Here is an 85,406-nt window from a genome sequence, read left to right on the forward strand (position 1 = left end):
CCAAGAACCTACCGTAATCTAGCAAGAAAAGACTACTTAGCAGTAGCGAAACAAAGACGACCCACCCGCAATAAAAGAAGACAGGCAATTAAAAAACAACTTCAATACATCAAAAGAAACCTAGCTCATATTGAACAGTTAATCGATTCAGGTGCGAGCTTAGAAAGTCTGAATAAAAATCAATATAAAACCTTGCTAGTCCTCACAGAAGTATTTCGCCAACAACAATGGTTATTTGACAATAATAAACAGAGTATTGAGGATAGAATAGTAAGTTTGAGCCAACCCCACATTCGTCCCATAGTCAGAGGAAAAGCCGGAAAAAGCGTAGAGTTGGGAGCAAAACTATCAGCCAGTTGTGTTGATGGATATGTATTTTTATACCGGATGAGCAGGGATAACTTTAACGAATCAGGGGACTTAAAAGCACAAGTAGAAGCTTATTATAGATTTACAGGATATTATCCCGAGTCAGTTCATGCAGATCGCATTTATCGTACAAGAGCAAACCGAGCGTGGTGCAAAGAAAGAGGAATTAGGCTCAGTGGGCCCCCTCTAGGAAGACCCCCAGCAAATGTGAGTAAATCGAAAAAGAAGCAAGCATTGGAAGATGAGAGGATTAGAAATGCAATTGAGGGAAAGTTTGGGCAAGGCAAACGCAGATTTAGTCTCGATCGCATCATGGCAAAACTTGATAATACTTCACAGACAGCTATTGCTATCACTTTTTTAGTCATGAACCTTTCTACCTGGTGGCGCCGGGTTTTTGGCGTGTTTTTATGCCGCTGGCGGAAAACAATGCCCATTTTTGGCTCTAATATAATCTGCGCTTATAAGTTGCTCAAATTGAGGCAGGAAAAACTCATCTTTAACTCGGCTTGAATATTCTTTAACTCTGCTTGAATATATCCCTCGCTCCTGTTCTTAGTTTGCGCTCGATTATTCAGCAAGCCCTATCTAGTTATTACTGTGCTAGCAGAAGATTTGATGAGGCAGACTATCGATTTCAGGAAGCCATATCTCCTTACCTTGAATTCTTTGATAAAGAGGCAATAGTGTTTTTGATTGAGGGAATTGAACAAAATGATCAGGTGTATGGGCGCCGAAAAGCAAAAGAAGAACACAAAGAAATCAAGAAAAAGCTTTTTCAATTACACGGACAGGAATTCGACTTGAACCCTTACCCAGATTTCAAGAAAAATGTGATGGAAGATGAATGCTAAGTCAGCTAACTAATCAAAAAATCTCCTCATCCACCTTCGGGGGATACACCCACGACCCAATCAGCCCGCATAACGCCCCTACTCAATAGTTTGTGGAGAAGTCCTGCACTCCCTACGGAGAGTTTTGCCACTCGGCGGTAAGCTTGCGGAAATTGTATTGAGACGCGCCGGGGTGACAAGTAACGCAACTGCTGATATTTGCGGGTTGTGGCAGTTTTACTTTGGGGTGCAGTGCTTTGAAATAGCGAGAACTGGCGACTCGGTAGGCGAGTTCTTCGTCTTTGGCTTCGGAACGGGAAAAAGTTTGCAGGTAGTTCCAGACTAGCAGGCGGGGCGGGTCTACTAACAGTTTGATGGTTTGTCCGTAGTGTTGGGAATCTTGCAGCAATCGGCGCCAGGTTTCTGTAGGTAATACTTGCGGCGGTAAAGCGATGTGACAGGTGGCGCAGTTTTCTAGGTACAGTTGCTGTCCGAGTTGGTAGCGTTCGGGAATGCGATCGACCGTACCAGTATCCTCGATCGAAGACACCTGAGCAAGTCGCGCGGGAGTGCGAGAGTAGGCAGTCTGAGCTGCAACCCATCCGCCACAGGTACAGCAGATAATTATCAACACTAGCAACGTTGAGTAAAGCCCCCGCAAGCCTACTCTGCGACGTTTGCGGGGTTTTTCCTGTTTCATAATTCTGAATTTATTTTTGGTTAAATCACTGGTATGCTCATGCCTTCGCGGGCTAAGCAGGCATTGGCGAACGTTGCCTGCACCTCTGCTTCGACTCGATCGAGAAAATTGTCGTCGTGGCCCGGATCGTGGTGAAACATCACGATTTTTTTGACTCCAGCAGCTTTCGCTACTTCTACTCCTGCTTGCCAAGTCGAGTGTCCCCAGCCGACTTTCGGGGTTTTGAAGTTGTAATACTCTTCGTTGGTGTAGTTGGCGTCGTAAATCAGCACGTCGGCGTTGCGAGCTAGGTGTACCACGTTCTCGTCGAGGCGATCGGGAAAATGTTCTGTATCGGTGCAGTAGACGGCCGTGTGTCCCTCCCAGGTGACTCGATATCCGATCGCGGTGTTGGGATGGTTGAGCAGTGCTGTTTCTATTTTCACATCGTCGAGTTCGAGAATATCCCCAGGCGTCAAATCGTTGAATTTGAGGTCTGACTGCATCACTTGGATGGGGACGGGAAAATTGGGGTGCACCATTTGGTCGGCAAGACGGTGTTTGATGGTAGTGCCGTTGGGGGCGATCGCACCGTAAATGTGAAAGCAGTTCCCCGGGATAAAGGCGGGAGTAAAAAACGGAAACCCTTGAATGTGATCCCAGTGAGTATGACTAAAAAACATATGGGCTTCCACTGGCATTTGCCGCAGCAAGTTTAAACCCAGAACTCGCAGGCCCGTACCGCCGTCAAAGATCAGGCGTTTTTTACCCAAGCGCATTTCTACACAGGAGGTGTTACCTCCGTAGCGAAGTGTTTTGGTGCCGGGGGTGGCTATGCTGCCCCGCACGCCCCAAAACTGAACGACAAACTCGGTCAAAGGACTATTTTCCATTGTGGCTTTGCGATCGGAAGGCTGTGGATTGGGTAGAGAGGGTGCGGAATCTGGCATTTTTTTTAGTTTTGGCGGCAGGAACTTGGGAGTTGAAATCTTAGTTTTTACTTTTTAGTTTTTAGTTTTTAGCAATCTGTACTATAATCAAGCGCTTTATCGGGAAACCATCCGAGTGCCGAACACTTGGGCTGTTAGAATTCTCAACCTTACGGGTTGGTGTAGGAGATGTCACGCTTGAGAGATTATTTTTTGCATCATGCGGGCTGCCCGGCGTGTTCTGTGTTCTGAGATTAAGATAGCGCCGATCTATCTAAGTGTTAGGGTAAAATTTCCTCAAACGTAGAACGCATTCCCCAGGGGTATAATTTGCGCTTAATCTTACTCTAGGAGTAGTATTTTTTTCAAGATTGGGGCTGGGGCTGGGTTTTGAGGAATGCCGTTCCGGTGACTCGGCATTCACGACTGATTTGACCTTCTAGCTACCCGTTCCTCGACTGCATCCTTAGACCGGCAGCGGTTGCCTTAAGTTCGGCCTCCTGAGTTTTTAGTCGGGTTGTAGTCGAGGAGTGCGGGCTAGGGGCTTATTTGCGATCGGCTGCGATGCACTTTTCCACTAAGGCCATGACTTGATCGACATCTTGCCAACCCTGAATTTCCGTGACTTTTTTCTCCAAATTTTTGTAGGTTCTAAAAAATTCGGCAATTTCGTCCAAGCGGTGGGGGGCTACGTCTTTGAGGGACTTATAGTGAGCGTAGCGCGGGTCTTTGTCGGGAACGCACAGGAGTTTTTCGTCCCTGTCGCCTCCATCGATCATTTCCAGCATTCCGATCGGACGGGCTGCGATTATGCACCCTGGAAATGTGGGCTCATCCATCATTACCATGCCGTCGAGGGGGTCGCCATCATCGGCTAAGGTATTGGGTATGAAGCCGTAGTCGCACGGATATTGGACTGAGGAAGAAAGCACCCGATCGAGAGCAAAGGCTTGCAAGTCTTTATCAAATTCGTACTTGTTTTTGCTACCGGCGGTAATTTCGATGAGGACGTTGAGCAGTCCAGGTTTCGGCTGTGCCGGAATTAGCGATAAGTCCACAACAATATCTCCAAGTTAACAGATGATTGGGATGAGTGCTACTTGCCAAATCCCTTTGATAGCATTTTACGGGCGATCGGGGCCGACGGTTGCATGAGATTGACCGAAAGCGGACGAGGGCGATCGGGGTTGCACAATTTGAGGATGATGCTTGTGGGGTGTCCCACCTGCGTGGCAAATACACTGGACGGGCGGGACGCCCATCCCACAGTTTGAGAGGGGAATGCTTTGTTTGGGCGAGGGAGATATTTTCACATCGATATCTTTTTTTTACCGTCTGTCAAAGTTCTTTGAATTTTCAATCCCAACCACTGGCTTAGTTCTGTTGCTAACCACTCGATTTCTAATTCACTTAGTCCCTGCTTCACTCCTAGTTGATATTTTTGGTTGTCGGTTTGAATAATCATCTGAGAAACTTTGTATCCAATTTGTTGAATTTCCAACTGGCAAATGTCCGGTCTGGGGGCTGCCTTGGAATTATTCCATCTCAATCCGAGCAGATGGCTGCTATAGGAGATTTGCTGGCGATCGATTCTGAGACGCATTTCCCGAAATAGTGCAAATAAAAACATTACTCCTACCGCACCTAAGAAAGTTCCTGATATTATTATAAATAATTGGTGATTTATCGCTAACTGAGCGGTAAAAAAAATCCTCTCTATAAATGAGGTATTACTCGCCCCTACCGCAGCCGAAAGCAGGGTAATTAAACCAAAACTGATTCCTTGTGGCGGAATTACAATTTCTATAAACTCATAATTTTTTGTTAGTTTAATATCGCTGTCTGGTGGCTGTACTGTCCTAAGACTTTTGTCTATCGGGCGGGGACTTTTGAGTGCTCGCAATGCTTCGCCAGCCGAAGATAACCTTTTTTCCAAACTAGGTTCTGTCATCCACTCCAGCCAATCAATTAAATTAGAATTTAGCTGCGTTACCCGATCGGCAAATTGAATTTTCAAATCCTGCTGTGACAGTTCGGTGGGATGCAAACCTGTGACCAAATAAATTAAAGTTGCACCTAAACCGTAGAGGTCAGAAGCCGGAACCGATCGCCCGCCAAATTGTTCCGGTGCCATATATCCGTAAGTTCCCACTACTGTAATTGTGCCGCCAAATTTTGCCGCTTGGTTCTGCACCGAACCGAAATCAACTAAATAAACTTGTCCCACCGAGTGACCGGATCTGCTGTGCAGTAAGATATTGCTGGGTTTAATATCGCGGTGAATAACAGGCGGATTTTGTTCTTGCAAATAAATCAAAATTTCTAACAGCGATTTAGCTAATTCTTTCACCTCGCTTTCGCTAAAAGTACGCCCCGATCGCAAATGGTCTTCCAAAGTTTTCCCCTCTACATAAGTCTGTACCAGGGCAAATCCTTTGCTGTCTGGTTCGTCAATTTCCAGGTAGTCGAGGTAGCGAGGAATTGCTGGGTGATCGAGTGCTTTTAAAGTTTCCGCTTCCCGTTCAAATAGCTTGAGGTCTTGCCATTCAAAATCGCTGCCGAGGAATAGCTGTTTGATGACAACTAATTCTTGAGTTTGTAAGTCACGAGCCAGCAGCGTTTGGCGACCAGTTTGTTTTCCTAGTTGTCGCTGCACTTCGTAGCGTTCTGCTAATATTTTGCTGGTCATGTTTTTTTACATTAATTTGAATTTGAGGTTATCATCGAAACCCAGAAACCGGGTTTTTACAAAAATACTTCGTTGCAACCCCAACATTCGCCAAAAAACCCGGTTTATTTGCTCGGAGTGAGTTCAGCGCTCTCTAAATTTTAGATTACAGTCCACTTTCTTTTTGATACCACCGGGCAATAGACTTGCTACTTGCCCCCATTGACAGTCCTGCAATTAGCGACGGTGCAAGCACGAAGAGAATCTGACCACTCAAATCCTTTAGCGTATTCAAACCCATTATCCGAAAGAAGACGATGCTTGTCGAGGTACATAGTACAATACTAATTCCAGTTAAAACCTGTCGGTGAAGTTTGGGATTAGTTAGGGGAAAAAACCACAAGCGCGTCACAATCCATACGATTATTCCGTTCCCCAACCCCAGCAGCAAGCCGAGAAAAAGACCGATCGATCCTCCGACAATTGTCCCCAGTACCGGAAAAATAAAGGTGCTGTAAATTGCTGCACAAGCTGCTACAGCTAGGGCTCCCATCCCAATGCTGCGGTCGATCGCATTGTCGAACAAGCTAAGGGTAGTCACGGTTTTTCCCTGTCTCAATGTCTGGGAATATTTACTTATTTGCTGCGGTTTTTCTAGAACTTCTTTTGCGCTCTCGGCTGAGGTGGGACGGCGTTCTAAACTGGGATGTGTCATCCACTTCAGCCACTTGGTAAAACCTGGACTCAGTTGGCTGAATTGCTCGAATTCGATCTGCAAATCTTTCTGCGGTAAATCGGCAGGATGCTGCTTGGTAATTAAGGCGATTAATGTTGCTCCCAAACTGTACAAGTCGGAAGCGGGAACCGCCCTCCCGCCAAATTGTTCGGGCGGCATATAGCCATAAGTTCCGACAACGGTGACGGTTTTCCCTTGTTGCGTTGCTAGAGTTTGAACTGCACCGAAATCGACTAGGTAGACTTCCCCGACGCTGTTGCCCGATCGATTCTTGAGTAAAATATTGCTGGGTTTAATGTCGCGGTGAATCACCGGGGGCTGTCGCTGGTGCAGGTATCCGAGGATGTCTAATAATGCTGTTGCTAATTGTTTGACTTCACTTTCGCTGAAGGTGCGGCCGTCAGAGAGATATTCTTGTAGGGATTTGGCTTCGATGTAACTCTGAACTAGGGCGAATCCTTTGCGGTTGGGGGTGTCGATTTCAAAGGAGTCTAGATATCGGGGAATTGCGACATGGGATAGGGATTTTAAGGTTTCGACTTCTCGCTCAAACAGTTTTAAGTCTTCCCAGTTAAAGTCGCTGCTGAATGAGAGGAGTTTGACTACTACTTGCTGTTGGGTTTTTAAGTCGCGGGCGAGTAAGGTTTGCCTTCCTGCTTGCTTGCCGAGCCGCCGATCGCACTGATAGCGATCGGCTAATATTTCTTTTGACAAATCGCCGATGTTTTGTCCGCTCATGTTCTCTTGCCCTAGAACCGATTACACCTAGTGTAGTTGACAAAAGTGCAATAATCGGAACTTTTCGGGCTACAGCAAAAAACTTTTTCTGTCAAAGAGCAACCGCCTTTAAGAGCCAGCGATCAAGCACCATAAAGACGCCCCTGAGTTAAGCTTGAATTTAATTTTGGATTTGCTTGTAAATTGACTGCACTACGTCGAGCAGGCTCAAGACTTGCTGCCATTCGGGGGCATCGGGCTTGTAGCTTTTGGCGCGCTGAGTTTTCAAACTGTGGTGCAAGAGGGAAAGCAGCGCGTCTGGAGACTGTAAAGAATTGTCATCTTCATCTGTTGGGGTTCCGGCTGCATTTTCTTCGATGTCTTCTTTAATTTTTTGTGCTCTATCGGCGAGGGCTAAAGATCTGCCTGCAAGGTTTTCCGGCATTTTGGGCTGTTCCGACAAAGACGCGCTGGTTAGTTCTACCAATAGTTGACAGACTCGATCGACCCATTCGCGATCGTTTACTGAAAAGGAACCAGATTTGAACACTTGCCCGTCAGGTCTTTGCTGAATGCTTTGTACCTTCTGGATCAGAGGGATAGCCTTAACAGTGATGTTTTCCGGGATTCTGGGGATATCTGACAGGGAGCTCCGAGCAATCTCCAGCAATAGTTGGTAAACCTGATCTACCCACTCAACATCTCCCGATTGCGAATTCCAATTATTCATAACTGACGCTAGTGGTTTTCTATATCTAAGACTAGAACATTGATTATCTGCGAAGGAAGCTCTTTTTAGGAGCCACTAACGCTATTAAGACTTACGCGGGCGGTGTGAGAAACCCGGTTTTTGAGCGGATGTTTCGTCGCCTTTCTCCAAGATTTTTCTCAGAAACCGGGTAACGCTGCCGCCAGTCATAACTATTTTTAAGCGCTTCAAATAATAGAAGTGCTAAGTTTGTTGCGGTAGGTAGTGCGAACGAAACACGTAGGGCGAAACCCCGGCATCTCGCTTGCAAATTCAAATCCGGTTATATAACCATAATACCTGTTGGAGCTTATTTACAATTACCTCAATAGGATATTCAGGTTAATAGGTGGTGGGGTGGGAGGCGCACCCCCCGATCGCGATTGCCCCACCCGGAACCCTGGCGCCACCGCGAGGATTTGCTGTGGGCTACTGCTATTTTTCTGTGAGATTCCACACACCATCCCAGTTGAGTACATCTGAAAACGCATGCTGAAATAACATACAGCGATCGACGTGCAATTTAGCTGCCTTGTTTTTCGGGTCAACATCCAGAACGGCCTTAAATTCGCCTTCAGCGTCTGTAAAGGCTTGCTTGGCTTTTGGTTCTAAGGCTTTCTTAAACTCGCTCAGCAGTTTTTTCACCCGATCGAGTCCCAGGTTTTCAAATTCCTCATCTAACATTTCTGCAACTGTCTCGCAGGCCCGACTTTTAATTTTCGCCTGCAATAGCTGCCTGATCTCTGCGGGTTTCAGCCTCTTGATTTGGGGATTTGATGGTTGTAAGATGTCTGCTTCCAAGAGCTTTTTGACTTCGCCTTCTTGCAAGTATTTAATATCGTCTGCTGATAGCGGCTTGATTTTTGCTTGCAGCAGCATTTTGGCTTCGTCTTCCGAGAGGTTTTTGATTCCTTCCAATTTCAGCAGTTGGATTTCTGTCTGCAACAGTACGATGAGTTTGTCTGCTTCGGACAGGTTTTTGGGGTCGTACTCTGACCGCTTTTTCAGTTGATATAACAGCTTCCTTAGTTCGTGTTCCAACTGTTGCTCTAGATTGTAGGACAGTTTCTTAATCTCTGCCTCCGGCATTTCGGCGACATCCTTTAAGATGTTTTTCACCTCACTTTCTGAGAGTCTTTGGCTGACTGGAGTTTTGTAATGTTCGCGCCCCTTGGTGTAATGTTCTACAATTTTTTGCTGTGTTTCGGTTAGTGACTTGCCAACGGGCGAGTATCCCTCGCGGATGCCGATGAGTTCGTAAACGATTACGGGTTCGCTTTTGCCTTTGACAGTAATAAAGTCGAGTTCTCGCACGTACAGCCGATCGGCATAATCTCTGTAAGTATTGTCGCTGATGATCAAGTCGGTGCCGTATTGCTTGCTGGCGCCTTCTAAGCGAGAGGCGAGGTTTACGCCGTCTCCGATCGAAGTCAATTCCATGCGTTTGCTACTGCCGATGTTGCCGCTGACAACTTCATCGGAATGCACGCCCATACCGATGCCGATCGGCAGTTCGCCATTTGCCATACGCTCTTGATTGAACTCTGCCAGTTTTTCCCGCATTTTCACGGCCGTTTGCATCGCGCACCAAGCATGATCCTCTAGGGGCGCTGGAGAGCCAAAAACTGCCATCAGAGCGTCGCCGATGTATTTGTCGAGAGTCCCTCCGTACTCGAATACGACATCTACCATCACTTCAAAATATTTGTTTAGCATCACTACCACTTCTTCGGCTTGCAATTTTTCCGTAAGTGTGGTATAGCTGCGAATGTCTGAGAACAGCACTGAAACGTTTTTGCGCTTACCGCCCAATCCAATATCCCCTGAAGCTAACAAAGCTTCGGCTACTTCAGGCGTCATGTAACGATACATCAAGTTCTTGACTTGCTTGGCCTCGCTAATATCTTCCATGACGACTAACGCGCCGTTGACCTTGCTGGGGTCGATCGCATCCGTCATAGAATTTATCGAGAGATTGATACTCTGCGGTTTCCCTACACAGGATACCAAAACTTGATCGGGGTAATACTGCTGGCGATCCTTATCGTCTTCGGGAGACAAAGACGCATCAAACCACTTAGCAAAATCGCCTTTTTCTAACTTAATTAACTCGCGCAAAGATTGACCTTCGGCTAATTCGGCATCGCTGACACCCAGTAATTTTGTGGCACTGGGATTGGTCGCTACTATATGGCCTTTTTTATCTGTAGAAATCACGCCGTTAGTCAGGGCGTGCAGCATATCTTTTTGTCTTTGTTCTTGCTGTTTGACTTCTGCAAACAGTTTGGCGTTTTGCAAGGCGACTCCTGCTTGGATATTAAACGCCTTCATAAATTCCATGTCGCTGCGATTGAAACTCGCTTTCCATTGTTCGGGGGCTTGGGGCCAGTTTTCGGGGTTGTAGGGGGGAAATTCTCCTTGTTTTTTTTTGTTCATTAATTGAGTAACTGCGATCAATTTGTGATCTGCATTAAAGACTGGCATACAGAGCATACTGCAAGTACGGTAGCCAGTTTTTGGATCCACTTCTTTGGCCATTTCAGCGCGAGGATCGTCGTACACGTCAAAGGGAATCAACAGCGGTTCGCCGGATTCGGCCACGATGCCTGCAAAACCTGCTGTTCTGGGTATGCGAAGTTCTTTCAAGCTGCCGGCGAACGGGATTTTCGTCCACAGTTCGTCTTTCTCTTCATCGATCAGCCACAGGGTGCTGCGATCGGCGTTCATGAGTTCTTGGGCCTGATCCATCACCCTTTTTAGGGTATCTTCTAAGTCTAAACCGCTCTGAGAAAGAGCGTTGACGGCGTTCATCAGCGCTGTCGCGGCCCGTTGTCTTTGAGTTGCTGCGTAGAAAGATTTAGAAGACTCTAGAATTAGGCGAATCGACGGGGCAAATTCTCGAAAAACTTGTTCGTCTTCTTGAGTAAATCCTGCCTTGTCAATCTGTGATTCTAAAGTACCATAATGTTGGTGGTTGGGTTTGAGTTTATTAATCAGTTGAACTACTGCTACTAACTCTCCTGTTTCTTCGTTGAGCAGGGGCATCGCCAGCATTGTATAAGTGCGATATCCATTTTTTTCGTCAAATTTTTGGGCGTTAGCCGATCGGGGGTCGTTATAAAAATCATAAGGAATGTTCACCACTTTTTTTTCCGTGGCTACTTCTCCCGCAATGCCCACATGGGCGGGAACTCGGATCTCTAGACTTTTGCCATTTTCGTCTTTAGCGACGATCGCCCAGAGTTCATTTTTTTCGTCGTCTAATAAATATATCGTGCTGCGATCGGCATTTAGCAATTCCCCGGTTTTGAGGGTAATCGACTGCAACATTTCGTTAAGGATGGCGTCGAATCCCTGCGCGTCAAGAATATTGTCCAGCATTCCCAGGGTTTGATTGACAACCTTAAGTTTCTCTTCTACTTCCTTAACTACTTCTGTAAAGCTTTCCTTATTTAGGAGATCGAGAACACCGGATAATCCTGGACTTTTGGCAAGAGCGCTACTGCTAGAGGAAGGCTGAGAATATTTTTCCTGATGGTTTTCACTGACAACAGTAAAATCATGGTTTTCACTGACAACAGTGGCCTCTACTGTCACTGTCGTGTTGTTTTCCATAGCTGGCAGATTGGGAGATGCAGATTTCATAGACCTTTACAGAATCTTAAGCGTAAGGGTTAGTCTCTAAGCTAGGAGAGCGGGCAAGTTCATTAGTGAGTCACCTGTCGCACAAAACTCAATTATGTGTGAAAGTATTTCCCAGTTTACAGAACTCCGGCCACAGGCCAAGGGAAATTCAGTTGGCCTTGCTGCTGAACGGAGGGTGGGAGAGTAACGAGGCTATGGGAGTGCTGCAATCTTTTTAGAGATCGCGAATGTTGTTTAAATGGTTTATTAACTGATTTTGACATTGTGCGTACCTGGTTTAAGTAGGTTCTGCCGATCTTTGAGCCGATCGCCTGCAGGAACATGAATGCGTACTGCTGGGAGGACTGCTGAAAGAGGGATGGCATTGTAGGACTATCGGCAATTGTGACACCACCAGTTGCTAGTGATGTGTGCCCTTCTCTACACAATTGTGGTTTTTAACTAGAATTTCTCTCAATTTTGCTGCTCTTAGCTTTCATCCCGTAACTAAACTCACGGGGCTTTCAGCTTTTTTTTGTAAAACTTGCGGTTGCCATTTTTAGTGTAACCTCCGGATCGGAAAAACTCCGCCTTTTAACCCCACGATCGGCTTGAGGGTCAGCTTAGGGTTTGGCAGACTGAGTTTGGCGCAATCCGGCGGCTTCGACAAGCAGGGATTCGGCGAAGGCGATGGCTTCTGTTGCTGAGCGGCCGCTGGCGAGTTGGGCCAGTTCTTCGCGCCGCTGCTCACTGTTGAGGGCGGCAACTCTGACTACTGTACGTTCCATTGGTTCGGAGTGGGCTGCGGCTTCCTCGATACTTGGTTCTGCTTCGATCGTCTGTTTGTTGACGCGAAAATGAAAATCAGCCATCGCAGCGATCAGCGGCTGGTGGGTGACGCAGAGAACTTGGTGTTTGTCGGAAAGTTGGTAGAGTTTTTTGGCGATCGCCCCGGCGACTCTCCCGGAGACTCCGGCGTCGATTTCGTCAAAAATCAGCGTACCGGCGCTTTCTATTTGGGAAAAACAAGCTTTGATGGCCAGCAGAAAGCGGCTCATTTCTCCCCCGGAGGCGATCGCGCCCAGAGGTTGCAAAGGTTCGCCCGGATTGGGGCTGAAACAAAAGGCGATTTGGTCGGCACCGGTAGCGGTTGGGGTACAAGGCGAGATTTCGACTTGAAACTGCACTTTTTCCATTGCTAACGGCTTAAGTTCTCCTACGAGGTGCGTTTCTAGTTTGAGGGCTGCTTCGCGTCGCAGGGTGGTGAGGTGGTTGCAAGCCTCTTTTAATTGCTCTAAAGCGTTCTGATATGCGAGTTCTAATGCCTCCATTGACTCGCCTCCTTCTAAAAGTTCGTTTAGTTCGTTTTGAATGCTTTGGTAGTAGGCGATCGCTTCTTTAAGCGGCCCGTATTTGCGACAAATTTGTTTGAGTTCGCGAATCCGATCTTCTACTTCTTCGAGTCTTTCGGGATCTGCTTCTAATTGTTCGCCGTAGCTGCTAATTTGCCGGCTGGCTTCTGTGGCTTGAGCTAAAGCATCGCTGACCATTTCTAGGATTGGTTGCAATTGCACATCGTAAACCGCCATGTCGCTTAAAATTACTTCGGCTTTGCTCAACAAGTCGGCGGCTGATGCGGTGTCGCCGTCGTTTTGGTACAGGGCTTGGTGGACTTGGTAACTCTGCTGCTGCAATTCGACGACGTGGCCGAGCCGGATTGATTCTTGTTCTAGCTGTTCGAGTTCGTCGGCGTCCTCGATGTGGGCTTCGCCGAGTTCTCGGACTTGGTATTCTAACAAATCAAGTCTTTGCAGTCGCTGCTGTTCCGACTGACGCCTGCGTTTGAGGGCTGTTTTGGCGTTGTTGGCTCCCAGCCACGCGGAGGCGATGATCGATCGTGCTTCAGTAAGCTTTTTGCCGCCGTATAAATCGAGCCATTCTCGCTGGAGGGTTTCTTGTCCGAGGTGGACGGTTTGGCCTTGGGCGGTAATTTCGACCAGCCGATCGCGCAGTTGATCCATTAACTGGCGGTTGACGAGAATTCCGTTCAAGCGCGATCTGGTGCGTAGAGCACCGCTTGATGCGTTAATTTCCCGGCTGCAAACCGCTAAATTTCCGTCTATGGGTTCGATTTCTTGCTCGCCCAGCCACAAAGCTGCGGCTTTGTCCAATTCAAAGGTAGCTTCCAATATTGCCCGCGCTGCTCCGGTGCGAATCGATCGGCGATCGACTTTCCCGCCCAACACTGCATCGATCGCATCTAGGATAATCGATTTGCCGGCCCCGGTTTCCCCTGTAAATACGTTCAAACTCGGGCCAAAATCTAGATCCAGGCAGTCAATTAAGGCAAAGTTTTCTATTCTGAGGGATATTAACATGGGGAATTTGGAATTTGGAAATTGGAATTGGAAATTGGAATTAGTAATTAGTAATTAGTAATTAGTAATTGGGAATTGGTAACAACTGTCAACTGGCAACTGACTTCGGCTATAGTTTCAACCACCCAAACAAATCTCCTACCGTCAGCCGCAATTCTGCTGCCCAATCTGGAACGGGCAACGCTTCTTCGGGTTTTGCTAAAATTTCTGGTTGCTTTCCAGGGGAATAAATTAAGATCGAGCGCACCATCGGAGCGATCAGCCAACCCATTTGAGTGCCGTTTTTCAGACAGTGTAAAATATTCCCAGTTACTTTAGTTTGACTCTGCCCTGGAGACAGAATTTCAATTGTCCAATCTGGGTAAGTTTCAAATACATTAGCAACATCCCCATTTTCATCAACTGGTATTCTTTCCCAAGTAAATACTGTGACATCTGGCACGATTGACCTGCCGTCAAAAGTACACCGCAATTCAGGAAAAGCTAAGGCAATTTTCTGAATCTTAACAGCGACATTGATGGCTGGGACTAATTCACCTTGAATCCGGCTATGTTTTCCTTGTGGCCTAGGTTTTTGGATGATTTGACCGTTGATATATTCGCTAGCTGGTTCGGTTTCTGGCAGTTTGAGAAACTCGGACAAAGTTAGTGTTTTTGTTTGTATTTGTACCATTTTTTACTCCTTTTATTCCATAAAACCCAAATGTTTTCTAGCAGCCAGAGTTACCATTCTGCCCCGACTTGTCCGCTGCAAAAATCCGATTTGCATTAAGTACGGTTCGTATACATCCTCAATGGTTTGAGTATCTTCTCCTGTCGAAGCTGCGAGAGTTTCTAAACCCACCGGACCACCGTTAAAGTTCTCAATCATTGCTGTCAAAATCCGTCGATCTGTCCAATCTAAACCCAGCGGATCGACGTTGAATAATTCCAGGGCTAGTGAGGCCACTTCGGCATCAATTGGCTTTAAGTTTTTGACTTCGCTGTAGTCTCTAACTCGCCGCAGCAAACGGTTAGCGATCCGGGGCGTTCCGCGAGCTCTGCGGGCAATCTCTATGGCTCCTTCAGGAGTGATTTTAGTGTCGAGAACTTGGGCGGTTCTTTGGACAATTAGACTGAGTTCGTCTATTTCGTAGTAGCGCAATCTTTGGATCAAGCCGAAGCGATCGCGCAATGGAGATGTCAGGGACCCAACTTTTGTGGTTGCTCCTACTAAGGTAAAGGGTTTCAGGGGAATGCTGCGGATTTTGGCACTTTTGCCTTGACCGATCGTAATATCTAAGCGGCAGTCTTCCATCGCCGGATAGAGGATTTCTTCTGTAACTTTAGATAAGCGGTGAATTTCGTCGATAAACAGCACGTCGCCTGCTTTGAGGTTGATCAGCAATCCGACAATATCTCGCGGTTTTTCTAAAGCTGGGGCGGTGGTGATTTTGCATTCAACTTCCATTTCTGCTGCTAAAATTAGCGACATTGTGGTTTTGCCCAACCCTGGCGGCCCGTATAGTAACAGGTGATCCATCGGTTCGCCGCGAGATTTGGCGGCTGCAATTGCGATCGCCAAAACTTCTCTCAAGTCTTTTTGCCCGATGTATTCAGCTAACCGCTGGGGTCGGATTTTGTCGTCTTGTTTGCTGTTGATTTCGTCGGGTAGTTCTTGCGATTCTAGCAGCGATTCCGCCTCGGGTTTGGCGACTTTTTTGCGACGGGCAGGGGCTATGTCTTCAGGTAGATTTGGGTCGGGGGGCTGTTGTTTGGAGGAGATAATAGCCATATTTATTTGCGATCGGGCAGCGGGAAGTGTTTACAATTGTTGTTAGCAGAATCTTTAAAATTATTAAGTTCGTTATGAGTATTCCCTCTTCTTTATTAGCATCGGAAAGCATAACTTTTGAGGGGGCGATCGAGCTGACTCAATCTTTACTGTCGTTCATGGAGGCTAATCGACTTTTACAAGCCGACATCCAGCAAGCTGTTACATCTCTGGTGAAAACACAGAACGGTGCTAGGGGTTTTTTTGTCACCTATCTAACGGATGATCGACAGGAGCCAGATCACCCGTCACCCGGAGTAGTCGAGGCGCTGCGATCGGCTCCTGAGATCGTAGCAGAACTGCTGGTGAAAAATTTGGCGATGTCGGCGGCAATGGTTGTGCATCATTCGCGTCAGCAAAAGGAGGAAATGGCGGCCGATTCTGCTAGAGTGCAGGAGCGATCGCGCAATTTAATTCAAATCCTGCAAATGCCAGCCTGTCAAACTATAGCGTCGCAAATGCTAGAAAGTTTGCAGGGCGCCAACGGCAAGTATGAAAAATTTTTCCAGCGGTGGGGCTACGACGACGAGCAAAAACTAGCGATGGATTCGGCAGTTCGATCGGCGATCGGCTAAAATAACCTCCCAAGGAAGAGGAAAGAAGAAAGAAAGAAGAAGCCGAAGCTAGGGTGGCAGATCCTTGATCAAAGCGGCGGGGCTGTGGAATAATTGCGGTTTAACAAAAGCTGCACAATTGTAGCTTGAGTTGATTTAGGTGTGAAGGTAGTGAACGAGGGCGAAAAAATTGCTGAGAACGGTGAAAGGAGTTGCCCAAAAAGCCCGAAGGCTGGGCCGGCGGCGGCAGGCAAGTAGCCAGCGGTGGGCCAAGCTGAATCTGCTGGCAACATTGGTGCGCCGGGACTTGGAAGCTCAATACAAAGGCTCGATTCTGGGCAATTTGTGGCCGCTGCTGAATCAGCTATCGCAATTGGTGATTTACACATACGTATTTTCGATCGTCCTCAAGGTAAAGCTCAGCCTTGCAGGCTTCCCGGAAAACAGCGACATTACATTTGGAGTCTGGCTGTTTGCAGGTTTGTTGCCTTGGAGTGCCTTCACCAGCGGTTTGATCAAGTCGGGAGTATCGGTGGTGGGGCAGCCGAATTTAGTGAAAAAAGTGGTATTTCCTCTCGGTTTGCTGCCGCTAGTGCCGATTTTTACAGCTTTTATTGAAAGTTCTCTGGGTTTAGCAGCTTTGATTGTGATAGTAGTAGTGTCGTCGCAAAAGCTCAACGCTACTTTATGCTTGCTACCGCTGGTGTGGGTGCCTCAGTTGCTAATCACAGCGGGCTTGGGGTATTTGACAGCGGGCTTGACTGTATTTTTGCGAGACATTCCTCAGACATTAGGTGTTATTCTAAATTTTTGGTTTTATTTGACGCCGATCGTCTACCCAGCATCAATAATCCCCCAAGAGTGGCGGGCGTGGATATTTTGGCTAAATCCAATGGCCGCCATCGCGGAGGTTTATCGAGACCTCATACTGCTTGGAGAAGTTAAGCATTGGGGCGAATGGGGTGTCGCCACGCTAATTTCTGCTGCTATATTTTGTGGAGGTTTGGCGGTTTACCGGCGTTTGCGTCCCGCTTTTGCTGACGTGCTGTAAATTTGTTTGAGATCTATACTCAATCTAAAATCTAAAATCTAAAATCTAAAATCGATTGTGCTGTAAATATGTTTGAGATTTCAAGTCAATCTAAAATCTAAAATCTAAAATCTAAAATCGATTGACTGCCGCCAATGACAGAAAATGTAATTTCACTAAAAAATGTTTCCAAATGCTTTAAGCGGTACGATCATCCAGGAGACCGCTTAAAGGAAATTATTTACCCCAGCAAAAAACTGGCTGACGAATTTTGGGCCCTACACGACATCAATCTGGAAATTCCTCAAGGACAAACTCTGGGAATCGTCGGTCGCAACGGTTCGGGAAAAAGCACTCTCCTGCAAATAATTGTGGGGACGCTAACGCCTACCGCAGGAAGCGTGGAGGTTAAAGGGCGAGTCTCCGCTTTGTTGGAACTCGGAAGCGGGTTTAACCCGGAATTTACCGGGCGGCAAAATGTGTTTTTTAACGCTCAGTTACTGGGGTTCAATCAAAAACAAACTGAAGAAAAATTTGACGATATAGCTGCTTTTGCTGATATTGGGGATTTCATCGAACAGCCAGTCAAAACTTACTCTAGCGGTATGTTTGTCAGGCTAGCTTTTGCTGTTGCGACTAGCGTCGAGCCAGATATTTTGGTGGTTGACGAGGCGCTTTCGGTGGGCGACGAAGCTTTTCAACGCAAGTGTTTTGCCCGCTTGCAAAGCATTCAGGAAGGTGGCGGAACAATTTTATTTGTTTCTCACGCTGCTACTTCTGTGGTGCAACTTTGTACGTCGGCTATTTTAATGGATAGCGGTGAATTGCTGCTCGCTCACACGCCGAAGGTGGTAATTTCTAAGTATCAAAAGCTGATTTATGCCGATCCGGATCAGGTTTTGGGGTTGAAGTCAGATATTCGAGCTCTGAACCAACTGACAAAACAGGAAAGTCAAGACCACCTTCAGGAGGCTAATTTAGAAAGCACAAAGAGGGAAGTTAAACCGGAGCAACATCTCTCTAAACCCAAGGAATATTACGATGAATTTTACGATCCGGGGATGATACCGTCGAATACGGTAAGGTATCCGTCTCGCGGAGCGGAAATTATCAACCCCCACATCAAGACGCTGAAGGGAAATGTGGTAAATCACTTGCTAGGCCGTCAAGATTATATTTATACTTACTCGGTCACTTTCTCGCGGTCAACTTCCAAGGTTAGGTTTGGAATGTTGATTAAAACGATTAGCGGTTTTGAGTTGGCGGGTGCTTCTTTGAAGGCTTCTACTCAGTCAGTTAGGTATGTGGAAGCGGGAACGACAATTGTAGTTAAGTTTCAGTTTAAATGTTTGCTGAATCCCGGGGTTTATTTTCTGAATGCTGGGGTTGTGGGAACGGTTGATGGAGATTTAACTTATCTGGATCGCTGCGTTGATGTGGCGATGTTTAGAGTTCAGTCTTGTACTGAGTCCTGCGGTAACGGCATCGTTGACTTGCTGATAGAACCGTGTTTAACTGTTGTTAATGCTGATTCTATAGTGAAAGAGCAGTCAACAGAGGTTATCTAAAATTCTGTAAAAACAATGAGCGATATCAATTTAGATTTAGTCGAAAATCCCGTAATCAAAGCATTTATTCAAGATCAAGCTAAGTTTCCCGAAAATTTTAAACTGAATATCTGCGAAGACGATGAAATGTATTTGTTCAGCTTGAACAACGTCAAAGACGATCGCGATCGGGCTTTGGTGCGCTATTATTCGATCGGGCGTCGCATCTTGGATACGGTTAAACAAGTTGTGGAATGGCATTTTGGCAGTTTTGAAAATGTTCCCTCTTTTCTAGATTTTGCCTGCGGTTACGGTCGATTTACCCGGTTTTTGATTCAGGAAATGTCGCAGGAACAAATTTGGGTTTCTGATATTTATGCTAACGCGGTTAAGTTTCAAACGGAATACCTAGGCGTCAACGGTATTGTCTCAACGGGAGAACCAGAAAATTATTTAATTGACCGAAAGTTTGACTGCATTCTGGCTAATTCTTTTTTCAGCCATATGCCGGAAAGAACTTTTACAAGTTGGTTACAAAATTTGTATGATTTGTTGACTCCTAACGGCATTTTGATGTTCAGCGTTCACGATGAGTGTTTGCGTGCAGCTAATACAGAAATGCCGGCCAAGGGTATTTTGTTTAGTCCTAAAAGCGAAAGTCAGTCTTTAGATAAGGAGGAATACGGCACAACTTATGTAACTGAAAAGTTTGTGAGAGAATGTGTCGAGAAAGTTAGCGGAGGCAAAGCTTTTGTTCACCGCCTCAAAAAAGGCATATGCAGGTTTCAGGATTTGTATGTTGTAACAAATGAGTTAGTTAGAGATTTTTCGGAGTTGAAATTCCATCATCATCCGGAAGGATATATTGATGTTGCTGCTTTTACGAATAAGGAGAATTTGTATCTGGAAGGATGGGTGGCTGATGTGAATTTAGACGGTCGAGTTGAGGAGCTGCAAGTGCTGGTAAACGGCGAGGTTGTACAGAGGTGCGAGCCTTTTTACGATCGCCCGGATGTGGCTGGATATTTTGAAACTGATGGGGCTTTGCAGTCGGGTTGGAGGTGTTATTTACCAAAAAACACCGTGGCGCTGGAGGATGTGTTAATAGTCAAAGCAATCAATAACTACGGTTGGCAATGGATACTGGAAACTTGCACGGTTAAATCGCTGGTTAAGCAAAGGCAATCGCAGTCTTTGTTGGGGTCTACTCAGACAAAACTCAAATTACTCGAAACTCAGTTAGCTTCGGCTAAGATAGAAGGGGAGCAAAGCCAAAGTGAGTTAATGATTACTCAAACGAAGTTGGAAGAAACTCAAACTGAATTAGTTTTAGCTCAAACGCAGTTGGAGCAAACTCAAAATCACTTATTATCGGTGCAAATGCAGTTGGATAAAACAGAAAATGAGCTAATTAATTTTAAGCAAAAACTAGAGCAAGCGAACAGTCGGGTTTTGGCAATGGAAAGCAGCAAGTTCTGGAAGATCAGAAGCGCGTGGTTTCAAGTCAGGCGCTCCCTGGGCTTAGCGGGAGAGTAGCGAGTAAATTTGGTGTGGGAATTAGGGCGAGGGAGAGAAATTGTGAGTACAAATGACAGCAAACCGTCGGTTTTTATTGTTACCGGAATGCACCGTTCCGGTACGTCTTTAACAGCTTCTTTGTTTCAGAAAGTCGGGGTTGATATTGGCAAAAAGTTAGTGGGCCCGGCCGACGGAAATGTGAAAGGTCATTTCGAGAATGTTGATTTTGTGGAGTTTCACAAAAGTGTTTTGCGATCGCACGGTATTGATGAACTCGGCTGTACGTTTGAAAAAACGATTCCGGTAGCAGCGGAATACGTGGAAATCGCCAAACGCGCGATCGATCAAAATCAACAAACTCACAAACATTGGGGTTGGAAAGACCCGCGAACAGCCCTTTTTTGGGATTTTTGGCTGACTTTGCTCCCCGAAGCTAATTTTATCTGTGTTTATCGATCGCCCTGGGAAGTAGTTGATTCCCTTTACCGCCGGGGAACCGATGTCAGCTTGCTGCAAAATCCCGAAATGGCAGTAAAAATGTGGATTCACTACAATCAAAAAGTTTTAGAACTTTACGAACGTTTCCCCGAGCGCTGTCTCCTAGCCAACGTTTACCCCATCGGCAACACTCCTGAACTTTTCCTCGATCGAGTCAACGAAAAATTTAATGTTAACTTAGGTGCCATACCGGGCGACAATTTTGAAGAATCTTTATTAGTCAACGATATTGTCAAAAGTCACAGACCGAGTTTAATAGAAAAATATTTTCCCGAAGCATTAGAACTATATGAACTTTTGGAAACCCAAGCTGGCAATCTCAGCAGCGAATCGAAAGGTGCGATCGATCAAGTTATTCATTTCCCAGCCTCTCCAGGCTGGCCATTTGAAGATTGGCTAAAAATCCGCTTGCTAGAAAAACAGCAAAAAACTAGGTCTTCTGAACTCAAACAGTGGCAAGAAGAATTTCACCAGGCCCAGGCGAAAGTGTTGGGATTAGAGACAGAATTAGGAGCAACTCAAGTACAGCTTGCAGGCAAAGAATCAAATTTTCAAGAAGCTTTAGCAAAACTCCTCGGATTAGAAACAGAATTAGGACAAACTCAGGTACAGCTTGCAGGCAAAGAATCGCAATTTCAAGAAGCTTTAACAAAAGTCTTAAAATTAGAAGCAGAATTAGGGCAAACTCAGGTACAGCTTGCAGGCAAAGAATCGCAATTTCAAGAAGCTTTAGCGAAACTCCTCGGATTAGAAACAGAATTAGGACAAACTCAGGTACAGCTTGCAGGCAAAGAATCGCAATTTCAAACAGCTTTAGCGAAAGTATTAGAATTAGAAGCAGAATTAGGGCAAACTCAGGTACAATTTGAAGAGACTGAATTTATATTGCAGCAAAAGTTAGCTGAGTTACTTCAGTTAGAAACAGCACAAAGTCAAACTCAGGAAAAATTAAAGGATACTCAGGAAAATTTAGAACAAGCCCGCCAGGAAAATGAAAAATTTCGTGCAGAACTTGCTATAATTAAGTCTTCAATATGGTGGCAAGTGAGAGAAAAGTTGTGGGAAGTTCAGCGCAAAATCCGCGACTTGTTCCCTAAATTTATTTTTTCGTTAGATCAACCCACTACTTGGCAAGTTTGCGATTCCCACCTGCTAATTGTGGGCTGGGTTTTTCACAAAAAAAGAGAGACTACAGCAGTCCGGGCTAGAATTAAAGACCAGAGTTTCGCAGGCGTTTACGGCCTAGACAGAAGTGATATAGCGCTAGCACACTCTAATATTCCGGCTGCGAAGAAATCAGGTTTTACAATTCAATTGGAAGCCCCTGCCGGACGGCACGAAGTGCTACTGGAAGCGCAAGATGAGCGAGGTAAATGGCATTTGTTGGCAGCTTATCCGTTGTTAGTTTCAACGATTCAAGCATCGTTAGATGTACCGGTGGTGTGGGAACAGCGTCAGGGTCAAATTTTGTTTGCAGGTTGGTGCTGCCACCACGATCGCAAAATTGCTAAATTAAGCTTGTTGTGTGGCGATACTTCTGTAGAATGCGCCTACGGTTTGCGGCGAAAAGATGTCGGCGAAGTGTTTCCCGACTGGGTTAACAGTTCGGAAAGCGGTTTTGAGGCCCTTGTCGATTTGCCTCCGGGCGAATGGCACGTTTCTCTGCAAGCTGAGTTAGAAACCGGGGAAATTTTGTCTTTTCAAGCGCCGAAAATATTGACTGTGCGGCGCTACCATATTTGGCAGCGAAGTGCTGATAAATTTGAGGAGTTATCAAGGTTTACAGCCGCAATCCAGCAGCGGGCGAGGGAAAGAAAACAGCGTCTGGGCAGGATTGTGCCGATGCCTTGGGAAATTGTGAAAGTGCTCCGCCAGTTGGGGAAGATTTACCGACAGCAAAAACAGTTTACTGCGCCGGGAGATTTGCTGCCGCCTGCGGGTTTTGTGGTGCCTCAACCCATTGATAGATATGACGCATGGCTGGGTGTGAATCAGTGGAACGATCGCGCGCGCGATTACTTAATTTCTCGGTTAAAATCCTGCCGGGAACCCCTGCCAAAAATTTCGGTAGTAATGCCAGTTTACAACCCGCAGATAGATTTTCTCGAAAGTGCGATCGACAGCGTAATCAATCAAGTTTATCCCAACTGGGAACTCTGCATTGCCGATGATTGCAGCACCGAATTTACTGTTGCTGATACTTTGAAAAACTGGGTTCAAAAGGACGATCGTATCCGCATCACATTTCGTACAGAAAACGGCAACATCAGCGCAGCAACCAACAGCGCCGCCGCCCTCGCAACAGGCGACATCATCCTGTTTTTAGACAACGACGACGAACTCACTCCCGACGCATTAGGCGAAGTCGCCTTATATTTTGCCTCACATCCAGCCACAGATTTTCTCTATTCCGACGACGACAAAATCGACACTAAAGGTCGCCGCTTCGCCCCGCAATTTAAACCGGAATGGTCGCCGGAACTGCTGCTTTCCTATATGTATCTCGGTCATTTGTGCGCCGTGAGAAGACACATTTTTGAACAAATAGGCGGTTTGCGGATAGGTCTTGAAGGCTCGCAAGATTACGATTTTGCATTGAGAGCAACCGAAATTTCTCGCCACGTCGCGCACCTGCCGTTAGTGCTGTATCACTGGCGAACCGCACCCGGTTCTACAGCCATATCTGGGGCCGCGAAACCTGCCAGTTTTGCCGCAGGTCAAAAAGCCATTCAAGATGCACTAAACCGTCGCCAAATTAACGGCAATGTCGCTCAGCACGCATGGGCTATTAAAGAAAATTTGGGCATATTTTCCCAGGATTTCCCGGATAATGGCCCATCAGTAACGCTAATTATTCCTACTAAAAATCAGTTTAAATTGCTGAAAGCCTGTCTGGATTCTCTAGAAACTACAACCTATAAAAATTATCAAGTTTCTGTCATCGACAACGAAAGCGACGACCCTAAAACTCTGGAATATTTAAAGCAATTAAATTGCCGAGTTTTGCATATAAAAAATCCTGGTGGTAAGTTTAGTTTTGCAGCAATTAACAACCGCGCTGCCGAACAAGTTGATAGCGAATATGTGTTGTTTTTGAACAACGATACTGAAGTAATTAACCCGCGCTGGCTGAGTCAAATGGTGGGATACGCTCAAATCCCTGGCGTGGGTGCTGTCGGCGCGAGGCTGTTATATCCCGACGGCAGAATTCAGCACGCGGGCGTAATTCACGGGCTGCATCACGGCTTGGCTGGTCACGCTTTTAAGCTGATGAACAGCGAAAATCGAGGCTATCTGTCTCAAGCGATGGTAACGCGAAATTACTCTGCGGTAACAGCAGCTTGCACGATTACTCCGCGTCAATTGTTCTTAGAATTGGGCGGTTTTGATGAAGAGAATTTTGCTGTTGCTTACAATGATGCAGATTACGGATACCGACTGTTAGAACGGGGTTATCGGTGCGTATATTGTCCCGATGCGGAGTTGTTGCACAAAGAGGGAACTTCTAGGGGTTTTACCGACAATCCTCAAGAAGTGGCGGCTTTTAGACGCAAGTATGCGGGGAAAAAGGACAGTTTTTACAGTCCTCACTTGTCTTTAGAAGATGAGTATTTTCATATTCAACCCCGACGGGTTTTTATGAAGGAAGAAGGAAGTTCGGCCACGGATTCTGTAACGGATGTAACGGATGTAACGGATGTCAGGAATAAGGAAGAATTAGAATTTGCTGAGTGTGGTTTGTTACCAGTAGCAAACAGTTCTATCCACCCTATCAAAGTTTTGATGTGCAGCAATTCGCTGGATTTCACTGGTGCGCCGCTGCATCAGTACGAAATCGCGGTGAAATTGGCGGCTGAGGGTGTGATTAAGCCGATCGTACTTTGCACAACCGAGGGGCCTCTGCGTCAAGCTTACCAACAGCAGGGAATTGAAGTAATTGTGCGCGACAATCCTCTCGAACACATCTACCAGCGCGATGCTTATGATGAAGCCATCCGCAGTTTTAGCACAGAAATTGCAAGTTTAAAAGTAGATACAATTTATGCCAATACTTTAGAAAACTTTTTTGTAGTTGATGCGGCGCGCCAAATCGGAATTCCTGTGGTGTGGAACGTCCACGAAAGCGAACCTTGGCAAACTTATTTTAACAGGTTTGGTTCTGAGATTGCGGCCAGAGCTTTAGAGTGTTTTCGCTTTCCTTACAAGGTAATTTTTGTGGCGGATGCAACGCGGGACAGGTATTTGCCTCTCAACAGCCACCACAATTTTACCGTGATTCACAACGGTTTAGATTTGAGCAAACTCGAAAATTCGCAGAATTCTGAATTGGCTAGAAAAACTTTAGGTGTTGCAGCGGAAGATGTGGTTATTTTGCTGCTGGGAACGGTATGCGAACGCAAAGGCCAACAGGATTTAGTTAAGGCACTTTCACTTTTGCCAAACAAATGGCACAAAAAAATTAGGTGTTTTATTGTGGGCGATCGCCCGAGTATTTACAGCAATAAATTAGCCGATTTGGTGGGGGAATTGCCAGAAGAGTTGCGGCAAAGGGTGACAGTAGTCCCAGAAACTGGAGAGACGGCCAAATATTACAAAGCGGCTGATATTTTTGTTTGCACTTCTCGCGTTGAAAGTTTTCCGAGAGTGATTTTGGAGGCGATGGCTTGCGATTTGCCAATTATTACAACGCCTGTTTTTGGAATTAGAGAACAAGTGCGGCCGGGAATTAATGGTTTGTTTTATACGCCCGATCGTCCGGAGGAATTAGCAGCCTCATTGAATAGTTTATTGGAGGATAAATATTTGCGTCAGCGATTAGCAGAAAATGCTAAATATGTGTTAGAGTCGTTGAATACTTTTGCAGAAATGACTGAAGCTTATGGTCAATTTTTTAGAGAAGCTTATTTTACTCCTAAAAACTAATCGTTCAAGATTCAATGGTAAGAAAGTATGGCGTAAAATTTCGAGCATCAGGGAAGAGAACACCTCAAATGAATTAACAGCTAAAATTTACTGGGAGACTAACCCAACAGCCGCCATTGGGAAGCAGGGTTACTGGTTGTCTAATCCGATTATTGAAAAAGCTATAAACCATCGGCTGTCAGGTGGTAAGACTCAAGGTTACTGGCTAACCTGGTTAATCAATAATTTTTTCAAAAAGCGACGGTTTGATAACCTGTTGTCTATGGGTTGTGGTGTGGGAAATCACGAAATCTTGAGGGATAAATTAGGATTTGTCAATCAAATTGATGCCTTTGACTTTTCAGAAAAATCTTTAGAAATTGCTAGAAAAGATGCTGCCGCAGCAGCAGTAGAAATTAATTTTTATCAAGACATTTTTAATTCATTTAGTATTGATGATAATAAAAAATACGATAGAGTTTTTTGCTCAGGTTCGCTGCATCACGTCATAAAACTAGAACGATGTTTATCAATTCTTTGGAAATGTTTAAAACCAGATGGATATTTTATTGTCACTGAATACATAGGAGATTGCTACAATATATATAATCAAGCTCAAGTGGATTTGATTAATCGCATTTACAAATGTTTTCACTACACGCTAAGGTCTGGAACAACTGAAAAATTTTCGAGTCCAAGTATTGAGAAAGTATTTACGAGAGACCCTTCAGAAGCAGTCCGGTCAAAGCTGATACTTCCGTTTTTAGAATTCTACTTTGATGTGGAAGTCTTGAATCTAGCCGGCGGGGGGTTGCTTCACGAACTTTACCCTTTGTTAGATCACGATCAACTTTCAGACGGAGAACCCAAGAGTGAAACGATCGTCAAGTTATTGCTGGAGATTGAACAAATCTTAATGGCTGTACCCGGAGGACTATCAAGCGATTTTTGTTTGTGTATTCTGAGAAAAAACCAAAAACAGAGGAGAAATCTTTGCGTCAGCGGTTAGCATAAAATGCTAAAGATGTGTTAGATTCATTGAAGATTTTGGCAGAAATGACTCAAACTTACGGTAAAATTTTTCTAGAAGCTTATTTTATTAAAAAGTAACCGTTCCAGATTCAAGGGTGAAAAAGTATGGATTCAAATTATGATCGTATGGAAGATAACATCTCCGATCAATTTACCGCTAAAAATTATTGGGAGACTAACCCAACAGCCGCAATTGGGAAGCAAGGTTACTGGTTGTCTAATCCCATTATTGAAGCAGCGATAAACCATCGGCTGTCAGGTGGTAAGGGTAATGGTTATTGGCTAAACTGGTTAGTAAATAAATTCTTCAACAAGCGACGGTTCGAGCGTCTTTTGTCTATTGGTTGCGGCGTCGGAAATCACGAGATTGTGATGGCAAAATTAGGATTAGCTACTCAAATTGATGCCTTTGACTTTTCAGAAAAATCTTTAGAAATTGCTAGAAAAGATGCAGCAGCAGCGGGAGTAGAGGTTAATTTTTATCAAGATGACTTTAATTTCTTTACGATTGATGAAAATAAAAAATACGATCTAGTTTTTTGCTCGGGTTCGCTGCATCACGTCAGAGAACTAGAACGATGTTTATCAAGTGTTCGGAAATGTTTAAAACCAGATGGATATTTTATTATCAATGAATACATAGGAGATTGCTACAATATATACAATCAAAATCAAGTGGATTTGATTAATCGCATTTACAAATGTTTTCACTACACGCTAAGGTCTGGAACAACTGAAATATTTGCAAGTCCAAGTATTGAGAGAGTATTCGCGAAAGACCCTTCAGAAGCAGTCCGGTCAAAGCTGATACTTCCGTTTTTAGAATTCTACTTTGATGTGGAAGTCTTGAATCTAGCCGGTGGGGGGTTACTTCACGAACTTTACCCTTTGTTAGATCACTATCAACTTTCAGACGGAGAACCCAAGAGTGAAACGATCGTCAAGTTATTGCTTGAGATTGAACAAATCTTAATGGCTGTACCCGGAGGACTATCAAGCGATTTTTGTTTGTGTATTCTGAGACAAAAAAAACCAAAAACAATGGAAATAATACCGCCTAAAATAGACTACGAAGAAGCTTGGGATAGCTACGCCCAAGAATGGAAAGACAATAATCCTGAACTCGCTTATTTGGGCGATGAATGGATAGGGAAAGGTGCCGGTGCGGCTAACTCGCTATCAGAATATGAATCCTTGATAGAACAGCAATTTATTGCACCGTACATCAAAAAAGAACATACGGTTTTAGAAATTGGTATCGGCGGGGGAAAAACCGGTTCGCTGCTGCTGAAATATTGCGATCGACTAATTTGTGCCGACATTTCCAGTCAAATGCTGCAAGCCGCCCGATCGCGCTTGGGGAGCGATCGCGTTTCTTACGTCAAACTCGACGGTTTAACATTAGACAGCATCGCCCCGTCCTCAGCCGATGCCTGCTTTTGTTACGATACAATGGTACACATAGAGCCGGTAGACATATTCAACTACCTAACTCAAATTCCCAAACTACTGCGGGGCGATCGAATTTGCGTCTTTCACCACGGCAATATTCTCAGCGAATTAGGGTGGCAAAAATTCGCCAGCGAGTGGGACAAAAACCTGCTGGGACGCAGAGACGGCACTGCATTTTCAGTTATGACTGATACAATTATGGAAAAATTTCTCACTCATTTAAACTATGAAATCATCCTGAAAAATACATCTTCAGTACCGCGAGATTGCGTCTGGATATGCAAAGCACCAACCCCCAATGAATAAAACCAAAGCTTTTTAGCCGAATCTAAATATTTTATTCCAACTAAGAACAGAAAACAGTCAACAGTCAACAGTCAACAGACAACAGACAACAGACAATGAAAGCATTATTTCTCCATCCCAACTTCCCCGCCCAATACCGCCACATTATCACGGCGTTAGGCGCAGATCCCAAAAATCAAATTGTTTTCGGCACTAAAAACGAGCGCCCAGAGTGGAACATTCCCGGCGTTCGCAAAGCAGCATTTACCCCCAGCCGGGAACCCCACGCGCAGACTCACCAATACGTCCGCCCTTTAGAAAGTGCCGTCATCTACGGACAAGCCGTATTTAGAATGGCAGAACAACTCAAAGCAGACGGTTTCGTACCCGATATTATCTGCGGACATTCCGGTTGGGGGCCAACATTATTTGTCAAAGAAGCTTTTCCAAATACGCCGCTTTTGTGTTATTTCGAGTGGTTTTATCATGCTATTGGTTCCGACGCAGATTTCGACCCAGCGGAACCTTTAACAGTTGACGATATGGCCAGAATTAGAATCAAAAATGCGCCGATTCTGATCGATTTATATTCTTGCGATTGGGGTGTCTCGCCCACTTATTGGCAGCGATCGCAATTTCCGCCAGAATTACAACAAAAATTATCCACACTCCACGACGGCGTAGATACCGATTACTTCAAACCAGACCCCGGTGCTAAACTGGTTTTGCCTAACTTAGACTTGTCTGGGGTGGATGAAATTGTCACCTACGTATCGCGGGGAATGGAACCTTACCGGGGTTTTCCCGAATTCATTGAGTCGATCGCCTATGTACAAGAACGCCGCCCCAACTGTCACGTCGTAATCGTTGGTTCCGAAAGAGTTTGTTACGGGCGTTCTTTACCCAACGGCGAGTCTTACAAAGACTATATGCTCAAAAAAGTACCGCTAGATTTGTCGCGAGTTCACTTTGTCGGGCCGCTACCTTACGGACTGTATTTAAAAGTAATTCAAGCATCCGACGTACACGTTTATTTGACCAGACCTTTTGTGCTGTCTTGGTCGATGATTGAATCTCTATCGACAGGATGTTTAGTAATCGGTTCCGACACAGGGCCAGTCAGAGAAGTTATCCGCGATGGAGAAAACGGTTTGCTAGTCGATTACTTCTCACCGAAACAAGTAGCCGATCGCATTGATGAAGTTTTAGACCATCCTACCCGCATGGCAGAAATTCGCATCAAAGCCCGTCAAACTGCCCTAGAACGCTACAGTTTAGCTAAAATGCTACCGCAACATTTACAACTAATTGAGCAAGTAGCCAATCGTTCCATGCCGCCTACAGTTGGTATGGAACCAGAACGGGAATTAGCAGCATCTTTTGCAGTGAGAATTTAGCAATAAAGTTGGTCAGCACTAAACCCCTGGTCATAAGCTCTCCTGTGCGGTGTAGTCGCACAGGAGGCTCCACCCACTAGACGATAAACATCGGAACATCTCGACGTTTTAGTTGCCAAATTAAATAGTTTGATAGCAGTCCGTTAATCCCTTCTAGGCTAGTCGCAAACTAGCTTCGAGAGCAATAATTTAGGCGTTGCATAATAGCGGGATGATTTTGATTTTTTTTGTGGGATGGGCGTCCCGCCCGTCCCGTGTATTTTCGGGCGTTGCATAATGGAAGTATGAACTGTCCTAAATGTGAATCCGCCCCAATCAGCAATAGCAATGGAGCATCTCATATTTGTAAAAATACTTCTTCTCCTTCCTTCTGCCTCCTGCCTCAAAACTCCAATTTCTAGCTTGGCTGCAAAAGTGAGATGCTACCGAAGGGTTCTATCCGTCTCTTACTTCATTACCTAAAGTATTGGAATATCCCCCTGCCTGATGGATTTTGATATAGTTGTGCAACCCTTAAAATTTATTGAATTCCCCTTCAGTTAAAATCAACTAAGAAATACCCAAAGCTGTTTCAGACATCGTAATTAAATTATTAGCAAAATTTTTCTGGTGAATTGGAATATCAATAATAAAGACTGCCCCCTGATTAGGAGCTGAAATACAATTGAGCTGGCCCCCGTGTTTATCCACTACAATCTGATGGGAAATTGACAGCCCAATACCAGTACCCTTCCCGATAGGCTTAGTAGTAAAAAATGGCTCAAATAGGTGTTGGCTAATTTCTTCGGTCATCCCAGGCCCGTTATCCTTAATATGAATTAACACCCGATTAGATTCCGTGACCTCCGTGCGAATGAAAATCTTAGAAGGATTAGCTTTCATTTCACTTAACGGTCGCGTCGTATTATAATCATCTATGGCATCAATAGCATTAGCAACAAGATTCATAAACACCTGGTTAAGCTGACCCGCATAACACTCTACCAGAGGCAGATTGCCGAATTCTTTAACCACCTCAATTGCAGGTCGATCGCCCCTTCCTTTAACGCGGTTATGCAAAATTAACAGAGTGCTATCAATACCCAGGTGAATATCCACCGGTTTCATTTCAGATTCATCCAATCGCGAGAAGATTCGCAGCGACTGAACAATTTCCCGAATTCGGTCTACACCTACCTTCATTGAAGTCAGCAATTTAGGTAAGTCTTCAACCAAAAAATCTAGTTCTATTTCGTCTATTTTATCTTCAATTATTTGCCCAGTCGCAGGGAATTCTTGGTGATAAAGATTGACTAGATCGATCAGATTTTGGGTATAATCATGGGCATAAGAAATATTCCCAAAAATAAAATTAACGGGATTATTGATTTCATGGGCTACACCTGCAACAAGCTGACCGAGAGAAGACATTTTTTCGCTCTGGACAAGTTTAGTTTGGGTCAATTGCAATTCACGAAAAGCTTTTTCTAAACATTGAGCTTGGGTTCGCAATTGAGCTTCCGATTCTTGCAATCCCGCCTCTGCTTGCAGACGCTCTTGAATCTCCTGTTTGAGCAATTGATTGGATAGAAAAAGTTCAGCCGTCCTTTCGTCAACTCGCCTTTCCAACTCCGATGCCAGCTTCAACAGCGAGGATTCCGCTTTGACACGCTGTTCGATTTCTGCTTGCAAGCACACATTTTGCTCTAGGAGTTTCTTCGACAAATTGCGGAGCTTCATGTGGACATTAACGCGAGCTAAAACTTCTTCATGCTGAAGAGGCTTAGTGATATAATCCACCGCACCCAGACTCAAACCTTTAACCTTATCCACCGTATCAGCAAGAGCCGTCATAAAAATCACCGGAATGTCTCTCGTTAAATCATTCGCTTTCAAACGGCGACAAGTTTCAAACCCATCTATTCCCGGCATAAGCACATCCAACAGAATCAGATCTGGCGCAGCATATGCGACCTTCTGGAGAGCACTTTGGCCATCCCTAGCTACCAATACTTTGAAGCCATAATCAGCCAAAAAATCGAACAGGACACCTAAATTAGTCGGAGTGTCATCTACGATTAAAATGGTGCTTGGTTCGGCAAGTTCACTACTCATTGGTTGTCGTCCTATATTGTTTAATAAACTGTAGGATTTGTTGTTCTTCAAATCCTTTCGCTAGCTGGCGCAGATGGGTAGCAAAGGGAACCCATTGCTCATTGAGTTGTTCGAGTTTTGCAGCTCGCTCCGCAATCCCTCGGAGATCGCCCATCATTGCTAGATCGAATAGAACGGCGATTTCCTCATCGGGGGGAGCTACAATTTCAGAACTTAGAGATTTTTTTTCTCCTTCGGCTTTCCTAATCTCTTCCTGATTTTCTTCATAAATCCATTCTAACTCTAAGTGAGTACGTAATTTTTCTAAAAGCTCCTCGATTCGTATGGGTTTCGGAATAAAATCATTGCAACCTACCTCGGCACTTTGTTGTCGATCGAAATCAAAAACGCTGGCAGAAGTAGCAATCACCACTAACTTAGTCTGACCTAGTGATTTGCGAAGCCGGCGCGTTGCTTCTAAGCCACTCATTACTGGCATCATCAAGTCCATTAAAATACAGTCTGGTTTAAACTCTGCTACCTTGTTTAAACAGTCCTGACCCTCCGTTGCTTCCAGAATTTCAAATCCTAACGGCTGAAGCATTCCTGCCATGATCGAGCGATTCTGCCACTTGTCGTCAGCTATGAGAATTCTTCGCTTTCGGCCTTTGAAACCAACGATTGTGTGGGCATTGGCTTTGGCTGCATTAGTCGCCCATTCCGATACCTCTGGCAAATCTAAATCGAAGAAGAAAATGCTCCCTTGTCCTAATGTACTCTTCACCTTTATTTCACCGCCCATCATCTGGACTAATTGGCGGCTAATTGCCAGTCCCAACCCGGTTCCTTCAACTTTCCGGTTGGCATCCCCTACTTGGTGAAAAGGCAAAAATATATCTTGCAATTGCTCTGGTGCCATACCAACTCCGGTATCTTCCACTTGAAACCGGATTTTGCCATCCTGATATCCTACTTTGAATGCTACCCCACCTTTTTCGGTAAACTTAATCGCATTGCCCAGTAAGTTGATTAAAACTTGCCGCAACCTTTTTTCATCACCCTGGACGGCAATAGGTAGTGGGGTAATTGCCTCGTAAATCAGGGAGATTCCCTTTTGTTCTGCCCGAATATTGCAAATTTCAGCCAGGCCTTCCAAAAATTCTGATAAATGGAAATTACTCAGGTGGATTTCCATTTTTCTGGCTTCGATTTTAGAGAGGTCTAAAATATCGTTAATCAGGGTTAAGAGGTGATCGCCGCACTGACTAATCACGTTCAGACTATCTTTTTGCTGCTCAGCCAAGTTTTTTTGTCGTTTGAGGATTTGCGTGTAACCCAAAATGCCATTAAGTGGCGTTCGGAGTTCGTGGCTCATATTAGCAAGAAACTCACTCTTGGCAGAGTTGGCTGCTTTCGCTAATTCTTCTGCTTTTTGTAAATGGATATTTTTTTCTTGTAACTGTTGCGTTCTTTCTGCCACCTTCGCTTCTAAAGTAGCGTTTGCTGCTTCCAAATCGTTATAAAGACGGGCATTTTCAATCGAAATAGCTGCTTGAGAAGATAAAACTTGTAAAACTTCTAAACGGTCGGGAGTAAAAGCACCAGTTGTGAGATTATTTTCTAAGTAAAGAATGCCTGTAAGTTTTCCTTGATGGATGATGGGAGTACATAATACTGACTTTGGTTTTTGGTTGACGATATAAGTATCCGCCGTAAATGTTCCCTCACAAGTCGCATCGCTTAATACAACATTTTCCTGAGTTCGGGCAACATAGTTAATCAAAGATATGGGTAGTTGCTGACTATTTTCTACGGGTATTGTTTGCAGCACTTCTACATCGCTATCTACGGTTCCATAGGCCTCTATTAGTAAACGTCCCGCTTTTTCTAAAATGAAAATGCCACTTTGAGCGCCCGCATTCTCGATCGCAATTTTCATCAATTTTGCTAATAAATTAGTCAACACAATTTCGCCAGAGAGAGCTTGAGAGGCTTTGATGACAGTCGCTAAATCTAGAGATCCTGCACTCCCTCCACTTGTCGAGGTAGTGTTCATTGTGACCTGGCTACGTTGAGTTTCTGGCTTGGCTATCCGCAAAAATATTTGAGGATATCGGGCTTCTAAATCTTTGACTATAGCTTTCGCTCCCCAGCGACTATATCCGTAGTAAGCATCTGTTAAATAAATCCGAGCAATTTTATCTTTATCGCGGTAAAAATAAAACTCTGCGGCAAGTTCGTTAGCTAATGCTTCTTCTTGGATATATCCATGTTTTTTGGCTCCTGCTATGGCACGATCGTAATAATCGCTGGCTTCTAAAGGTTGTCCTAACATCCGCGCTTTTTCTGCTTCTACTAAGTCATACTTATGCTGGAAATTGCACGGTGCATAAAATGCCCAGGTCTGTAATTTTTCTTGATTTGCTGTTAATTCACTTAGGTATTGTTCTTTCTGGCTTAGTTCTGCTTCGGGATACAGTGCTATGAGGGCAAGAGAATAGTATAAGTTGTAGATACTCATGTGCATTAATCCTGCACCGGTGTCGGCATATTTTAATGCTAAATGGGCACTCGACACTGTTTTATCGGGTTCTTTAAATAGATAAGAGAGAATCATTTTGCCGACATAATAAGCATAGAGCAAAGTCCCAGTGTTAGACGCCTCGATTCCTGGCAGTAGTTCTTCTTCATTAAAACTTTCACCTAGCAAAAAGTATTTATCTGAGTTTTTGTCGAGGAGATTGTCAACTATTTGCTGGTAAATTTTAATAAATAAAGTATCGTATTCTTGTTTGAGTTTAATGGTTAGGGCAACATACTTTGCCTGTTCCTGCTCAACTTTCTGTAGTTCCCCACCGCTGAAAAATAACTGATTGCAATAATTGACTGTACTGTGACAAGCATATTCTAGATCTCCAGTTTCCACACCACTTTGAATGGCATCAATCAAAGGTTCTAGGGTAGTATTAAGCGGCTCTTTCCAAAATCTAATCAGACAATTAAATACACAAAATATTTTCGATTTCAGGGTGATTGAGTTAAATTTTTCTAGGAGCAAAATAGCTAGTTTACCAAATTGATATCCAGAATCTATGTCTCCTAATCCTCCACAGAGTAACACTCCATACCACACATAAGCAACAGCGACTTGAGGCGAATTTCCATACTTAATAGACAAGCTTATTTTTGTATAAAGAATCCGCGGAAAAATCGCTGGATTTACAACAAAAGCCGGCGTTGTCATGATATTTAATATCCGCATAGCTGCGAGCTTATCGGGAGCTGTCATTGGCGGCAAGTTAGCTAAATCATCAAAGATTAGTTCTTGAGGGGGTTCTTGCTCTAGGCGAACTCCAAACCTTTCTAGAACGGTGATCCCATTATCTATAGCTGATTGCATCCTATTTTGAGACATCTCTAATTGAATTTTCAGCTCGTAGACCTTGGCTTTTTCCAGAAGGGTTTTCGCTTGTGTCAGGCTCGTCTCACAAAGCTGTTGCGATCGCTCATAATTAGTGTTTATATATTCAGTTTCTGCTGCTTCCAGATGCAGGTTAAACGTCAGCTCATATTGACTCTCCCAGCTATTCTCCGCGAGTAATCCTAAACCCACATTCAAATATTTGACAGCCGACTCATAAGCTGTGGCAGCTTTGGCTTTCTGTCCGGCGATCAGATTCAGTTCTGCCAACTCATATCTTTCCAACTCTAAAGTGATTAAATCCGTTCCATAATTTAGTTGGTTAACCAGTGCAAAGATATTTTCTTTTCGTTCTTCAGGGGTTGTGGAATTCAGCAGTAGTTGACCAATTTTTCGGTGAGTTTCTTTTTTCTGAGCCTCGGGTATCAGAGAATAAGACGCCTGTTGCACTCGGTCATGCAAAAACTTGTAGGTGACATTAAACTGCTCCGTTGAGTTTTCTGTAGATATTTCCGATTCAAATAGCAGGGGGATTTTGTAGGAATTATTTAGTGGCAGAACGAAACCCGCTTGTAGCGCTTCCCATAAATCCCTTGCCGTCTCTGACTGAGATTTTTTATTAGCAATTGCCAAAACGTCTAAACTAAATTTCTCTCCTATACAGGCAGCTAATTTTAAGACATTCTGCGTCGGGGACGATAGCTTTTGAATTTGGCTGACCATCAATTCGACGACATTATCGCTGATATCAATGCCTTGAAGCAGTTGGATATCCCATTGCCAACAAACTCGATCGAAATCAAAGGATAGAAGTTTGTCTTGATAAAGGGATTTGAGCAGTTGAGTTAAGAAGAAGGGATTTCCCTGGGTTTTCTTAAAAACTAACTCAGCCAGGGGTAAAACTTCGGAAATGTGACTGCGAAGAGTTTCGCTCACTAATTGGTTAACATGAGAGAGTTCTAAAGATTGGAGGATAATATTATTTACTCTTGCCCTAGTATTTTGAATTTGCTCTAAGGTATAAATTAAGGGATGAGTGGCACTGACTTCATTATCTCGATAAGCCCCAATTAATAGCAGATATTTACTATCTGGATCGGTCATAATTAGCTGGATAAGCTTGAGGGAAGCCGAATCTGCCCACTGCAAGTCATCCAAAAATATCACTAGGGGGTGTTCGGGTTTACTAAACACCTGTATAAATTTTTGAAAAACTCGATTAAATCGGTTTTGAGATTCAGTGTGTCCCAAAGTCGGAACCGCAGGCTGTGGATCAATAATCTTTTCTACTTCGGGAATAACCTCAATAATAATTGACCCATTGGCACCAAGTGCTTCGAGAATTTTAGCTTTCCAAATTGCTATTTGAGCAGAATTTTCAGTGAGCAGTTGCCGCATCAATCCTTGAAATGCTTGAATTAAAGCAGCATAAGGAATATTCCGCTTAAACTGGTCAAATTTACCGGAAATAAAATACCCTCGTGCTCCGACTATAGGTTTATCAACTTCGTTAACTAAGGAAGATTTGCCGATACCTGAATAACCGGAAACTAGCATCATTTCCGTTGTCCCACCACTGACGCGAGCGAAGGCTTCTAGCAAACTAGCAACTTCTCTTTCCCGTCCATAGAGCTTTTGCGGAATCATAAATTGGCTGTAGGAATCTAGTTGACCTATCATAAAGGGGAAAATCTCTCCAGCCGAAAGCATCTGCTGGCAGGTTTCCAAGTCAATTTTTATTCCGAAAGCACTTTGATATCTATCTTCAGCAGTTTTAGATAATAATTTCATTACAATTTCAGAAACTGCATCCGGGATTTCTGGATTCAGCTTTTTAGGTGGTATGGGTGCTTTAGCTATATGGCAATGAACGAGTTCTAGGGGGTCTTTTGCGGAAAAAGGTAGCTTACCCGTCAGCATTTCATAAAATGTAATACCAAGGGAGTAAAAGTCGGTACGGTAGTCCACTGACCGGTTCATTCTGCCGGTTTGTTCCGGTGATATATAAGCAAGAGTTCCTTCTAATAAGTTTGGATTTGTAACCGTTTGATTTTCTCGCTCTAAAAGAGAAGCAATGCTAAAATCAATAATTTTTACTTCTTTTGTCTCTGAGTTAATTAGGATATTTGAGGGTTTAATGTCTTTATGGATTACATTACTGTGATGAATTTCTCCCAGAGTTTTTGCCAACTGAATTCCGATTTTGAGAAAGGCGTTTATAGCCAAGGGTTGATTGTTAAGAAAATCTTTCAAAGATTGACCGCTAAAATTTTCTAGTATCAGCGCTAAGCCGTTATGATAGTTTTCTAAGGCTATGGGTTTGACTATTCCTTGACTGTCTAAATGTCGGAGTATTTTATGTTCGTGTCTTAATCGGGAAATTTCTTCGATTGTCGGATGCTCAGCTTTGAAGGTTTTGATAATTGCTGAGGTTCTATCACTCTCTTTGATGCCGCGATAAATAATAGTATTGACACTTTCGTAAATAGCTGCGCTTAGGTTGTAACCCAAAATAGTAATGCTCATGTGCGTAATTTCACTAATAACAAGTTTAAAAGCAGGCGGTATTTCAGTAGGTCTACTGATATTTATGACAGAACCGAATTAAAAAACAATTTTCAATGCACTATAAATAAGTATAATCAAAGCTTTTTGAAGAATATTTAAATTTTAACAAATCTCAATATGGTTGTTTGGTAGTTAATATGCGAGAATATAAAAATTTTATTAAATGTTTAAGTAAAGTCCTGAAAAAATTCACGGCAAAATTGCTGCATATACCGATGTGATAGTAGAGGATAGCTGGGACACAGAAGAGACGATTATTTTATCGGTTAGAGTAATAAATAAAACAGCAGTTGGCCCACTATGTAGTCCAACCAATTATTGTCTTTATCAAAATAAGGTAGTCCTACATAGTCACGACTACCTTATTTTAACAGGAAAAAATGGCTGTACTTGCTTGAAAATACCGATTTTTGTTATTATTGTTAAAACTCAACTAAATTCCTATGAAATCAACTACTAGGGCGCTGAAAGAATGGAATGTAGCAGTTAATGCTTTGGAACAAGGTCAAACGATTGTGCTGTTGCGGAAGGGGGGAATTCGCGAGCAAGCAGGACAGTTCAATGTCAATGAGAAACAGGTTTTGCTGTATCCAACTTTTGAACACCAACAGCCTGATTTATTAAAACCGGATTTTGCGAGTCAGGTAAAAACTGTAGAATCTGGTTGGCATCCGGAAAATATTAGAATTGGCAGTTGGGCTGAGATTACCGATGTTTTTTTGGTAGCTTGGGAACCGGCAATTAATGCGCTATTTCCTTACCATATTTGGAATGAAAAATTTGTCAGCGATCGCCTGAAATGGAAACAAAATCAGCCAATTTATATTTTATTGCTGCGGGCTTATCGCCTTGCAGAAAGCCGCGAAATCCCCTACACTCCTGAATACGGCGGTTGCCGTTCTTGGATCGATTTGGCCGATGCTATTTCGCTGGAGGGAAGCCAAGCTGTTTTGAGCGATCGAGAGTACATTGAACGCTCAAGTGAAATCCGCAATCTGATAGCAAATCCTGCGACTGCTTCCGGTTAGCAGATAGTGACAACGCTGACAGATGGCACTCAGGATTTTACTCATCATTAATAGTTTTTAAGGTACTTTTCGAGAGGCGCGCTTCTACCAAACCCAGCCCAAAATCCGCAGCTAAGGCCATTAAAGCCGCCGGAATTGCCCCAGCCCAAAGTAACTGATTGTTGACGGTAGCCACGCCCCGAAAAATAAATACGCCCAAGCCGCCGGCACCAATTGCAGCCGCAATGGTTGCCAGTCCGATCGCAATTACTGCGGCAACTCGCACGCCCGCCAGAATCACGCCCAGTGCCAGGGGAATTTCCACTTGCCATAACAGTTGCATATCAGTCATCCCCATGCCTCTTCCTGCTTCCGTAATCGCTGGATCGACGCCGACAATACCAGTATAAGTATTGCGGATAATTGGCAGTAAAGAATACAGAGTGAGGGCGATAATTGCCGTGTTATCGCCTATTCCACCCACTACCGGCACCGGGATTAGCAAGCCAAACAAAGCTAAACTGGGAATTGTTTGCATAATATTAGCAAATCCCAAAATGGGCTTTTTCAATTTTGGTTTTCTCGTGACTAAAATCCCGAGGGGAATCCCCACACTAATAGCGATAAAAATTGCAACAGTTACTAAATATAAATGCTCGGTGGCGCGCTGAATTATCTCAGCGCCATAGCGGTTGATAAAAATTATCATCGGGTAATTGGTTATTCCTGATTGCTGTCAATCTTATAAATCATTTTCCATTTCAGGACTTTGTTCACCAGGATAGAAGCGAGAGTCCAGAATTTCTTCTAAGGTGTAAAGGCAGTTTTGAGGAAATGTTTTGAGAGGTAAATCTGTTTCTCCTACTGCCAAATCTCTACCGTTTTGATAAGCTTCTTGGAAAGCTTCTTGCAAGTAAGGTTTCAGACTGGGGTTATCTTGTATCAGTCTCTGAGTGTCCCGCCGCTGCACTCGAATTGTAGACCGCCACCTCGGACTGCGCTGCTGGGGCTGATATTGCCACTTCAGCAAATGTCCCAGCAAAATGCTCAAACGATTTCTAAGCTCTTGACGTTCCTGTTTGCCCAAAGATTCAATCTCCTCAATTAAATTTGGCAAGTCAAGTTGACTCCACTGACACTTGCGAAGTAACTTGGCTTGTTCTTGCGTCCAAGCATAGAAGTCTGTCTCGTAAAGACTGTGCATCGTTTGATTATCAGCTTAGTTACTAAAACTATATTATCAAACTTTTGCTAATATCATTCAAATCTAGCTACTTGCAAACATTCAAGAAATGCGCGAGCTTCTGGATGGTGAGATTTTAGAAAATTATCGGGCGATGCCACTTCAACCAACCGTCCATCTTGCATCAAACCTATTCTAGAAGCTAACAAAAAAGCTTCTTGAATGCCGTGAGTCACAAAAATCACAGTTTTGCCGAGTTGCTGCTGCAATTGACCGAATTCTCGCTGCAATTCCAGACGAGTAATGGGGTCTAAAGCACCAAACGGTTCGTCCATTAACAATATCGGAGGGTCAGCCGCCAGTGCTCTAGCGACGCCTACCCGCTGCCGCTGTCCGCCAGATAACTGATGGGGATAGCGTTTGGCGAAGTGCTGGGGGTCGAGGTTGACTAATTCTAACAGTTGGCGGACGCGAGATTGAATACGATCGCCCTCCCAACCTTCCAATTTCGGCACTAAACCGACGTTTTGCTCGACGGTAAAATGGGGAAACAAACCAATTTCTTGAATCACATAGCCAATTTTTCGGCGCAGTTGAATTGGGTTCCACTGAGTTGTCGGTTTTCCCATGACAAGAACTTCACCGCTGCTTGGCGTTAGTAAATTGTTAATCAATTTCATGGTAGTAGTTTTACCACTCCCGCTTCGTCCCAGCAATACTAAAACTTCTCCTTGCAGCACTTTGAAATTGAGTTTGTCTACTAAATGCCTGCGGTTGAGGCGATATGTAACGTCGAGGCATTCGACAGCAACTTCATTATTGAGAGGCATGATTAGTTTTGGTGATTTTGGTTTTGAGCAACTTAAAATCGGCGACCCTCGGAAAACAATTCCTAATCTAAAATCTAAACTCTAAAATCTAAAATCGACTTGATTTTGCCATTCTAGCAGTAAGGCTCGACATTGGAGGCAAGTTAATTTTTTGAGCAAGTCGCGAATTCCGTCTGGGGTGACAGGATATTCAGCACCGATCAGTTCGGGGTTTACTGTTGCTGTAGGGTGCAATTCTGCAACAAAACCGTAGAGTTTTTGATTGGAGAAGGAACTGTTTATTGCCCAGCCGACGGTGTTAATCGGTTCGATGCGGGCGATCGCGCTTTCTGTCACGCCTAGTTCTTTTTTGAGTATAGCTGGAACTTCCGCTGCTGGCGTGGCTTCCGCTTCTACGCGACCGCCGGGAAAATCCAGGGTTGCTTCTGCCACACCGGGGCGATACATCGGTGGCGGAAACAGCAATTTGTCAGCTTGAATGGTCAAGATTACAACTGAATCAGCTCTTTCTACTCGCCAATATTCTACTGTTTTTCCTTCTGTTGTTTCGAGATGTTCCGCGATGAGTTTTACCCAACGAGAGTTGATTTCTACAAAGCGGTCTAGAGTTTTCCACTGGGATTTTGCAGTTTGGTTCATGTCGGAATTTTTTAAATAAATCAGATGTTGCTTGCTATGGTAGGCGATCGTTGCCGAGCGCAACAATCGCCGATCGACCTTTTCAGCTTTGAACCAGTTTTTTCCTCTCGATTGTAAATTTTTGCTACAACCCTACACATTCGCCTAGATAATTCGGTAACATACACTACAGAATAAAAGTTTATCTGCGCCTTCGCTCTGGGTTGTTTCAACCAGGCACTGGTGCAGGCTCTTAGCTCAAAAGGAGTAGTTATGCAACTGCAAACAGATATTCGTACTTGGCAATCCCAAGCAACGCCAGGAAGCTTCGCCAGTGTCCGCGACTGGGAAAAATTTGGCTGCGCCGTACCTGCACCAAAATTGGCTCCTTCTATGTGGGTTAAATTGTTCAATCCGCCAACAGCATTCAGCTTTGACGAAGCGTGGCTGTTGTGTGAATGTTCTGATGACAAGTGGCTAGCTTGGATTCCTGATTATGGCGAAATTTTACTGAGTACACATGAATTTTGCGCTACTAAATCCTGAATTACGCAGACAAACTTTCATAAACCGGGTGTTAAAATCCATATCCCTCGGGTTCCACGGGATATTTTGGACAAAAGCTGGTTTCTGCGTAATTATGTCGTTTGCAGTGAGGAATGCAAGTCCTCAAAGTTTGATAAGGACTTGCATTCCTCTCTGCAAACCCCTTATATGATGTCGTTCCAGCGGACATCAGATAAGTCCTAATAGAGATTAATTGAAATTTCGCTAACAAAAAGAGCAATAGAAAACCTATTGCTCTTTTTGTTCAAAAACACTCTCTAGTTTTTATCTGTAGATAGCGGAACTTATATCAAGTGGTCTCGATTGACCCCCATATCGCTGCGGTGACGGGTTTACTGTATTGATGCTCGCATGGAAGATATTGGTGAACCCGCCCTTACAGCAATTACGGTCAATTTAGCCGTCATGATATTGCTGGTTTATTTGCAAACTGCACGGTTATTTACGTTTCTAACAATCGTGCCTGCTCTGCCATTAATCCGAACCGGGTTCTTAGTGCTGGCTCGAATCAAGAGAGGCTGTTTGGCGAGACATTCTCTGATTGATGTTGCCCAGGCGGTGAGAGCTCCGGTGTATTCTGTACGACCCGCTGGGGCGCGAAACTGATCGGTAATTAGGAAATCCGAGGTGATGCTAGTGTCAGTACCAACATTGGTAATAATTGGAAAGTCAAAGGCTCTGGGCAATGTTCTGTCCTGGATTCTGCCCGGTAGCAACTGGTATTTCATTGAGCCACCCTTGTAGTCAAAATCTACTTGAGGGCTTGTGGGAGGGCTTGTTTGAGCCAACCCAGGAACAGGCAGGCTGGCTACCAAAACGGTGCAAAAACTCCAAAATAATTTCGATTTCATCTGATTCATCTCCTCAACTTTATGACGATTAGCACTAATTAGGTAGGCTCTAAAAACAGTAGCCTTTTATGAAAAAAGCGCCTCATGATATTGAGCTTTTGAGTTTGAGTTTAACCTACCTAATTTATTACCAAACATTCTCAAAAATGTTATAACTGGTTGGCCTGACAAACTGTAGAATAGTTTCAGTTGAGTTAGAGATTTACACATCTGAAGTTGTTACAGCATTTGGGAGTCGGTTTTACCAGAATGATTCATTTTTGAGCGATGTCATTGGAACTTTATCAAATTTTGTCTCAGATATCAAGTTTTGCCGATCGCCTATCACGTTTTAACACTGGTTTGCGGCTCGATCGAGCTTTGACTGTTGCAAGGTATACCAAAGCGAGAAAGATGCTAGAGTGCACCAATGGGCGTTTGAGTATTTTCAGGCGACAATAGACAGAGAAGGGGCTTGAAAATAGGTGATTTTAGTGGAAGATAGTAAATTTATCGACGTATCGGACATTATGGGTGTTCCCGCAGCTCCGGCGGGTTACAAATCCGGCTTTGTGGGTATTGTCGGACGCCCGAATGTCGGAAAATCAACGCTGATGAATCAGTTGGTGGGGCAGAAAATTGCCATTACTTCGCCGGTGTCTCAGACGACTCGCAACAGGCTGCGGGGCATCCTAACGACACCGGAAGCACAAATTATTTTTGTAGATACTCCCGGAATTCACAAGCCGCATCACCAATTGGGCAAGGTTTTGGTGCAGAATGCCCGCACAGCGATTCAGTCGGTGGATGTCGTGCTGTTTGTGGTGGATGGTTCGGTGGAATCGGGAGGGGGCGATCGATATATTGTCGAAATTCTCAGCAATTGCAAAGTTCCGGTGATTTTGGGGATGAATAAGTTGGACGAACAACCGGAGGATTCCGTGTTGATCGATCGAACTTACGAGCAAATTGTCAATCCTGAGTGGCCTGTAGTGAAATTTTCGGCTCTCACGGGCGAGGGTGTCGAGCCGCTGCAACAATTGTTAATCGAACATTTGGACGTTGGGCCTTATTATTATCCGCCCGATTTGGTGACTGACCAGCCGGAACGCTTTATTATGGGCGAATTGATTCGGGAACAGATTTTGCTGCTGACGCGGGAAGAAGTGCCGCATTCGGTAGCAATTGCGATCGACATCGTTCAAGAAGAAGCGAAAATTACTAGGATTCTGGCGACAATTCACGTCGAACGGGATTCCCAAAAAGGCATTTTAATCGGTAAAAGCGGCAGTATGCTCAAGTCGATCGGCAGTGCGGCGCGAGAACAGATTCAAAAGTTAATTGAGGGCAAAGTATATTTGGAGTTATTTGTCAAAGTGCAGCCGAAGTGGCGGCAGTCTCGCACTCGTTTGGCGGAATTGGGCTATCGCGTGGAAGAGTAAAACTTTGGCAGTTGGCAGGTGGGGTTCTTCCGTTCTATGAATCAAGAATCGAGCACGACTTTCGCTCTGAGAGAGTTTCATCGGGGCCGGAGAGTCGGTACAAACCCCCGCTTAACAACTAGAAGGCCATTCCAACAACAGTACACTAAACTGAGAGCAGCCCCATTCGCCCCAGTTGACCTATGCCGCGTTGGTTCAATACTGCTGGCCCCTGCCAAGAAGACATTCATTACGCACTGTCGCCCACGGTACGCTTACCAAGCTTAGAACGGTTAATCGCTCAACGCAACTATTTCGTCATCCATGCACCCCGGCAAGTGGGGAAAACCACCGCCATGCTGGCGTTAGCCAAACAACTCACCGAAAGCGGACAATACACCGCCGTGATGCTGTCGGTAGAAGTCGGCGCACCCTTCAGTCAAGACATCGCGAGTGCAGAAGAGGCTATTTTGGGGGCTTGGCGAGATAACATTTCCGTCCGTCTCCCACTCGAACTGCAACCGCCTGACTGGACAGCGATGCAATCGGGACAGAAAATTCGGGCTGCTTTACAAGCTTGGACACAAGTTTCATCTCGTCCTTTGGTGGTTTTCATCGATGAAATTGACGCACTACAAGACCAAGCTTTGATTTCTATTCTGCGCCAATTACGCGATGGTTATCCCAATCGCCCGAAAGCGTTTCCGCAATCGGTGGGTTTAATTGGTTTGCGGGATGTTCGCGATTACAAAGTGGCTGCGGGGGGAAGCGATCGACTCAATACATCCAGTCCGTTTAATATTAAAGTGCGATCGATTACTCTGAGAGATTTTAATGCAGAAGAAGTCGCCGAACTCTACGCGCAACATACCGAAGATACCGGACAAGTTTTTACACCTGAAGCGGTAGCCTTAGCTTTTGAACTGACTCAGGGACAACCTTGGTTAGTGAATGCTTTAGCTAAGGAAATTGTAGAAGAATTAGTAACAGATGAATCTATAGAAATTACACCACAACATATTTTAGAAGCCAAAGAAATTCTCATAAAACGACAAGATACGCATTTAGATAGTTTGGCAGAACGACTGCGAGAAAACAGAGTCAAAGCCATTATCGAGCCGATGCTAGCCGGACGAGAATTGCCAGAATCTTCTAATGACGATCGCCAATACCTCGTAGATTTGGGCTTGCTCAAACGAGATCCAGCCGGGGGTTTAGTCATCGCCAATCCGATTTATCGAGAAGTGTTGCCGCGAGTTTTGGCGCAAGGGCCGCAAGATAGTTTACCGATTATCCGTCCGAGTTGGTTGAACGATCGCGGCGAACTACTACCAGATGCACTCCTGCAAGCGTTTCTCGCGTTTTGGCTACAGCATGGCGAACCGTTACTCAAAAGTGCGTCTTATCCCGAAATTGCACCGCATTTAGTGTTGATGGCGTTTCTGCATCGGGTGATTAATGGTGGGGGAACATTGGAGCGAGAATATGCGATCGGACGCGACAGAATGGATTTATGTTTGCGTTATGGTGAGGTAACATTGGGAATTGAACTGAAGGTTTGGCGAACTCGGAAAGTCGATCCGTTGAGTAAAGGCTTGGAACAGTTAGATGGATATTTGGCTCGATTGGGACAAGATGAAGGGTGGTTGGTGATATTCGATCGACGCGAGAATGCGATCGAATTAGAAGAACGACTGAATACTGAAATTCATCTGACACCAATGGGGCGAACCGTTACAGTTATTCGTGCGTGAAGAAGTTGTGATGAATGTCTCGATTTTCCCGATCGCCGAAAGTGTGCGATCGACTCTAAATGCTCTCTAATCTAAAATCTAATATAGATAGGTTTTTTCAATGCGGCGGCTTAAGTGATTGAGGCGAATCGTGCGGGGAACTCGATCGAGGAATGGAGATTCCGATGGGGAGTAAGAACGGGTTGACATACATCATCAAGCTGCGGTATTATTCGATTATATCAAGTATTGTAACGCAACTGCGAATTATAAGTTGGACTGCTTTATTTCTGAATCTCGACCCTGTTTCAAAGCTAGGGGTGGGAAATTTCTGTTAACGATCAACCAATGCTGAATTAGGTTGTAAGGTTAAGTGACGAATTGTATGGATACTTCAGTAGTTGTTGCTTTAATAGCTGGTGCTGTTAGTGCTGTCGGATGGATAGTCAATCATATACTTACCGATCGACGCGATCGTATACGACAAAGAACAGAAGCTTCGTTAAAACACGTAGAAAGACAGCTTGAGGAATTATATGGTCCAATGGCTTTTCTTCTTTATGAAGCTCGTCGAACGTATCAGGATCTCCTTGATACGCTAAAAAGGGATTATGTTTTTATAAAAGGTAAACCACTTCCTGAACAAGAACTTAAAACTTGGCTGTTCTGGGCTGAAAAATCTTTTCTACCTAGAAATGAGCAGATTAAAGAATTGCTAACATCTAAAACACATTTAATTGAAGGAACTCGTTTTCCCGATAGCTATGTTGCTTTTCTAGATCATCAAAACTCATGGTCAATCCAACACAAGCGATGGAAGGAGGAAGGTGTCGAATATTCGTGGCATTCAAAAATTAATTGGCCTGTTGATTTTGAGCGGGAAGTGATAGAAACTTTTGAGCTTTTGAAAGCTAAACATACAGCACTGCTTGGTAAGCTTACCCAAAATAAGTAAGCACAGTCCAACCTTGCGTTGGCTCCGACTGCATCAAGTGTGTTTGTGGGTAATCGGGACGATCGGCAGCAGCTCAACTTTATCCTTATCTCGCAAACACTGCCTGACTTTGGAAATGATTCGGAAGCTCGATCGAGAGCTTTACCTACAGAAAATTGGTAGAATACATAGATACCAGCGATCGCGCACCCATGCAACAAGCTAGTATATCCAATCTTTTCGCCAAACCTCAAACGAGGAGATTCTCAAAAATTCCCACTCTGAACTACCGAAACCACATCACGATCGAAGCAAATAAACGCGGTGGTAAGCCCTGTGTACGCGGCTTGCGAATTACGGTTTATGAAGTGCTTGAGTACCTGGCTTCCGAGATGACTGAAGCAGAAATTCAAGGGCGATTTTCCCGATTTGACGCGAGAAGATTTAAAAGCTTGCATAGCTTATGCTGCTGATCGTGAGCGTCGGTTTATAACCGCAACCTTATCCGAGTGTGACGGCTTAAGTGCTAAGGTAGCTGAAGAATCACAATATTTAGTTTTATCTAATGAACAAGTGCGTTTCCCAAAAATATTTGACACTAAATCGAAAAATCGATCTAAATTTTACATTTGAACAATGCGCCGTACAGACAGTTCAGTCCATTCCAACTATTCATAATGAAGAAAGTTTTGAATTTGGTTATCTACAACTGTCAATAGAATTTGAACTCAAGGACTATGAATCATGGGTCGATGCCCCAATATTTGTTCGTCCAAAATATTTAAGCTTGTTAGGTATTATCTCGTTTCTAGTAAGCGAGCTATTTACGGTTTTCAAAACAGCTCCATTTTCAACAGCTAGTGCCGATATATCATTAGACGAGCTAAAAGTTGGACAACAAAACAGACTGATAATAGATGATGTTGATTTAACAGATAATCTCAATGAATTTCTCGACAAGTTAGAAAAGTTAAAAGAACATGAAAAAAGCTTTTTTTTCTCCTTATTAGATAGATGGAGAAAGGCTAGGTATATGGAAGAGGAATCTGATGAGAGCTTTCTTTATGAAGATGAGGCGACATTATCTTACTTCCATGTCTTAGAGCTTCTTGGTGATGTATATTCAAAAGATCTTTTAATGAAAGCTAATGATCTGATTAAAGATTTTAGCAATGCATTTAATTCAAGCATTTTATCTTTGCATGTGAATGCATTAGAAAGTGAGAATAATGCTAAATCCAAACTCCTGGCAGGAATATTAATTAAAGATATTTCCGTAACCTCAAAAATTTTGTTCTTTTTGAAGCATTTTAAACTATATGATAATAGGATAGCATTTTGGATAAGAAATCTTGTAGAAGCTAGAAACAGCGTTGCACATGGAAGACGGGTGCATTACGAAAAGGCTATCTTTCCAGTCAAACCTTTTTTCCCTTTGATATCAAACAATCTCTACCCTTTGGAGTTTTTAAGGATTTTAACTGCCAAAGCAATTTCATCCCATATCGGTATTTCTCTATATAGCAAAGAGTGGAATGAGATTAAAGATTGTCTCATAGATGATGAATTTGTGACCAAAGTCTTTTTGCAAGAAAAATTTAAGGATAAGGAAGACTTAAATAACGATGAAGAAAGAATTGTTTTTGGAGGAGTAAACTATCATTTGCTTGCAAATAAGTTAAAGCCTGAATCATCCATAGGTTTTTATAAATTCTATCTTGACACTGAAGCTGAAAATGAAAATTTTCTTGCTTCTAATGCTGAAGCTCTAGTTATATTGTTTGAGACGATCAGAGAACAGAACTTTGAGGAAGCTTTAAAGTCAGCTATTATCAATATCCATCGATTAGATTGCAATCCACATGGACGATTTAGAGATCTGCGATATTTTCTTGACTTTCATAATTTCAAGTCGCCAAAGTTGGAAATATTAATAGCTAATGAGGTAGTAAGATGAAGAGACTCAAATGCGAATGTAAGATATTCGCGATGGAAATCTATTGCAAGTTGGAGCACAATATCAAAAACGAACATCGCTAATCTAACAATAAGCAGTGCGATCGCTGATCTCGTAAGTTGGGTTGAGGTGCGAAACCCAATACCCACAGCCTTCAGCCAGCACTGAGCACTAGGCAATCACTACTCACGCATGGGTGACAGATTCAAGCTAACAACGCCCATGCACACCGACCGCCGAGAGTTTATCGGTATGGTGCAAAGTTCATCTGCGGCGGGTGATGGGCACCGTTATATCGTAAACGCTGCCTGACCTTAGAGATGATTGGGAATCTCGATCGAGAGCTTGACCTACAGAAAATTGGTAGAATCAATAGATACGCTTCGATCGCGCACCCATGCAACAAGCTAGTAGATCCAAAAAAAAGATGTTTGTGTAAATCGTTAAAATAGTACCAAAAATAACCAAGGAGAAACCCATGTTAACCCTAGAAATGGCAATCCAAAAAATCCAACATTTTTCCCCCGAACAACGCAATAAAGTTATTGAATTTATCGAATTTCTAGAATTTCAAGCCAGCCCAACTAAAACGATAGAACCAAAAAAAGATGACTCCAATCAAGAACAATCCTTTTTTGAGCTAGCGGGAATCTGGGAAGAAAAAAATATCACTCTAGACGACATTCGCAAAGACGCCTGGGGCAAAGAAAACCAATGATTTTGTGTGACACCAATATTCTCATCGAATTCTATAAAAACAATACCGCCATCATTCAAGAACTACGACAAATCGGCAGCCAGAACTTAACCATTAGCATTATCACCAGAGCATAACTGTACTATGGCGCACTCAACAAAAACGAACTAAACCGCATTCAAAAACACCTCGACTTATTTCAAAATATTCCCATCGATCGACTCATCTCAGAGCAATTCATTCAACTCATGGCGCAATATTCCCTAAGCCATAAACTCACAATTCCCGATGCCATGATTGCCGCCACCGCCCTAACCCATAACCTTAGCCTTTATACCCTAAACCTCAAAGATTTTCGCTTTATCCAAGGCTTAAAAATATATGAATCTTCCCTGTCCCCATGACCCAAACCGAAGCAGTGGGGTAACAGCTTCAGCGCACCGAACAATTCAAAAAAGGCTTGCTGCAAAAAATGTTTGTGTAAATTAGGGAATAGGGAATAGAAATAAACTCCATTTCGAGAGAAATCGGAGGCAATGAGGTGGTTAGCCGAGTTCGGTAGGAGAGAGGAATTAAGCAAGTCCCGATTGATGAAGTCAAAAACGACCTGTCAGGTTATTTGCAAGTTGCCGACAAGGAAAGGGAATCAGCATTGAGGCAATGAAGGCGAAATATAACAACCCGAATGCAGCGGACGGACGAGAGTCGCTGTGCTGAGTCCTGAGATAGCTACCGCCACTGATTGGGAGCGTTATCTCGCAAACGCTGTCTGACTTTGGAGATGATTCGGAAGCTCGATCGAGAATTAAGGATTCCGGTAGATAAATGTCGCCCTACATTACCCACACTAATTGCTGCTTTATTCTACGATTTATCAACAGATAAAGAAATCAAAATCCCTTCAATCGGTGAAAAACGGGAACGGGAATTGCGGTCTCCTATAGCTAGGACTTGATATGACATCTACGAGCAAGCCAACTGGTTGAGCCAACAATCCCCGTACCTTGATAGTCGGGGAGTGTCAACAACAACTATCATGGCAACTCAACGGAACTCGGTTTAGCAATGTGAGGCAAGCCCCAGCCTAATTTTTCCCGCAAAATGTGGAAAAACTCAAAAGATTGCACCCGAATAAACCGGGCTTGGTATGGAGCTCGCTCGACTTGCACCCAATCTTCAGGCAGAACATAACATCCGCCGTTCCCGTCTACCACCATTACCAGGCGGTTGGGACTCGCTGGCAAAATCTTGACCGGCTCGGTGTTGGAAAACACCAAAGCCCGCGAAGCCATTGAATGCGGGCAAATAGGCAGCAATTGCAGCACCGGCACTCCGGGAATGATGACAGGGCCGCCGGCAGAAAGGGCGTAAGCTGTCGATCCTGTGGGAGTTGCGATGATGACTCCATCTGCCGCAATGTCAATAGAGGCGTGCTGACCGATCGCCACTTCAAAATGACACATACAAGTCAGCGGTTCCCGGTGCAGCACCATTTCATTGAGACAAAGAGCTTCCCAGAGGCAGTCGTTTTCTCGAAACAGCCGCACCGCCAGCATCGATCTTTCTTCTATTTCGTATTCTCCGGCGATTACCTTTTCCAAAGCTTGCGGCAGCAAGTTCAGGTAAGTTTCTGTTAAAAAGCCCATGTGACCGGTATTGACAGTCAGCAGCGGCACTCCAATCGGAGCGACTTGGCGAAATGCCGACAGCACCGTACCGTCGCCGCCCAAAACCACTGCAAACTCCATGTCGCTGTCAAAACCGGGGGGGACGAGTTGGTCGATCGGATTGTGGCACATCGGGCGATCGGGGCTAGAATAGCCCAGAATTCCTCCGGAACCAGAAACCGAGCAAACCTCCCAGCCGCGGGCAGTCAGCTTGTCTTCCAACTCTGCGGCGATGCGACAAGCCACAGGTTTAACATCGTTGTATATAATTCCTGCTTTCGGCACTTTAAAATGTAAAGGGCATTTTTTGTTTACTCCGTTTTTTAGTTTTAAGCTGCTCGTACTCTATTTCCTTGAGCTTCTTCATAATCAGATTAAAGTATTCTTCGAGATAAGACTCCAAAGTAGTAGTTTCTTTGGGGTCGATTCCGAAGACACTGTAAACGTCATCCATCGGAGCTTTCAAGGGTTTTCCGGCTGCCAAAACTTCTGAAAAAGCCAATCTGTCAGCTACGTTCCAACTCCACTGAAAGAACTTAGCAAATTGACGAGTAGCCTTCAACAAGGCGTCTGGGGTGCGCGTAATTTTAGCTTGCTTCCCTGACAGCCGTTCGCACAACCGCACGATTTCGTCAGCATCCCAAGCGCGATTTCCCACCACCGGAAAGCTTTTTTTCTCGGTTTCAGGAACGGAAAGGGCCCGGACGGCAAATTTAGCAACGTCCTGAGTGTTCATGTAGGCAAGGGCGGATGGCTTGTTGGGCAGCCAGACTGCCTGATTGTCCAAAATCGGCATTGCATACAGGCTCAGCAGTCCTTGCAAAAAGCCGCAAGGTCTCAAGATTGTGTAGTCTAGACCGGATTCTGCTAAAAACAATTCGGTACAGCGCTTGATTTCCAACAAGGGGACTTGGGGATATTTCTCCGCATCGAGAAAGGAAAAGAATATGTAACGCTTGATGCCTGCTGCTGCTGCTGCTTGGATCAGCGATACTTTTCCGTCCCAGTCTACTCTTTTGATGCTGACAGAATCGGCTGCACTCGCTGTTGCTGCATCGATAATAGCACTGACGCCTTCTAGGGCCGGAGGCAGACTGTCTGGCTGGCAAAGGTTCCCCGGTACGAGTTCAGCGCCCCATTCTTTCAAAAATGCAGCTTTTCTGTAACTTCTGACTAAACAGCGCACCTGGTAGCCCTCGTCTAGGGCGCGGCGGGCTATTTGGCGGCCGAGAGTGCCGGTGGCACCTAAAATCAATAAAGTCATCTAGGGATTAATTATGAATCTTAAACTTTCAATAAGATGGTATCAGGTTTTTGTTAAGTTTGTTATAAAAACTTAACAAAAACCTGAAATTTTCTCATTTTAGGCTTGAGATATTCGGCAGAATGCTGGCTTTCGGCAGAAAGTAGACTCTAGAAGGCAGAAGGTAGAAGGCTTCTGAAGGATTGGTTGAAAAAAACTTATTCTTCGCGGCCTTGCAATTTGAGCAGGAGGAAGCCTCCACCTATACCTACGAAAATTAGGGAAAAGGACAAAAAGGCTGCAGTGAAAATTTCAGGATTCATGATTTTATATGTCCAAGTGGGCGATCGCATTAAATAAAGATAATATAATTTGGGGCAACCAGGTACATGAATGCTAAAATTTCAGTGCCGAAATTGCTGTATTTTGTTGGAGAAAACTGCCTTGAGTCTCGATCGGGAATCACAACTAGCTGTAACTCTGGGAGATCCGGCGGGAATTGGGCCGGAAGTGATTCTCAAGGCATTGGCCGATACCGCTGCTGGTTTGAGGGCAACGGTTATAGGCTCTAGGAGAGTTTTGCAGGAAACTTACGATAAGTTGCGATCGAGCAATCCAGCAGCAGAAGCGGCAAATCCCGAAACATTAAATATTATTGATATCGAACCAGACAGCAAGTGGGGCGAAATTGTCCCCGGTGTCGGGAGTGCAGCTAGCGGGGCGGCTAGCTTTGCTTACATGGAAAGCGCGATCGCCCGTACCATCGCCGGCGAATTCTCCGCCATCGTGACAGGCCCGATTTCCAAAACTTGCTGGCAGGCGGCCGGTTACAATTATCCCGGACAAACAGAACTCCTCGCAGAAAGAGCAAAATCGCAGCGATTCGGAATGCTGTTTGCCGCCACATCTCCCCACAGTGGCTGGACGCTCGTAACTTTACTGGCTACCACACATATTTCCCTGCGTCAAGTCCCCGATGCGTTGAGTCCCGAATTACTGAGTGAAAAACTAGAATTACTGATAGACTGTTTGCGGGAAGATTTTGGGCTGGAAAGACCGAAAATTGCGATTTCTGGCTTAAATCCTCACAGCGGCGAAAATGGCAAACTGGGAAATGAAGAGCAAGACTGGATGATACCTTGGTTGGAAACGCAGCGCGATCGCTTTCCTCAAGTGCAGTTAGACGGGCCAGTCCCCCCCGATACCCTGTGGGTAAAACCGGCTAAAGTTTGGTACGGTTTAGCCAAGGAAGCTCACGACGGTTACTTGGCAATGTACCACGACCAGGGGTTGATTCCAGTAAAATTGATGGCTTTCGATAAAGCAGTCAACACTACAATTGGCTTGCCTTTTGTCCGCACCTCTCCGGATCACGGCACAGCTTTTGATATTGTAGGTCAGGGGATTGCAGATGCCTCCAGCATGAAGGCAGCATTGCAGTTGGCAGCCCAGTTGGCTAGTCGCAGAACAGCAGTTAAAATAAGGCGATAGCTTTAGTACGCCTGACGCTTGGAGAAATTGTGTCATTCCTATTGATTGTCGCTGGGGTGAGGCGGCAAGCAAGCTGGTAATTTCCTTCGGTCGATCAAAATCACGTTTGGGTAGGGCAGTATGGCAGCATCTAATGATAATTCAGGCAAAATGTATCAGTCAGAAAAAGAGGTTTCTGATGCAACTCAGGCAAGTTCTAAAGCTGGAGAGCAACTACAGGAATTGCTAACCATACTGACAGAATTTCAGTTATTGAAGAAATCCAAAAAAGAGCCAAGCGAGATAAAATTACCGCTTGCGGAAAAATCTGTGCAGCGATTAGAGGATGAGGAAAATCGGCGCAAACAATTGTCTTTCCTGATCGAATCACCGAGTATTGTACCGGAAGTATTAACTAACGATGAAGAGATCCCCTCTCAAAGACGAGAAAAAAGTAATCAGGAACCCGATTTATCTATAGCCGCGAAGGGAGCAAAAAAAAATCCGCCGTCGGAGGAAGAATTAGAACAAGCAGTGGAGGAGTTTAAGCGGTTGCAGCAAGTGCTGTTTGAAAGGGATTTACCGGAATTTTACAGTAATGTTTTGAGCGTGGAACAAAGGTTAGAAAATTGTGAGAAGTTGATGTCTGAGCCCCAAGAGTTGATGACTTTACTGAAACCGTTAATTCCTGAGTTAATGAGAGATGAATTAGAGGGGTTGAAGTCGGAATTAAAAAAGGCGGTCGAACTCGCTAGCAGCGATCAAATTAATAGGCTCGAATTGCAGACAAAAATAGCGGATTTGGAAAATAAAATTGCTAGCTTCAACCAGCAGCAACTGCCGAATTCAGAACAGTTAATGCAACGGCTGATGTTGGTGGTGGGCGAGCTGCTCAAGCGTAAGGTAGAGGAGTCTAAGTTAGAGGTAGCTTCGGCGATCGCACCAAAAGTCAATCAAGTAATTCACAATCAAAACGGACTTGAAGAACAGGTAGTAAGAATTGAAGATAGAGTTGCGAATATTCAGCAGCGTTACCAGCAGCAACCTGAAGATATAATCAAGCAGCTAGTACCAGTAGTTAGCGAATTGCTAAACCGCAAAATTAGTGAATTAAAATCAGAGATTGTAGAAGCTGTTACCCCCTCAGTACAGGTAAGAATAGCTTGGGTAGAAATAGAAGAAAAAGTATTGAGCATCATCGAACGCCGACTGGCTACACAACAGTCGCCTATTCAGAAGCCAGAAGAGATACTGGCGATGCTAATGCCCGCAATAGCTGATTTGCTGAATCAGAAAATCGATGAATCAAAATTACAAGTAGCAGCGACGATTGAACCTTTGATAGAATCAGCAATTCTTCAAAGAGAAGTTCAAGGAAAATTGAGCGACGTAGAAAGTAGACTAAATAATCTTCAGCGACAGCAAAAATCTCAGCCGGAAGATATAATGGCAAGGTTAATGCCGTTAATGATTGAGTCGCTGAACCGGAAAATCGAGGAGACAAAGTTAGAGGTGAGAGAGGCGATCGCACCTGGTGTCAACACAGCTCTTCAAAACAGCGGTATTGCAGCACAAATATTAAATAATGAAAGTAAGATTGTCGAAGTTCAGCAGCAAGTTTTAGCCGAGATAGAAGGGTTGATGGCAAGAATAATGCCAGTGATTGTAGAAATGCTGTCTCGAAACATCGGGGAAGCAAAGCTAGAGATAGAATCTGCGATCGGCCCCGCTGTCGATGCCATCATTCAGAATAAAAGGATCGATCAAAGACTCGCGAAGATCGAACAACAGATTGTGGCGATCGAACACCGGATTTATGAATCGACAGACTTGTTTACCGATTTACTGAAACCTTTAATTGACGAGCTGATGGTTAGCCATCACGCCCAACTGCAAAAGTCGGTCATAGAGTCTATTTTACCATTGTTAGATGAAGTTGTAAGTTATAATTACAGACTCAACGATAAAGTAGGGGAACTCGATCGCAAAATTACTGATGCTGAATGGGGAGGCAATCGGGAAGAATTACTTGCCCGAATTAAAATCATGTTTCCCGAAATGATGATCCAAACGATTAATGAGTCGAGAAAATCATTTGCCGAAACCATAGCTCCGATAATTGATGAAGTAATTAATACCAAAACCCGAGAAAACAGGCAATCGATGGGAGTAGCCATATCGCCTGCTCTTCCTGTAGGAATCAGCCACAGAATCAGTGAATCGCCCGATGAAATTGCAATGGCGATAGCGCCGGAAATGGCCGCCGCTATCAAACAGCAAATTCATCTCAAGCGAGAAGCAATGTCGGATGCACTTTATCCGATCATCGGCAGCACGATTTTAAAATACATCGCCGAGATGATGCGGGAGATTAATGAAAAACTCGAATCATCTTTAAGTCCAGAGAGAATTAGTCGCAAAATTAAATCCAAATTGCAGGGCATTTCTGAAGCAGAATTGCTGATGAAAGAAACAACACCACTGAGTGTTAAAGCTGTATTTTTAATTCAAACAGAATCGGGATTAGTAATTTCAGCAGTGCAGAAGTCTGAACGCGAACAGCTAGAATCAGACATGGTAGCGGGGATGCTGACTGCTATTCGGGCTTTTGTCAACGATTGCATATCTCAGTCGGGAAATATTGCAGAGATTGATGCTATAGAATACGGCCCATTTACGATCGTATTGGAAGTAGCGGGTTCGTGTTATCTGGCAGTAGTGATGCAAGGAGAAACCCGCCAGTGGTTTAAGTACAAAATGCGAGCGATATTCAACAATATTGTTCAAGAATACGGAGATCAAATTCGGTCATTTAACGGCGATCCAGCAACTGTACCACCAGAAGTAAACTCGAAATTGCAAAAATTAATCGATACAGAGGTAAAAGTTAAATCTTCTAAACTTCCCATTTTACCAATTATCGGTTTGGCAGCGTTAGGTTTAATTGGGGTACCTTGGGGAATTCATCAATACCGCAGCGCAGTTGAAGCGAGCTTAGAAGCAGATACGAATTTAGCATTACAATCTGCTCCAGAGTTATCGGTTTATCGTATCGCGGCAGATGTTAAAGATAAATTATTGCAGATTTCGGGACGAGTGCCGAATCAAAATCTGCGATTGAAAGCGGAAAAAATCGCTCAGCAAGTGGCTCCACAATCAAGAATTGAAAATAAAATTATAGCCGTTGAAGTACCTCCCGATCCGGTTTTAGTCGAAGCCGATGTCAAGCGGACGGCAGCTCTTTTGAATAAAGTAGAAAGCATTAATATCTCAGCTCGCTATGCAGAGGGAAAAGTCGCCGTTGCAGGCAGCGTAAGCAAAGTGCCAGATGCTCAGAAAATAACTCAAGCTTTTGAGAAAATTCCGGGGGTGAAGTCCGTAACAAATACAGTGATAATAGGAACTCCACCGCCGCCAAAGATAATAATGCCAGTTCGCGTGTATTTCGGTGCAGGTTCGGCAAGTTTGGAGGCGAAAGATGTAGCACAAAAGCTTAGTAAAGTCAAGGAATATATGGATAAAAATAGCACGAAGAATTTAAGGATAGTTGGCTACAGCGATTTTAAAAGCACTCCGGTAGAAAATCAAAAGTTGGCAGTGGAAAGGGCGACAAATGTGAAAAATATTTTGGTTAGACAAGGGATAAATGGCAACAGAATACAAGTTGCTTCTACTAAGGGTCGTCCGGAAGGTGTGGAGGCAAATCAACCGCTGTGGCTGAGCAGATTGGTAGTATTTGAGGTGGTAAATTAAAATTGGGAATTGGGAATTGGGAATTGGGCATCGGGCATCGGGAATTGGGAATTGGGGATAGGGAATCGGGCATCGGGCATCGGGCATTGTTAATTGGGAATTTTCCCTAATGACTAATGACTTTTTTCTCTTAATTTATAGTAACTGGCAAGAAGGTTAGAACATTTTTTATCGCTGAAAATATTGCTCTGACTGCATTTCCTTTCTTCCTTCTTCCTTCTTCCTTCTTCCTTCTTCCTTCTTCCTTCTTCCTTCTTCCTTCTTCCTTCTTCCTCTTAAATTAATCGAACTCGCCCAGAGGTAAAGGCTTGTATTCGATCGCCCGCCAAGCATACTAACAAGCGGCCGCTTCCATCAATGCCCGCTGCTTCTGCGCAGATGGTTTCCGACGCAAGTTCGATCGCCACCGGGCAGCCAATCAACGCATCGCGGCGGCGCAATTCCGGCAAAAGTAGCGCTAAACCGGACTTGGAGGCTGGCTTGTCTGTGGTGGAAAACATATCGGCTAGTTCGAGTAAATAGTGCCGCAGTCGATCGACCAAACACAGTTCATCTGGTACTGTACTAGCAATAGAATGCAAGCTTACCGCATTGCCGAGATCCGTTTCATCCAATCCCGCAGCCGCGAAATCTACGCAGCGGTTGAGTCCAATTCCCACAACGGCGCGAGTTTTGCCAAAAACATTGCCGGAAGTAGCTTCGCAGAGAATTCCCGCTAATTTGTGGCGATCGATCCAGACATCGTTTGGCCATTTCAGGCGCAGCATATCGCGACAGTCTGGAACCAAATCTTCGATCGCGTAAATCACGGCTAAACCCGCTGCTAAACTGAGCCCGGGCAACAGATTGGGGTTGAGGTTGTCGAGTACAAAACTAACAGTTAAGACACCAGTTGGGGCGTGCCAGGTGCGCCCGTGTTGGCCGCGCCCGCTGGTTTGTCGCTTGGTAAATACTGCATCTCCGTGGTGGAGTTGGGCCGCGCGGGCGATCGCCCAACTGTTGGTACTCGGACAGGTATCTAAGGAGTGTAGCCAGTGAGGGAGGTTTGGGCGATCGGCTTCTGGCAATGCGGGCACGGGAGTTAAGGGCAATTCAGACAAGGTTTGATTTGTAGTATTGGATATCTCAAAGCTGATTATCGCAGGGCGATTAATCTTTTGTGCGAGTTTGGGCTATCGGCATTTTCGTCAGTGTTAATTCTTGCCGTTGCGATCGAAGTTTTCTATAAATATGTCTCAGCGGGGATTGACAGTGCAGGCGTGGGGTATTACTTCGCCTCCCGATCATCAAGAATTGCCAGCGACTCCACCACAGTCAAGTCTTCATCCACTAAAACCGGTATGCGGTGGAACAGATTAATTACCAGAAAATCCGGTGCAAAGTGGTCGGCGTCGAGGTTAAGTGCGATCGGCTCAAACGCAATCTGCTTTTCCAGAAGTGCCACCTCGCGCGACGGCGAGAATTTAGAGAAATTCGAGTGTAGTACAACTTCAGCATCGGATTCAACTAACGCGACACTACCAGTTCAGCAGCCAAATGTTTGATTTATAAGGGGTTTAGCAAAAAGCAGCGCCTCAGTTTTGCCGCTTCGCAGCAACTTTAAAAAAAAGTTGTATTACCCCCTTGACAGTCTTGTAATACGCAATGTAGTATAAATGTATGGCGAAGGGGAAAGAGCTTCAAAGCTTTACCCCACGAGCAATATGAACCTTGACAACTGAATAGGAAGTTAATCATGTCACATAATTGTGGACATTGGCGGTGTAGACTCCGGCAACAAAAGCCCGATCGGGTTGTAGTACGCGGAATCAACCGCCACCCCGTCCCAACTTGAGTAATTCAAGGACAGAATATTGTTCATTTTCGCGGGGGTATAGCTCAACCGGTCAGAGCAGTCGCCTGTCGAGCGAAAGGTTGCGAGTTCAAGTCTCGTTACTCCCGTCAAAGTCCCGTAGGCAAAAGTCAAGCCGTCTCCCCCTCTGGCGAGAAGATTGCGAGTGCAAACCTCGTCGGGACTCCCAGGTTAGGTGGCCGAGTGGTTGAAGGCGTCGGTCTGCAAAACCGATTTTCGCGGGTTCAAATCCCGCCCTAACCTCTGTTCCCAATCAGAAATTAAAAATTAGAAATTAAAAGATTAAACTAACAGTCTTTTAATTGAGTTTTTTAACTTTGAAAAGGAACGAAGCGAAAGTGACATTGCAGCGTAGCTTAATGGTAAAGCGCCAAGTTCATACCTTGGTCAATGCGGGTACCGCTTCGCGGAAGCAAGCTACAAGTCCGGCCGGTGCCACCAAAAGCAGGGATGGTGTAACTGGCAACACTCTGGTATCCAAAACCAGCATTCTGAGTTCAAATCTCAGTTCCTGTGCCAATTTATAGTGCTGTAGGCAAATGGTTTAAGCCGCTTGGTTTTCACCCAAGTGATTGCGGGTTCAACTCCCGTCAGCACTTCTCGTGGGTCGTTGGCAGAATGGTTTTGCAGCCGCCTTTTAAGCGGATGGATCGAGGTTCAATTCCTCGACGACCTACCAAAATTTCTATCTTGGGTCGGCCCTCCTATTGGCGTGGGTAGCTGTCTGTAAAACAGTAGCTTAAAGCGTTGCTGGTTCAATTCCAGCCCGACCCATTTGTAACTGCATTTAATCCGCAGTTGCAATTGTGAGAACGTGGTGTAGCCGGATAACATCTCAGTTAATAAAACTGAAGATTGAGGGTTCAAATCCCTCCGTTCTCGCGCTCGGAGAGGTGGCCGAGAGGCTTAAGGCGCTTTCCTGCTAAGAAAGAGCGGTTTAACAGCCGTCGAGGGTTCAAATCCCTCCTTCTCCGTTTTCCCCCGATAGCTCAGTTGGTAGAGCGCTTGTCTGAAGAATAAGAGGTCGTCAGTTCGATACTGACTTGGGGGATTGCGTTGCCTTATAGCTCAATGGTAGAGCAAGCGGTTGTTAACCGCTAGGTTGTAGGTTCGAGTCCTACTGGGGCAGCCATTTTTTAAATTGCCGGGTAGACAAATTGGTAAAGTCGCCTATCTCTGAAATAGGAGTTTCTGTAGGTTCAAAGCCTACCCCGGCACCCAATAATTGGGAAGTCGCCTAATCGGTATGGCACCGCTCTTTGAAAGCGGAAAAATGCAGGTTCGATCCCTGCCTTCCCAGTTCTGCTATTACCAAAGCAGATCAATTACACTCCTGTAGCCCAATTGGCAGAGGCCGCAATTTCAAAAATTGTGTTGTGTGAGTTCAAATCTCACTCCCGAGTACCAAATTTTCAACTAAATTTTTACTTGCTCCTGTGGCGGAATTGGCAGACGCGGCAGACTTAAAATCTGTTTTATTTTGAGTGTGAGTTCGAGTCTCACTAGGAGCATGAACGGGATGTAATTCAGCGGCCAGAAGCCATGCTTTGGGAGCATGGAGTCGTTGGTTCAAATCCAACCATCCCGACTTTACCCCTGTGATGTAATTGGAAAACATCACTCGCTCAAAACGAGTGTTTTTTGCAGGTTCGAGGCCTGTCAGGGGTATGAGGTTTTATTCAATCTCAAATCTCAAATCTCAAATCTCAAATCGGTTTTGCCCCTGTAGCCCAATTGGTAGAGGCGCTAGATTTAGGATCTAGTTAGTGCTGGTTCGATGCCAGTCAGGGGTATTTGGTGACATCGCGGGTGAAGTAGCCTGGGTAGGCTTGGAGGTCTCATAAGTCTCTTAATAGCAGGTTCAACTCCTGCCCCCGCCACCAAAAATGCAGGTGTGATGTAATTGGCAACATGAGGCTTTTGTAAAGCTTTCTTGCCAGTTCAAATCTCACCATCTGCTTGGCGTGCTGGTGTAGCTCAATTAGGCAGAGCAACTGATTTGTAATCAGTCGGTTGTAGGTTCAATTCCTATCACCAGCCCCACAAGTGCGGATATGGTGTAACGGTAGCATTCGAGTCTTCCAAACTCTAGGCACGAGTTCGAGCCTCGTTATCCGCTTGGCGAAACAAGAATTTTGTTAAATCTCACATCTTGCACCATTCTCCAGAACAGGCAAGATGCCTGTTCCACAAAGAGTAGATTTTCTTGTGGAACAGGCATCTTGCCTGTTCATAAAAGGCTTATTGACAATGGTGCAACATCTCAGTTAAATCCAAAATCTCAAATTTTAAATCGGTTTGCGGATGTCATGTAGCGGCTAGCATCTGAGTATGCCATTCTCAGCGCATGGGTTCGAGTCCCATCATCCGCTTTTGTAGTCCTGAGCTTCGATGGTAGAGCGTTTGCCTTACAAGCAGACGCGGGGTAATCTCCTGTCAGGACTACCAATTTATGGGAGTGTAGCTCAATGGATAGAGCGCCGCGCTTCGGACGCGGATGTTGTGGGTTCAAGTCCTGCCACTCTCGTTGTTTTTGCTTTAATTTAAGGAGGTTGATTCCATTGAATGGATAATTTTTTATATTAAGATCGATCGCCCTTTGCGTGTCCCAATCTTTGGAGCCTACATACTTTAGTACGAGAGGAAAGGTAACGCTGTCAAAATCAGCGGGCGTTTGAGAACGAGGAGTGCCATGAACCCGGCAGGTTGGCTTAAAGGTAGCCATCCTTTAAAGAGTGTGTAGTAACTCATCGGCGGAGTCCCTCTAGTAACTGAGAAAACGCAATGCTCTGATAACTTGCACGTCAAAGTGCGTGAAGCGCAAATCAACAAAAATACGGGAGTGTAACTCAACTGGATAGAGTGTCGAGCTTCTACCTCGAATGTTGTGGGTTCAAGTCCTACCGCTCCTGCTGTCTGGGGTTCGTAGCTTAATTGGTAAAGCATCTAACTGGCTGTTAGAAAGATATCGGTTCAAATCCGATCGCAATCCACCACACCAATTTTAGATTTTAGATTTTAGATTTACTCGACAGGTGAATCTTTTACGCGGGGTCATAGCTCAATTGGTAGAGCGCTTGCTTTGCACGCAAGAGGCCAGGAGTTCGATCCTCCTTGACTCCAGTTGCGGTGTCTGAAGCCAAAGCGGTAGCGGCGCTGGTTTGTGGAACCAGTAATAGCGGGTTCAATTCCCGTCAGATACCCCTTGGAAGATGCCGCTAAATGGTTGGCAACCAGTCTTGAAAACTGGGGTACAGGTAACTGTAAGGGTTCGATTCCTTCATCTTCCTTTTGACCCACCGGAAGTCGAAAAGCGAGACACCGTGCTGATAACGCGGCGATAGGAGGGGCAGTACCTCCTCGGTGGATTTCTGATGATTTTCTATATAAATAATGGAGGATTAGGGTTAATTTTTTTGCCTAGGTTTGCTATCATATAGTGATAAAAAGTGCGGGGAGGTCGCCTAATTGGAATGGCACCGTAAAAACTTTGGAAAAGCGGCTCCCAAAAGGACGATCGGGTTTGTTGAGTAGGGTAAAAAGTTGCTTCGCGACGTTCCCTGAAAACGCAAACTGGCAGCGGGTTGCGGAGGCACTGAAAGGAATTAACAGTCGGAGATGGGGGCAGTTCTCATCTGCTTGCGGGCAGTAAGGAAGCGCGTTTCCTGAAAGTTGCTGCCGATCGATGCGGGTTCGAGTCCCGTCCTCTCCATTTGTAGTCTTTTCCGTTTATCAAAAGAAAGGTTAAATATGAGAAAACTAAAATATTACGTTGCTTGCACCGTTGACGGGTTTATTGCTCGCGAAGATGGCTCATTTGATTGTTTTCCTATGGAAGGGGAGCATTTCGCTGATTTGTTCGATTCCTTTCCTGAAACTTTTCCGGCTCACTTTCAGGAAGCACGAGGCATTCGTGCAGAGAACAAGCAGTTTGATGCGGTTTTGATGGGACGGAAAACCTATGAGGGAGGGCTAAATGTTGGTGTAACTAATCCTTATCCCACCTTGAAGCAGTATGTTTTTTCGCGCACTATGGAAGCCAGTCCCGATGAGAATATTCAACTTGTTTCGGACAATCCTGTCGCATTGGTTCAGGAATTGAAAAAAGAAACGGGTAAAGACATCTGGCTCTGCGGTGGCGGCGCTTTAGCAGCAACTCTTTTTTCGGAGATTGACGAGATGATTGTGAAGTTGAATCCGGTAGTTATCGGAGCGGGAATTCCTCTTTTTTCCGATGCAATCGATCCGACAAATTTGGAACTTGCCGATCGCAAAATCTATAGCAACGGTTTCATGTTGCTTCATTATCGAGTGAAGCATTAGCAATCGGGACTTTATGCGTTGCAATTGCTGGGGGCAAAAAAGGACTGAAGTGTTTACTACACAATGATTTTTTAGGAATTACACAAACGCTGAATTTTTAAGGGTGGTTAGCAAAGCGGTTATGCACCCGGCTTTTAACCGGTACCAGATAGGTTCAACTCCTATACCACCCACTTTCAATCTATCAGCGTTTATCTGCGGTTAAAAATAAAAAAGTTGGAAAGTGCGGCTGTGTGGACAGCAACTGGTTGGGAATACCAGCGTAGAGCGAAAGCTGTAGAGGTTCGACTCCTCCACTTTCCTTTTTAATCATTAGTCATCAGTCCTTAGTCATTAATAACAGGCTAAGGACTCAAAACTCATGATTAGAAACCAAAAATAACTCTTAGAGGAGAATCAAATGTAATGTCACGCACCAAATTTGAACGGAACAAACCCCACGTCAATGTCGGTACGATCGGTCACGTTGACCACGGCAAAACAACCCTAACAGCGGCGATTACAATGACGCTGGCTGCACAGGGTCGGGCCAAGGCTAAAAAGTACGATGAAATCGATGCTGCACCGGAAGAAAAACAGCGGGGAATCACGATTAATACGGCTCACGTTGAGTATGAAACTGGCGATCGCCATTATGCTCACGTTGATTGTCCGGGTCACGCTGATTACGTGAAAAACATGATCGTGGGTGCCGCTCAAATGGATGGTGCAATCCTCGTCGTGTCGGCGGCAGATGGTTCGATGCCTCAAACTCGCGAACATATCTTGTTAGCGCGGCAAGTGGGAGTGCCGAGGTTGGTTGTCTTTTTGAATAAGAAAGATATGGTGGACGATGCGGAAATTTTGGAGTTGGTCGAGTTAGAAATTCGGGAACTTCTCAGTTCTTACGGTTTCCCGGGCGATGATATTCCAATTGTCGCAGGTTCGGCACTGAAAGCGCTGGAAAAGATGACTGCTAATCCGAAAATACACCGCGGCGAGGATGAGTGGGTTGATGGCATTTACAATTTGATGGATGCGGTAGATGACTGGATTTCTACGCCCGATCGCGATATTGACCAACCTTTTCTGATGGCTGTTGAAGATGTCTTCTCGATCAAAGGTCGGGGAACTGTCGCAACTGGCAAAATCGAGCGCGGTAAAATCAAAGTCGGCGATACTGTGGAATTGGTGGGAATCGAAAACACTCGCACGATAACTGTTATCGGTGTTGAAATGTTCCAGCAACTTCTGGATGAAGGAATGGCTGGAGATAATGTCGGTTTGTTGCTTCGCGGCATCCAAAAAGACGAAATTGAGCGGGGGATGGTGCTTGCTAAACCCGGTTCTATTCAACCTCACACTGAATTCGATTCTGAGGTTTACGTGCTGTCGGAAAAAGAAGGCGGCCGCCGAACTCCTTTCTTTGCGGGATATCGCCCTCAATTCTACGTGCGGACAACGGATGTTACAGGTACGATCGCATCTTTTACGGCTGATGACGGAAGCGCGATCAACATGGTAGTTCCGGGCGATCGCGTTAATATGACTGTGAAGTTGTTGCAGCCGATCGCGATCGAACAAAATATGCGTTTTGCCATCCGCGAAGGTAATCGCACTGTCGGCGCCGGTGTCGTCTCCCGAATTCTGAAGTAGACGCTTTCGGAACCAATTAGAATCAGTAGGGTGGGCCAAGGTCCACCTTACTGATTAATTCACAGCAAATTTTTCTGTGTGGATGCAGTAGAGCGCCAAGATGGAGTCAAGCGAATTGTCGAGATTGGAGATGGCCAAGTATCAGATTTGGTTGGATGGTCGGCCGAACGTTTTGCACAACTCTGGGGAGGTGCTTGAGGTCGATCGCCCTTAAATCAAATGTGGAATCAGGGCGATCGAACTTACATTAAATATTGCAGTAAGGGCGATCGCCACAAATTTTTACAAAAATAGTTGAGTTTTCAGAACGGTTGTGTTATACTAGGTTAGATGCGGGAGTATAGCTCAGTTGGTTAGAGCAGGTGACTCTTAATCTCAAGGTCGAAGGTTCAAGTCCTTCTACTCCCATCCCAAATCCTGAACCTGAATTTATCGAAACTCACGAGTGCAGTCAACTGCTGTAGCAGTTCGAGGCGTCGGGGTGTTTGCGTTGTCAGATTTTGAATGCCGATCGACCGATCGGATCAGTCGATCGATAAAAGTGCGATCGCCCAAGCTATTTTTAAACTGAATAACAACAGGGAATGGTGATTAGCTATGATGGCAAATCTCTCGGGGCGCTGCTATGGGGGCGATCGCGATTTAGATGCGATCGCCCATTTAATCAATACTTGCGAAGAAGTCGATCGGCTCGATGAAGGTACTTCTATATCGGAACTGCAACAAGAATTTAACGCACCGTCCCTAGATGTAGTGCGCGATATCCGCCTTTGGGAAGATGTGGAGGGAAAATTAATCGGTTTTGCTCAGTTGTCAGTTTCTGAGCCTGGGGAAGTAATTGACGGTTGGCTGTGGTTTCGCGTCCACCCGGAGGCGCGCGGAGGCGATGTGGAAGCAGCCGCGATCGCCTGGGGTGAAGTGCGGATGCGCGAAGTGTCTGCGATGCGGGGCGCGCGCGTGAAACTGCGAACCTACGCGCGCGCTGAGGATTGCGATCGCATTTCATTGCTGAGAAGTAATGGTTTCAAGGCCGATCGCTATTTTTACCGAATGGCGCGATCGCTTTCTGAACCGATCCCAGAACCGCAATTCCCACAAGGTTTTGCCCTCATTCAGTTCCCCGGCGAACAGGATGCGGCAGCTTGGGTAGAAATGTTCAACCAGTCGTTTATCGATCACTGGAATCATCACGATTTAACGGTGGATAAATTTAAGCACGAGTTAGCTAAACCCGATTACAGAAATGATTTAGACTTGATTGCTGTTGCTGATGACGGCACATTTGTCAGTTTTTGTTACTGCCAGATTAATGTGCAAGAGTGCGATCGTACCGGGCGCAATGAAGGGTGGATTGCTTGTCTCGGTACGCGGCGCGGCTTCCGCAAAAGGGGATTGGGACGAGCGATGTTGCTCGCTGGTTTGCATCGACTGAAAGCTGCCGGTGTCGCTACTGCTATTGTCGGCGTCGATGCTGAAAATCCCTCAGGTGCATTGCGTCTTTACGAGTCGGCTGGCTTCCACAATATTCGCGACAGCATTTCCTATGTTAAGGATGTTTGATCGATGTTACAGTTCGCGATCGCGCTTTGACCCAAGAAACCCGGTTTTTTACCGGATATGCGGGTAGCAACGAAATATTTTGGTGAAAAAACCCGGTTTCTCGCCACTCGTGTAAGTTTTATCTAAAAAACTTTTGCTACCCCCTTGACACTTGTGTAGTATAAATGTAATATATAAATATGGAAAGCGCAGGACAAGCAAAAACCTGTATTTTTCGTGCCAATTCTGAACCTTGACAACTAAATATTGTTCAAAATTTCAACGAAGATTAATTTGAAAGTCTTGTAATATAGACTTGATGGTCATGTTGTTACTTTATACGAGACTGTTCGGTTACAAACTGACTCTGCCCGAGTCAGATGTTGTACGAAATCAGTCTAATTTCAACGAATTTAATGCGGATTCAGAACAGACAAGTTCAGCCAGATTTCAATCAACCAAAAAGGCTGAGGAAATCCGCAAAATCAAACAAGCTTATCATTTAGAACGGCGCTTCTTTCAGTAAAGATTGTCAGATTTCGTGAATCTTTACCGATACTGGCAATTTGCTAAGTCTCACAAAAAGCCAAAGTCGAGAGCAGATAAGCTACCAATCCCAAATCCAAAATTGCTCTAGGAGGTATCGGTAATGGTTCACATTCGTTTTGAAGGACGTTCCTATGACGTGGCAGAAAACCAACTGGGTATCGCCGCAGGAATGAGCGACAAGGCTATTAAGGAACGTCTGGCCAATCATTTTGATGTCAAGGGCGATCGCTTCGAGTCTTACGTTCTGGATCGCCGTCCCAGCGGTGATTTAATTGTCCGCCCAGAAGCTGTTTACGGCTAGAAATTCACTGAAAGCACGTATGAGGCAGCGCACCCCAACTAAAGAAGCTTACAAACTGGAAACGTTCGACTTAAAATCGAATAGTAGGTTCAATTCCTACCTGCCGAGAGGCTGAAACAATGCTTCTCTGACTTGTGCGCTGCCTTTTATAGCTGAATTTTTTATATCTATCCGGCGCTTAAAAGTTCCACTTCGCGCCCCAACAAAGGAAGCTTACATACTAGCTCATTGTAGAGCAATTCCCTGTTAAGGAAAAGGTCGCGGGTTCAACTCCTGCGTATGTGCCAACGGCTTTCTTAACTTGCGTGGAGTGACTTTTAATGCTATAAAAGGCAAAAATAATTGAGCAATTTAGAAGAATCACAAGTCAAAACTTTCTAGTTTAGAGATTAGAAAAATTTTGTTCCGCACCCTAACGAGTGAAGCGAATACACACATTATAATCGATTTGTCGCAGGTTCAAATCCTGCCAGCCCCGTTTAAGGGGCTGTAGCTCAGGGGTAGAGCCATCGGACAGTCAAAACGCTTTGCAAACTTGTGCGGAACATCTCATATTTATAAATATTAGATATAAAAGTGGTGAGGAGAATTAAATTATGAAAAATACAACTCTAATTTACCGATCGCCCAAGGAGATAGACAGTCTGATTCATGCCTTCCAAGAAGGCAACCTGTCGCGAAGTCAATGGACGCACGAAGCACATTTAACCGTTGCCCTGTGGTATCTCTGTTATGACTCGGAGCAAGAAGCGATAAATGCGATTCGCAATGGCATTAAACGTTACAACTCGGTTCAAGGAATTGAAACCACAAAAAACAGCGGGTATCACGAAACACTAACGCTGTTTTGGGTGCGAACTATTCGCCGATATCTCGCCGATGAAAGCCAAAATCGGTCGATCGTACATCTGGCTAACGGTTTGATTGCAAAATACGCCGCTCGCACTTTACCATTTCGCTACTACACGCGCGATCGGCTGATGTCTTGGGAAGCTCGAAATAACTGGGTTGAACCAGATTTGAGAGCGATCGAATTAGAAACAGTTTCCCTGAAATAGTTAATTTCAAATCGCAGTTTTTGCCGCGCCCCAATCGCGAGAGCTTACATACAGACCCTATTAGGTTTAGCCATAGGTTTACTAAAAAAAGCTCCCCAAACTTGCGCGGTGATTTTTAAATTTCACTCGCTAGCGTGCAACAACTGCCAACCACCGATTTTGAATACTTCTCAAATCCAAAATCCAAAATCAATAGGAAGGTAAAAACAATGAATATGAATACAGCAGAACGCGATTTGCGTTTGGAAATGCTGAACTCTCTGCTCACCACTCCTCACCGTGTATTAGAAAAAGTAGCCGAAATTCACAAGTTAATTATCGAATTAGACCCCATTTTTTACGGTCATTTAGCAGTGTGGTATCAGCGTCACGGCGACGTGCGCGATCACAAGGAAGTTTTTGCCGGAAATTTGCTGACTTCGGCGCTGACGGAACACCGAGATGCCGGTTTTATGATGCTGCAAGAGTTCCCTCCCTACGAGGTTTCGCGGATTGTGGACTTTATGAAGCGGCACCAGAATAAGGTGCCCCGCAGCGCGCGCACTGCTGTCACTCGCTATCTGAAATCGCGGGAAAAGAATGCACAGTTTTTCGATCGCGCTGCCCTCCGCAACCGCAAGGCGATGAAGCATTTGTACGCAACGCTTCACGTCAAGCCGAGCGATCGCGCTAATGCTATTCTCTTCAAAGACAATCCGCCGGAAGACTCTCTGGCATTCGTTTTGAAGCAGTTGGCGAAGGCGGCGACACCTGCGGAACAGGCGAATTTGATTGTGGAGTACAAGATTCCGTATACGATCGCAGTTGGTGCGATCAAGCAGCTAACGCCAACGGTTTTGGCTGCGCTGATTAACTCGATGTCGCCGCAGGAAGTTATCAACAATTTGAAATCGATTCAGTCGCGCGGCGCGATGGAGCACCCGGAAGTCAAGCAGTTGATTGACTCGAAGCTGGATGAAGCGGCAAAGTGCGATCGGGTTTCTGCTTACAAAGCGAGTGTTGCGGGCGCGGGCGGGAACTTCGACACAGCAACGGCGGCGAAGCTGGAAGCGGTGACAAACGAACAGGTGAAGAAGCGCGGCAAGATTGCGAAAGCAACTGGTTTGTTGATTGACAAGTCGGGAAGCATGGAAAGTGCGATCGAAGTCGGCAAACGTCTAGCTGCATTGATTTCGGGCATTTCCGACGCTGCACTGTTCGTTTATGCCTTTGACACGATGCCGTATCCAGTGCAAGCAAACGGCAGCGAATTGACAGACTGGGAACGCGCTTTCAAGCACATTCGGGCGGGCGGCGGCACAAGTTGCGGTTGCGCGGTGGAAGCAATGCGAATTAAAAAGCAGGTTGTCGAACAATTCATTATCGTAACAGATGAAGGCGAAAACGCTGCACCTTATTTGGCAGATGCTTATCAGAATTACTGCCGCAGTTTGGGGGTAATTCCTGATGTTGTGATTGTGCGAGTTGGTGCTTGGTGCGAATATGTCCAGAAGCAATTGAAGGACAAACAAGTATCGGTGGAAACCTTTACGTTTGCGGGTGATTATTACTCCTTACCGAATTTAGTGCCGATGTTGAGCCGTCCTTCGCGACTGGAATTGTTGATGGAAATTCTCGACACGTCGCTGCCTGTGAGGGATGACAAGTGATATAATTGGGCATGGCTCGTGAGTTAAGCTGGCGGGCAATGCTCACTTTATGGGAGAGCTACTGTGCCATACCTCAAAGCAAAACATCTATCAACCCAAGGTAAAAGGTTGAATGAGAGGGTAAAAACTGCTAATCGCAAGTTAATTTATATTGGTGGTGAAATCAGGTTTCAATCCGAGATGGATTTGGAAGATTATATAGATGAGAAATTTGATGAAATATTTCCATCGCTAATTAAAATCAAAAGGCAGCATACTGTAAAAATGCAGCGATGCGATTTATTGTGCTGTACCAAATCCGAAAAGCAGCCGATAATTATGGAGTTGAAAAATGAAGAAGATCGAGGATTAGTTTCGCAGTTAACTCGGTATCGTAAAGCTATTATCACCAATAAATGCTTTGATGATAAAATTGACTATTCCTTGCCCGTTAAAATGATAGCGATCGCACCTAGTTTTCACAATGATAATTATACAGATAAAGAAGCTTCAAAATTTGAAGATGATTTTTGCTTTTGGGAATTTGCTGTAGAAAATCATCATAACTCAGGTCAATTTAAACTATTAAGTCAAATTTATGAAATTTCTTACCCTGTATTTGGGTTGCCTGAAATCTCTCCTAATTTAGATATTAGCAGTTTACCTGCTTTTACTTGCAATTTTGTAGGTAGGCTCCCACCAGACTATCATACAGATTTTCTTAAGTTACGAACTTTGCTTTTGTCTCAGCCAAAAGTAAAAGAAATGGTTAGTAGCACTTACAGAAAAATATTGTATGGAACTGGGGATGGAGTGAATCACAAAAAAGTGGCCGAAATAACTAACACTACTAACGGAATCGTTTTATTTCTTTGGTTGCCAACAGCAGTTAGTAAAAACCTCAAAACACCGGTAACTCGATTTGGATTTGTTTTGAAACAAGGAAGCAACCCTTTTTCTGAAAATTCTTCCATAGAATGGGTCGTCTGTACAAAAGATACTATCAACTTAAAAGAGCAACCTCAACCAAATACATTTTCAGGAATGACTAGACATGGAATGTTAAAATGGTGTAAACCTAATATGTACTTGACGCAAGCTGCACTAGGTTATAATAATAGTTTTTGGTTACTTCTCAATCTTCTTAAAGGTATTACTCCTCCTCTGGATAACACTACTCTGGAATGGTGGAAATCTTACGCAAAGGAGACACCCACTAATTTAGGATGGTTTATAGATTTAGCTATCAAAACCTGGAATTATCGCGTCAAGTAGAACTTTTATATACGGATACATTCAGCAGCAAACGAAAAACAGCCCGCAATCCTTCAGGTGTTAGCATTGTAAATTATTCTCTAATTTGAGCAATAATTTCTTGTAATTCTGGATTAGCGATGGATGACACTAACTGGGAATCCGCACCAGCCAAAGCCGCGCGCAACTTTTCTGCAGTGAGTGCAGGATATTTCTCTAAAACCTGCTGTTGAGTCCATCCCGCAGCAAAGAGCCCCAGCAAAAATTCTACAGACAATCGAGTTTCTGGGGCTGCTGGTTGACTTGTTGAAGCTTTCGAGTTTGGATGAATGAGCTTTCGCCAGTCCATTGTTTTACTTAAACGATTTGGGAAGATTCCGCCGATTATACTGCATTTGGGCACAGTAGAAACACCGACCTCGTTGACTGATTGTGTAACATGATACGGCAGGTAATACCAATTTAGATTTTAGATTTTAGATTGCGAATCACTGATGACAACCAGGGTTTGGAGTTTGGCGACAGTGGCATTTTTTTTGAGCTGGTGTCATTTCCCCATTTTGCGATTAAATTGTTATTACGATCGCAGTACAGCGCTTTCTTATAGACTAGAGTGATGGGGTAGCGGCGGGGCGATCGACCTTTTTGCTCCAGTCCGTTTCTATACCAAACTCCGATTGCGCTAAATCTCAACGAACTGTGCAACGAACTGTGCAACGAACTGTGCAACGAACTGTGCAACGAACTGTGCAACGAACTGTGCAACCCACAATACAACTACTTTAACTTCTTAAAACTATGGGAAAAAAGTCGAAAGCCAAAAAATCCCAGCTCAAAAAATCCAGTTTGCTCTGCCAGCGACTCCAAGAAGCTCTCGATCGAGGCAGTAAAGTTTGGATTAAAACAAATAATAGTAGTTTCGGCGGCATCCCGACTAATTTGTTCGGGGAGTTTGTGGAACTTTTGGTGATAGTTCCCCCTAACGAACAGGCGGAACATCTCGATGCTTACGGGCAAGTTACGTGGCTGATTCGACTCTCTGATATTATTGCACTTGCTTACCCTACTGAATATTGGTCTAAAGATAGATTAGAAAGTTTGCTGCCACCCGATGCAGTTACTTCCGAAGTAGGAGATTAACTGCGTAGGGTGTGCATTGCGTACCCTCATTTTAGCTGAGTTGTATTTGGTATGGTGTGCAATGCACACCATACATTTACTATTTTTTAAGCTGCTTTAGCAGCCCACATATACACCTCTTCCACCGATTTTGATCCGTTTAATTAGTTGTTGCAAGCTGAAAGCTGCACTTTACAGTTGCCGCCATCTAGTTCGCTGCAACCGGCGAGAGCTTGAGCTTCTGCTGCTGCTTTATCGCCGGCCCAGCCCGCACCTGCTCCTCCTTTGCCTACTGCGATCGCTCCACAATTATTGCTATTAGAGGTCAGCGCTTTGCAATCGTTAGCACCTTCGCTTTGTTTATTGCAGACAGCTACTGCTGCGTTTAGTGCTTCTTTCTCTGTAGCATAATCCCAACTAATACCAGTGGCGTCAGAAGTCGGAGAATAAGCAGTAGCTCCATAGGTGTTCTGAGCTTTAGCTACCTCGGTTGATCCAAAAGTCGGAAGTGTTAAAGCTGTCAATACAACCAACTTAGAAAAGAGCTTTTGCAGCATATTTACTGGAGAGATCTACAAGATTAAAATTGGATGATCGCTCAATATTATATTAGGGTAAGGATTCGTGTCAAGAGTGTTTACAAAGCTTTATTTTTGCTTAAATTAAAAGTTCTATCGGTTAAAAAAGTAAGATTACGGAGGTCAATCCAGTGGCAGATATTCGCAAAATAATCAGCCAACTCGCGGCCCAAGAAGGGCAACTGCTCGATACTCAATTCCTGGCTCCTTGCGTGCAGGGGGGAAGCGTGCGGATACGGGTTAGCTCAATGGTTTATACTTTTCAACCGCAGCCGCGCAACTTTGAAGGATGGGCTATTTTTGGGCCAGTCAATGAGAAATTTGCTGCGGTGATTGATGAACCGAGTTTGCCGCAAGTAGCCGAGTATTTGCAACTGCTCGTACCCGTTCGCTTGCAGTTGGCTTGCGTGCTGCAAGGGCAAACTTGGCTGGCTTATCCTGTTAACGAATCTGATGCTAAACAGCGCACTGGTGTTGCAAAACCCCTACCAGTTCATTTAGTAAGTGAAGGTTCGCAGTTTGAGCCGATTGTTGCGCGCTGGGACGGTCATTGTTTGTGGTTTGAAGAGATTGACAGACGCGCCGATCCCCTGCCGTCTGAGAAGTTAAAAGCAGCTTTAAAAAAGTTGATTTTGCCTGAAGAAGTTCGCTTTAAAGGGATGACGCCGGAAATGCGAACTGTTTACGAGTTGGTGTCCAGAAATATTAAAGATTTCGATCCGAAAGTGCGGGAAGAAAAGCGCTTGCAGCGGGCGCTAAAAATGGGCGGCGGTGAATTGCGGGATTTTTGCGATCGCGAAAATTATTGGCTGGTTGAATGGACTAGCGGAACAGGAGAACACCACACTTCTGCGATCGCCAAAAATGACTTGACAGTTATGAGTGCGGGGATTTGTCTCAGCGGATTGGACAAAGACTTCGACTTGCATTCATTGGTTGGAGTAGTCGAAAATCGATAATTCTTGATTACCATGAGTATATTTTTTCACGAACAACTTTACAGAAGTGCCGCAGTGATGTCGCAGATCAAAAATTTCCCGGTAACGGTGTGCGGGGCGGGCGCTTTGGGTGCGAATATTACAGAAAGTCTCGCGCGATCGGGCTTTTGTCAGTTAAAAGTCATCGATCGCGATCGCATTGAGGAACGCAACCTTTCCACTCAACCCTATTATCGATCGGACATCGGCGCATTCAAAGCCAAAATTCTCGCCAACAACCTCTACCGCGCTTTGGGAGTCAGCATTGACGCGCACTCAAAAGAATTGACACCCGCAAATGCCGATCGGCTGCTTGCTGTCAGCGCCACAGTCATCGATACTTTTGATAACAGTGTCGGGCGACAAGCAGTCAAGGATTACTGTGCGAGTGCCTCCCTTCCATGCGTGCACGTCGGATTAGCTGCCGATTACTCCGAAATAATTTGGAACGAACACTATCGGGTTCCTTCAGCGGCGAATGATGACGTTTGCGATTACCCGCTGGCGCGAAACTTGGTAATGCTGACGGTGGCAGTTGCTTGCGAAGTAATTGTTACCTTTGCTGCTACCAAAGAGCAACAAAATTTAACTTGCACGATCGGAGATTTTGCAGTAAAGCCACTTATATTGTAGAATGTCGGTTGACTGTTGCCAGAAACCCGGTCAATCAAGATTGGATGCCCCCATCCTATAAACCCGGTTTCTCACCCTCAAACAATCGTCCAACTTGCAAAAAACGCTTGAAAAATTAACAGGGAAAGTATGGCCGGATCACAGACTTTTTATTATTTACTAGCAATTCTCGCCCTATTAGTTTTGACGGGCACAAGTAGAGCAAACTATGCAGCAGGCTCCGCAGTTTGCTCTACTGATGATTGCCATCGACCAGCAGTAAGACACCATAAAAGGATTTTAAAATGCGGATCGAAAGGGCACGATGTGAAGAAACTGCAAAAGTTGTTGAACGCGCGGGGCTTGTCCCCACACCCGATCGTAATTGATGGCGTGTTCGGTCCGACAACCGAAAATGCAGTGAAAAGATTTCAGCGACAAGCTGATATTCCTGTAGACGGAATTGTGGGAGGTCAAACTTGGGACAGACTGTTTACTAATTCGTAAATTTAAGCACCGGACAACAAAAGTTCCTAAGTGAGCATTGCTAATCATTAATCGCTGCGGTTTGTAGTTGTGCAGAGATCGCATTTTGTGCAACTACAGAAACAGAAGCTTTAATCAACAATCAATCGCATACTAGATTGCTAATGAATGAAGTTTTAGATTTTTGGTTTGGTCGATCGCAATCTCCAGAGTTTGGCAAAGTCCAAAAGAAATGGTTTGAAAAAGATGCGGATTTTGATGCCCAAGTGCGATCGCGCTTTATGCAGCAATACGAACTCGCCGCCTCCGGTCAACTCGACTCATGGCAAGATTCCCCCGAAAACTGCCTAGCATTAATTATACTGCTCGATCAATTTCCGCGTAATATGTTTCGGGGAACGCCCCAAGCATTCGCCACAGACAACAAAGCTTTAGCCACCGCCGAATACGCTATTAATCATAACTTCGATCGCGAATTGCTGACTGTACAAAAATTATTTGTTTATCTGCCTTTTGAACACAGCGAAAACTTAGAAAACCAGCAAAAATCTGTCGAACTATTTAGCCAACTCAGCGGCGAACCTGACAGCGATTCATTCATTGAATACGCGATGCAGCATTTGGAAATAATCGAGCGTTTTGGGAAATTTCCCCACCGCAATGAAATTCTCGGACGCGAAACAACCCCCGAAGAAGCAGAGTTTCTGAAACAACCCGGTTCCGGATTTTAAAGCGCGATCGCCAAATTTTTAGGTTATTTGCTGTACAGACTTAAAAATACTATAGTTAAGAGGAATGCCCCACTGATTTTACAGCAAAAAGCACGGATTACAATTGATATAAAAAATAACGATTTTCTGCTAACATTTAAAATTTAAAATCAAATCGGCTACTAAAATTATCAATATGTGTTTCAAACACCAAGAATATATAGATAAGCTTTCAACTCAATGCCCGCCACAGGACTATGAACCTAAAGAAATGCTGGCTTTTAGATTTGTATTTGAACCCAATGATGAACGATCTATTAATAACTTTAAACCAGTGCTGATAATAACTCCGCAGCGCAACCTACAACCAGAAACAGAAGCAACCAGATGTCAAGGTTATGCGCTATCATTATTTGATACCAAGGAAAATGCCGAAAAACGTTATTTAAAACTAACAAAAAAAAGAAAAAAACTCCGCGATTCTCTGGGGACTCACATAGCAGCAGGCTCGATCGACAAGACAGATGGAGTTGTCTCCAAAATAGATGATAACGGTCACTTGAGCCTACATGAATTTGCTACTGCTGATTGAGCAGCCAAATTTGTAATAACATCTTGTTTATTGTAAGGTACAAAAAAATGGAACAATTAATAGGATTTAAACTAAGTAAATTTCCTTTATCTCTCAGAAGCATAGTCAATTTAGAGTATTTCGACGGCCCCCTGCTATCGCTTTTTGAGAATGAATACGGCGATAGCTATCTTTATTCTTGGTGCGATGTAGATAATTTGTACAATCGCTGGTTGGTTTTCAGAGTTGCACGAGTAACTCTCAAGCTTTACATAGAGGGACAAGTTTCATTGCACGAGTTAATTGTAAATCCTGTTGACGGATTTCTATATTCATTAGATATAGACAAGGATTTACAGGTGAAAAACACTTATTTAATCCTGCCTGATAATTTACCGGCAATCTACTTGCCCGAAACAGATTCCTATTACGAACTGTCTGATTTAAATCGCGAAACTGCGGAAGAAGATAGGTTATTAATTTTTCAAAAGCTTTCCGGTGAATCTCAACTTAGCAAGGTTTGAAGCTGACTAAACAACCAGATCCCCGACTTCTTGAAGAAGTCGGGATCTAATCCATCGCCCAATCCTCAGCCGCGATACTGCACCCGATAAATCCGGTTGTTCGCTTCCTCAGTAAACAGCAAACTCCCGTCAGGTAAAACCAGCAAACCAACCGGCCTACCCCAAGTTTTCGGGCCAGACGGATCTGTCAGAAAACCTGTCAGAAAATCCTCATAATAACCTTGAGGGCGTCCGTTCGCGGCATTAAAAGGTACAAACACGATTTTATAACCAGTTCCAGCGTTCCGATTCCAACTCCCGCGAAACGCCACAAACGCCCCGTTCGAGAATCTTTTGGGAAAGGTTTTGCCGTCGTAAAACTGAAGCCCCAAAGCCGCCGAATGCGCCTGAAACAGCACGTCCGGCATTAATGTTTTAGCCGCTAAATCAGGTCGATCGCTATTGCCGTTTCGAGCATGGCGCGGGTCGAGCAAATTCGGCTTAAAATAAGCGTAAGGCCAGCCGTAAAACTCGCCTTGACGAATTCTTGTGAAGTAATCCGGCACCAAATCATCTCCCAAACCGTCGCGTTCGTTGACTGTTGTGTAGAGTTGATTCGTTGTTGGGTGAAAATCCAATCCCACCGGATTTCGCAAACCGGAAGCAAAAATTTGCTGGTTCTTGCCGTCCAAATTCATCACTTGAACAGAGGCCCTTGGCAGCGGCTCGACATCGGCATTAGACTGCGATCCAACTGATACGAAAAGCTTGCTCTTGTCGGGGGAAACGACAACATTTCGCGTCCAGTGTTGGTTATAGCCGCCGCCCGGTAAATCGGCAATTTTTTGACCGGCACCACTCAATTGTTCCTGTCCTGTTGTGTAGGGAAATCGGCGGACTTCAGCGGTATTTCCGAGGAAAAAATAGCGATCGGCAAAAGCCATACCAAAGGGAATATTTAACCCGTTTTGGGCACTTGCAAAAGTCTTGCGAACCTCAGCAACCCCGTCGCGGTTGGCATCCCGCAACAGCGTAATCCGATTCTGCCGGGTTTCTGTTACCAAAACATCGCCTGTCGGCGTCAAAGCCAGCCATCGCGGAGCGTCTAAATTGTCAGCAAAAACGTTAACGACAAAGCCAGGAGGCACTCGCAGCACTGGCGATGCGGGAATCGGTACTACTTGAGGAGGTTTTGAGGCGCTATCGCTGGCTCCTGGCCGCGGCAAAGAAGTTGCAACAATGCGGATTGGCTGCGGCGACAGCGGTTTGGTCGGTACAATTTGATTTGTGCCAACATTTGTCAGCGGTGCACGGGAGGGAATTTGCGACACGGGCCCGGTGTCGCCAACAGCAGGGGCGATCGCATCTGTAGCTCGATCGCACGCAATCATCGGCAACAGCAGAATTAGCAGCAAGAAACGCAGGTAATACATAGCAGCGATTTCTCAACAATTGCTGGACAATTCTATTATTCTAACTGGTATTAAACAGCTAAGCCACCGCCGGCGCGGTGGCTTAATTCGATTTACTGATACCAGTTGCAAAAAAGAATGCAACTGTAGACCTGTGATTCCAACTTTGAGCTTGATCAGTCAATCAATTTTAGATTTTAGATTTTAGATTTTAGATTGAAGAAAGCGACCCCACTGATAACTCCGAGGGCTTGCGATCCGGATTCGAGCTTTTTTCTCGCTCCACGAATGAATCACGCGGCTGGAGACCACATTGCTTTTGGTCATTCCCATCGAAAATCAAAAATCAAAAATCGAAAATGGTATAACCTAGGTCTACCAAAGTCCTCTCACAGGAGCCGGACGGGGAGCCGGAGCCGGAATCGGACGGGGAGCCGGAACCGGAGCCGGAGCCGGAGCCGGACGAGGAGCCGGACGCGGTGGCGGTTCTGGGGCCGGACGCGGTGCCGGTGCTGGGGTTGCAGGACGAGCAACCGTTGTGGCTACAACCTTATAATCGGGGATCACCGCGATATTTTGTATCTGAGATCCGGCGACGGTGGCTCTGACTTTCATTCCCGGTACTAGACCAATAATTCTCAGGACGCATCTTTGAATCCTGAGAGTCCTGTACGGCGCGCTTTCTTCGCGAATAGTTACTACATCGCCGACAATACTTTTGACAAAACCGACAATGGTTCTAGTGTTTGCTGTTGTGGTAGTTTGCGTTTGGGCTATTTGAGTTGCAGGGTTAGCCATCGCAGGATGTACTGAGACCGCCGAAATTACCACCGACAGTGTTGCACCTGTCAATAATTTGATGTTCTGAAGACGCATTGAAACCTCACATTAACTGCTATTCAGGGTCGGGTTTGCTTCCGCTGCGCGAAAGTCCCAACCTCTATACCTAATCCAGTTTAATCCCCAGAGTAGGAAATTTATGACAATCTCAAAAAAAGATTATCGAACAAGTATTGAAAGACTAAATTTTACATCATAAGTTCCCGATTTACAACAAGTTCAGCGGTTCGCATCTCTAGAGTGTTGCCGTGATATATTGAGTTTATTCGATCGACCGTAGCAGTTTTTTTCCGCCAACCTAACTGTTGCTGGGGGCAACTCTACCCAAAGACAGAGTGTGCTTGCCGGATACAGCAGCGCCATAGTTTGAATACTCGATCCCCAGTCTGCCATCCCCAGTCTGCCATGGCTAAAAAATCAAATTAGTCGGAGGTATAATTTAATCATTTTCTGGCAATATTTACGCATAAACCGGGTTTTCTCACGACATTCTCTTGCGTAAGTCCACTGAGCCGCTTATAAAAACCTTGTTTTTTTCGTAGTATTATTGCCTAAGCTTTGTGTTGAGTTACAAGTTATCAGTGGTGAAATTTCAACTAAAAACTGTGCAGCGCAGTGGCCGTCAAAAAGCCATCTCAAAATTTTTCCGATCGGGTGCGGTTGGCGGATAATTAGATAGGAACTTTGTAGGAACTGCTGGTGAGGAGTTTAGCGAACAAAACAATGGTGAAGAGCAAATTTTTGTTTGACAAGTTAATTGTACTGAGCTTGAGTGCAGCCGCGCTGTCGGTTGGCCTACAGCAGCAGGCGATTGCCGAAGTGGTGGCTAATTCAAGTAATAGTGCGATCGCGGCGCAGCGGCCCACATCCGAGACCAAATTGCCGAATCTCGGAACCCCAGAACTGCCGCCCCTGGGAGAACCATTTCGTTATATTCCCCAGGAACCAAAACCTGCGGTAAATCCTATTGAGGAAGTGCGTTTAGTGCTGAAATTGCGAGAACGCCGCGTCTATGTTTACCGACAAAATAAGGTGCAAGCCAGTTTCCCGGTTGCTGTGGGAAAAGGCGGGTGGGAAACTCCTACAGGCAATTTTAAAGTTATGCAAATGATCAAAGATCCAGTTTGGCAAAATCCTTGGACAGGAGAACTTATTCCTGCTGGGCCAGACAATCCATTAGGGAGTAGGTGGATGGGGTTTTGGACGGATGGCAAGAATGTGATTGGTTTTCACGGTACTCCGAATCCAGAGTCGATCGGGGGGGCGGCTTCTCACGGCTGCGTCAGAATGTTTGATAAAGACGCACAGGCTTTATTTGAGAAAGTCGCAGTTGGCACACCGGTGATAGTTGAGCATTAATTATTTGGAGGTTAGGGTGCATAAAAACACATGAACAGGCTTTCCGGCCTGTTCCACAAAGACTTAAATTTGGTTGTGGGGTGGGCAGGAGAGTCCGCCCATGAAAGACTTATTGATAATGCAGCTATTGGCTGAGTTAAAACTTACATTTTGTACCCCTCTCAGCAACAGGCTTTCCGGCCTGTTCCACAAAGAGTTAAATAGATTGCTGATATTTTTCCAGCAACTCCGGGATGTAATCGTAGCCGTCAACACCGATCGCCGGAATGATATTCGATCGACTTTTAGCCAAAGATTGTTTAAAAGATTCCGCCCCCATTTGACCCCGCAAAATTGTCAACAAACCAGCCGATTGACGCCACTCCATTGCACCAATTTGCTCCAAAGTATACATCCCCAAACTGCCCGCAAATATCGCTTTTTCTAGTGAGTTGATTCTGTAATAAGCTTGAGCCAAGTAAGCCAAATTCAGACCTTGCAAATATAAATCCCCTGAGAATTGAGCCGCTTGCCAACCTTTGAGCAAATATTCGATCGCAGCTTCAGCATTTTCCAGGGCGATTTTAGCAATACCGAGACTGCTGGAACAAAAAGCTTGACTTTGGCGATCGCCCAATTTTTCCGATAGCAACAAACCTTGTTCCAAATAACCGATCGCACTCTCGTAAACCTCCGGTTCCACCTCCTCCAACTGCCGCGCTTGAAACACTTCACTGTAACCCAAATTAGCCAGAGCATTGGCCTCGCCTTGTCGCTCTCCCGCTTGTCGTGCCATAATTAAAGCCCGCTGGCTGTAATTAATCGCTTCCTGATAATTTTTTTGAGCAACATAGTTGCGGCTGATGTGATTGAGGTTGGCAACTTCGCAAGCTTTGTCTCCTTCGGTACGGGCAATTTCCAGCGCTTGCTTGTGCAGCAAGATCGATCGCTCGTAGGCCCCAGCCGCCTGCATCGAATAACCCAAAAGCGTCAGAATCCGAGCTTTTGCTTGAGTGCCTTCAACTCGCCGCAGCGGTTCGTCTAAATAATCCAAAGTATGCCGCAGGGCTTTACCATCAAACGAAGCAAAAATTCCCCCGTAAAGCGGAAAGTATTCCCGCTGAGAAAAAGCGCGCAAAATTTGCAAAGTTACTTGAAAACAAGCATTTGCCAACTGCTCGCCGCTCTTGGTAGAATTATTAAACCCACTAGCTAGCTGACTCCAAATTACCGCAAAAGTAATGTAAGTAGAAATTGAAGCTTTTGTTGACACTTTGGAATCATAAACTTGCTTATCAAACCATGTCGCCAACGCCCGCTGCAAGCACTGCAAAATAATCGCCGCTTCCACCAATATGCCTAAATCTAAATTCGCTTGCTGGGCTGCGAATTGAACTACAGATTCACCGACTGCAATAGTATTCAAAAGAGCCTGGGGGAAGGGACTGTTAACTTTTTTTGCCCAAAAAGCCCAAGGCCCATTTTGTTCGGGGCTACCGGCAAATCCTAGCTGCTGCGGCTGATAAATCCAGCCCACGAGTTCCGGTTCCAACCGCTGCCAAGATTCTAAACCTTTCGCGATGCCGGCGGTGATTTGCTGCAAATCTTGTTCGGTTTCGGGATTAGCCGTTTGCAGCATTTGTTGGTGCAGAGATTTTGCCAATTGCTGCAATTGAGCCAGAGTCAGCGGATGTTCTTTATTCGGATCGATTACTTGCAATAATGCCAGGAGGCGGGCGTTAGATTCGGCAGTAACGATTTGTTGGATTGAGGATGCAATTGCGCGATCGACGCGGTTATCTTTCTGCCAGCGTTCCCATTCTCCTTGGATGGTTTTGAGAGCTCGGAGGGTGCGATTTGCCTTTGCTTGTTTGATTTCGTCTTTTTCATTTCTGACTTGATTTTCGGCGGCATCAAGGCGTTCGCCGAAACAGCGTTCAAAGATTTCGCCAGTACCGGTACTAATGTCTTGCACCAGCATTTGATAAACTTGTTCTTTGGAGCGAATTTGACCTTTGAGGGTGATTTCGACAATTTTGTCGATTAGAGCTAGGTAGCGATCGCGCAGTGAGGTAGAGTCTGGCATAAGTTATTTTTAGTTAATAAATTTTTATGGACATCGCTTGCAGCTTGCACCATTTCATGCTGCTATTTAATTTTACAGCTCCTCTGGATTAATGCCCATTGCTCGCAGTCGATCGGCTAATGGATTTGCTCGCTGACTTTCTGATTCGGCACGCTGACTTTCTAATTCAGCTCGCTGTCTTTCAAACTCCTCGGGAGTCAGAACCCAATTTCCACTGACATCGTACCAACGCAGCCACCACCTCGAACAACCTTGATAACAACCTTCCCACAAATCTATACCTAATTCTAATTCCGGTATCCAGAATCTGGGTTCGGTTAAAACTTGTTCGCGGTAACGATTGCCAATCAAGCGAAATATTCTCAAATGATTGTTGTACCGACTGAAAACAAAGTAGTAAGGAATATGCAAAATCTGTTCGTAAACTCGCCACTTAGTAGGCGGTTTATTTCGTGCTTCTTGTGTAATTACTAAATCCTCATCTTCAGTTCCAGGTGACAGCAGTTCTACTACTACCAGAGGACTGACATTTTCTTGCCACATCACGTAGCCCAGGCGCAATTCGTCACCTTGATATAATCTCGGAACCCCCAAGACGACAAACCAATCAGGTCTTTTGTACCAATTGAAATGGTTAGAATCGTAGTAGAGATTGAGGTCTGTCGCTATAAATATTTGTTCTGGCGGATGATTTGCGGGGCGGCAGGTTAGACGCAGCAGTTCGGGTTGAAACTCGTGGAATTCGTCAGGCAAACCGGGTTCCTCCGGGTCTTCACTGGGTAAATCATACATCGTAGGGAGGACTTTTGTTTGCGAAGGCTGCGAATCCGGTACGTACATCGTCATAAGATTACCCAGGCGAGACGGCTTGAGGAGATTGAAGCGGTACGGCAATTGTAATATTATAGCGCGATGTTATTTCTTGCGGCATAATTTCAGTATTTTTGGCACCGGGAATCTTCGCTAAATGGCGATCCTTGGGAACACCATATTTAATAGTTGTAGTTAGTGAGACCTCACAAAAAAGATGAAAATAAAGCTATAGCACTTATCAGAAAGATGAGGTATGATGTAACTGACTTGAACAGAGTGAAAAATATAAAACCCCAAAATGTAATGTTATGCAATCTAATTAAATGGAGCGGGAGCGAGCAGTCCCTCGACCCATAGATAGGAGTGATTGAATTCACAGCAGTCACTCGAATCACAACTATCAAGGATTTTAGCAAGTATCACACATTAGTAAAAATGAAAACTTATTCTCTTGATTTTAGACAAAAAATTATGGATGTGTACCATAATGAGCCGCTGTCACAAAGAGCAATAGCCAACCGTTTTTCTGTAGCTCTGAGTTTTGTCCAAAAATTGATTAAACAGTATCGTGAGACCCAAAATATTGCTCCTCGAACTGAGCGATGTGGAGTTAAATTAAAACTGAATGCAGAACAACTGCTGATTTTAGCGGAATTGATTGAAGAAAATAATGATGCAACTCTCGAAGAACTCCGTTATTTACTGTACCAAAAGATTGGTTTTACCATCAGCATAACAACGATGGGAAGAATGGCAAAACTCTTAAACATGACTTTTAAAAAAAACTCTTTTCCCCTCAGATAAAGGCACTGACAGAGTTCAGAACCTGCGATATGAGTTCTGGCAAAAGATCCGAGAAGTTTGTTTCAAAGACTTAATATTCATTGATGAATGTGGAGTAAACTTGGCAAGGGTTAGGTTATATGCTCGGTCTCTAAAAGGTTCAAGAGCCCAGGGACCAAAACCGAATAAACGCGGAAGAAATGTCTCAATAATTGGAGCTATATCGGTCAATGAAGTCTTAACATCAGTCAATTTAATAGGTACAACCGATGCAATTACATTTGAGGCTTTTATCATCCGAAAGTTAGTACCAAAATTATGGGAAGGTGCTTATGTAGTGATGGATAATTGTACTATTTATACCGGATAAAAAATAGAAAAAGCCATCAAAAAGAAAGGTGCAAAATTAATATATTTGTCGCCCTATTCGCCCGATTTCTCACCAATTGAAAATTTATGATCAAAACTTAAAAATATTCTCCGTTCTATCAAGACGCCTAATTATCAAGAGTTAGCAAAAGCCATAGACTTTGCATTTAATGAAGTTACATCAGAAGATATTTGGAATTGGTTTACTCACTGCTGTTATTGTACCTCATCTTTTTGATAAAGGCTATATACGATCTTAACTGGGGGGGTGACAAGATGGCTAAGAGCTAGACTGAATCTGACTTATAGCTATCATCCCCTGTTGGTAAAAGTAGCGCTTAGTCGGGGTTAAAGTCATTAACTCTTGAACTGCGTCGGCATATTTTTCC

Annotated in this window: 68 protein-coding genes, 29 tRNA genes and 2 pseudogenes; 69 read left to right on the plus strand and 30 right to left on the minus strand. The window is 44.7% G+C overall.

The genetic code is table 11. From position 1 onward, the window contains the following. On the plus strand, positions 1-882 hold an 882-nt coding region (locus QUA47_RS09830), incomplete at its 5' end, for a transposase (protein WP_333430624.1). Positions 883-899: 17 nt separating this feature from the next. Next, a complete protein-coding gene (locus tag QUA47_RS09835) occupies positions 900-1,223 on the plus strand; it encodes a hypothetical protein (protein WP_333430625.1) in 324 nt (107 codons plus the stop codon). Between the two features lie 112 nt (positions 1,224-1,335). Here the strand turns inward: QUA47_RS09835 and QUA47_RS09840 are convergent, their stop codons facing one another. The 11 genes from QUA47_RS09840 to ruvB all read right to left on the minus strand — a co-directional run bounded on the left by QUA47_RS09840 (position 1,336) and on the right by ruvB (position 15,455). After that, a complete protein-coding gene (locus QUA47_RS09840; RefSeq protein WP_333430626.1) occupies positions 1,336-1,902 on the minus strand; it encodes a diheme cytochrome C in 567 nt (188 codons plus the stop codon). Positions 1,903-1,922: 20 nt separating this feature from the next. Further along, positions 1,923-2,831 (minus strand): MBL fold metallo-hydrolase, encoded by a 909-nt coding sequence (locus QUA47_RS09845; protein ID WP_190656940.1) that lies wholly within the window; start codon positions 2,829-2,831, stop codon positions 1,923-1,925. Between the two features lie 524 nt (positions 2,832-3,355). Next, a complete protein-coding gene (locus QUA47_RS09850; protein WP_333283632.1) occupies positions 3,356-3,868 on the minus strand; it encodes an inorganic diphosphatase in 513 nt (170 codons plus the stop codon). 66 nt (positions 3,869-3,934) lie between these two features. Continuing rightward, on the minus strand, positions 3,935-4,123 hold the full coding sequence (locus QUA47_RS09855) for a hypothetical protein (RefSeq protein WP_333430627.1): 189 nt from the start codon (positions 4,121-4,123) through the stop codon (positions 3,935-3,937). After that, positions 4,120-5,499, minus strand: coding sequence for a serine/threonine-protein kinase (locus QUA47_RS09860; RefSeq protein ID WP_333430628.1), 1,380 nt, complete (start codon positions 5,497-5,499; stop codon positions 4,120-4,122). Before QUA47_RS09860 ends, QUA47_RS09855 begins: the two co-directional genes overlap by 4 nt. Before the next feature lie 145 nt (positions 5,500-5,644). Further along, complete coding sequence (locus QUA47_RS09865) at positions 5,645-6,952, minus strand: serine/threonine-protein kinase (protein WP_333430629.1); 1,308 nt, start codon at positions 6,950-6,952, stop codon at positions 5,645-5,647. Positions 6,953-7,112: 160 nt separating this feature from the next. Next, positions 7,113-7,661, minus strand: a complete 549-nt coding sequence (locus QUA47_RS09870) for an inorganic pyrophosphatase (RefSeq protein ID WP_333430630.1) — start codon at positions 7,659-7,661, stop codon at positions 7,113-7,115. 453 nt (positions 7,662-8,114) lie between these two features. Next, positions 8,115-11,324, minus strand: coding sequence for a GAF domain-containing protein (locus QUA47_RS09875; protein WP_333430631.1), 3,210 nt, complete (start codon positions 11,322-11,324; stop codon positions 8,115-8,117). A gap of 602 nt (positions 11,325-11,926) precedes the next feature. Further along, positions 11,927-13,681 (minus strand): DNA repair protein RecN, encoded by a 1,755-nt coding sequence (recN, locus tag QUA47_RS09880; RefSeq protein ID WP_333430632.1) that lies wholly within the window; start codon positions 13,679-13,681, stop codon positions 11,927-11,929. Positions 13,682-13,790: 109 nt separating this feature from the next. Continuing rightward, positions 13,791-14,354, minus strand: a complete 564-nt coding sequence (locus tag QUA47_RS09885; protein WP_333430633.1) for a Uma2 family endonuclease — start codon at positions 14,352-14,354, stop codon at positions 13,791-13,793. A gap of 12 nt (positions 14,355-14,366) precedes the next feature. Continuing rightward, positions 14,367-15,455: a Holliday junction branch migration DNA helicase RuvB gene (gene ruvB / locus QUA47_RS09890; RefSeq protein ID WP_006634589.1), complete on the minus strand. Its 1,089-nt coding sequence runs from the start codon at positions 15,453-15,455 to the stop codon at positions 14,367-14,369. 74 nt (positions 15,456-15,529) lie between these two features. Here ruvB and QUA47_RS09895 point away from each other — a divergent pair, with 74 nt between their 5' ends. The 8 genes from QUA47_RS09895 (at position 15,530) to QUA47_RS09930 (ending at position 29,709) form a co-directional block, all read left to right on the plus strand. Then, entirely contained in the window at positions 15,530-16,069 is a 540-nt protein-coding gene (locus tag QUA47_RS09895) for a hypothetical protein (RefSeq protein WP_333430634.1), read from the plus strand. A 181-nt stretch (positions 16,070-16,250) separates the two neighbouring features. Continuing rightward, a complete protein-coding gene (locus QUA47_RS09900) occupies positions 16,251-17,099 on the plus strand; it encodes an ABC transporter permease (RefSeq protein ID WP_445302499.1) in 849 nt (282 codons plus the stop codon). A 134-nt stretch (positions 17,100-17,233) separates the two neighbouring features. Continuing rightward, positions 17,234-18,646 (plus strand): ABC transporter ATP-binding protein, encoded by a 1,413-nt coding sequence (locus QUA47_RS09905; RefSeq protein ID WP_333430635.1) that lies wholly within the window; start codon positions 17,234-17,236, stop codon positions 18,644-18,646. A gap of 15 nt (positions 18,647-18,661) precedes the next feature. After that, entirely contained in the window at positions 18,662-20,161 is a 1,500-nt protein-coding gene (locus QUA47_RS09910; protein WP_333430636.1) for a methyltransferase, read from the plus strand. Between the two features lie 42 nt (positions 20,162-20,203). Then, entirely contained in the window at positions 20,204-25,564 is a 5,361-nt protein-coding gene (locus QUA47_RS09915; RefSeq protein WP_333430637.1) for a glycosyltransferase, read from the plus strand. After that, a complete protein-coding gene (locus QUA47_RS09920) occupies positions 25,521-26,552 on the plus strand; it encodes a class I SAM-dependent methyltransferase (protein WP_333430638.1) in 1,032 nt (343 codons plus the stop codon). The genes QUA47_RS09915 and QUA47_RS09920 overlap by 44 nt, the downstream gene beginning before the upstream one ends. Positions 26,553-26,680: 128 nt before the next feature. Further along, positions 26,681-28,333 (plus strand): class I SAM-dependent methyltransferase, encoded by a 1,653-nt coding sequence (locus QUA47_RS09925; protein WP_333430639.1) that lies wholly within the window; start codon positions 26,681-26,683, stop codon positions 28,331-28,333. Between the two features lie 95 nt (positions 28,334-28,428). After that, positions 28,429-29,709 carry a glycosyltransferase family 4 protein gene (locus tag QUA47_RS09930; protein ID WP_006634596.1) on the plus strand — a complete coding sequence of 427 codons (1,281 nt, stop codon included), beginning with the start codon at positions 28,429-28,431 and terminating at the stop codon, positions 29,707-29,709. A 549-nt stretch (positions 29,710-30,258) separates the two neighbouring features. On the opposite strand, the gene QUA47_RS09935 is transcribed toward QUA47_RS09930, so the two are convergent. Together QUA47_RS09935 and QUA47_RS09940 are read right to left on the minus strand one after the other, a co-directional pair. Continuing rightward, positions 30,259-31,803 carry a response regulator gene (locus QUA47_RS09935; RefSeq protein WP_333430640.1) on the minus strand — a complete coding sequence of 515 codons (1,545 nt, stop codon included), beginning with the start codon at positions 31,801-31,803 and terminating at the stop codon, positions 30,259-30,261. Beyond that, positions 31,796-37,729 (minus strand): AAA family ATPase, encoded by a 5,934-nt coding sequence (locus QUA47_RS09940; protein ID WP_333430641.1) that lies wholly within the window; start codon positions 37,727-37,729, stop codon positions 31,796-31,798. The genes QUA47_RS09935 and QUA47_RS09940 overlap by 8 nt, the downstream gene beginning before the upstream one ends. Positions 37,730-38,214: 485 nt before the next feature. Here QUA47_RS09940 and QUA47_RS09945 point away from each other — a divergent pair, with 485 nt between their 5' ends. Next, the gene (locus QUA47_RS09945) at positions 38,215-38,799 is read left to right on the plus strand and encodes a DUF1802 family protein (RefSeq protein WP_333430642.1); all 585 of its coding nucleotides are present in this window, start codon (positions 38,215-38,217) and stop codon (positions 38,797-38,799) included. Between the two features lie 37 nt (positions 38,800-38,836). Here QUA47_RS09945 and QUA47_RS09950 read toward each other — a convergent pair whose 3' ends face one another. The 4 genes from QUA47_RS09950 to QUA47_RS09965 form a co-directional block, all read right to left on the minus strand. Further along, complete coding sequence (locus tag QUA47_RS09950; protein WP_333430643.1) at positions 38,837-39,487, minus strand: ABC transporter permease; 651 nt, start codon at positions 39,485-39,487, stop codon at positions 38,837-38,839. Between the two features lie 33 nt (positions 39,488-39,520). Then, on the minus strand, positions 39,521-39,982 hold the full coding sequence (locus tag QUA47_RS09955; RefSeq protein ID WP_333430644.1) for a DUF29 domain-containing protein: 462 nt from the start codon (positions 39,980-39,982) through the stop codon (positions 39,521-39,523). A 53-nt stretch (positions 39,983-40,035) separates the two neighbouring features. Continuing rightward, positions 40,036-40,791, minus strand: coding sequence for an ATP-binding cassette domain-containing protein (locus tag QUA47_RS09960; RefSeq protein ID WP_333430645.1), 756 nt, complete (start codon positions 40,789-40,791; stop codon positions 40,036-40,038). Between the two features lie 81 nt (positions 40,792-40,872). Beyond that, entirely contained in the window at positions 40,873-41,430 is a 558-nt protein-coding gene (locus QUA47_RS09965) for an NUDIX hydrolase (protein ID WP_333430646.1), read from the minus strand. A gap of 252 nt (positions 41,431-41,682) precedes the next feature. Here QUA47_RS09965 and QUA47_RS09970 point away from each other — a divergent pair, with 252 nt between their 5' ends. Next, complete coding sequence (locus QUA47_RS09970; protein ID WP_333283670.1) at positions 41,683-41,955, plus strand: hypothetical protein; 273 nt, start codon at positions 41,683-41,685, stop codon at positions 41,953-41,955. A 440-nt stretch (positions 41,956-42,395) separates the two neighbouring features. On the opposite strand, the gene QUA47_RS09975 is transcribed toward QUA47_RS09970, so the two are convergent. Next, positions 42,396-42,827 (minus strand): hypothetical protein, encoded by a 432-nt coding sequence (locus QUA47_RS09975; RefSeq protein WP_333215988.1) that lies wholly within the window; start codon positions 42,825-42,827, stop codon positions 42,396-42,398. Positions 42,828-43,336: 509 nt separating this feature from the next. Between QUA47_RS09975 and era the strand changes: the two genes are divergently transcribed. The 8 genes and pseudogenes from era (at position 43,337) to QUA47_RS30965 (ending at position 49,952) form a co-directional block, all read left to right on the plus strand. Beyond that, the gene (era, locus tag QUA47_RS09980; protein WP_333165504.1) at positions 43,337-44,248 is read left to right on the plus strand and encodes a GTPase Era; all 912 of its coding nucleotides are present in this window, start codon (positions 43,337-43,339) and stop codon (positions 44,246-44,248) included. 182 nt (positions 44,249-44,430) lie between these two features. Beyond that, on the plus strand, positions 44,431-45,981 hold the full coding sequence (locus tag QUA47_RS09985; RefSeq protein ID WP_333430647.1) for an ATP-binding protein: 1,551 nt from the start codon (positions 44,431-44,433) through the stop codon (positions 45,979-45,981). A 364-nt stretch (positions 45,982-46,345) separates the two neighbouring features. Continuing rightward, a complete protein-coding gene (locus tag QUA47_RS09990; RefSeq protein WP_333430648.1) occupies positions 46,346-46,915 on the plus strand; it encodes a hypothetical protein in 570 nt (189 codons plus the stop codon). Between the two features lie 13 nt (positions 46,916-46,928). After that, positions 46,929-47,120, plus strand: coding sequence for a hypothetical protein (locus QUA47_RS09995; protein WP_333430649.1), 192 nt, complete (start codon positions 46,929-46,931; stop codon positions 47,118-47,120). 55 nt (positions 47,121-47,175) lie between these two features. Beyond that, positions 47,176-47,401 (plus strand): annotated as a pseudogene (locus QUA47_RS10000) (DUF433 domain-containing protein); the annotation flags it as partial. 58 nt (positions 47,402-47,459) lie between these two features. After that, positions 47,460-48,851: a hypothetical protein gene (locus tag QUA47_RS10005; RefSeq protein WP_333430669.1), complete on the plus strand. Its 1,392-nt coding sequence runs from the start codon at positions 47,460-47,462 to the stop codon at positions 48,849-48,851. A gap of 478 nt (positions 48,852-49,329) precedes the next feature. Next, positions 49,330-49,569 carry a DUF2281 domain-containing protein gene (locus QUA47_RS10010; protein WP_333283683.1) on the plus strand — a complete coding sequence of 80 codons (240 nt, stop codon included), beginning with the start codon at positions 49,330-49,332 and terminating at the stop codon, positions 49,567-49,569. Positions 49,570-49,685: 116 nt separating this feature from the next. Beyond that, a complete protein-coding gene (locus tag QUA47_RS30965; RefSeq protein WP_445243762.1) occupies positions 49,686-49,952 on the plus strand; it encodes a type II toxin-antitoxin system VapC family toxin in 267 nt (88 codons plus the stop codon). Positions 49,953-50,582: 630 nt separating this feature from the next. Here QUA47_RS30965 and QUA47_RS10015 read toward each other — a convergent pair. From QUA47_RS10015 to petM, 3 genes are all read right to left on the minus strand, one after another. Then, positions 50,583-51,500, minus strand: coding sequence for an NAD(+) kinase (locus QUA47_RS10015; protein WP_333283687.1), 918 nt, complete (start codon positions 51,498-51,500; stop codon positions 50,583-50,585). 1 nt (position 51,501) lies between these two features. Continuing rightward, positions 51,502-52,479, minus strand: a complete 978-nt coding sequence (locus tag QUA47_RS10020) for an NmrA family NAD(P)-binding protein (RefSeq protein ID WP_190657002.1) — start codon at positions 52,477-52,479, stop codon at positions 51,502-51,504. Between the two features lie 197 nt (positions 52,480-52,676). After that, positions 52,677-52,811, minus strand: a complete 135-nt coding sequence (gene petM / locus QUA47_RS10025; protein ID WP_445302498.1) for a cytochrome b6-f complex subunit PetM — start codon at positions 52,809-52,811, stop codon at positions 52,677-52,679. Positions 52,812-52,851: 40 nt separating this feature from the next. Between petM and pdxA the strand changes: the two genes are divergently transcribed. Continuing rightward, positions 52,852-53,949, plus strand: coding sequence for a 4-hydroxythreonine-4-phosphate dehydrogenase PdxA (pdxA, locus tag QUA47_RS10030; RefSeq protein WP_333430650.1), 1,098 nt, complete (start codon positions 52,852-52,854; stop codon positions 53,947-53,949). Positions 53,950-54,069: 120 nt separating this feature from the next. Beyond that, positions 54,070-57,681, plus strand: coding sequence for an OmpA family protein (locus tag QUA47_RS10035; protein ID WP_333430651.1), 3,612 nt, complete (start codon positions 54,070-54,072; stop codon positions 57,679-57,681). 168 nt (positions 57,682-57,849) lie between these two features. Here the strand turns inward: QUA47_RS10035 and QUA47_RS10040 are convergent, their stop codons facing one another. The 3 genes from QUA47_RS10040 to QUA47_RS10050 form a co-directional block, all read right to left on the minus strand. Then, positions 57,850-58,014 (minus strand): hypothetical protein, encoded by a 165-nt coding sequence (locus QUA47_RS10040; RefSeq protein WP_333430652.1) that lies wholly within the window; start codon positions 58,012-58,014, stop codon positions 57,850-57,852. After that, positions 57,957-58,781, minus strand: a complete 825-nt coding sequence (locus QUA47_RS10045) for a biotin--[acetyl-CoA-carboxylase] ligase (protein WP_333430653.1) — start codon at positions 58,779-58,781, stop codon at positions 57,957-57,959. Before QUA47_RS10045 ends, QUA47_RS10040 begins: the two co-directional genes overlap by 58 nt. A 167-nt stretch (positions 58,782-58,948) precedes the next feature. Then, complete coding sequence (locus QUA47_RS10050) at positions 58,949-59,125, minus strand: glutathione S-transferase family protein (protein ID WP_333430654.1); 177 nt, start codon at positions 59,123-59,125, stop codon at positions 58,949-58,951. A gap of 423 nt (positions 59,126-59,548) precedes the next feature. On the opposite strand from QUA47_RS10050, the gene QUA47_RS10055 reads away from it, so the two are divergent. The 38 genes from QUA47_RS10055 (at position 59,549) to QUA47_RS10240 (ending at position 71,841) form a co-directional block, all read left to right on the plus strand. Further along, a tRNA-Asp gene (locus QUA47_RS10055) sits at positions 59,549-59,622 on the plus strand. Between the two features lie 80 nt (positions 59,623-59,702). Continuing rightward, positions 59,703-59,776 (plus strand) — tRNA-Cys (locus QUA47_RS10060). A 201-nt stretch (positions 59,777-59,977) separates the two neighbouring features. Continuing rightward, positions 59,978-60,052, plus strand: a tRNA-Trp gene (locus QUA47_RS10065). Positions 60,053-60,058: 6 nt separating this feature from the next. Next, positions 60,059-60,132: transfer RNA gene (locus QUA47_RS10070), tRNA-Glu, on the plus strand. 5 nt (positions 60,133-60,137) lie between these two features. After that, positions 60,138-60,212 (plus strand) — tRNA-Lys (locus QUA47_RS10075). A 13-nt stretch (positions 60,213-60,225) separates the two neighbouring features. Continuing rightward, positions 60,226-60,307 (plus strand) — tRNA-Tyr (locus tag QUA47_RS10080). Positions 60,308-60,341: 34 nt separating this feature from the next. After that, positions 60,342-60,415: transfer RNA gene (locus QUA47_RS10085), tRNA-Tyr, on the plus strand. A 5-nt stretch (positions 60,416-60,420) separates the two neighbouring features. Then, positions 60,421-60,507, plus strand: a tRNA-Ser gene (locus QUA47_RS10090). A gap of 4 nt (positions 60,508-60,511) precedes the next feature. Then, a tRNA-Phe gene (locus tag QUA47_RS10095) sits at positions 60,512-60,584 on the plus strand. A 6-nt stretch (positions 60,585-60,590) separates the two neighbouring features. Next, positions 60,591-60,665: transfer RNA gene (locus QUA47_RS10100), tRNA-Asn, on the plus strand. Between the two features lie 10 nt (positions 60,666-60,675). Further along, positions 60,676-60,754: transfer RNA gene (locus tag QUA47_RS10105), tRNA-Gln, on the plus strand. Between the two features lie 5 nt (positions 60,755-60,759). After that, positions 60,760-60,833 (plus strand) — tRNA-Gln (locus QUA47_RS10110). Positions 60,834-60,963: 130 nt separating this feature from the next. Beyond that, positions 60,964-61,044, plus strand: a tRNA-Leu gene (locus tag QUA47_RS10115). A 4-nt stretch (positions 61,045-61,048) separates the two neighbouring features. Continuing rightward, positions 61,049-61,121 (plus strand) — tRNA-Pro (locus QUA47_RS10120). A 131-nt stretch (positions 61,122-61,252) separates the two neighbouring features. Beyond that, positions 61,253-61,326 (plus strand) — tRNA-Leu (locus tag QUA47_RS10125). 95 nt (positions 61,327-61,421) lie between these two features. After that, positions 61,422-61,493, plus strand: a tRNA-Thr gene (locus QUA47_RS10130). A 6-nt stretch (positions 61,494-61,499) separates the two neighbouring features. Then, a tRNA-Thr gene (locus QUA47_RS10135) sits at positions 61,500-61,576 on the plus strand. 5 nt (positions 61,577-61,581) lie between these two features. Continuing rightward, positions 61,582-61,652: transfer RNA gene (locus QUA47_RS10140), tRNA-Gly, on the plus strand. Positions 61,653-61,833: 181 nt separating this feature from the next. Further along, a tRNA-Gly gene (locus QUA47_RS10145) sits at positions 61,834-61,905 on the plus strand. A 5-nt stretch (positions 61,906-61,910) separates the two neighbouring features. Further along, positions 61,911-61,981, plus strand: a tRNA-Val gene (locus QUA47_RS10150). A gap of 6 nt (positions 61,982-61,987) precedes the next feature. Next, a tRNA-Arg gene (locus QUA47_RS10155) sits at positions 61,988-62,060 on the plus strand. Between the two features lie 311 nt (positions 62,061-62,371). Further along, positions 62,372-62,445: transfer RNA gene (locus QUA47_RS10160), tRNA-Arg, on the plus strand. A gap of 7 nt (positions 62,446-62,452) precedes the next feature. Beyond that, positions 62,453-62,529: transfer RNA gene (locus QUA47_RS10165), tRNA-Ala, on the plus strand. Positions 62,530-62,583: 54 nt separating this feature from the next. Continuing rightward, a tRNA-Ala gene (locus QUA47_RS10170) sits at positions 62,584-62,656 on the plus strand. Between the two features lie 6 nt (positions 62,657-62,662). Then, positions 62,663-62,736: transfer RNA gene (locus tag QUA47_RS10175), tRNA-His, on the plus strand. A 4-nt stretch (positions 62,737-62,740) separates the two neighbouring features. Continuing rightward, positions 62,741-62,823, plus strand: a tRNA-Ser gene (locus tag QUA47_RS10180). Between the two features lie 460 nt (positions 62,824-63,283). After that, positions 63,284-63,856: a dihydrofolate reductase family protein gene (locus QUA47_RS10185; protein WP_333430655.1), complete on the plus strand. Its 573-nt coding sequence runs from the start codon at positions 63,284-63,286 to the stop codon at positions 63,854-63,856. Positions 63,857-63,957: 101 nt separating this feature from the next. Then, a tRNA-Lys gene (locus tag QUA47_RS10190) sits at positions 63,958-64,029 on the plus strand. Between the two features lie 232 nt (positions 64,030-64,261). Continuing rightward, the gene (tuf, locus tag QUA47_RS10195) at positions 64,262-65,491 is read left to right on the plus strand and encodes an elongation factor Tu (protein WP_333430656.1); all 1,230 of its coding nucleotides are present in this window, start codon (positions 64,262-64,264) and stop codon (positions 65,489-65,491) included. Between the two features lie 57 nt (positions 65,492-65,548). After that, the gene (locus tag QUA47_RS10200) at positions 65,549-65,689 is read left to right on the plus strand and encodes an ATP-grasp domain-containing protein (RefSeq protein WP_333402859.1); all 141 of its coding nucleotides are present in this window, start codon (positions 65,549-65,551) and stop codon (positions 65,687-65,689) included. A gap of 136 nt (positions 65,690-65,825) precedes the next feature. Further along, positions 65,826-65,899, plus strand: a tRNA-Lys gene (locus tag QUA47_RS10205). Positions 65,900-65,936: 37 nt separating this feature from the next. Then, positions 65,937-66,062 (plus strand): hypothetical protein, encoded by a 126-nt coding sequence (locus QUA47_RS10210; protein WP_333430657.1) that lies wholly within the window; start codon positions 65,937-65,939, stop codon positions 66,060-66,062. A gap of 26 nt (positions 66,063-66,088) precedes the next feature. After that, positions 66,089-67,051 carry a GNAT family N-acetyltransferase gene (locus QUA47_RS10215; RefSeq protein WP_333430658.1) on the plus strand — a complete coding sequence of 321 codons (963 nt, stop codon included), beginning with the start codon at positions 66,089-66,091 and terminating at the stop codon, positions 67,049-67,051. A gap of 628 nt (positions 67,052-67,679) precedes the next feature. Beyond that, the gene (locus QUA47_RS10220) at positions 67,680-67,880 is read left to right on the plus strand and encodes a hypothetical protein (RefSeq protein ID WP_190657014.1); all 201 of its coding nucleotides are present in this window, start codon (positions 67,680-67,682) and stop codon (positions 67,878-67,880) included. A 215-nt stretch (positions 67,881-68,095) separates the two neighbouring features. Then, a tRNA-Asn gene (locus tag QUA47_RS10225) sits at positions 68,096-68,167 on the plus strand. Between the two features lie 309 nt (positions 68,168-68,476). After that, entirely contained in the window at positions 68,477-68,938 is a 462-nt protein-coding gene (locus QUA47_RS10230) for a hypothetical protein (protein ID WP_333430659.1), read from the plus strand. 209 nt (positions 68,939-69,147) lie between these two features. Then, positions 69,148-70,587, plus strand: coding sequence for a hypothetical protein (locus QUA47_RS10235; protein ID WP_333430660.1), 1,440 nt, complete (start codon positions 69,148-69,150; stop codon positions 70,585-70,587). A 63-nt stretch (positions 70,588-70,650) separates the two neighbouring features. Beyond that, entirely contained in the window at positions 70,651-71,841 is a 1,191-nt protein-coding gene (locus QUA47_RS10240; protein ID WP_333430661.1) for a hypothetical protein, read from the plus strand. A 73-nt stretch (positions 71,842-71,914) separates the two neighbouring features. Here the strand turns inward: QUA47_RS10240 and QUA47_RS10245 are convergent, their stop codons facing one another. Continuing rightward, positions 71,915-72,169, minus strand: coding sequence for a DUF433 domain-containing protein (locus QUA47_RS10245; protein WP_333283710.1), 255 nt, complete (start codon positions 72,167-72,169; stop codon positions 71,915-71,917). A gap of 449 nt (positions 72,170-72,618) precedes the next feature. Between QUA47_RS10245 and QUA47_RS10250 the strand changes: the two genes are divergently transcribed. Further along, complete coding sequence (locus tag QUA47_RS10250) at positions 72,619-72,960, plus strand: hypothetical protein (protein ID WP_190657022.1); 342 nt, start codon at positions 72,619-72,621, stop codon at positions 72,958-72,960. Positions 72,961-73,103: 143 nt separating this feature from the next. Here the strand turns inward: QUA47_RS10250 and QUA47_RS10255 are convergent, their stop codons facing one another. Beyond that, the gene (locus QUA47_RS10255; protein ID WP_190657024.1) at positions 73,104-73,496 is read right to left on the minus strand and encodes a DUF4189 domain-containing protein; all 393 of its coding nucleotides are present in this window, start codon (positions 73,494-73,496) and stop codon (positions 73,104-73,106) included. Positions 73,497-73,648: 152 nt separating this feature from the next. Here QUA47_RS10255 and QUA47_RS10260 point away from each other — a divergent pair, with 152 nt between their 5' ends. The 6 genes from QUA47_RS10260 to QUA47_RS10285 all read left to right on the plus strand — a co-directional run bounded on the left by QUA47_RS10260 (position 73,649) and on the right by QUA47_RS10285 (position 77,397). Beyond that, positions 73,649-74,476, plus strand: a complete 828-nt coding sequence (locus tag QUA47_RS10260; RefSeq protein WP_333430662.1) for a hypothetical protein — start codon at positions 73,649-73,651, stop codon at positions 74,474-74,476. 12 nt (positions 74,477-74,488) lie between these two features. Beyond that, positions 74,489-75,127 carry a ThiF family adenylyltransferase gene (locus tag QUA47_RS10265; protein WP_333283714.1) on the plus strand — a complete coding sequence of 213 codons (639 nt, stop codon included), beginning with the start codon at positions 74,489-74,491 and terminating at the stop codon, positions 75,125-75,127. A gap of 306 nt (positions 75,128-75,433) precedes the next feature. Further along, on the plus strand, positions 75,434-75,613 hold the full coding sequence (locus QUA47_RS10270; protein ID WP_333256899.1) for a peptidoglycan-binding domain-containing protein: 180 nt from the start codon (positions 75,434-75,436) through the stop codon (positions 75,611-75,613). A 143-nt stretch (positions 75,614-75,756) separates the two neighbouring features. Then, a complete protein-coding gene (locus QUA47_RS10275) occupies positions 75,757-76,323 on the plus strand; it encodes a DUF924 family protein (protein WP_333430663.1) in 567 nt (188 codons plus the stop codon). Between the two features lie 175 nt (positions 76,324-76,498). Continuing rightward, complete coding sequence (locus QUA47_RS10280) at positions 76,499-76,894, plus strand: hypothetical protein (protein ID WP_333430664.1); 396 nt, start codon at positions 76,499-76,501, stop codon at positions 76,892-76,894. Between the two features lie 47 nt (positions 76,895-76,941). Next, positions 76,942-77,397, plus strand: a complete 456-nt coding sequence (locus tag QUA47_RS10285) for a DUF6575 domain-containing protein (protein ID WP_333402715.1) — start codon at positions 76,942-76,944, stop codon at positions 77,395-77,397. A gap of 65 nt (positions 77,398-77,462) precedes the next feature. Here the strand turns inward: QUA47_RS10285 and QUA47_RS10290 are convergent, their stop codons facing one another. Both QUA47_RS10290 and QUA47_RS10295 read right to left on the minus strand, forming a co-directional pair. Then, a complete protein-coding gene (locus QUA47_RS10290; RefSeq protein ID WP_333430665.1) occupies positions 77,463-78,809 on the minus strand; it encodes a sorbosone dehydrogenase family protein in 1,347 nt (448 codons plus the stop codon). A gap of 354 nt (positions 78,810-79,163) precedes the next feature. After that, positions 79,164-79,664 carry an autotransporter gene (locus tag QUA47_RS10295; RefSeq protein WP_333283725.1) on the minus strand — a complete coding sequence of 167 codons (501 nt, stop codon included), beginning with the start codon at positions 79,662-79,664 and terminating at the stop codon, positions 79,164-79,166. Positions 79,665-80,351: 687 nt separating this feature from the next. On the opposite strand from QUA47_RS10295, the gene QUA47_RS10300 reads away from it, so the two are divergent. Beyond that, positions 80,352-80,987: a L,D-transpeptidase gene (locus QUA47_RS10300; RefSeq protein ID WP_190736546.1), complete on the plus strand. Its 636-nt coding sequence runs from the start codon at positions 80,352-80,354 to the stop codon at positions 80,985-80,987. A 196-nt stretch (positions 80,988-81,183) separates the two neighbouring features. Here QUA47_RS10300 and QUA47_RS10305 read toward each other — a convergent pair whose 3' ends face one another. Both QUA47_RS10305 and QUA47_RS10310 read right to left on the minus strand, forming a co-directional pair. Then, positions 81,184-83,052, minus strand: a complete 1,869-nt coding sequence (locus QUA47_RS10305) for a tetratricopeptide repeat protein (RefSeq protein WP_333430666.1) — start codon at positions 83,050-83,052, stop codon at positions 81,184-81,186. A 72-nt stretch (positions 83,053-83,124) separates the two neighbouring features. Next, entirely contained in the window at positions 83,125-83,898 is a 774-nt protein-coding gene (locus tag QUA47_RS10310; protein ID WP_333430667.1) for a Uma2 family endonuclease, read from the minus strand. Positions 83,899-84,300: 402 nt separating this feature from the next. Here QUA47_RS10310 and QUA47_RS10315 point away from each other — a divergent pair. Beyond that, positions 84,301-85,255 (plus strand): annotated as a pseudogene (locus QUA47_RS10315) (IS630 family transposase). Positions 85,256-85,406: the final 151 nt, after the last annotated feature.

The sequence above is a fragment of the Microcoleus sp. MON2_D5 genome, assembly GCF_036701905.1.
Classification (GTDB): domain Bacteria; phylum Cyanobacteriota; class Cyanobacteriia; order Cyanobacteriales; family Microcoleaceae; genus Microcoleus.

Coding starts and splice junctions, on each gene's coding strand:
- QUA47_RS09945 (WP_333430642.1), top strand. CDS start 38,215: ATGAAATCAACTACTAGGGCGCTGAAAGAATGGAATGTAGCAGTTAAT.
- QUA47_RS10255 (WP_190657024.1), bottom strand. CDS start 73,496: ATGCTGCAAAAGCTCTTTTCTAAGTTGGTTGTATTGACAGCTTTAACA.
- QUA47_RS09885 (WP_333430633.1), bottom strand. CDS start 14,354: ATGGTACAAATACAAACAAAAACACTAACTTTGTCCGAGTTTCTCAAA.
- QUA47_RS09910 (WP_333430636.1), top strand. CDS start 18,662: ATGAGCGATATCAATTTAGATTTAGTCGAAAATCCCGTAATCAAAGCA.
- QUA47_RS09905 (WP_333430635.1), top strand. CDS start 17,234: ATGACAGAAAATGTAATTTCACTAAAAAATGTTTCCAAATGCTTTAAG.
- QUA47_RS09985 (WP_333430647.1), top strand. CDS start 44,431: ATGCCGCGTTGGTTCAATACTGCTGGCCCCTGCCAAGAAGACATTCAT.
- petM (WP_445302498.1), bottom strand. CDS start 52,811: ATGCGATCGCCCACTTGGACATATAAAATCATGAATCCTGAAATTTTC.
- QUA47_RS09920 (WP_333430638.1), top strand. CDS start 25,521: ATGGTCAATTTTTTAGAGAAGCTTATTTTACTCCTAAAAACTAATCGT.
- QUA47_RS09875 (WP_333430631.1), bottom strand. CDS start 11,324: ATGAAATCTGCATCTCCCAATCTGCCAGCTATGGAAAACAACACGACA.
- QUA47_RS09940 (WP_333430641.1), bottom strand. CDS start 37,729: ATGAGCATTACTATTTTGGGTTACAACCTAAGCGCAGCTATTTACGAA.
- QUA47_RS10010 (WP_333283683.1), top strand. CDS start 49,330: ATGTTAACCCTAGAAATGGCAATCCAAAAAATCCAACATTTTTCCCCC.
- ruvB (WP_006634589.1), bottom strand. CDS start 15,455: ATGGCTATTATCTCCTCCAAACAACAGCCCCCCGACCCAAATCTACCT.
- QUA47_RS10250 (WP_190657022.1), top strand. CDS start 72,619: ATGGGAAAAAAGTCGAAAGCCAAAAAATCCCAGCTCAAAAAATCCAGT.
- pdxA (WP_333430650.1), top strand. CDS start 52,852: ATGCTAAAATTTCAGTGCCGAAATTGCTGTATTTTGTTGGAGAAAACT.
- QUA47_RS09870 (WP_333430630.1), bottom strand. CDS start 7,661: ATGAATAATTGGAATTCGCAATCGGGAGATGTTGAGTGGGTAGATCAG.
- QUA47_RS09955 (WP_333430644.1), bottom strand. CDS start 39,982: ATGCACAGTCTTTACGAGACAGACTTCTATGCTTGGACGCAAGAACAA.
- QUA47_RS10280 (WP_333430664.1), top strand. CDS start 76,499: ATGTGTTTCAAACACCAAGAATATATAGATAAGCTTTCAACTCAATGC.
- QUA47_RS10290 (WP_333430665.1), bottom strand. CDS start 78,809: ATGTATTACCTGCGTTTCTTGCTGCTAATTCTGCTGTTGCCGATGATT.
- QUA47_RS09860 (WP_333430628.1), bottom strand. CDS start 5,499: ATGACCAGCAAAATATTAGCAGAACGCTACGAAGTGCAGCGACAACTA.
- QUA47_RS10040 (WP_333430652.1), bottom strand. CDS start 58,014: ATGCTTGGCGGGCGATCGAATACAAGCCTTTACCTCTGGGCGAGTTCG.
- QUA47_RS10215 (WP_333430658.1), top strand. CDS start 66,089: ATGATGGCAAATCTCTCGGGGCGCTGCTATGGGGGCGATCGCGATTTA.
- QUA47_RS09930 (WP_006634596.1), top strand. CDS start 28,429: ATGAAAGCATTATTTCTCCATCCCAACTTCCCCGCCCAATACCGCCAC.
- QUA47_RS10295 (WP_333283725.1), bottom strand. CDS start 79,664: ATGCGTCTTCAGAACATCAAATTATTGACAGGTGCAACACTGTCGGTG.
- QUA47_RS10310 (WP_333430667.1), bottom strand. CDS start 83,898: ATGACGATGTACGTACCGGATTCGCAGCCTTCGCAAACAAAAGTCCTC.
- QUA47_RS10035 (WP_333430651.1), top strand. CDS start 54,070: ATGGCAGCATCTAATGATAATTCAGGCAAAATGTATCAGTCAGAAAAA.
- QUA47_RS09970 (WP_333283670.1), top strand. CDS start 41,683: ATGCAACTGCAAACAGATATTCGTACTTGGCAATCCCAAGCAACGCCA.
- QUA47_RS10285 (WP_333402715.1), top strand. CDS start 76,942: ATGGAACAATTAATAGGATTTAAACTAAGTAAATTTCCTTTATCTCTC.
- recN (WP_333430632.1), bottom strand. CDS start 13,681: ATGTTAATATCCCTCAGAATAGAAAACTTTGCCTTAATTGACTGCCTG.
- QUA47_RS09965 (WP_333430646.1), bottom strand. CDS start 41,430: ATGAACCAAACTGCAAAATCCCAGTGGAAAACTCTAGACCGCTTTGTA.
- QUA47_RS10235 (WP_333430660.1), top strand. CDS start 69,148: ATGAATATGAATACAGCAGAACGCGATTTGCGTTTGGAAATGCTGAAC.
- QUA47_RS09925 (WP_333430639.1), top strand. CDS start 26,681: ATGGATTCAAATTATGATCGTATGGAAGATAACATCTCCGATCAATTT.
- QUA47_RS10185 (WP_333430655.1), top strand. CDS start 63,284: ATGAGAAAACTAAAATATTACGTTGCTTGCACCGTTGACGGGTTTATT.
- QUA47_RS10245 (WP_333283710.1), bottom strand. CDS start 72,169: ATGGACTGGCGAAAGCTCATTCATCCAAACTCGAAAGCTTCAACAAGT.
- QUA47_RS09845 (WP_190656940.1), bottom strand. CDS start 2,831: ATGCCAGATTCCGCACCCTCTCTACCCAATCCACAGCCTTCCGATCGC.
- QUA47_RS10305 (WP_333430666.1), bottom strand. CDS start 83,052: ATGCCAGACTCTACCTCACTGCGCGATCGCTACCTAGCTCTAATCGAC.
- QUA47_RS09950 (WP_333430643.1), bottom strand. CDS start 39,487: ATGATAATTTTTATCAACCGCTATGGCGCTGAGATAATTCAGCGCGCC.
- QUA47_RS09935 (WP_333430640.1), bottom strand. CDS start 31,803: ATGAGTAGTGAACTTGCCGAACCAAGCACCATTTTAATCGTAGATGAC.
- QUA47_RS09960 (WP_333430645.1), bottom strand. CDS start 40,791: ATGCCTCTCAATAATGAAGTTGCTGTCGAATGCCTCGACGTTACATAT.
- QUA47_RS09865 (WP_333430629.1), bottom strand. CDS start 6,952: ATGAGCGGACAAAACATCGGCGATTTGTCAAAAGAAATATTAGCCGAT.
- QUA47_RS10005 (WP_333430669.1), top strand. CDS start 47,460: ATGAACAAGTGCGTTTCCCAAAAATATTTGACACTAAATCGAAAAATC.
- QUA47_RS10300 (WP_190736546.1), top strand. CDS start 80,352: ATGGTGAAGAGCAAATTTTTGTTTGACAAGTTAATTGTACTGAGCTTG.
- QUA47_RS09895 (WP_333430634.1), top strand. CDS start 15,530: ATGAGTATTCCCTCTTCTTTATTAGCATCGGAAAGCATAACTTTTGAG.
- tuf (WP_333430656.1), top strand. CDS start 64,262: ATGTCACGCACCAAATTTGAACGGAACAAACCCCACGTCAATGTCGGT.
- QUA47_RS10230 (WP_333430659.1), top strand. CDS start 68,477: ATGAAAAATACAACTCTAATTTACCGATCGCCCAAGGAGATAGACAGT.
- era (WP_333165504.1), top strand. CDS start 43,337: ATGGGTGTTCCCGCAGCTCCGGCGGGTTACAAATCCGGCTTTGTGGGT.
- QUA47_RS09840 (WP_333430626.1), bottom strand. CDS start 1,902: ATGAAACAGGAAAAACCCCGCAAACGTCGCAGAGTAGGCTTGCGGGGG.
- QUA47_RS10220 (WP_190657014.1), top strand. CDS start 67,680: ATGGTTCACATTCGTTTTGAAGGACGTTCCTATGACGTGGCAGAAAAC.
- QUA47_RS10265 (WP_333283714.1), top strand. CDS start 74,489: ATGAGTATATTTTTTCACGAACAACTTTACAGAAGTGCCGCAGTGATG.
- QUA47_RS09975 (WP_333215988.1), bottom strand. CDS start 42,827: ATGAAATCGAAATTATTTTGGAGTTTTTGCACCGTTTTGGTAGCCAGC.
- QUA47_RS10275 (WP_333430663.1), top strand. CDS start 75,757: ATGAATGAAGTTTTAGATTTTTGGTTTGGTCGATCGCAATCTCCAGAG.
- QUA47_RS10020 (WP_190657002.1), bottom strand. CDS start 52,479: ATGACTTTATTGATTTTAGGTGCCACCGGCACTCTCGGCCGCCAAATA.
- QUA47_RS09990 (WP_333430648.1), top strand. CDS start 46,346: ATGGATACTTCAGTAGTTGTTGCTTTAATAGCTGGTGCTGTTAGTGCT.